Annotated in this window: 98 protein-coding genes and 1 other annotated feature (2 of these 99 cut by a window edge); of the genes, 62 read left to right on the forward strand and 36 right to left on the reverse strand. The window is 51.8% G+C overall.

Going from position 1 to position 115,343, the window contains the following annotated elements:
• Positions 1 to 2,022: the 5' portion of a cation-transporting P-type ATPase gene (locus ACOZIO_RS09195; protein WP_421595202.1), read on the reverse strand. 717 nt of this gene lie to the left of the window's left edge; the window shows 2,022 of its 2,739 coding nt (coding positions 1–2,022); the start codon lies at positions 2,020 to 2,022; the stop codon falls past the left edge of the window.
• 584 nt (positions 2,023 to 2,606) lie between these two features.
• On the opposite strand from ACOZIO_RS09195, the gene sltY reads away from it, so the two are divergent.
• Positions 2,607 to 4,535, forward strand: coding sequence for a murein transglycosylase (sltY, locus tag ACOZIO_RS09200; protein WP_129953264.1), 1,929 nt, complete (start codon positions 2,607 to 2,609; stop codon positions 4,533 to 4,535).
• 56 nt (positions 4,536 to 4,591) lie between these two features.
• Complete coding sequence (gene trpR / locus ACOZIO_RS09205; RefSeq protein WP_129953263.1) at positions 4,592 to 4,927, forward strand: trp operon repressor; 336 nt, start codon at positions 4,592 to 4,594, stop codon at positions 4,925 to 4,927.
• Positions 4,928 to 4,949: 22 nt separating this feature from the next.
• Here the strand turns inward: trpR and yjjX are convergent, their stop codons facing one another.
• Positions 4,950 to 5,483: an inosine/xanthosine triphosphatase gene (gene yjjX, locus ACOZIO_RS09210; protein WP_047609789.1), complete on the reverse strand. Its 534-nt coding sequence runs from the start codon at positions 5,481 to 5,483 to the stop codon at positions 4,950 to 4,952.
• Positions 5,484 to 5,534: 51 nt separating this feature from the next.
• On the opposite strand from yjjX, the gene gpmB reads away from it, so the two are divergent.
• Positions 5,535 to 6,182, forward strand: a complete 648-nt coding sequence (gene gpmB, locus ACOZIO_RS09215; protein ID WP_421595203.1) for a 2,3-diphosphoglycerate-dependent phosphoglycerate mutase GpmB — start codon at positions 5,535 to 5,537, stop codon at positions 6,180 to 6,182.
• 12 nt (positions 6,183 to 6,194) lie between these two features.
• On the opposite strand, the gene robA is transcribed toward gpmB, so the two are convergent.
• The gene (robA, locus tag ACOZIO_RS09220) at positions 6,195 to 7,058 is read right to left on the reverse strand and encodes an MDR efflux pump AcrAB transcriptional activator RobA (protein ID WP_129953261.1); all 864 of its coding nucleotides are present in this window, start codon (positions 7,056 to 7,058) and stop codon (positions 6,195 to 6,197) included.
• Between the two features lie 208 nt (positions 7,059 to 7,266).
• Here robA and creA point away from each other — a divergent pair, with 208 nt between their 5' ends.
• Positions 7,267 to 7,749 carry a protein CreA gene (gene creA, locus ACOZIO_RS09225; protein WP_421595204.1) on the forward strand — a complete coding sequence of 161 codons (483 nt, stop codon included), beginning with the start codon at positions 7,267 to 7,269 and terminating at the stop codon, positions 7,747 to 7,749.
• Between the two features lie 91 nt (positions 7,750 to 7,840).
• Here the strand turns inward: creA and arcA are convergent, their stop codons facing one another.
• Positions 7,841 to 8,557, reverse strand: coding sequence for a two-component system response regulator ArcA (arcA, locus tag ACOZIO_RS09230; RefSeq protein ID WP_013577079.1), 717 nt, complete (start codon positions 8,555 to 8,557; stop codon positions 7,841 to 7,843).
• Positions 8,558 to 9,222: 665 nt separating this feature from the next.
• Here arcA and ACOZIO_RS09235 point away from each other — a divergent pair.
• The 5 genes from ACOZIO_RS09235 (at position 9,223) to thrC (ending at position 14,987) form a co-directional block, all read left to right on the forward strand.
• Complete coding sequence (locus tag ACOZIO_RS09235; RefSeq protein WP_129953259.1) at positions 9,223 to 9,909, forward strand: tRNA/rRNA methyltransferase; 687 nt, start codon at positions 9,223 to 9,225, stop codon at positions 9,907 to 9,909.
• A gap of 215 nt (positions 9,910 to 10,124) precedes the next feature.
• A complete protein-coding gene (thrL, locus tag ACOZIO_RS09240; RefSeq protein WP_071823645.1) occupies positions 10,125 to 10,193 on the forward strand; it encodes a thr operon leader peptide in 69 nt (22 codons plus the stop codon).
• Positions 10,132 to 10,248 (forward strand) — a sequence feature (Thr leader region). It overlaps the preceding gene by 62 nt.
• Positions 10,249 to 10,282: 34 nt before the next feature.
• Positions 10,283 to 12,742 (forward strand): bifunctional aspartate kinase/homoserine dehydrogenase I, encoded by a 2,460-nt coding sequence (gene thrA / locus ACOZIO_RS09245; RefSeq protein WP_129953258.1) that lies wholly within the window; start codon positions 10,283 to 10,285, stop codon positions 12,740 to 12,742.
• Position 12,743: 1 nt separating this feature from the next.
• A complete protein-coding gene (gene thrB, locus ACOZIO_RS09250) occupies positions 12,744 to 13,673 on the forward strand; it encodes a homoserine kinase (RefSeq protein WP_129953257.1) in 930 nt (309 codons plus the stop codon).
• Positions 13,674 to 13,697: 24 nt separating this feature from the next.
• On the forward strand, positions 13,698 to 14,987 hold the full coding sequence (thrC, locus tag ACOZIO_RS09255) for a threonine synthase (RefSeq protein ID WP_129953256.1): 1,290 nt from the start codon (positions 13,698 to 13,700) through the stop codon (positions 14,985 to 14,987).
• 67 nt (positions 14,988 to 15,054) lie between these two features.
• Here thrC and yaaA read toward each other — a convergent pair whose 3' ends face one another.
• Both yaaA and ACOZIO_RS09265 read right to left on the reverse strand, forming a co-directional pair.
• Positions 15,055 to 15,828, reverse strand: coding sequence for a peroxide stress protein YaaA (yaaA, locus tag ACOZIO_RS09260; RefSeq protein WP_129953255.1), 774 nt, complete (start codon positions 15,826 to 15,828; stop codon positions 15,055 to 15,057).
• Positions 15,829 to 15,940: 112 nt separating this feature from the next.
• Positions 15,941 to 17,368, reverse strand: a complete 1,428-nt coding sequence (locus ACOZIO_RS09265) for an alanine/glycine:cation symporter family protein (RefSeq protein WP_129953254.1) — start codon at positions 17,366 to 17,368, stop codon at positions 15,941 to 15,943.
• Positions 17,369 to 17,643: 275 nt separating this feature from the next.
• Here ACOZIO_RS09265 and tal point away from each other — a divergent pair, with 275 nt between their 5' ends.
• The 3 genes from tal (at position 17,644) to ACOZIO_RS09280 (ending at position 20,775) form a co-directional block, all read left to right on the forward strand.
• Positions 17,644 to 18,597: a transaldolase gene (tal, locus tag ACOZIO_RS09270; RefSeq protein ID WP_129991299.1), complete on the forward strand. Its 954-nt coding sequence runs from the start codon at positions 17,644 to 17,646 to the stop codon at positions 18,595 to 18,597.
• 125 nt (positions 18,598 to 18,722) lie between these two features.
• Positions 18,723 to 19,310, forward strand: a complete 588-nt coding sequence (gene mog / locus ACOZIO_RS09275) for a molybdopterin adenylyltransferase (RefSeq protein ID WP_129953252.1) — start codon at positions 18,723 to 18,725, stop codon at positions 19,308 to 19,310.
• Between the two features lie 142 nt (positions 19,311 to 19,452).
• Positions 19,453 to 20,775 carry an MFS transporter gene (locus ACOZIO_RS09280; protein WP_421595205.1) on the forward strand — a complete coding sequence of 441 codons (1,323 nt, stop codon included), beginning with the start codon at positions 19,453 to 19,455 and terminating at the stop codon, positions 20,773 to 20,775.
• A gap of 63 nt (positions 20,776 to 20,838) precedes the next feature.
• On the opposite strand, the gene satP is transcribed toward ACOZIO_RS09280, so the two are convergent.
• Positions 20,839 to 21,438: an acetate uptake transporter gene (satP, locus tag ACOZIO_RS09285; protein ID WP_129953250.1), complete on the reverse strand. Its 600-nt coding sequence runs from the start codon at positions 21,436 to 21,438 to the stop codon at positions 20,839 to 20,841.
• Positions 21,439 to 21,756: 318 nt separating this feature from the next.
• Between satP and dnaK the strand changes: the two genes are divergently transcribed.
• The 4 genes from dnaK (at position 21,757) to nhaR (ending at position 27,221) form a co-directional block, all read left to right on the forward strand.
• A complete protein-coding gene (gene dnaK, locus ACOZIO_RS09290) occupies positions 21,757 to 23,658 on the forward strand; it encodes a molecular chaperone DnaK (RefSeq protein ID WP_129991300.1) in 1,902 nt (633 codons plus the stop codon).
• A 99-nt stretch (positions 23,659 to 23,757) separates the two neighbouring features.
• A complete protein-coding gene (dnaJ, locus tag ACOZIO_RS09295) occupies positions 23,758 to 24,891 on the forward strand; it encodes a molecular chaperone DnaJ (RefSeq protein WP_047605755.1) in 1,134 nt (377 codons plus the stop codon).
• Positions 24,892 to 25,121: 230 nt separating this feature from the next.
• Positions 25,122 to 26,297 (forward strand): Na+/H+ antiporter NhaA, encoded by a 1,176-nt coding sequence (nhaA, locus tag ACOZIO_RS09300; protein ID WP_421595206.1) that lies wholly within the window; start codon positions 25,122 to 25,124, stop codon positions 26,295 to 26,297.
• Between the two features lie 33 nt (positions 26,298 to 26,330).
• Complete coding sequence (nhaR, locus tag ACOZIO_RS09305) at positions 26,331 to 27,221, forward strand: transcriptional activator NhaR (RefSeq protein WP_129953247.1); 891 nt, start codon at positions 26,331 to 26,333, stop codon at positions 27,219 to 27,221.
• A 74-nt stretch (positions 27,222 to 27,295) separates the two neighbouring features.
• Here the strand turns inward: nhaR and rpsT are convergent, their stop codons facing one another.
• On the reverse strand, positions 27,296 to 27,559 hold the full coding sequence (rpsT, locus tag ACOZIO_RS09310) for a 30S ribosomal protein S20 (protein WP_013577064.1): 264 nt from the start codon (positions 27,557 to 27,559) through the stop codon (positions 27,296 to 27,298).
• Between the two features lie 439 nt (positions 27,560 to 27,998).
• On the opposite strand from rpsT, the gene ribF reads away from it, so the two are divergent.
• The 5 genes from ribF (at position 27,999) to ispH (ending at position 33,731) form a co-directional block, all read left to right on the forward strand.
• Entirely contained in the window at positions 27,999 to 28,937 is a 939-nt protein-coding gene (gene ribF, locus ACOZIO_RS09315) for a bifunctional riboflavin kinase/FAD synthetase (RefSeq protein WP_129953246.1), read from the forward strand.
• 61 nt (positions 28,938 to 28,998) lie between these two features.
• Positions 28,999 to 31,815 (forward strand): isoleucine--tRNA ligase, encoded by a 2,817-nt coding sequence (ileS, locus tag ACOZIO_RS09320; protein WP_129953245.1) that lies wholly within the window; start codon positions 28,999 to 29,001, stop codon positions 31,813 to 31,815.
• Positions 31,815 to 32,321: a signal peptidase II gene (gene lspA / locus ACOZIO_RS09325; protein WP_015698717.1), complete on the forward strand. Its 507-nt coding sequence runs from the start codon at positions 31,815 to 31,817 to the stop codon at positions 32,319 to 32,321. Before ileS ends, lspA begins: the two co-directional genes overlap by 1 nt.
• Before the next feature lie 5 nt (positions 32,322 to 32,326).
• Entirely contained in the window at positions 32,327 to 32,797 is a 471-nt protein-coding gene (fkpB, locus tag ACOZIO_RS09330) for an FKBP-type peptidyl-prolyl cis-trans isomerase (RefSeq protein WP_129953244.1), read from the forward strand.
• Positions 32,778 to 33,731 (forward strand): 4-hydroxy-3-methylbut-2-enyl diphosphate reductase, encoded by a 954-nt coding sequence (gene ispH, locus ACOZIO_RS09335; protein WP_129953243.1) that lies wholly within the window; start codon positions 32,778 to 32,780, stop codon positions 33,729 to 33,731. Before fkpB ends, ispH begins: the two co-directional genes overlap by 20 nt.
• Positions 33,732 to 33,797: 66 nt before the next feature.
• Here the strand turns inward: ispH and ACOZIO_RS09340 are convergent, their stop codons facing one another.
• Both ACOZIO_RS09340 and ACOZIO_RS09345 read right to left on the reverse strand, forming a co-directional pair.
• Positions 33,798 to 34,673, reverse strand: coding sequence for an SMP-30/gluconolactonase/LRE family protein (locus ACOZIO_RS09340; protein ID WP_129953242.1), 876 nt, complete (start codon positions 34,671 to 34,673; stop codon positions 33,798 to 33,800).
• A gap of 161 nt (positions 34,674 to 34,834) precedes the next feature.
• Positions 34,835 to 35,980 (reverse strand): porin, encoded by a 1,146-nt coding sequence (locus ACOZIO_RS09345; RefSeq protein WP_129953241.1) that lies wholly within the window; start codon positions 35,978 to 35,980, stop codon positions 34,835 to 34,837.
• A 686-nt stretch (positions 35,981 to 36,666) separates the two neighbouring features.
• Here ACOZIO_RS09345 and dapB point away from each other — a divergent pair.
• From dapB to kefC, 5 genes are all read left to right on the forward strand, one after another.
• Positions 36,667 to 37,488, forward strand: a complete 822-nt coding sequence (gene dapB / locus ACOZIO_RS09350) for a 4-hydroxy-tetrahydrodipicolinate reductase (protein ID WP_421595207.1) — start codon at positions 36,667 to 36,669, stop codon at positions 37,486 to 37,488.
• A gap of 477 nt (positions 37,489 to 37,965) precedes the next feature.
• Positions 37,966 to 39,117 carry a glutamine-hydrolyzing carbamoyl-phosphate synthase small subunit gene (gene carA, locus ACOZIO_RS09355; RefSeq protein WP_129953239.1) on the forward strand — a complete coding sequence of 384 codons (1,152 nt, stop codon included), beginning with the start codon at positions 37,966 to 37,968 and terminating at the stop codon, positions 39,115 to 39,117.
• Between the two features lie 16 nt (positions 39,118 to 39,133).
• Positions 39,134 to 42,358, forward strand: a complete 3,225-nt coding sequence (gene carB, locus ACOZIO_RS09360; RefSeq protein WP_129953238.1) for a carbamoyl-phosphate synthase large subunit — start codon at positions 39,134 to 39,136, stop codon at positions 42,356 to 42,358.
• A gap of 246 nt (positions 42,359 to 42,604) precedes the next feature.
• Positions 42,605 to 43,159, forward strand: coding sequence for a glutathione-regulated potassium-efflux system oxidoreductase KefF (gene kefF, locus ACOZIO_RS09365; RefSeq protein WP_129953237.1), 555 nt, complete (start codon positions 42,605 to 42,607; stop codon positions 43,157 to 43,159).
• Positions 43,152 to 45,005: a glutathione-regulated potassium-efflux system protein KefC gene (kefC, locus tag ACOZIO_RS09370; RefSeq protein ID WP_217157345.1), complete on the forward strand. Its 1,854-nt coding sequence runs from the start codon at positions 43,152 to 43,154 to the stop codon at positions 45,003 to 45,005. Before kefF ends, kefC begins: the two co-directional genes overlap by 8 nt.
• Positions 45,006 to 45,062: 57 nt before the next feature.
• Here the strand turns inward: kefC and ACOZIO_RS09375 are convergent, their stop codons facing one another.
• A complete protein-coding gene (locus tag ACOZIO_RS09375) occupies positions 45,063 to 45,677 on the reverse strand; it encodes a LysE family transporter (RefSeq protein ID WP_129991302.1) in 615 nt (204 codons plus the stop codon).
• 105 nt (positions 45,678 to 45,782) lie between these two features.
• Here ACOZIO_RS09375 and ACOZIO_RS09380 point away from each other — a divergent pair, with 105 nt between their 5' ends.
• The 3 genes from ACOZIO_RS09380 to folA all read left to right on the forward strand — a co-directional run bounded on the left by ACOZIO_RS09380 (position 45,783) and on the right by folA (position 47,807).
• The gene (locus ACOZIO_RS09380; RefSeq protein WP_129953234.1) at positions 45,783 to 46,592 is read left to right on the forward strand and encodes a threonine/serine ThrE exporter family protein; all 810 of its coding nucleotides are present in this window, start codon (positions 45,783 to 45,785) and stop codon (positions 46,590 to 46,592) included.
• Positions 46,589 to 47,053 carry a threonine/serine exporter gene (locus tag ACOZIO_RS09385; RefSeq protein WP_165383731.1) on the forward strand — a complete coding sequence of 155 codons (465 nt, stop codon included), beginning with the start codon at positions 46,589 to 46,591 and terminating at the stop codon, positions 47,051 to 47,053. Before ACOZIO_RS09380 ends, ACOZIO_RS09385 begins: the two co-directional genes overlap by 4 nt.
• 268 nt (positions 47,054 to 47,321) lie before the next feature.
• Entirely contained in the window at positions 47,322 to 47,807 is a 486-nt protein-coding gene (folA, locus tag ACOZIO_RS09390) for a type 3 dihydrofolate reductase (RefSeq protein ID WP_129953232.1), read from the forward strand.
• A 72-nt stretch (positions 47,808 to 47,879) separates the two neighbouring features.
• Here the strand turns inward: folA and apaH are convergent, their stop codons facing one another.
• The 6 genes from apaH to lptD all read right to left on the reverse strand — a co-directional run bounded on the left by apaH (position 47,880) and on the right by lptD (position 54,709).
• On the reverse strand, positions 47,880 to 48,734 hold the full coding sequence (apaH, locus tag ACOZIO_RS09395; RefSeq protein ID WP_129953231.1) for a bis(5'-nucleosyl)-tetraphosphatase (symmetrical) ApaH: 855 nt from the start codon (positions 48,732 to 48,734) through the stop codon (positions 47,880 to 47,882).
• 5 nt (positions 48,735 to 48,739) lie between these two features.
• Positions 48,740 to 49,117 carry a Co2+/Mg2+ efflux protein ApaG gene (gene apaG / locus ACOZIO_RS09400; RefSeq protein WP_129953230.1) on the reverse strand — a complete coding sequence of 126 codons (378 nt, stop codon included), beginning with the start codon at positions 49,115 to 49,117 and terminating at the stop codon, positions 48,740 to 48,742.
• Positions 49,118 to 49,121: 4 nt separating this feature from the next.
• Positions 49,122 to 49,949 carry a 16S rRNA (adenine(1518)-N(6)/adenine(1519)-N(6))-dimethyltransferase RsmA gene (gene rsmA / locus ACOZIO_RS09405; protein ID WP_129953229.1) on the reverse strand — a complete coding sequence of 276 codons (828 nt, stop codon included), beginning with the start codon at positions 49,947 to 49,949 and terminating at the stop codon, positions 49,122 to 49,124.
• Positions 49,950 to 49,954: 5 nt separating this feature from the next.
• Positions 49,955 to 50,962: a 4-hydroxythreonine-4-phosphate dehydrogenase PdxA gene (gene pdxA / locus ACOZIO_RS09410; protein WP_129953228.1), complete on the reverse strand. Its 1,008-nt coding sequence runs from the start codon at positions 50,960 to 50,962 to the stop codon at positions 49,955 to 49,957.
• On the reverse strand, positions 50,952 to 52,247 hold the full coding sequence (gene surA, locus ACOZIO_RS09415) for a peptidylprolyl isomerase SurA (protein ID WP_129953227.1): 1,296 nt from the start codon (positions 52,245 to 52,247) through the stop codon (positions 50,952 to 50,954). Before surA ends, pdxA begins: the two co-directional genes overlap by 11 nt.
• Before the next feature lie 86 nt (positions 52,248 to 52,333).
• Positions 52,334 to 54,709, reverse strand: a complete 2,376-nt coding sequence (gene lptD, locus ACOZIO_RS09420; protein ID WP_129953226.1) for an LPS assembly protein LptD — start codon at positions 54,707 to 54,709, stop codon at positions 52,334 to 52,336.
• Between the two features lie 181 nt (positions 54,710 to 54,890).
• Here lptD and djlA point away from each other — a divergent pair, with 181 nt between their 5' ends.
• On the forward strand, positions 54,891 to 55,712 hold the full coding sequence (djlA, locus tag ACOZIO_RS09425; RefSeq protein ID WP_129953225.1) for a co-chaperone DjlA: 822 nt from the start codon (positions 54,891 to 54,893) through the stop codon (positions 55,710 to 55,712).
• 91 nt (positions 55,713 to 55,803) lie between these two features.
• Here the strand turns inward: djlA and rluA are convergent, their stop codons facing one another.
• The 3 genes from rluA to ACOZIO_RS09440 all read right to left on the reverse strand — a co-directional run bounded on the left by rluA (position 55,804) and on the right by ACOZIO_RS09440 (position 62,023).
• Positions 55,804 to 56,505 (reverse strand): bifunctional tRNA pseudouridine(32) synthase/23S rRNA pseudouridine(746) synthase RluA, encoded by a 702-nt coding sequence (rluA, locus tag ACOZIO_RS09430; RefSeq protein WP_421595208.1) that lies wholly within the window; start codon positions 56,503 to 56,505, stop codon positions 55,804 to 55,806.
• 66 nt (positions 56,506 to 56,571) lie between these two features.
• Positions 56,572 to 59,469 carry an RNA polymerase-associated protein RapA gene (gene rapA / locus ACOZIO_RS09435; protein WP_129991305.1) on the reverse strand — a complete coding sequence of 966 codons (2,898 nt, stop codon included), beginning with the start codon at positions 59,467 to 59,469 and terminating at the stop codon, positions 56,572 to 56,574.
• Between the two features lie 211 nt (positions 59,470 to 59,680).
• Positions 59,681 to 62,023, reverse strand: coding sequence for a DNA polymerase II (locus tag ACOZIO_RS09440; RefSeq protein WP_421595209.1), 2,343 nt, complete (start codon positions 62,021 to 62,023; stop codon positions 59,681 to 59,683).
• 310 nt (positions 62,024 to 62,333) lie between these two features.
• Here ACOZIO_RS09440 and ACOZIO_RS09445 point away from each other — a divergent pair, with 310 nt between their 5' ends.
• On the forward strand, positions 62,334 to 63,101 hold the full coding sequence (locus ACOZIO_RS09445; RefSeq protein ID WP_129953221.1) for a DedA family protein: 768 nt from the start codon (positions 62,334 to 62,336) through the stop codon (positions 63,099 to 63,101).
• On the opposite strand, the gene thiQ is transcribed toward ACOZIO_RS09445, so the two are convergent.
• From thiQ to sgrR, 4 genes are all read right to left on the reverse strand, one after another.
• Positions 63,091 to 63,801: a thiamine ABC transporter ATP-binding protein ThiQ gene (gene thiQ, locus ACOZIO_RS09450; protein ID WP_235173357.1), complete on the reverse strand. Its 711-nt coding sequence runs from the start codon at positions 63,799 to 63,801 to the stop codon at positions 63,091 to 63,093. The genes ACOZIO_RS09445 and thiQ overlap by 11 nt on opposite strands.
• Positions 63,785 to 65,395, reverse strand: coding sequence for a thiamine/thiamine pyrophosphate ABC transporter permease ThiP (gene thiP / locus ACOZIO_RS09455; protein WP_421595210.1), 1,611 nt, complete (start codon positions 65,393 to 65,395; stop codon positions 63,785 to 63,787). Before thiP ends, thiQ begins: the two co-directional genes overlap by 17 nt.
• Entirely contained in the window at positions 65,371 to 66,354 is a 984-nt protein-coding gene (gene thiB, locus ACOZIO_RS09460) for a thiamine ABC transporter substrate binding subunit (protein WP_421595211.1), read from the reverse strand. The genes thiP and thiB overlap by 25 nt, the downstream gene beginning before the upstream one ends.
• A gap of 313 nt (positions 66,355 to 66,667) precedes the next feature.
• Positions 66,668 to 68,329, reverse strand: a complete 1,662-nt coding sequence (gene sgrR, locus ACOZIO_RS09465) for an HTH-type transcriptional regulator SgrR (RefSeq protein ID WP_421595212.1) — start codon at positions 68,327 to 68,329, stop codon at positions 66,668 to 66,670.
• Between the two features lie 102 nt (positions 68,330 to 68,431).
• Here sgrR and sgrT point away from each other — a divergent pair, with 102 nt between their 5' ends.
• The 4 genes from sgrT to ACOZIO_RS09485 all read left to right on the forward strand — a co-directional run bounded on the left by sgrT (position 68,432) and on the right by ACOZIO_RS09485 (position 71,716).
• On the forward strand, positions 68,432 to 68,617 hold the full coding sequence (sgrT, locus tag ACOZIO_RS09470) for a glucose uptake inhibitor SgrT (RefSeq protein WP_129953216.1): 186 nt from the start codon (positions 68,432 to 68,434) through the stop codon (positions 68,615 to 68,617).
• 267 nt (positions 68,618 to 68,884) lie between these two features.
• Positions 68,885 to 70,048 carry an MFS transporter gene (locus tag ACOZIO_RS09475; protein ID WP_421595213.1) on the forward strand — a complete coding sequence of 388 codons (1,164 nt, stop codon included), beginning with the start codon at positions 68,885 to 68,887 and terminating at the stop codon, positions 70,046 to 70,048.
• 222 nt (positions 70,049 to 70,270) lie between these two features.
• Positions 70,271 to 70,849, forward strand: a complete 579-nt coding sequence (locus ACOZIO_RS09480) for a hypothetical protein (RefSeq protein ID WP_240782835.1) — start codon at positions 70,271 to 70,273, stop codon at positions 70,847 to 70,849.
• Positions 70,850 to 71,026: 177 nt separating this feature from the next.
• Complete coding sequence (locus ACOZIO_RS09485; RefSeq protein ID WP_129953214.1) at positions 71,027 to 71,716, forward strand: hypothetical protein; 690 nt, start codon at positions 71,027 to 71,029, stop codon at positions 71,714 to 71,716.
• A gap of 83 nt (positions 71,717 to 71,799) precedes the next feature.
• Here ACOZIO_RS09485 and leuD read toward each other — a convergent pair whose 3' ends face one another.
• The 4 genes from leuD to leuA are packed head-to-tail and all read right to left on the reverse strand — an operon-like array spanning position 71,800 to position 76,499.
• A complete protein-coding gene (gene leuD / locus ACOZIO_RS09490; RefSeq protein WP_129991307.1) occupies positions 71,800 to 72,402 on the reverse strand; it encodes a 3-isopropylmalate dehydratase small subunit in 603 nt (200 codons plus the stop codon).
• Between the two features lie 11 nt (positions 72,403 to 72,413).
• The gene (leuC, locus tag ACOZIO_RS09495; RefSeq protein WP_129991308.1) at positions 72,414 to 73,814 is read right to left on the reverse strand and encodes a 3-isopropylmalate dehydratase large subunit; all 1,401 of its coding nucleotides are present in this window, start codon (positions 73,812 to 73,814) and stop codon (positions 72,414 to 72,416) included.
• Position 73,815: 1 nt separating this feature from the next.
• On the reverse strand, positions 73,816 to 74,907 hold the full coding sequence (gene leuB / locus ACOZIO_RS09500) for a 3-isopropylmalate dehydrogenase (RefSeq protein WP_129991309.1): 1,092 nt from the start codon (positions 74,905 to 74,907) through the stop codon (positions 73,816 to 73,818).
• 2 nt (positions 74,908 to 74,909) lie between these two features.
• A complete protein-coding gene (gene leuA, locus ACOZIO_RS09505; RefSeq protein WP_129991310.1) occupies positions 74,910 to 76,499 on the reverse strand; it encodes a 2-isopropylmalate synthase in 1,590 nt (529 codons plus the stop codon).
• Between the two features lie 746 nt (positions 76,500 to 77,245).
• Here leuA and leuO point away from each other — a divergent pair.
• The 21 genes from leuO to lpxC all read left to right on the forward strand — a co-directional run bounded on the left by leuO (position 77,246) and on the right by lpxC (position 102,598).
• The gene (leuO, locus tag ACOZIO_RS09510; RefSeq protein WP_129953331.1) at positions 77,246 to 78,193 is read left to right on the forward strand and encodes a transcriptional regulator LeuO; all 948 of its coding nucleotides are present in this window, start codon (positions 77,246 to 77,248) and stop codon (positions 78,191 to 78,193) included.
• A gap of 288 nt (positions 78,194 to 78,481) precedes the next feature.
• Entirely contained in the window at positions 78,482 to 80,278 is a 1,797-nt protein-coding gene (locus ACOZIO_RS09515) for an AMP-dependent synthetase/ligase (RefSeq protein WP_129991311.1), read from the forward strand.
• A gap of 419 nt (positions 80,279 to 80,697) precedes the next feature.
• Positions 80,698 to 82,416, forward strand: a complete 1,719-nt coding sequence (ilvI, locus tag ACOZIO_RS09520; protein WP_129953209.1) for an acetolactate synthase 3 large subunit — start codon at positions 80,698 to 80,700, stop codon at positions 82,414 to 82,416.
• 2 nt (positions 82,417 to 82,418) lie between these two features.
• On the forward strand, positions 82,419 to 82,910 hold the full coding sequence (ilvN, locus tag ACOZIO_RS09525) for an acetolactate synthase small subunit (protein WP_120132476.1): 492 nt from the start codon (positions 82,419 to 82,421) through the stop codon (positions 82,908 to 82,910).
• 166 nt (positions 82,911 to 83,076) lie between these two features.
• Positions 83,077 to 84,081: a catabolite repressor/activator gene (gene cra, locus ACOZIO_RS09530; protein WP_129953208.1), complete on the forward strand. Its 1,005-nt coding sequence runs from the start codon at positions 83,077 to 83,079 to the stop codon at positions 84,079 to 84,081.
• A 707-nt stretch (positions 84,082 to 84,788) separates the two neighbouring features.
• Entirely contained in the window at positions 84,789 to 85,247 is a 459-nt protein-coding gene (gene mraZ / locus ACOZIO_RS09535) for a division/cell wall cluster transcriptional repressor MraZ (protein WP_034787151.1), read from the forward strand.
• 2 nt (positions 85,248 to 85,249) lie between these two features.
• A complete protein-coding gene (rsmH, locus tag ACOZIO_RS09540) occupies positions 85,250 to 86,191 on the forward strand; it encodes a 16S rRNA (cytosine(1402)-N(4))-methyltransferase RsmH (protein ID WP_421595214.1) in 942 nt (313 codons plus the stop codon).
• A complete protein-coding gene (gene ftsL / locus ACOZIO_RS09545) occupies positions 86,188 to 86,508 on the forward strand; it encodes a cell division protein FtsL (RefSeq protein ID WP_129953206.1) in 321 nt (106 codons plus the stop codon). The genes rsmH and ftsL overlap by 4 nt, the downstream gene beginning before the upstream one ends.
• 26 nt (positions 86,509 to 86,534) lie before the next feature.
• On the forward strand, positions 86,535 to 88,298 hold the full coding sequence (locus tag ACOZIO_RS09550; protein WP_421595215.1) for a peptidoglycan glycosyltransferase FtsI: 1,764 nt from the start codon (positions 86,535 to 86,537) through the stop codon (positions 88,296 to 88,298).
• The gene (murE, locus tag ACOZIO_RS09555) at positions 88,285 to 89,772 is read left to right on the forward strand and encodes a UDP-N-acetylmuramoyl-L-alanyl-D-glutamate--2,6-diaminopimelate ligase (protein WP_129953204.1); all 1,488 of its coding nucleotides are present in this window, start codon (positions 88,285 to 88,287) and stop codon (positions 89,770 to 89,772) included. The genes ACOZIO_RS09550 and murE overlap by 14 nt, the downstream gene beginning before the upstream one ends.
• Positions 89,769 to 91,130, forward strand: coding sequence for a UDP-N-acetylmuramoyl-tripeptide--D-alanyl-D-alanine ligase (gene murF, locus ACOZIO_RS09560; RefSeq protein ID WP_217157498.1), 1,362 nt, complete (start codon positions 89,769 to 89,771; stop codon positions 91,128 to 91,130). The genes murE and murF overlap by 4 nt, the downstream gene beginning before the upstream one ends.
• On the forward strand, positions 91,124 to 92,206 hold the full coding sequence (gene mraY, locus ACOZIO_RS09565; protein ID WP_129953202.1) for a phospho-N-acetylmuramoyl-pentapeptide-transferase: 1,083 nt from the start codon (positions 91,124 to 91,126) through the stop codon (positions 92,204 to 92,206). The genes murF and mraY overlap by 7 nt, the downstream gene beginning before the upstream one ends.
• A gap of 2 nt (positions 92,207 to 92,208) precedes the next feature.
• Positions 92,209 to 93,528, forward strand: coding sequence for a UDP-N-acetylmuramoyl-L-alanine--D-glutamate ligase (murD, locus tag ACOZIO_RS09570; RefSeq protein ID WP_421595216.1), 1,320 nt, complete (start codon positions 92,209 to 92,211; stop codon positions 93,526 to 93,528).
• 2 nt (positions 93,529 to 93,530) lie between these two features.
• Entirely contained in the window at positions 93,531 to 94,733 is a 1,203-nt protein-coding gene (gene ftsW / locus ACOZIO_RS09575) for a cell division protein FtsW (protein WP_370278342.1), read from the forward strand.
• On the forward strand, positions 94,730 to 95,797 hold the full coding sequence (gene murG, locus ACOZIO_RS09580) for an undecaprenyldiphospho-muramoylpentapeptide beta-N-acetylglucosaminyltransferase (protein WP_129953199.1): 1,068 nt from the start codon (positions 94,730 to 94,732) through the stop codon (positions 95,795 to 95,797). Before ftsW ends, murG begins: the two co-directional genes overlap by 4 nt.
• A 78-nt stretch (positions 95,798 to 95,875) precedes the next feature.
• Entirely contained in the window at positions 95,876 to 97,351 is a 1,476-nt protein-coding gene (murC, locus tag ACOZIO_RS09585; protein WP_015690468.1) for a UDP-N-acetylmuramate--L-alanine ligase, read from the forward strand.
• On the forward strand, positions 97,344 to 98,264 hold the full coding sequence (locus ACOZIO_RS09590; RefSeq protein WP_129953197.1) for a D-alanine--D-alanine ligase: 921 nt from the start codon (positions 97,344 to 97,346) through the stop codon (positions 98,262 to 98,264). Before murC ends, ACOZIO_RS09590 begins: the two co-directional genes overlap by 8 nt.
• 1 nt (position 98,265) lies before the next feature.
• Positions 98,266 to 99,102, forward strand: a complete 837-nt coding sequence (ftsQ, locus tag ACOZIO_RS09595) for a cell division protein FtsQ (RefSeq protein ID WP_129991313.1) — start codon at positions 98,266 to 98,268, stop codon at positions 99,100 to 99,102.
• Complete coding sequence (gene ftsA, locus ACOZIO_RS09600; RefSeq protein WP_009634688.1) at positions 99,099 to 100,355, forward strand: cell division protein FtsA; 1,257 nt, start codon at positions 99,099 to 99,101, stop codon at positions 100,353 to 100,355. Before ftsQ ends, ftsA begins: the two co-directional genes overlap by 4 nt.
• 71 nt (positions 100,356 to 100,426) lie before the next feature.
• Positions 100,427 to 101,581 carry a cell division protein FtsZ gene (ftsZ, locus tag ACOZIO_RS09605; RefSeq protein WP_013577005.1) on the forward strand — a complete coding sequence of 385 codons (1,155 nt, stop codon included), beginning with the start codon at positions 100,427 to 100,429 and terminating at the stop codon, positions 101,579 to 101,581.
• A 99-nt stretch (positions 101,582 to 101,680) separates the two neighbouring features.
• Positions 101,681 to 102,598 (forward strand): UDP-3-O-acyl-N-acetylglucosamine deacetylase, encoded by a 918-nt coding sequence (lpxC, locus tag ACOZIO_RS09610; protein WP_129953195.1) that lies wholly within the window; start codon positions 101,681 to 101,683, stop codon positions 102,596 to 102,598.
• A 15-nt stretch (positions 102,599 to 102,613) separates the two neighbouring features.
• On the opposite strand, the gene ACOZIO_RS09615 is transcribed toward lpxC, so the two are convergent.
• On the reverse strand, positions 102,614 to 103,138 hold the full coding sequence (locus tag ACOZIO_RS09615) for a DUF721 domain-containing protein (protein WP_421595217.1): 525 nt from the start codon (positions 103,136 to 103,138) through the stop codon (positions 102,614 to 102,616).
• 26 nt (positions 103,139 to 103,164) lie between these two features.
• On the opposite strand from ACOZIO_RS09615, the gene secM reads away from it, so the two are divergent.
• The 3 genes from secM to mutT all read left to right on the forward strand — a co-directional run bounded on the left by secM (position 103,165) and on the right by mutT (position 107,005).
• The gene (secM, locus tag ACOZIO_RS09620; protein WP_129953193.1) at positions 103,165 to 103,692 is read left to right on the forward strand and encodes a secA translation cis-regulator SecM; all 528 of its coding nucleotides are present in this window, start codon (positions 103,165 to 103,167) and stop codon (positions 103,690 to 103,692) included.
• Positions 103,693 to 103,772: 80 nt separating this feature from the next.
• Positions 103,773 to 106,490 (forward strand): preprotein translocase subunit SecA, encoded by a 2,718-nt coding sequence (gene secA / locus ACOZIO_RS09625; protein ID WP_129953192.1) that lies wholly within the window; start codon positions 103,773 to 103,775, stop codon positions 106,488 to 106,490.
• Positions 106,491 to 106,603: 113 nt separating this feature from the next.
• Positions 106,604 to 107,005 (forward strand): 8-oxo-dGTP diphosphatase MutT, encoded by a 402-nt coding sequence (mutT, locus tag ACOZIO_RS09630; RefSeq protein ID WP_129953191.1) that lies wholly within the window; start codon positions 106,604 to 106,606, stop codon positions 107,003 to 107,005.
• Positions 107,006 to 107,086: 81 nt separating this feature from the next.
• On the opposite strand, the gene yacG is transcribed toward mutT, so the two are convergent.
• Genes yacG through coaE form a run of 3 tightly spaced genes read right to left on the reverse strand, consistent with a single transcriptional unit; the run spans position 107,087 to position 108,668 of the window.
• Positions 107,087 to 107,284, reverse strand: coding sequence for a DNA gyrase inhibitor YacG (gene yacG, locus ACOZIO_RS09635; protein WP_013576999.1), 198 nt, complete (start codon positions 107,282 to 107,284; stop codon positions 107,087 to 107,089).
• Between the two features lie 9 nt (positions 107,285 to 107,293).
• Complete coding sequence (gene zapD, locus ACOZIO_RS09640; RefSeq protein WP_421595218.1) at positions 107,294 to 108,046, reverse strand: cell division protein ZapD; 753 nt, start codon at positions 108,044 to 108,046, stop codon at positions 107,294 to 107,296.
• A gap of 25 nt (positions 108,047 to 108,071) precedes the next feature.
• A complete protein-coding gene (gene coaE, locus ACOZIO_RS09645) occupies positions 108,072 to 108,668 on the reverse strand; it encodes a dephospho-CoA kinase (RefSeq protein ID WP_129991316.1) in 597 nt (198 codons plus the stop codon).
• A gap of 242 nt (positions 108,669 to 108,910) precedes the next feature.
• On the opposite strand from coaE, the gene ACOZIO_RS09650 reads away from it, so the two are divergent.
• A complete protein-coding gene (locus ACOZIO_RS09650) occupies positions 108,911 to 109,954 on the forward strand; it encodes a GMP reductase (protein WP_421595219.1) in 1,044 nt (347 codons plus the stop codon).
• 64 nt (positions 109,955 to 110,018) lie between these two features.
• Here ACOZIO_RS09650 and hofC read toward each other — a convergent pair whose 3' ends face one another.
• The 4 genes from hofC to nadC all read right to left on the reverse strand — a co-directional run bounded on the left by hofC (position 110,019) and on the right by nadC (position 114,363).
• Entirely contained in the window at positions 110,019 to 111,239 is a 1,221-nt protein-coding gene (hofC, locus tag ACOZIO_RS09655) for a protein transport protein HofC (protein ID WP_129991317.1), read from the reverse strand.
• Positions 111,236 to 112,732 (reverse strand): type II secretion system protein GspE, encoded by a 1,497-nt coding sequence (gene gspE / locus ACOZIO_RS09660; RefSeq protein ID WP_421595220.1) that lies wholly within the window; start codon positions 112,730 to 112,732, stop codon positions 111,236 to 111,238. The genes hofC and gspE overlap by 4 nt, the downstream gene beginning before the upstream one ends.
• Positions 112,732 to 113,178, reverse strand: coding sequence for a prepilin peptidase-dependent pilin (gene ppdD, locus ACOZIO_RS09665; RefSeq protein WP_129953185.1), 447 nt, complete (start codon positions 113,176 to 113,178; stop codon positions 112,732 to 112,734). Before ppdD ends, gspE begins: the two co-directional genes overlap by 1 nt.
• 291 nt (positions 113,179 to 113,469) lie before the next feature.
• A complete protein-coding gene (nadC, locus tag ACOZIO_RS09670) occupies positions 113,470 to 114,363 on the reverse strand; it encodes a carboxylating nicotinate-nucleotide diphosphorylase (protein WP_129991319.1) in 894 nt (297 codons plus the stop codon).
• 94 nt (positions 114,364 to 114,457) lie between these two features.
• On the opposite strand from nadC, the gene ampD reads away from it, so the two are divergent.
• Together ampD and ampE are read left to right on the forward strand one after the other, a co-directional pair.
• Entirely contained in the window at positions 114,458 to 115,030 is a 573-nt protein-coding gene (gene ampD, locus ACOZIO_RS09675; RefSeq protein WP_129991320.1) for a 1,6-anhydro-N-acetylmuramyl-L-alanine amidase AmpD, read from the forward strand.
• A 59-nt stretch (positions 115,031 to 115,089) separates the two neighbouring features.
• On the forward strand, positions 115,090 to 115,343 hold the start of the coding sequence (ampE, locus tag ACOZIO_RS09680; protein ID WP_129953182.1) for a beta-lactamase regulator AmpE. 601 nt of this gene lie beyond the right edge of the window; 254 of the gene's 855 nt are visible here — the first part of the coding sequence; the start codon lies at positions 115,090 to 115,092; its stop codon lies off the right edge, out of view.

The following is a 115,343-nucleotide window of genomic DNA, read 5'->3' on the forward strand; positions in this document are numbered from 1 at the left end:
GGTCACTTCGGTGCCTTTAATGCCCATGGCAATGCCGACGTCAGCCTGTTTCAGCGCGGGCGCATCGTTGACCCCGTCGCCGGTCATGCCAACGACTTCGCCGCTATCCTGTAATGCCTTGACCAGGCGTAATTTATGCTCAGGGCTGGTACGGGCGAAAATATCGTACTGGCGGGCGGCCACAGCCAGTTCAGCATCGTCCATATGTTCGAGCTGGTAACCGGTGATCGCGTCTGCGCTGTTGCCGATCCCCAGCATTTTGCCAATTGCCATCGCGGTTTCCTGGTGGTCACCGGTGATCATCTTCACGCGGATCCCGGCCTGCTGACACTGAGCAATCGCGTCAATCGCTTCAGGGCGCGGCGGATCCATCATGCCGGCGATACCGGCAAAAATCAGGCCCTGTTGCAAATGACTGTGGTTCAGGTCGCCGTCGATTTCCGGCTCATCTTTCAGTGCCGCAGCAACCATACGCAGGCCCTGGCGGGCGTAGCGCGCCATCTCTTCTTCCCAGTATTCGCGGCGGAAAGGCTGCACGCCGTTTTCGGTCAGTTCAAGCGAGGCTAAGGAGAACAGAACGTCCGGTGCGCCGGTCACAAACAACCGGGTTTTGCCATTGATACGTTGCAGGGTGGACATGTATTTATGTTTAGAATCGAACGGAATTTTATCCAGTGGTTCGACTTTACCGGTATTCAGGTTTGATTTAGCCGCCAGCACTTTCAGTGCGCCGGACGTCGGGCCGCCGGTTATGCCCCAGTGGCCTTTATCGTCCTGCAGTAATTGGCTGTCATTACATAAATCTACCGCGGTGATGAAAGTGTTAAGTACAGGTGTATTGATAACATCGATCTGCTTGCGGCTTTGCGTGTCAGTAATCCGGCCTTTAGGCTGATAGCTTTCGCCTTCTACCTGATAAGCGCGGTCTGCCAGAATGACGGCTTTCACGGTCATTTCATTCATGGTCAGCGTGCCGGTTTTATCCGAGCAAATTACTGTCATAGAACCGAGTGTTTCGACCGTTGGCAGCTTACGGATAATGGCGTGATTACGTGCCATCGTTTGCACACCGAGAGAAAGGATGATGGAAATGATGGCCGGTAAACCTTCCGGCACGGAGGCCACGGCCAGGCTAATCAGCGACAGCAACAGTTCGCCCAGCGGCATGTCACGCAGAATGAAGGCGAAAATAAACAGGAATGCCATCATCAGCAAAATCAGGGCGAAAATGCCTTTGCCCAGTTTGTCGATTTGCTGCAGCAGCGGGGTGCGCTGTGGCGTGATCGACGACATCATTTGGTTGATGTGACCCAGTTCTGTGTCTTTACCGGTGGCACAGACCACACCGGTCGCGGTACCGCCACTGATCATGGTGCCGGAGAACAACAGGTTATGGCGGTCGCCGATCATGACTTCATCGTCAATGACCTGTGCGTTTTTGACCACTACGGTGGATTCGCCCGTCAGAATGGCTTCTTCGACCTGCAGGTTATGCGCACTGATGATACGCAAGTCCGCCGGGATCTTGTCACCGGGGCGCAACTGTACGATATCGCCAGGCACCAGTTGATCAGCGTTGATGGTTTCTATCTGGCCGTCACGCATGACAACTGCCTGACTTGACAGCATATTCTGAATGCTTTTCAGGGATTTTTCAGCGCTGTTTTCCTGCAAAAAACCAATCAGCGCATTGATGACGGCCACGCCCAGAATGACCAGCGTATCGACCCAGTGCCCCATGGCACCTGTCACAATAGCCGCCGCAAGCAGGATATAAATCAGGACATCATTGAAGTGCGCCAGAAAACGCATCAGGGCGCTTTTAGCCGCTTTTTCCGGCAGGGCATTGGGGCCGTACTCTTTCAGGCGTTCGCTGGCATCATGCCGGGTCAGGCCATTCTCGCCGGTTCCCAGACGCTGCATGGCGTCGTTACCACTAATCTGATACCAGTTTGTGTTTTCCGTCGCGGCAGAAGAAGAAGGGCTGGCATTAGTTTTTACTGATGAAGTTGAGTGAGTCATTTACTTTTCCATAAGCGATGAGCTGAGCCGCTATTCATATTTCACTTTCATAAGAAGAAATAGCGAATATCAAAAAATCAATTTTACATAGGGTGCGATCATAATTAATTATCTCCGGATAAATTTGATCTGAGCCAATAAATAGTTTTTTTGCATGGCTGTTAATAATTTTTATATTTAAAAACAATCAGGTAAGAGGATTAGGATTTTCGGTATTAATTACCTTTTATTTAGGGTTTGTTTAAAAATTAAATACCTGCGTAAATTACGGTAAGTAAATCTTAGTTTTGTCAGTGCGTTTATTTAATTTGAAACTGTAAGGGTGCTATCTATTGGGGTTTTACAGGATAATACCCGCTAATTAATTACGGATATCCTGTGGTGAGGAATTATTCCTGCCTGATATTCTGTGACAGAAAATAGATCTGCCGCTGTCTGGTAACTCTCCGTCGCTTGCACCACACTGTGTAAAGTTTGTGATGCTGTTCCTGCATCGCTTCAATTTTAAAAATGAATCGATTAGCGTAGTGGCTGTCTACAGAATGCAAAACAGTTCGGCACAACCCGTGAGGATAAAGGTAAGTATGGTCAAGGTGGACAAATGGCACTCTCTGGCGATGAGTGTGTTGCTGATAACAGTATCGGGCGTGGCGAAAGCTGACTCGCTGGACGCGCAACGCCAGCACTATATGCAGATTAAACAGGCGTGGGATAATAATCAGATGGATGTTGTCAGTGAGCTGATGCCAACGCTGAAAGATTATCCCCTTTATCCTTATCTGGAATACCGGCAACTGACGCAGGAGCTGGGCGATGCGACTCCGGCGCAGGTGAATGCCTTTGTGAAGGCTAATCCGACGTTGCCTCCGGCGCGTTCCCTGCCAGCACGTTTTGTAAACGAACTGGCGCGCCGTCAGGACTGGAACAGCTTGTTGTCTTTCAGCCCGCAGCCGCCGAAACCGGTTGCCGCCCGCTGTAACTACTATTATGCCAAATGGGCCACCGGCGATCAGAAAACGGCCTTTGATGGCGCAAAAGATATCTGGCTTACCGGCACTTCATTGCCGAACACCTGCGATAAGCTGTTTTCCGTCTGGCAGGGCGCAGGTAACCAGACCGCACTGACCACGCTACAACGCATCGGTCTGGCGATGAAAACCGGCAATACTAATCTGGTGAACTTCCTGGCAAAGCAATTACCGCCGGATTATCAGACTATGCGCGATGCGCTGCTGGATTTGCAAAATAACCCGAATACTCTTGAAAGTTTTGCGCGCAGCGTCGGGCCGACTGATTTTACCCGTAATGCCACCAGCGTTACGTTTGCGCGTATCGCCCGTGATGATGCTGAAAATGCCCGTTCGATGATCCCGGTTCTCGCGCGTCTGCAAAAGATGAGTGACAGTGAACGTCTGGATCTGGAAGAAGCCGTCGCCTGGCGCTATATGGGCAGCGACGCCACACCGGAACAGGCTGCATGGCGCGATAACGTCATTCTGCGCAGCCATTCCACCACACTGGTGGAGCGTCGCATTCGTATGGCGCTGGCCGCCGGCGATCGTCAGGGGCTGAGGCAGTGGCTGGATCGTCTGCCATCGGATGCGCTTCAGGAAGATGAATGGCAATACTGGCGTGCGTCAGTCATGATCGATAACGGTCAGCGCCCGCAGGGTGAGGCCATGCTGCGCACCTTAATGAAGGGACGCGGATTCTATCCGATGGCCGCAGCACAGAAGCTCAATGTGGCTTATCCGATGCAAATTTCTGTCGCGGTAAAACCGGATGCCAGCATTGCTAAATTGCCGGAAGTTGCCCGCGTCCGTGAGCTGATGTACTGGCAGATGGACAACCTGGCGCGGACCGAGTGGAGCTATCTGGTCAGCAGCCGCCCTGAATCTCAGCAGTCGGCACTGGCACGTTACGCTTTCGAGCAGAAATGGCCCGATCTCAGTGTACAGGCGACCATTACCGGCAAGCTGTGGGATTATCTGGAAGAGCGTTTCCCGCTGGCGTGGCCGGATGAATTCCGTCAGGCCACCAATGACAAAGGCATCACACAAAGCTACGCGATGGCGATTGCCCGTCAGGAAAGTGCGTGGAATCCGAAAGCCCGTTCACCGGTGGGAGCCGCCGGTCTGATGCAGGTGATGCCTGCCACCGCGCAACATACTGTGGACATGTTTGGCCTGCAGGGTTACAGCAATCCGGCACAGTTGCTGGATCCGCAAATGAATATCACGATTGGCACCCGCTATCTGGAATATGTCTATCAGATGTTTGGCCGCAACCGTATTTTATCCAGCGCCGCTTATAACGCCGGGCCTTCCCGTGTGAATACCTGGCTGGGCAACAGCGCGGGCAGGGTGGATTCGGTCGCGTTCATTGAGAGTATCCCTTTCTCTGAAACTCGCCGGTATGTTAAAAATGTGTTGGCATATGATGCGTTTTATCGCTATTTTTTACATCAACCGGCCAAGATTTTGACGGATGCCGAATGGCAGAGGCGTTACTGATCCCGAAGTGTTTATGATAAGCTGCTGTACTAGTTTAATAGTATGGCAGCCCGCTCATGACTCAACGATCCATCACTGACCCTGCTCTTTCCCAACAAGGTAATGAGGACTGGCAGTGCTTTCTGGCACTGCTACAGCAATCTTTTGCTGAAAATCTGCATCAGGATCTGCTGCAACTGCTTCTGACACCCGACGAGCGCGCCGCGCTGGGAACGCGGGTACGTATAATTCAGGAGCTGATGCGGGGGGAGATGAGTCAGCGTGAGCTGAAAAGCCAGCTGGGCGCCGGTATCGCCACGATAACCCGGGGATCGAATGGGTTAAAAACGGCACCGTCAGCGCTAAAGGATTGGTTGAGCGGGCAACTGCTTGAAGACAAAACGGGCGACTAAAGCGCCCGTATCAATCTTAAATTCAATGGGTCTGTGCGCGGGTTTGATAAACCGGATTATGGAAAGGTGCTAAAGCCAGCACCAGCGCCTGATGATAAACGCTGGTACGTGTCAGTTTTCCGGCGGTAAAAATGCCGATGGCGCCGCCTTTGCGCTTCACTTCTGCAATGCCCGTCAGTTTTTCCATTTCATCTCCCAGTTCGCTGCCCTGGTTAATCCCCTGTAAAATGATTTCAGGTAACATTAAACTGGCTGAACGTGATTCGCCGCGCTGGTGCATATTCTCAATGACCATCCAGGCGAAGGTCATATTGTCTTCGATACCCGCTTCTACGCCGACCCAGAAGTCAGCTTCGGGACGAACCTGACGTGCGCCGATAACACGATGGCGCGCTCCGGTCCGGGTTTCATTACTGCCGATAGGTTGATTGGGTACGCCACTGTCGACGTCAACACCTTCAATGCGAAATGCCTCAGCGCCGAAAATATCTTCAAAAGCCATGGCGATCGCTTTGATTTTTGCCGGGTTAGTGGTTGCAGCGACAACATGATACATAGAGTTTTAGCATCCTTTAGCAAATTTCACGCAGTATAACGGAAAACACTCATGTTACAGGTATATCTCGTCCGTCATGGCGAAACAGAATGGAACGCCGCCCGCCGTATTCAGGGGCAGTCAGACAGTCCGCTGACGGCCAAAGGCCTTTATCAGGCCCGTCAGGTTGCTCAGCGCGTACGTAATGAAGGGATCACTCACGTTATCACCAGTGATTTAGGACGAACCCGCCACACGGCGCAGATTATTGCTGATGCCTGTGGGTGTAAAGTGATCGAGGAGCCCCGTTTGCGCGAACTGCATATGGGCGTGCTGGAAGAACGTATTCTGGATGGCCTGACGGAGCAGGAAGAAACATGGCGTAAGCAAATGGTCGATGGTTCACCAAAAGGGCGTATCCCCGAAGGTGAAACGATGACTGAACTGGCCGTGCGTATGCGTGCCGCGCTTGACAGCTGTCTGGATTTACCGGCGGGAAGCAAGCCGCTGCTGGTCAGCCACGGTATTGCGCTGGGCTGTCTGATCAGTACGATCCTCGGATTGCCGGCGTATGCGGAACGTCGCCTGCGTCTGCGTAACTGTTCATTGTCGCGTGTCGATCATCAGCAAAGCGCATGGCTGGCAAATGGCTGGATTGTGGAAACGGCGGGCGATGTATCACATCTTGATCTGCCCGCGCTAGACGAGTTGCAACGCTAACGCCGGGAGGCGTTAGCGGCGGATTGGGATCAGGTAATCACACCGTATTTCAGTTGGCTCGGTGCCTGGATCACGGCCATTGGTGTAAAAGCGTTCGATATCCTGTCCCTTTCTGCGAGTCAGTTTCAACGTTGGCAGACAGGTGCTGTACAACGTCAGAATAAACTCCTGCAGATGCTCCGGTGTGCCATCGTAGTGGAACATGGCATATTCACCGTGCTGTAACACAATCGGCTGACCTTCAACGTTTTCAGGCAGGTGCTGAGCTTCCAGCGCTGTTGTGTACAAGACTTCCTGCTCATCATCTTTCTCCTGGCTTGGACGAGAATGGTGCAGGCCATAAAGAATAGGTGGCAGCGTTTTCGCTTCGCCAATATATTGACGCCAGAAATGTCGACGCATCTCGTTGCGGTACGTGGTGATTTGCTCCAGCGTACATGAATAGCTTTGCGTCATGCCGATCAGATGCTGTTCCGGCAGGGAGATATATTCGGGTTGCGGCAGTGTGAATGCACCCAGGCGGATAGGCGGGCAAATACCAAATGAATGCCAGTCTTCAGCACGACGATACAGTGCTGGCGTCTGTGCGAACTGTTTTTTGAAAGCCCGGGTAAACGTTTGTTGAGAGTCAAAACGGTACTGAAGGGCGATATCTAAAATCGGGCGACTGGTGAGGCGCAAAGCAACAGCCGCTTTCGACAGACGGCGGGCACGAATATAAGCGCCAATGGCATTATTAGTGACGTCTTTAAACATGCGCTGCAGGTGCCACTTGGAATAGCCGGCCTTGGCTGCGACGTTGTCGAGTGACAAGGGCTGGTCTAAATGGGTTTCTAACCAGCTAAGAAGGTCACGAATGATTCCTGCTTGATCCATAGATCGTCCTCGTTGAACTAAGATAGATGCACAGAATGATGGGCGGCATAATAGCAACTTTTTCCCGATAAGACTTCTTAAGAATTTTTTGGCTATCTGTGCTATTCACAGGTGTTACAGAGTATTTCCTTCAAAAAGTGTGAATGCACGCTTTCTGATTAGGGTTTCTTTAGAAAACAACGTCATGCTAATGATGTGGAGTAACTTAATGAATAAATGTTGGATTTTTGTGTTTGGGATGTTTGTTTTTTGTTCCGGAGCAGCACACGCAGAGCAAGTAGGATCGGTGGATACAGTCTTCAAGTTATTCGGTCCGGACCATAAAATTGTGGTTGAGGCCTTTGATGATCCTGATATTAAAAATGTAACTTGTTATATCAGTCGTGCCAAAACCGGCGGAATTAAGGGCGGACTCGGTCTGGCCGAAGATACGTCCGATGCGGCGATTTCCTGCCAGCAGGTAGGACCTATTGATCTCAGCGATAAGATTAAGCAGGGGAAAGACAAAGGCACCGTGGTTTTCCAGAAACGGACTTCTCTGGTGTTTAAAAAGCTTCAGGTTGTGCGTTTTTATGATGACAAACGCAATGCGCTTATCTACCTGAGCTATTCCGATAAAGTCGTGGACGGGTCACCGAAAAACGCACTCAGTGCGGTGCCGATCATTCCGTGGGGACACATTGAACCCTGAGTTTCAGTGGGGATCCCAATCAAAAGGCCAGCTTTCGCTGGCCTTTAACGTTTTATCACATTGACTACAGAGCGGTTGGCAACCTTCTGTATCAGTCTTCCAGGTCACCGCAGAAACGGTAGCCTTCACCATGGATGGTGGCGATGATTTCCGGCGTATCCGGCGTTGCTTCGAAATGCTTACGAATGCGGCGGATCGTCACGTCAACAGTACGGTCATGAGGTTTCAGCTCGCGGCCGGTCATTTTCTTCAGCAAGTCGCCACGGGTCTGGATTTTGCCTGGGTTTTCACAGAAATGCAGCATGGCGCGGAATTCACTGCGCGGTAATTTGTACTGTTCGCCCTGCGGGCTAATCAGTGAACGGCTGTTAATATCGAGTTCCCAGCCATTGAATTTGTAGCTTTCAACCAGACGACGTTCTTCACCGGTAGTACCCAGGTTCATCGTACGGGACAGCAGATTGCGTGCGCGGATGGTCAGTTCACGCGGGTTGAATGGCTTGGTGATGTAGTCATCAGCGCCGATTTCCAGACCCAAAATTTTATCTACTTCGTTGTCGCGGCCGGTCAGGAACATCAAAGCAACGCTGGCTTGTTCGCGCAGTTCGCGTGCCAGCAGCAGGCCATTTTTGCCTGGCAGGTTGATGTCCATGATAACCAGATTGATGTCATTTTCGGAGAGAATGTGGTGCATTTCAGCGCCATCATTGGCTTCATGAACCATGTAGCCTTCTGCTTCAAAAATGCTCTTTAACGTATTACGTGTCACTAACTCGTCTTCGACGATCAGAATGTGAGGGGTCTGCATGATTGCTACCTAAGATTGCCAACAAATAGAAAATAGGAGTACAGAAGTCCTTGTTATCCCAATGAATTTTGATGCCTTATTGGCCATCTCACTCGTTACATGACTAAAGTACGTAAACGCGTTCTCGATGCAATTTCCATCAACGGCAACAACATCGCAAGCTCGGTCAGGGATTCCACTTTCTGCAGTTCCACGGGGTCCTAAAGCGGCGCATATCCTAACCCTATTAACAGCAATATAACAGCCAGTGCCGAAATTACCACCCAACAAAATTACGGTTTGTTGACATATATCAAGTTCAATTGTAGCACGGTAACAGAACAGTGAAAAACACTTACAAGAATGCACGCTTGAGTCACATTTCGCCCTTTATTGTACACGATTCAGCAAATGATGAAGAAACAAAGATAAATGCAAAATCTGTATGTATCCTTATTATATATCCATATGAAAAATAATGACTAATTTTTTAACTTCGTATGCTTATCCTGACCAGCCGCTTTTTTACCTGTCGATTAAGCTTTTCCGATAAAATAAAGGAATATATCAAGTCGGCTGTTAAGTTCTTGTGAAGAATATAAACGATGAATAGATCTGAAACAGGGTAAAATTTCATCGCTGAAATACAGGCGACAAATTGTTCTCTCTTCCTACAAAGGCGTGATATGCAACTTCATATTATTTTAGTGTCACCGGCCCGCCCGGAAAATGTCGGTGCGGCAGCCCGCGCAATGAAAACCATGGGCTTTGCTTCCTTGCGTATTGTAGACAGTGGCGCACATCTGCAGCCTGAAGCCGGCTGGGTGGCGCATGGCTCGCAGGAAATCCTGCAAAATGCGCTGCATTTCAGCACGCTGGCAGAAGCGCTGGCCGACATCGATTTTACGGTGGCGACGACGGCCCGCAGCCGGGCCAAATTTCACTATTACTGTACACCTCAGGAATTACAGGGGCAGCTTGAAGAGAAAAGCCAGTGGGTGAATCATGCCGCGTTGGTGTTTGGCCGTGAGGATTCCGGGCTGACCAATGAAGAACTGGAACTGGCTGACGTGCTGACCGGCGTACCGATGGTAGCGGATTATCCTTCGCTGAATCTGGGGCAGGCAGTCATGGTGTTCTGTTATCAGCTCTCTTCGCTGAATCAGATAACGTCCGTGAAACCAGCACATGCCGAAGCCGGACAGTTATCGGCATTGCGTGCGCGGGTCGGACGTTTACTGGAAAATGTCGGGGCAGAAGATGACCAGAAATTGTCCGACTGGCTGCATCAGCGCCTCGGTCTTTTGCAACAGCGCGATGCGGCAATGTTGCATACATTGCTGCATGACATCGAAAAAAAGCTGACCCAATGATGTGAGGTGAATCCTTGCCGCTACAGTTCTATATCCGGTGCAACGAGAACAGAGTTATCGATCACACTGGAAATGGATTTAAAGGCAGAGAATTATCCATTTGATTCTGTCCGTGATTAACCGGACGAAAACAGAAAAAAATTGACTTATTGTGCCTTATGCTTTAGCTAATAGAGGCAGACAGAGTACAAACCAAAGACAGACAGAAAATAAAAATGCGAATCATCAGCCTGAACACAACAATTATTACCACCACCGATACCACAGGTAACGGGGCGGGCTGACGCGTACAGGAAAAAGAAAAAAAGCCCGCACCTAACCAGTGCGGGCTTTTTTTTTACATTTAAACGAGAGCTTCAGGAGAGAACCAGAAATGCGAGTGTTGAAATTTGGCGGGACCTCGGTAGCAAACGCAGAACGCTTCATGCGGGTTGCGGAAATTATGGAAAGCAATGCGCGTCAGGGACAGGTCGCGACGGTATTATCCGCGCCTGCCAAAATCACCAACTATCTGGTCGCTATGATTGAACGGACTGTCGCAGGGCAGGACATTCAGACCATCATGAGTGATGCGGAAAACATTTTTGGTCAGCTGATCACCGGTCTGGCGGCAGTGCAGCCGGGCTTTGATTTGCCGAAAGTGAAAGCGTTTGTCGATCAGGAATTCGCTCAGCTTAAACAGTTGATGCACGGTATTACGCTGCTGGGACAATGCCCGGACAGCGTAAATGCCTCCATCATTTGTCGTGGCGAGAAGCTCTCAATCGCCATTATGGAAGCAGTGTTTGTTGCCAAAGGCTTTGGCGTCACTGTCATTAACCCGGTCGAAAAACTGCTCGCTCAGGGGCATTACCTCGAATCAACCGTGGACATCAATGAATCCACCCGCCGTATCGCCGCCAGCGCTATTCCAGCCGGTCATATCGTGCTGATGGCCGGTTTCACTGCCGGTAACGAGCAGGGCGAGCTGGTGGTGCTGGGACGTAACGGTTCCGATTATTCAGCTGCCGTGCTGGCCGCCTGTTTACGCGCTGACTGCTGTGAAATCTGGACAGATGTTGACGGTGTGTATACCTGTGACCCGCGCACTGTCCCGGATGCCCGCTTACTGAAATCAATGTCTTATCAGGAAGCGATGGAGCTGTCGTACTTTGGTGCGAAAGTGCTTCACCCGCGTACCATCTTACCCATTGCTCAGTTCCAGATCCCCTGCCTGATTAAAAACACCACCAACCCCCAGGCACCGGGCACTCTGATTGGCAGCGAAAGCCTGGATGATAATACACCGGTGAAAGGCATCACCAATCTCAACAACATGGCAATGATCAACGTTTCCGGTCCGGGGATGAAAGGGATGATCGGCATGGCAGCACGCGTGTTTGCTGTGATGTCCCGTTCGGGTATTTCCGTGGTGCTGATCACCCAGTCTTCTTCCGAATACAGCATCAGCTTCTGTGTGCCGCAGAGCGAGCTGGAGCGCGCCCGTAAAGCGCTGGAAGATGAGTTTTATCTCGAGCTGAAAGACGGTCTGCTTGAGCCGCTGGATGTGATGGAAAAACTGGCGGTCATTTCGGTAGTCGGTGACGGCATGCGTACCCTGCGCGGCATCTCGGCGAAATTCTTCTCGGCACTGGCGCGCGCTAATATCAATATCGTGGCCATCGCCCAGGGTTCTTCCGAGCGCTCCATCTCCGTTGTGGTCAATAACGACGATGCGACCACCGGCGTACGGGTCAGTCACCAGATGCTGTTCAACACAGATCAGGTCATTGAAGTTTTCCTGATCGGCGTCGGCGGTGTGGGCGGGGCGTTGATTGAACAGATCCGCCGTCAGCAGGCGTGGCTGAAAACCAAACACATCGATCTGCGTGTTTGCGGTATCGCTAACTCCCGCGCATTGCTGACCAATGTGCACGGTATTGCGCTGGAAACCTGGCGTGATGAGCTGGGTGCAGCGAAAGAGTCGCTGAATCTTGGCCGTCTGATCCGTCTGGTGAAAGAGTACCACCTGCTGAATCCGGTGATTGTGGACTGCACTTCCAGTCAGGAAGTGGCTGATCAGTACGCCGATTTCCTGGCTGACGGCTTCCACGTTGTAACGCCGAATAAAAAAGCCAATACCTCATCAATGAATTATTACTATCAGTTGCGTAAGGCGGCGGATGGTTCACGCCGTAAATTTCTCTACGACACCAATGTCGGCGCAGGTTTGCCGGTAATTGAAAACCTGCAAAACCTGCTGAACGCAGGGGATGAGCTGGTGCGTTTCACCGGTATTTTATCCGGCTCGCTGTCATATATCTTCGGCAAACTGGATGAAGGCATGTCATTGTCTGCTGCGACCTTGCAGGCGCGGGATATGGGCTATACCGAACCGGATCCGCGCGACGATCTTTCCGGTATGGACGTCGCCCGTAAGTTGCTGATTCTGGCGCGTGAAGCCGGTTACAAACTGGAACTGACGGATATCGATGTGGAATCTGTTTTACCACCGTCCTTCAATTCAGAAGGCAATGTGAATGAATTTGTGGCGCGACTGCCGGAACTGGATGCCGAATTTGCGCAGCGTGTTGCGCAGGCCACCGCCGCAGGTAAAGTATTGCGCTATGTTGGTGCTATCGAAGACGGGCAGTGCAAAGTAAAAATCGATGCTGTCGATGGCAATGACCCGCTTTATAAAGTAAAAAATGGGGAGAATGCGCTGGCGTTTTACAGCCGCTATTATCAGCCGTTGCCGTTAGTTCTGCGTGGCTACGGCGCGGGTAATGATGTGACGGCGGCAGGTGTGTTTGCCGATCTTTTGAGAACGCTGTCATGGAAGTTAGGAGTTTAATATGGTTAAGGTGTATGCCCCGGCTTCAATCGGGAACGTCAGCGTAGGCTTCGATGTGTTGGGCGCGGCCGTTTCTCCTGTGGATGGCACGCTGCTGGGGGACTGTGTTTCCGTTGAGCCAGCCACCGTCTTCAGTCTGAAAAACGAAGGCAAGTTTGTGTCTAAACTGCCGGATCGTATGGAAGACAACATTGTTTATCAGTGCTGGCAGCGTTTCTGTCAGGAAATCGGCAAGCAAGTGCCGGTGGCGATGACGCTGGAAAAAAACATGCCGATCGGCTCAGGTCTGGGTTCCAGCGCCTGTTCTGTGGTTGCCGGTCTGATGGCGATGAACGAGTTTTGTGGTAAGCCGCTTAATGAAAACCAGATGCTGTTGCTGATGGGTGAGCTTGAAGGGCGTATTTCCGGTAGCGTGCATTTCGATAATGTCGCGCCATGCTATTTAGGCGGCATTCAGCTGATGCTGGAAGAACTCGATATCATCAGCCAGCCTGTGCCAGGTTTTGACGACTGGCTGTGGGTGATGGCGTATCCGGGCATCAAAGTTTCAACGGCCGAAGCGCGTGCCATTTTACCCGCGCAGTATCGTCGTCAGGATTGCATCAGCCACGGACGTTATCTGGCGGGCTTTATCCATGCCTGTCACACTCAGCAACCCGCACTGGCTGCAAAGCTGATGAAAGATGTGATTGCTGAGCCTTACCGTACCCGTCTGCTGCCAGGTTTTGCCCAGGCGCGCAGCGCCTCAGAAGAAATTGGTGCGCTGGCTTGCGGGATTTCCGGCTCAGGCCCGACGCTGTTTGCGGTGTGCAATGACAGCGCGACAGCGAAACGTATGGCTGACTGGTTGCAGACGCATTATCTGCAAAATGACGAAGGCTTTGTTCATATTTGTCGTCTTGATACCGCGGGCGCGCGGGTATTGGGATAACTCGATAATTTATTGGGATAACTAATGAAACTGTACAACCTGAAGGATCATAACGAGCAGGTCAGCTTTGCTCAGGCCGTCAAACAAGGCCTTGGAAAACAGCAGGGATTATTCTTTCCGCTGGAACTGCCGGAGTTTGAACTGACGGAAATCGACCGTTTGCTGGAACTGGATTTCGTCACCCGCAGCAGCCGCATTCTTTCTGCTTTCATCGGCGATGAAATTCCGGAAGAAGAATTATATCAGCGTGTGAAAAACGCGTTTGCTTTCCCGGCACCTGTCGTCAACGTGGAAGAAGACATTGCCTGTCTGGAACTTTTCCACGGCCCGACCCTGGCTTTTAAAGATTTCGGCGGCCGCTTTATGGCGCAAATCCTGACTCAGGTATCGGGCGATCAGCCGGTGACCATTCTGACTGCGACTTCCGGTGATACCGGTGCGGCAGTGGCGCATGCATTCCACGGCCTGAAAAATGTGCGTGTGGTGATTCTGTACCCGCGCGGCAAAATCAGTCCGTTGCAGGAAAAACTGTTCTGCACCCTCGGTGGCAACATTCATACCGTCGCCATCGACGGTGACTTTGATGCCTGTCAGGCGCTGGTGAAACAGGCATTTGATGATGAAGAGCTGAAATTTGCGCTGAAACTGAATTCGGCGAACTCTATCAACATCAGCCGTCTGCTGGCACAGATTTGTTATTACTTTGAAGCCGTTGCCCAACTGCCTCAGGAAGCGCGCAATCAGTTGGTGGTTTCCGTGCCAAGCGGTAACTTTGGTGATCTGACAGCCGGTTTGCTGGCGAAATCTCTCGGCCTGCCGGTGAAACGCTTTATCGCTGCGACCAACGCCAATGACACAGTGCCGCGTTTTCTGTCTAACGGTGAATGGGAGCCGAAGAAAACCGTTGCGACGCTGTCGAACGCAATGGATGTCAGCCAGCCCAACAACTGGCCGCGCGTGGAAGAGCTGTATCGTCGTAAAACCTGGCAACTGAAAGATCTGGGCTTTGGCACAGTCAGCGATGACACCACCGAAGATGCGATGCGCGAGCTGGCCAATATCGGTTATATCTCGGAACCTCACGCGGCAATTGCTTACCGCGTACTGCGCGATCAGCTGCAGCCGGGTGAATTTGGCCTGTTCATCGGGACGGCGCATCCGGCAAAATTCAAGGAAAGCGTGGAAGCGATCCTGGATCAGGATATCGGTTTGCCGAAAGAACTGGCGGATCGCGCTGACCTGCCATTGTTGTCGCACAATCTGCCGGCTGATTTCAGCGAAATGCGCGCATTCCTGATGGCATTACCTGAATAAATAGCCTGCTTCTGACATGTAAAAGCCCTCTCCGCGAGGGCTTTTTTATATACGCAGATCAAAAGGATCAGCGTTCTGGGCGGGTAAAGACCAGTTCATTACCTTGCGAACGTGATTCATCAAACCCGTAACCTTCCAGATTGAAATCCTGAAGCTGTTTCGGCTTATCAAGGCGTTCTTTGATGATAAACCGGCTCATCAGGCCGCGCGCTTTTTTGGCATAGAAGCTGATGACTTTATATTTGCCGTTTTTCTCGTCGAGGAATACCGGCTTGATAATTTCGCCATCCAGCAGTTTAGGTTTCACGGCTTTGAAGTATTCATCGGATGCCAGATTCACCAGCACCTGGCTTTTTTGTTCGCTGAGTAAGTGGTTGAGTTTTTCAGTCAGTAAATCTCCCCAGAAGGCGTACAGATTAGCGCCCTGTGGGTTTTCCAGCCGGATACCCATTTCCAGCCGGTAAGGCATCATCAGATCCAGCGGGCGCAGCAGGCCATATAAGCCGGACAACATCCGCAGATGTTTCTGAGCAAAATCAAAATCTTTCTCACTGAAATCTTCTGCCTGCAGGCCCGTATAAACATCACCTTTAAAGGCCAGCAAAGCCTGACGCGCATTTTCCGGTGTGAAATCCGGCTGCCAGTCATTGAAACGTTCTGCGTTGAGATGGGCCAGTTTATCGCTGATCCCCATCAGTGAAGAGATTTGCGCCGGGGACATTTTACGTGCCACGGTGATCAGCTGGCTGGATTTATCCAGCAACTCCGGTTGAGTGTAGCGCGTTGTCGCAAGCGGGCTTTCGTAATCGAGCGTTTTGGCAGGTGAAATAATGGTTAACATAGTCTCGTCCGTTGGTCAGTGACGGTTCACATTCAGGAATCTTTGTGGCCTCACTGTAGCAAAAAAGCCACGGCGATGGAGGCATGATATCGATAGGTAAAAGCAGACAACGTCAGCGCGGAGGCATTTTTTTATCCCAGACACCAGGCTGGATCTGGCCGCGTAATTCAGGGTAATGGTCAGGGTTAAACACCGGTATTTTCCCCATACGTCGCTGACGTTCATAATCTTTCACCACGCTGACCGCAATTCCCGAGAGCAGCAGCAATGCGGTGAGATTGAGTATTGCCATCAATGCCATAAAGATATCAGCCAGCTTCCATAACAACTGAATTTCCAGCAGACATCCGCAGAACACCATGGCGATGACCAGTAACCTGAAAATCATTAATTTCAGAGGTGAAGAACGGTGAAAGAAATTCAGATTGTTTTCGGCATAGGCATAGTTTCCGGCAATCGACGTAAATGCAAAAGAGAAGACCAGTATGGCCAGAACCACATGGCTCCAGCTTCCGGTCACCGGCATAATCGATTGTTGTATCAGCCGGATACCGGTTGCAGCGTCAGGTTGATCAAGGGTTCCTGACGTCAGGATGATCAGCGCAGTGGCAGTACAAATCACCATGGTATCGATAAAGACTGCAAACATCTGACTGAATCCCGCCATGGCCGGATGGCTGACGCCGGCCATGGCCGCTGCATTGGGTGAAGAACCGACACCGGCCTCGCTGGCAAAAGCGCCGCGCTGCATTCCCTGTGTGATGGCCTGTGTTATGCCATATGCCAGTGCGCCGGATGCCGCCTGTTGTATGCCAAAGGCACTTTTGAATACCAGCACCAGCACCTGGGGCAATCTTTCAACTTGATGACCAATGACCCAGATGGCCAGCAACAGATACGCGAAGGCCATCATCGGCATTAGCCATTTTGTAAGCCCGGTTATTGCCCGTATACCGCCGAAGATCAGTATTGCGATCAGTGCGGATAAAATGCAGGCGGTGACCAGTGCCGGTATATGCAGAAGGTGAAAAGAGGCCTGCGCAATGGAATTAGCCTGTAAGGCACTGAAAATAAAGCCACAGGAAATCACCATCAGTGAAGAAAACAGGACACCCATCCAGCGCATTCCCAGCCCTTTTTCCATGTAATCCGCCGGACCACCACGAAATTTCCCCTGAGCTGCATTGCCTTTGTAAACCTGCGCCAGCGTGTTTTCTATCATTGCCGTCGCCATGTTGAAAACCGCAATTATCCACATCCAGAAGATTGCGCCGGGGCCGCCCAGCGTAATGGCGATGGCGACACCGGTGAGATTGCCGGTACCAATACGCGATGCAAGGCTCAGACACAGCGACTGCCACGGGGAAATACCTCTCGCGGTGTGTTTTTGTTTATAAAGTGTGGAGGAGAAAAGGTGGCCAAAATGACGGAACTGAATAAAGCCAAGCCGGAACGTGAGGTAAATGCCGGTGCCGCACAGCAGGTAAATCAGGATCGAACTCCAGAGAATTGTGTCGAAAAAATCCAGCAGGTCGTTCATGAATTGTCCTTGGTTGATTCGCCCTTCATCGTTTTTATTTGTTTGCTTGCGGGCAATGACCACTTTGGGTGGCTAACATACCTTTTTTATCGAATGGGTGACATAGGCATTTTGACTGACTTTGCGTGTTTTGGAAGGTGAAAAATCACGTGATGCTCGTAGCCGAGCATGCCGTGATATGCGCCTTGCGCCTGGCTTTTTGCATGTTATCATCAGCCAAAGGCAAGGCATGAAAATGTCTATACGAAAACGTCCAAACGATGAGATATGCCAAAATGACCGATAAACTGACTTCCCTACGCCAAATGACTCAGGTTGTAGCTGACACCGGAGATATCGCGGCAATGAAGTTGTACCAGCCGCAAGATGCGACCACTAACCCGTCTCTGATCCTCAGCGCTGCCCAAATCCCTGAATACCGTAAACTGATCGACGAAGCTATCGCCTGGGCACGTGACCAGAGCAGCGATCATGACCAGCAGATTACTGATGCCGCTGACAAACTGGCAGTGAACATCGGTCTGGAAATCCTGAAACTGGTTCCGGGCCGTATTTCAACAGAAGTTGATGCACGTCTGTCATACGATACTGATGCAAGCGTGGCCAAAGCCAAACGCCTGATCAAACTCTACAATGATGCGGGTATCAGCAATGACCGTATCCTGATCAAACTGGCTTCGACCTGGCAGGGCATCCGCGCTGCTGAGAAACTGGAAAAAGAAGGCATCAACTGTAACCTGACGCTGCTGTTCTCCTTCGCTCAGGCGCGTGCTTGTGCTGAAGCGGGGGTCTTCCTGATTTCTCCGTTCGTTGGCCGTATCCTTGACTGGTACAAAGCCAACGGTGACAAAAAAGAGTTCGCACCGCATGAAGATCCGGGCGTCGTGTCGGTGACCGAAATCTACGAATACTACAAACAACACGGCTATGAAACTGTCGTGATGGGTGCAAGCTTCCGTAACATTGGCGAAATCATCGAACTGGCAGGCTGTGACCGCCTGACCATCGCCCCTACGCTGCTGAAAGAACTGGCAGAAAGCGAAGGCCCGCTGGAGCGCAAACTGTCCTTCTCCGGTGAAACCAAGCCACGCCCTGCACCACTGACTGAATCGCAGTTCTACTGGGAGCATAACCAGGATCCAATGGCGATCGACAAACTGGCTGACGGTATCCGTAAGTTTGCAGTCGATCAGGGTAAACTGGAAAAAATGATTTCTGATTTGCTGTAATCAGCGCTCTGTTTCAGCATAAAGCGGCTAATCAGCCGCTTTTTTTATGGCTGTGATAAAACCACTGGCCGGTTACCGATATACTGAGTGCTGTGACTACGAAGAAAATGCTGTGGAGAAATAGCATGGATACATTACGAATTGGTCTGGTATCAGTATCGGACCGCGCATCGAGCGGCGTTTATCAGGACAAAGGAATTCCGGCGCTGGAAGAATGGCTGCAAAAAGCGCTGATTACGCCCTTTAAGCTGGAAAAAAAACTGATCCCCGACGAGCAGCCGCTGATTGAACAGGCGATTAGCGAACTGGTCGATGAAAGCGGTTGTCATCTGGTACTGACTACCGGGGGAACCGGGCCTGCGCGTCGTGATGTCACGCCGGATGCCACCCTGGCTGTGGCCGACCGGGAAATGCCCGGCTTTGGCGAACAGATGCGCCAGATCAGCCTGCACTTCGTGCCGACGGCGATTTTATCGCGTCAGGTTGGGGTGATTCGCAAACAGGCGTTGATCCTGAATTTACCCGGCCAGCCGAAATCCATTCAGGAAACGCTGGAAGGGCTGAAGGATGCGGACGGTAAAGTGATAGTTTCCGGCATTTTTGCCAGCGTGCCTTATTGTATCCAGTTACTCGACGGGCCCTATATTGAAACCCATGATGAGGTGGTAGCAGCTTTCCGTCCGAAAAGTGCCCGCCGCGATACAAAAAACTGAATACCGTTCCTTTTTGAAATTTAGCGATGTTAAGCGTCAGACACGACTGGTGTGAAAAATATTTGCCGATATAGTAATAATTACTTTACAAAAGGTGGCAAAAACCTTTCCATTTTTTCACTCTGGTGTCTGACGGTATCCTATGCAACACGCACAATCGCGCCGGTTGAACCGGCAGGACTTCAAAACGCTTTCCCTCGCTGCACTGGGCGGCGCCCTGGAATTTTACGACTTTATCATTTTTGTCTTCTTCGCTGCGGTGATAGGCGATCTCTTCTTCCCGGCCAATATGCCCGACTGGCTCCGTCAGGTTCAGACCTTTGGTATTTTTGCTGCCGGTTATCTGGCGCGTCCGCTGGGCGGCATTATCATGGCACACTTCGGGGATTTGGTCGGCCGTAAGCGCATGTTCAGTCTGAGCATTTTGCTGATGGCATTACCCACGCTGGCGATGGGGATGTTGCCAACATACGCCTCGATTGGCATGGCGGCTCCGCTGTTACTGTTACTGATGCGCCTGTTACAAGGGGCAGCAATTGGCGGCGAAGTGCCGGGCGCATGGGTATTTGTCGCCGAACATGTACCACGTAACCGCATCGGTTTCGCTTGCGGCACTCTCACAGCCGGTTTAACGCTGGGGATCCTGCTGGGTTCTGTGGTGGCAACTTTACTGAACACCAGCATGACACCAGCCGCCATCAGTCAGTATGGCTGGCGTATTCCGTTCTTCATAGGCGGAGTTTTTGGTCTGATCGCGATGTATCTGCGCCGTTGGTTACAGGAAACGCCTGTCTTCATTGAAATGAAAACGCGTAAGGCGCTGGCGGAAGAACTACCTTTGAAAGCCGTCATTGCCAATCACAAAAAAGAAGTCGTGGTATCAATGCTGATGACCTGGCTGTTATCAGCGGGTATCGTGGTGGTGATCCTGATGACCCCCACCTGGTTGCAGAAGCAGTTCGGCATTCCGGCGGCAGCGGCATTACAGGCAAATTGTCTGGCCACCGTGGCGCTGATGTTCGGGTGCATTATTTCGGGCAGCATTGTTGATCGCCTCGGAGCCAGCAAAACCTTTATCTTCGGCAGCCTGTTCCTCGGGATTTGCAGCGCTGCTTTTTATCACATGGTCGCGGCAGACGCCTCAGTGCTGATGGGCATGTATGCGCTGGCAGGGCTAAGCGTGGGCGTAGTTGGCGCCGTACCTTACGTGATGGTGCGGGCGTTTCCGGCGGAAGTCCGTTTTACCGGCATCTCTTTTTCATACAATGTGGCCTACGCGATTTTCGGTGGTCTGACGCCCGTCTTTGTCACATTGTTCATGCGCCTGACACCGATGGCTCCCGCCTGGTATGTGCTGGCTTTGTCGGCGATTGGCTTGCTGACCGGTCTTTATCTCAGCCGTGATTTGGACAGCGAAACGACCCGCACAGCGAAATTTTCCGAGGGTGCCGCTTCCGGCCAGTGATTGGATTTTATGGCTAAAAAGCCCTGCTGCAATGCAGGGCTTTTTGCGCGTGGCTGAGGGCACTTATGCCACAACAGCGTCAACTTGCGGAGCGTGGTTTTTTGGCTCACCGACTGGCAAAACAGTACGGCCATATTGCTCGTTCAGCACTTCGGCCATCGCCAGGTAAATCGCGCTGGCGCCGCAGAAGATGCCTTCAAAGCCAGCAAAATGCAGAACAGCAGCATTCCCGGTCATATTTCCATAGCAAAGCAGGGCGAACAAAATCGTCAGACTGCCAAAAACAACCTGTATACCGCGGTTTGCTTTCAGGGTGCCAAAAAACATGAATAAGGTGAACACACCCCAGATGCCGAGATAAGCACCGAGGAAAGCTTCGCTACTGGCATCGGCCATGCCCATGCGCGGTAGCATTAAGATGCCGACCAGGCTTAACCAGAACGCGCCATAAGAAGTGAATGCGGTGGTACCGAACGTATTCCCTTTTTTAAATTCCATCATCCCGGCAAGAATTTGAATCAAACCACCATAAAAAATCCCCATACTGACAATGACTGCGGTCAGAGGGAAAAAACCTGCGTTGTGTAAATTTAATAAGATTGTGGTCATACCAAATCCCATCAGCCCGAGCGGGCCTGGATTTGCCAACGTTTTGCTGTGCATAGATCCTCTGTATCGGAATTATTATTAATTGATAATCGGGGGAAGAAACGCTTGGGAAATGGGCAAAAAACCCACATATCGTAGAAGCGCGCGGCATCATAAGGAGGGTAGCGTCAGCAAACATTGATCTGGCGTAACAGCAATTGAAGATTTTTTTTCACTTTGCCCCTTGATGCTGAGCGGCATGGCCCCATCTTATTCCCAACCGCAGTTGTTACCGTCGGGAAATCCGTTAAATGGGGCTGTTGAAATCGTAAAGATCGGCCACATATACAGTAGCAACCTGAACGAATATGAATTTAAGTGGAGACGTTTTAGATGGGTAAAATTATTGGGATCGACCTGGGCACCACCAACTCTTGTGTAGCTATCATGGATGGCACGACTGCTCGTGTACTGGAGAATGCTGAAGGCGACCGCACCACTCCTTCCATCATCGCTTATGCGGCAGATGGCGAGACTCTGGTAGGTTCTCCGGCTAAACGTCAGGCTGTGACTAACCCGCAGAATACCCTGTTTGCGATCAAGCGCCTGATTGGCCGTCGCTTCCAGGATGAAGAAGTACAACGTGATAAAGGCATCATGCCTTACCAGATCGTAAGCGCTGACAATGGTGATGCGTGGATCGACGTTAAAGGTCAAAGAATCGCACCGCCGCAGATCTCTGCCGAAGTGTTGAAGAAAATGAAGAAAACCGCTGAAGATTATCTGGGCGAACCGGTAACTGAAGCTGTTATCACCGTACCTGCTTACTTCAACGATGCTCAGCGTCAGGCAACGAAAGACGCTGGCCGTATCGCAGGTCTGGAAGTCAAACGTATCATCAACGAACCGACTGCAGCAGCACTGGCGTATGGTCTGGATCGCGAAATCGGCAACCGTACTATCGCGGTATATGACCTGGGTGGTGGTACTTTCGATATCTCTATTATCGAAATTGATGAAGTTGACGGTGAAAAAACCTTTGAAGTACTGGCGACCAACGGTGACACTCACCTTGGTGGTGAAGACTTCGATAGCCGTATGATCAACTATCTGGTTGAAGAATTTAAGAAAGAGCAAGGCATGGATCTGCGTAACGATCCACTGGCGATGCAACGTCTGAAAGAAGCCGCTGAAAAAGCGAAGATTGAATTGTCTTCTGCTCAGCAAACTGACGTGAACCTGCCGTACATCACTGCTGATGCGACAGGTCCTAAACACATGAACATCAAAGTGACCCGTGCAAAACTGGAATCTTTGGTAGAAGACCTGGTTAACCGTTCTATCGAACCACTGAAAGTGGCGCTGAAAGACGCAGGTCTGTCAGTTTCTGATATTCAGGACGTTATCCTGGTGGGTGGTCAGACCCGTATGCCAATGGTTCAGAAGAAAGTTGCAGATTTCTTCGGTAAAGAACCACGTAAAGACGTGAACCCGGACGAAGCTGTGGCAATCGGTGCAGCGGTTCAGGGTGGTGTATTGGCAGGTGATGTGAAAGATGTTCTGCTGCTGGATGTAACGCCGTTGTCTCTGGGTATCGAGACCATGGGCAGCGTGATGACTCCGCTTATTACCAAAAACACCACTATCCCGACTAAACACAGCCAGGTGTTCTCTACTGCGGAAGACAACCAGTCTGCAGTCACCATCCATGTGTTGCAGGGTGAACGTAAGCGTGCAAGTGATAACAAATCTCTGGGTCAATTCAACCTGGACGGTATTCAGGCAGCACCACGCGGTCAGGCTCAGATCGAAGTCACCTTCGACCTTGATGCCGACGGTATCCTGCATGTGTCTGCGAAAGACAAAAATACCGGCCGTGAGCAGAAGATCACCATCAAGGCATCTTCTGGTCTGAGCGAAGAAGAAATCCAGAAAATGGTTAATGATGCTGAAGCCAATGCCGAATCTGACCGTAAGTTTGAAGAACTGGTTCAGACCCGCAACCAGGCGGATCATCTGATCCACGGTACCCGTAAGCAACTGGAAGAAGCGGGCGACAAACTGCCAGCTGAAGACAAAACTGCCGTAGAAGAAGCCCTGAAAGCACTGGAAGTGTCTGCTAAAGGTGAAGATAAGGCTGATATCGAAGCGAAAATCCAGGCGCTGGTACAGGTTTCCGGCAAACTGATGGAAATGGCTCAGCAGCAAGGCCAGGCAGAAGGCGGCGACACCAGCGCGCAGAAAGATGATGACGTTGTTGACGCTGAATTCGAAGAAGTTAAAGACAAAAAATAATCGCCCTTAAGCGGGCACAGTAAGAAGCTTTACTGATAACCAGCACGGGCGTCGAGGAAACTCTACGCCCGTGCACGCATGTTGAGGGTAGGTTAAAGCATGGCGAAGCAAGATTATTACGAGATTTTAGGCGTATCCAAAACAGCGGATGAGCGTGAAATCAAAAAGGCTTATAAGCGTCTGGCGATGAAACATCACCCTGACCGTAATCAGGGCGATAAAGAATCGGAAAGTAAATTCAAAGAAATTAAAGAAGCTTATGAAATTCTGACCGATGCGCAAAAGCGTGCGGCCTATGACCAGTACGGTCATGCAGCCTTTGAGCAAGGTGGCATGGGCGGTGGTGGCGGTGGCTACGGCGGCGGTGCAGATTTCAGCGACATCTTTGGTGACGTCTTTGGCGACATCTTTGGCGGCGGTCGCCGTCAGCGTGCCAGCCGGGGTTCAGACCTGCGTTACAACATGGATCTGACTCTGGAAGAGGCCGTTCGTGGTGTCACCAAAGAAATCCGCATCCCGACACTGGATGAATGTGACGTTTGTCACGGCAGCGGCGCGAAAGCGGGTAGCTCTCCGGCCACCTGTCCGACCTGTCATGGTGCAGGCCAGGTTCAGATGCGTCAGGGCTTCTTCACAGTTCAGCAAGCGTGTCCGACCTGTCAGGGGCGCGGTAAAGTGATTAAAGATCCGTGCACAAAATGTCACGGACATGGTCGCGTAGAACGTTCAAAAACGCTGTCAGTGAAAATTCCTGCGGGTGTGGATACGGGCGACCGTATTCGTCTGGAAGGTGAAGGCGAAGCCGGTGAGCATGGTGCTCCGTCAGGGGACCTGTACGTCCAGGTTCAGGTTAAAGCGCACAAAATCTTTGAGCGCGAAGGTAATAACCTGTACTGCGAAGTACCAATCAACTTCGCCATGGCGGCACTGGGTGGCGAAATTGAAGTGCCAACGCTTGATGGTCGCGTGAGCCTGAAAATCCCGGCTGAAACGCAAACGGGGAAAATGTTCCGTATGCGCGGACGTGGCGTAAAATCTGTCCGTGGTGGTGCTCAGGGCGACCTGATGTGCCGTGTGGTGGTAGAAACTCCGGTCAGTCTGAACGAGAAGCAGAAGCAGTTGCTGCGGGATCTGGAAGAAAGTTTTGGCGGTGTTTCGGGTGAAAAAAACAGCCCGCGCTCCAAAAGCTTCCTCGACGGCGTGAAAAAGTTTTTTGATGACCTGACCCGCTAACCATTCGCTGGATACAGCGATGCAGAGCCAGACAACATCCCCGGCAGCGGTTAACGCGCCGGGGATTTTTTTATGCATTCTGATGTAAAAAGGGAAATCCAATGCCTCGTAAAAAACGAGCTATAATGCAGAAATAATCGACTTTTTACGAAGTGATTGTTTGCGTACAATTCAGACATTCCATTGTGGTAAGCATTTTCTTGCCACGTTTTTTCTACAGGAGAATCAGGATGTCGAATATTATTCGTCAGTTTTTACGGATGGAAGCCGCCGGTGGTGTGGTGTTAATCATTGCAGCCATCGTGGCATTAATCATGGCGAACAGCCCGTTGCAGGGAGTTTATCAGGCGTTTCTCGATGTTCCCGTCACCTTACGTTTTTCCGAGCTTCTGATCGACAAGCCACTTTTGCTGTGGATTAACGATGGCCTGATGGCGGTTTTCTTTCTGATGATTGGTCTGGAAGTAAAGCGGGAGATGTGTGAAGGTGCGCTGGCCAATCGCCAGCAGGCGATGTTTCCTGCCATTGCTGCGCTCGGTGGTATGGTTGTTCCGGCATTAATCTATTTACTGTTTAACGGCGGCGATGAAATCGCCCGTCAGGGGTGGGCTATTCCGGCAGCAACGGACATTGCGTTTGCGCTGGGTGTAATGGCGCTGCTGGGCTCGCGTGTACCAACCGGGTTAAAAGTATTCCTGCTGGCTCTGGCGATTATTGATGACCTGGGTGCCATTGTGATCATTGCTCTGTTTTATAGCCATGATGTGTCGATGATTGCGCTGGGTTTATCGGCGGTCTGCATCGCGGCCCTGGCTTTCCTGAACTGGCGCGGAGTAACAAAGCTGACGCCTTACCTGCTGATTGGTGCCGTATTCTGGGTCTGTGTGCTGAAATCAGGGATTCACGCGACACTGGCGGGTGTCATTCTTGGTTTCTTAATTCCGTTAAGGACCAAAGAGAATAAAAAATCACCGGCACGCCGTCTGGAACATGGGATCCATCCTTATGTTTCCTGGTTTATTTTGCCGATGTTCGCGTTCGCCAATGCCGGTATCTCATTGCAGGGCGTGACGGTCGCGGGTTCATTCTCAACATTACCCATGGGTATTGCTGCCGGGCTTGTGCTCGGTAAGCCGCTGGGTATTATGCTGTTCGGGGGGATCGCGTTGAAATCAGGAATGACACGTCTGTCATCCGGCATAACCTTTAGTCAGATTGCGGCAGTTTCCGTGCTGTGTGGCATCGGTTTCACTATGTCGATTTTCATCGGTTCTCTGGCTTTTGCAACGCTTGAACCCGCGCTGCTGACATATGCAAAAATGGGTATACTGATGGGTTCAGTCGCATCAGCGGTTCTGGGATACCTGCTCCTGAGCCGGGCCTTACCGAAGAAACGTACAGCATAATGCTGACTTTATACTTCAGGAAAGGGTGAAACCATGCCTCATATTAATTACAACCATTTGTATTATTTCTGGCACGTATGCAAATCAGGTTCAGTTGTAGGAGCTGCGGAAGCATTACATCTTACTCCGCAAACCATCACCGGACAGATTAAGTCTCTGGAAGAAAGGTTGGATGGCAAACTTTTTAAACGGCTGGGGCGGGGGCTGGTGCCTTCTGAACTGGGGCAACTGATTTACCGCTATGCCGATAAAATGTTCACTCTCAGTCAGGAAATGCTGGATATTGTGAATTACCGCAAAGAGGCGAGCCTGCTATTTGATGTGGGTGTGGCGGATGCGTTATCCAAACGACTGGTCAGCCGTGTGCTGGAAGCTGCGGTGCCGCCGGACAACGCACAAATTCACCTGCGCTGTTTTGAATCGACTCACGAAATGCTGCTTGAACAGCTGAGTCAGCATAAACTGGACATGATTTTGTCAGATTGCCCGGTGGATTCTACCCAGCAGGAAGGGTTGTTTTCGGTCAAACTGGGTGAAAGTCCGATCAGCTTCTTTTGTTGTAATCCGCCGTCAGGCATGGATTTTCCGGATTGCCTGGAGCATCGTCCATTACTCATCCCCGGCCGGCGTTCGATGCTGGGACGTAAGTTGCTTAACTGGTTTAATACGCAGGGGTTGAAGGTCAATATTCTTGGTGAGTTTGACGATGCCGCGCTGATGAAAGCGTTTGGAATGAACAACGATGCGATATTTGTCGCTCCGGCCGTTTATTCATCAACTGAATTTCAGGATGAGAAAATCGAGGAAGTCGGGCGCGTCGAAGGAATTATGGAAGAGTATTACGTGATTTTTGCCGAAAGAATGATTCAACATCCTTCTGTGCAGAGGATTTGTTACACCGACTTTTCAGCATTGTTTGAGTAGAAATTACTCAACTTTCAGATATAAAAAAACCGGCGTGAGCCGGCTTTTTTATCAAGCATTTCAGCGTAATGCGATTATTGCATTGCGTTGATTTGCGCAGTCAGGTTTGACTTATGACGCGCTGCTTTGTTTTTGTGGATCAGGCCTTTGCAAGACTGACGGTCCACGATTGGTTGCATTTCGTTAAATGCGTTTTGTGCAGCAGCTTTGTCGCCTGCTGCAATAGCCGCGTATACCTTCTTGATAAAGGTACGCATCATAGAACGACGGCTCGCGTTGTGCTTACGGCGTTTTTCTGACTGTACGGCGCGTTTCTTAGCTGATTTGATATTAGCCAAGGCCAACTCCCAAATATTTTTCTATTGATGAACAATTCAAAGGCCGAGGAATATGCCTTTTCGGTCTTCTTTTGTCAACGGATTTGTGCAAATAAGCGGCGTTTTAAAGAGTGAACTTTACTCGTCGCTTGTTACGTTGTGATGGCGCAGGATTTTAACAGCTTCCGGCATCGGAATACAGTCTTTCGCGAGAAAAATCGACAGGAGAGTGTACAAACTGCCCACTACGGCCATTAACGCTTTGTTTATGCGAAAAGTCACGCATTCCCTGTATGCAACGAAAGATTTTCATCGCCACGCCGCCATTTGAACCGCAATATCTGCCGTATGCAAGAGAGAATGGTGTGATCCTGCTAATCGCTGGTTAACCTTGGAGGCTGTACAAGGTATAATCCGCCGATTTCCATCGTTATGAGTCAGCATTGGATTTGAGCCAGCTATGGAGCTAATTCGCGGAATACACAATATTCGGGCACGTCATCATGGGTGTGTGCTGACTATTGGCAATTTTGATGGTGTACACCGTGGCCACCAGGCCCTGATTGAACAGCTTAAGCTGGAAGGTCAACGTCTGGGACTGCCGGTGATGGTAATGATTTTTGAGCCCCAGCCTCTGGAACTGTTTGCCGGTGATAAAGCACCTGCACGCCTGACCAGTTTGCGCGATAAGGCCAAGTATCTGGCAGAGTGCGGCGTAGATTACCTTTTATGTGTCCGCTTCGAGCCACGGTTCGCAGCACACATGGCACAGGCATTTATCTCGCAGCTGCTGGTTGAAAAGCTGGGCGTCAGATTCCTGACTGTCGGGGATGATTTCCGCTTTGGAGCCAGCCGTCTCGGGGATTTTGAGCTATTACAGAAGGCCGGTGAAGAATACGGTTTTGAAGTGATCAGCACGCAAACTTTCCGTGAAGGTGGGAACCGCATCAGCAGCACGGCGATCCGTAATGCGTTGCGTGACGATGATCTGGCGCTGGCCGAGAATTTACTGGGTCACCCGTTCAGCATCTCTGGCCGTGTCGTACACGGTGATAAACTCGGGCGTACTATCGGCTTCCCGACGGCGAACGTGCCGTTGAAGCGGGTCGTCTCTCCGGTGCGCGGTGTGTATGCAGTTGAAGTCTTAGGCCTCGGGCCTGAACCGTTGCCGGGCGTGGCGAACATTGGAATACGCCCGACAGTCGGTGGTGTGCGCAAGCAGTTGGAAGTGCACCTGCTCGACACCACATTAGATTTATACGGGCGCCACATTGATGTGGTGCTCCGCGCGAAATTGCGCAACGAACAGCGTTTCTCCTCGCTTGATGCTTTAAAGCAACAAATTGCGAACGATGAAGTGACGGCCCGTGAATTCTTTGGGTTAAAGACACTGCGCTAAACATGTACTGACAGGCCTGTAACAAAGCCTGGAATCCAGCCGAAAACGGAACCGAGAATCTATGAGTGACTACAAGAACACCCTGAATTTGCCGGAAACAGGGTTCCCGATGCGTGGCGATCTGGCCAAGCGTGAACCTGACATGCTGAAGAATTGGTATGACCAGGATCTGTACGGGATTATTCGTGCTGCCAAGAAAGGCAAGAAAACCTTTATTTTGCATGACGGCCCTCCGTATGCGAACGGCAGCATTCATATTGGTCACTCAGTCAATAAAATTCTTAAAGACATGATCGTTAAGTCCAAAGGGCTGGCGGGCTTTGATGCCCCGTATGTGCCAGGCTGGGATTGTCATGGTCTGCCGATCGAGCTGAAAGTCGAACAACTGATCGGTAAGCCGGGTGAGAAAGTCACGGCAGCGGAATTTCGCGAAGCCTGCCGTAAATATGCAGCAGAACAGGTTGAAGGTCAGAAGAAAGACTTCATCCGTCTGGGCGTATTAGGTGACTGGGATCATCCGTACCTGACGATGGATTTCAAAACTGAAGCCAACATCATTCGTGCACTGGGTAAAATCATCGGTAACGGCCACCTGCACAAAGGGGCTAAGCCGGTTCACTGGTGTACAGATTGCGGTTCATCACTGGCAGAAGCAGAGGTCGAGTATTACGACAAAACCTCTCCTTCTATAGATGTTGCGTTCAACGCAACTGACGCCGCCGCTGTTGCCGCGAAATTTGGTGTATCAGCGTTTAATGGCCCGATTTCACTGGTAATCTGGACCACTACACCGTGGACCATGCCTGCTAACCGGGCTATTTCACTGAATCCGGAGTTTGCTTATCAGCTGGTTCAGGTGGAAGGTCAGTGTCTGATCCTGGCGACCGATCTGGTTGAAAGCGTCATGAAACGCGCCGGTATCGCAGAATGGACCGTGCTGGGCGAATGTAAAGGCGCAGATCTTGAGCTGTTGCGTTTCAAACACCCGTTCCTCGACTTCGATGTGCCGGCGATCCTTGGCGATCACGTGACGCTCGATGCCGGTACCGGTGCCGTGCATACCGCACCGGGTCACGGCCCGGATGACTTTGTCATCGGCCAGAAATACGGTCTGGAAGTCGCCAATCCGGTAGGGCCGAACGGTTGCTATCTGCCGGGTACTTACCCGACGCTGGACGGTAAATTCGTCTTTAAAGCCAATGACCTGATCGTTGAGTTGCTGCGTGAAAAAGGCGCATTGCTGCACGTTGAGAAAATCACGCACAGCTATCCGTGCTGCTGGCGTCACAAAACGCCAATCATCTTCCGCGCCACGCCACAATGGTTCATCAGCATGGATCAGAAGGGCCTGCGTCAGCAATCTCTGGAAGAGATCAAGGGCGTACAGTGGATCCCGGACTGGGGCCAGGCACGTATTGAAAACATGGTCGCTAACCGTCCTGACTGGTGTATCTCCCGTCAGCGTACCTGGGGCGTGCCGATGTCTCTGTTCGTCCATAAAGACACCGAGCAACTGCATCCGCGCAGTCTTGAGCTGATGGAAGAAGTGGCAAAACGTGTTGAAGTGGATGGCATTCAGGCGTGGTGGGATCTGAATCCGGAAGATATTCTGGGGGCTGACGCGGCTGAATACGTCAAAGTGCCGGATACGCTGGACGTCTGGTTTGACTCCGGTTCAACGCATTCTTCCGTCGTGGATGTGCGTCCTGAGTTCAACGGGCATTCTCCTGATTTGTATCTGGAAGGGTCTGACCAGCATCGCGGCTGGTTCATGTCTTCCCTGATGATTGCGACGGCAATGAAAGGCAAAGCGCCTTACAAGCAAGTGCTGACGCACGGTTTCACCGTGGATGGTCAGGGCCGCAAAATGTCTAAATCCATCGGCAATACCATCGCTCCACAGGATGTGATGAACAAGCTGGGCGGCGATATTCTGCGTCTGTGGGTGGCGTCTACGGATTACACGGGCGAAATTGCCGTGTCCGACGAGATCCTGAAACGTGCTGCCGATTCTTACCGCCGTATCCGTAACACTGCGCGCTTCCTGCTGGCGAACCTTAACGGTTTCGATCCTGCGCTGCACAGCGTGGCGCCGGAAGATATGGTGGTGTTGGATCGCTGGGCTGTAGGGCGCGCTAAAGCTGCACAGGAAGAAATCATTGCCGCGTATGAAGCTTATGATTTCCACGGCGTCGTTCAGCGTCTGATGCAGTTCTGCTCGATCGAAATGGGTTCCTTCTACCTGGACATCATCAAAGATCGTCAGTACACCGCAAAAAGTGACAGCATTGCACGTCGCAGTTGCCAGACCGCGCTGTATCACATCAGCGAAGCACTGGTCCGCTGGATGGCACCGATCATGTCGTTCACTGCCGATGAAATCTGGGCTGAATTGCCGGGAAGCCGTGAGAAATTCGTCTTTACCGAAGAATGGTATGACGGTTTGTTCGGTCTGGCAGGAAATGAATCCATGAACGATGCGTTCTGGGATGAGCTGCTCAAAGTGCGTGGTGAAGTGAACAAAGTGATCGAGCAGGCGCGTGCTGATAAACGTCTTGGCGGTTCACTGGAAGCTGCTGTCACCCTGTTTGCTGATGACGCGCTGGCAACTGACCTGCGTTCTCTGGGCAATGAACTGCGCTTCGTGCTGCTGACATCAGGCGCGAAAGTCGCGGCGCTGTCAGAAGCTGACGATGCTGCTCAGCCAAGTGAATTGCTTAAGGGCCTGAAAATTGGTCTGGCGAAAGCGGAAGGCGATAAATGCCCGCGCTGCTGGCATTACACGACTGACGTTGGCCAGAACGCGGAACACAGCGACATCTGCGGTCGCTGTGTCACTAACATCGCCGGTGACGGTGAAGAGCGTAAGTTTGCATAATGAGTAAATCGATTTGTTCCACCGGACTCCGCTGGCTCTGGCTGGCGGTCGTGGTCATCATCGTGGATCTGGGCAGTAAGTTTCTCATTATGGGGAACTTCCAGCTCGGTGAATCCATGCCTTTGATCCCGTATTTAAACCTGTTCTACGCCCAGAATCATGGCGCTGCGTTTAGTTTCCTGGCTGATAAAGGCGGCTGGCAGCGCTGGTTCTTTGCGTTAATTGCGCTGGTGATTGTCGTGGCGCTGGTGGTGCTGATGTATCGCGGCAGCGCGAAGCAAAAGCTGAATAACATCGCTTTTGCGATGATCATCGGCGGGGCGCTGGGCAACTTATTTGATCGTTTGTATCACGGTTTTGTGGTCGATTTTATCGATTTTTATGTCGGTAACTGGCATTTCGCTACGTTCAATCTGGCCGACAGCTTTATCTGTGTCGGCGCAGCCATGGTGGTGTTGGAGGGTTTTCTGGCAAAACCCTCTGAAGCCACAAAGAGTAAAGGATAAGTTCTATGTCTCAGCAGGTGAAACACGACAGCGCTGTACTGGTGCACTTTACGTTGAAGCTGGAAGATGGCTCAACGGCGGAGTCAACCCGCGCCAATGGCAAACCTGCACTGTTTCGCCTTGGCGACAGCAGTTTGTCTGATGCGCTGGAAAATCAGCTGTTAGGGCTGAACGTCGGGGATAAGCGGGCGTTTACGTTAGCCCCTGAATCTGCATTCGGCAGCAAGAGCCCGGATTTGGTTCAGTTCTTCTCCCGCCGTGATTTTCAGGAAACCGGGGTGCCGGACGTGGGCACCATCATGTTGTTCAGTGGTCGTGATGGCAATGAAATGCCGGGCGTTGTCCGTGAAGTGACAGAAGATTCAATCACTGTAGATTTCAACCATCCGCTGGCAGGGCAACATATCGATTTCGATATTGAAGTGCTGGAAATTGACCCGGAGCTTGAGGGGAAACATGCAGATATTGCTGGCTAATCCGCGAGGATTTTGTGCGGGTGTTGACCGCGCAATCAGTATTGTGGAACGTGCGCTGGAAATTTACGGCGCACCTATCTATGTCCGCCATGAAGTGGTGCATAACCGTTACGTGGTCGACAGCCTGCGTCAGCGCGGTGCTGTTTTCATTGAGCAAATCAGTGAAGTACCTGATGGATCTATTCTAATCTTCTCCGCTCACGGCGTTTCTCAGGCAGTACGCGCAGAAGCGAAAGCACGTGCCCTGACCATGCTCTTTGATGCCACCTGTCCGCTGGTGACGAAAGTTCATATGGAAGTGGCGCGCGCCAGCCGTAAAGGTACTGAAGCGATTTTGATTGGCCATGCCGGGCATCCTGAAGTGGAAGGCACTATGGGGCAGTACAGCAACCCGAAAGGGGGAATGTATCTGGTCGAAGCACCTGAAGATGTTTATAAATTGCAGGTGAAAGACGAGAATAATCTGTGCTTTATGACCCAAACCACGCTGTCGGTCGATGATACGTCTGCCGTGATTGATGCGCTTCGCGAACGTTTCCCGAAAATCATCGGGCCGCGTAAAGATGATATTTGTTATGCCACGACTAACCGTCAGGAGGCCGTGCGTACGCTGGCTGACGGGGCAGATGTTGTGCTGGTGGTGGGGTCGAAGAATTCCTCGAACTCCAACCGTCTTGCCGAACTGGCGCAGCGCGTCGGCGTACCTTCTTATCTGATTGATTCGGCGGCTGATATTCAGGAAAGCTGGCTGAAAGATGCGAAAAGCATCGGCGTGACCGCAGGCGCATCGGCACCGGATATTCTGGTGCAGGATGTGATCAGCAAGCTGAAAACTTTTGGTGGACTTGATGTCATCAACATCGAAGGGCGCGAAGAAAATATTGTATTTGAAGTGCCAAAAGAACTGCGTGTCGATGTGCGTCAGATCGACTGAGCGCAGAATCTGAATGAAAAACCGGCTCAATGTGGCCGGTTTTTTTATGTCTGCACTTTTATGGCATCAATGAGGCAGGAGTTTGAATAAATTTTGCGGCGAGCCGACCGTGGTAGTTTCCACATGCAGTAACGCGCCTTCCAGTGCATGCGGTGCATCGAGATTTTTGCGTGCCGAGGTGATAAACAGTTCTGTCATATCCGGACCGCCAAAGGTGCAACAACTGGGTTGTGTCACCGGCACCGGTTGCGTATCCAGCGTGAGCAGTTCACCCTGATTGATTTGCTGGCGAAGCAGGCATTTTGAGCCCCAGCAGGCGGTGATCAGCCAGCCATTCAGTGCCAGCGCAGAGCCATCAGGGATCTTATCACCCGAAGAAAAACAGGATATTTTCAGCGGATTGATGCGGCGGGCATTGGCGGAGAAGAAACGTTTCTTTTTGCTGTCTGCAAACCATACCTTGCCTTCATACCAGACCAGAGTATTGGTACACCCGACATTATCAAGCATCATTTCCGGTCTTTCTGTACCTGCCTCATAGCGGAACCATTCGCCGTTGTCCTTTTCTTCCTTTATATCCAGTGTGCCAAACCACAGTGAGCCATCAGGCGCAATGGCCGCTTCATTCGGACGCGTGCCTTCTGCGCCGGGATAATCACAAAGCTTCTGGCGGCTTTTCTGTTCGTAATCGTAGAGATGTATCCCGTCGACGGAAACCAGCAAAAACTGATTTCTTTTTTCGGTCAGCAACACGGCGCTGGTCAGTGCGGGGAGTTGATGAATTTCGGTTTGCCCGTTATCGGGCCAGTAACGCAGAACACGCTGAGCCAGAATATCGACCCAAAGCAAAGATTGTGTACGCTGGCACCAGACGGGGGTTTCACCCAATTCGGCTCGATAGTCGCCAATGGCAGTAATGTCGGACCGGAAAAATGCTGACATCGCAAAGATCTCCTGCAGGTTACAAATGAATAGAGCGGGTGACTGTCTGTATTCAGTCTAGTCTGGCTTTGGCCGTGGGGGATAGATGAAATGCTGTAAAAAGAAAGGGCCAGCCCGTCAATAAGACGTAAAGCCGGCCCCGGAAGTTCAGTCGTTAAGGCTTAGAAGTCGTAACGCAGACGGATCAGGTTCATATCACCGAGGTTATCGGTAGAAGAAGTGAACACATGTTCGTAATCTACACGGAAGCCGTAGTCGAGCTGGAAGGACACACCCAGACCGTTATCAATACGCTGGTAATTACGGCCAGTCACATAGGTCAGACGGTCACCCATGAAGTATGGCTGAATGGTTTTAACGGCCAGCTGATTGATTGGGAAAGCATAACCCAGGAAGTATTCCAGGCCGTAAGCGTCACCGGCGAAGAAGTGATCTTCAGTTTTCACGCCTGTTGTCAGGAAGTCATGGTAGTAACCGCCACCGAAGGACGCTGTCCAGTTGCCTGGCTTCCAGCTTAGTGCAGTACCGACAATGCTCTGGTTGTAATCTTTAGACGTGTTATCACCTGGATTTCTCATTTCTGCATCGGTGTAGTTGTACGCAGTACCCCAGGTCAGGTCTTTGGTGATGTGGTAATCGACACCGACAGAACCGCCGCCGTTACGTTTGTAACGCAGGCCATTTTTACCGGTCAGCAGTTCGCTGTCTTCGAACAAGTACGATGCGTAAACATCTGCGTCGCCGAAGGTGTTTTTATATTTCAACATCTTACGGGAACGGTAAGAACCATCGTAGTCACCGTTCACCCCATTGCCTGGTGCCTGGGCGAGCATGTCATAATCCCAGATATCGGTTTTCGCACCCACCACATCGTAATAAACGCTGTTTTGCTGACCAAAGGTCAGCTGGCCGTAGGTTTTGCTTTTCAGACCGGTGTAGAGCATACGACGGCTGGTGTTATGCGCACCCTTCGCATAGTGATTATCCCAGCCAGTCAGGGCTGGAATATTTACACCCAATTCGTAGTAGTTAATCCAGCTGATGTCATCAAACAGATAATAATCAGCAGAGAAACGGAAACGCGTACCGCCATCAAAACCATTGGTTTTGTAGTTTTTCACACCGTTTTGGAACTGGAACTGCGGGCGAATACTGCCCCCGACCTGGAAGTTAAGACGGCTCAGCGGATCGTTTGGCTGTGGATCTTGTTTAAGCAGGGTAATTTCTGCGTGTGCAGCAAAGGAAGCTAAGCCAAATAAAAGACCTGCGGTCGCCACTTGTGTGACTTTGTTCAGTTTGAATTTCATGTTAAATCCCTGTGCCAATATACGGTTCTGAAAAATCAGCAACCAAATTGGCAATGTGTAGTTTTTATTTTTCCCTTACTGATGACTGTCTGGTAAGGGTGAAGACGCGCCATATGCAACCTGGCTACTCATTTTGACTGCCCGTTAAATCAAATTTCGGCAGTTAAAATTAGGTGGCTATTTATTATCACAATCATTGATTTTATCAATATTATTTCATCATATATAATAAAAATTTAATGTTTTAGATCTAGGAAATGTTTTGTTAGCTGCTTATCTGTTAGCACCAAGAGGGTAAATAAGCTTTTTCAGTAACCATCATCATATTGGTCTTTCTTCTTTATTACATATTGTCAGACGGTGCCCTGCGCGGAAGTGATAAAATCAAAGTAGTGAGAGAGGCGGAAATAAGGAAGGGGACGCTGAAACTTATGCACTACATTGCATGGTTATGCGAGCCGCCTTAAAGTGGATGTTTTGGCTTTTTTTGCCCGTGAGTTCCGGTTCTGCCCGTCGTTTAACACAAAATCACAAAATGCGTAACCTGAAACCAGATGGCTTTTACTGATATTAACGGGCCTGTATCATAATTTTCTAATTATGAAGCAATTTTGCTGGCTCCCTGATCGCGGGGTCGATAACCTGATTCTGTTTCAAGACAGAACCACAATAAGAAGAGAGTAATTATGAGTAACGCTGATATTCGCATGGCCATTGTTGGCGCAGGGGGTCGTATGGGCCGCCAGCTGATTCAGGCCGTATCCGATGCCGGTGGTGTGGTGTTGGGCGCAGCGCTTGAACGTTCGGGTTCTTCCTTAGTCGGAGCCGATGCGGGCGAACTGGCTGGCGTAGGGACGGCGGGCATCAAAGTGCATGATAATCTGGATTCCGTAGTCAATGACTTCGATATTCTGATCGACTTCACCCGTCCGGAAGGCACGCTGGCGCACCTTGAATTCTGCCAGAAACACCATAAAGGTATGATTATCGGCACTACAGGCTTTGATGACGCCGGTAAGGCTGCAATTAAACAAGCCTCTGAGGTTATTCCGGTGGTTTTTGCGGCCAACTTCAGCGTGGGTGTAAACGTTGTCCTCAAGCTGCTGGAAAAAGCGGCCAAAGTTATGGGCGACTATACCGATATTGAAATTGTCGAAGCGCACCACCGTCATAAAGTTGATGCACCATCGGGTACGGCGCTGGCAATGGGTGAAGTGATTGCTGATGCGTTAGGGCGTGACCTCAAGGATTGTGCGGTGTATGCCCGTGAAGGCCATACCGGAGAGCGTGATCCCAAAAGTATTGGTTTTGCCACCCTCCGCGCCGGCGATATCGTGGGTGAACATACTGCCATGTTTGCCGATATCGGTGAGCGTGTGGAGATTACCCACAAGGCTTCCAGCCGCATGACTTTCGCAAAAGGTGCAGTTCGTGCAGGAAAATGGCTTTCCTCGCATAAAAGTGGTCTTTATGACATGCGGGATGTCCTGGGTTTAGATGATTTGTAGTAAATGGTTTAGATGTGATGTGGTTGTTTTGGTCATAATCTTTTGATAAAAGGGCAGTTCCTTGATTGCCCTTCTCTTTTTATATGAAAATAGTGGTTTGAGTTTATTTTCTTTAATTAACCTTCTTTTTATATCTTTTCCTCTGTTTTCAGAAGGGCTATTGTTTGTTTTTTGTACATGCCCGTGATTCCTGCCTGTAACACTTCCTTGTTCCTCGTCATTTTTCAGACATCCTCCTCCGCAAACGGTTACTATAGTTACTTAGACTGTATTTTTATGGCAGTGAAAGCCTGTTTTCATTGAGTTGTGCGAAAAACAGAGAAATGTTGGCGCTTTTGGTAGACAAACCCGGCTGCCATCATTAGAATGCGCGCAATTTGCCAAAAATTGGCTTCGGGAGCGATTTTTGCATTGATTTAGATCGGGTTATCTGAATTAATATGCAGATATTGTGATTTATTATTCTTGGAGGATGCTTTGATAAAGTCAGCGCTATTGGTTCTGGAAGACGGAACCCAATTCCACGGTCGGGCCATCGGGGCAGAAGGGTCGGCAGTGGGGGAAGTGGTCTTCAATACGTCGATGACCGGTTATCAAGAAATCCTCACTGATCCTTCCTATTCCCGCCAGATTGTCACTCTCACTTATCCCCATATCGGTAATGTCGGCACCAATGCCGCTGATGAAGAATCCTCCGCAGTACACGCTCAAGGTCTGGTCATTCGCGATTTACCCCTGATTGCCAGCAACTACCGCAGTGAAGAAAATCTTTCTGATTACCTCAAGCGCAACAACATCGTTGCCATCGCCGATATTGATACCCGCAAGCTTACCCGTCTGTTGCGTGAAAAAGGCGCACAGAACGGCTGTATTATCGCGGGCGATTCACCGGATGCAGAACTGGCGCTGCAAAAAGCTAAAGCCTTCCCCGGCCTGAAAGGCATGGATCTGGCGAAAGAAGTGACGACCAGCGAATCATACAGCTGGCAACAAGGCAGCTGGACGCTGGAAGACGAACTGCCTGCAGCAAAGGAAGCCGAAGATCTGCCATTCCACGTGGTGGCTTACGATTACGGTGCGAAACGCAATATCCTGCGCATGCTGGTCGATCGCGGTTGCCGCCTGACCGTGGTTCCGGCGCAGACTCCGGCGGCTGACGTGCTGAAGCTGAATCCGGACGGTATCTTCCTGTCCAATGGTCCGGGCGATCCGGAGCCTTGCGACTACGCTATCGCGGCCATCAAAACCTTCCTGGAAACCGACATTCCTGTCTTCGGTATCTGCCTCGGCCATCAGTTACTGGCTCTCGCCAGCGGTGCGAAGACCGTGAAAATGAAACTCGGTCACCACGGCGGTAACCACCCGGTAAAAGATCTCGATAAAGATATCGTGATGATTACCGCACAGAACCACGGCTTTGCAGTTGATGAATCTGACCTGCCAGCCAATCTGCGCGTGACGCACAAATCATTGTTTGACCATACGGTGCAGGGTATACACCGTACCGATAAAGCGGCTTTCAGCTTCCAGGGGCATCCGGAAGCGAGCCCGGGCCCGCACGATGCGGCACCGCTGTTTGACCACTTTATTGAACTGATTGAAGCTTTCCGCACAAACAACGCCAGATAACAGGAGCGAATAAAAAATGCCAAAACGTACAGACATAAAAAGCATCCTGATTCTGGGCGCCGGTCCGATTGTTATCGGCCAGGCTTGTGAATTTGACTACTCCGGCGCGCAGGCGTGTAAAGCGCTGCGTGAAGAGGGTTACCGCGTTATTCTGGTGAACTCCAACCCTGCGACCATCATGACCGACCCTGAAATGGCCGATGCGACTTACATCGAGCCAATTCACTGGGAAGTGGTGCGCAAGATTATTGAAAAAGAACGTCCCGATGCCGTGCTGCCGACCATGGGCGGTCAGACCGCACTGAACTGTGCACTGGAACTGGAACGTCAGGGCGTGCTGGAAGAATTCGGCGTGACCATGATTGGCGCGACCGCAGACGCCATTGACAAGGCCGAAGACCGTCGCCGTTTCGACGTGGCAATGAAAAAAATCGGTCTCGATACCGCACGTTCTGGCATTGCACACACTATGGAAGAAGCGCTGGCGGTTGCCGCTGACGTGGGCTTTCCGTGCATTATCCGTCCTTCCTTTACCATGGGCGGTACCGGTGGCGGTATTGCGTACAACCGTGAAGAATTCGAAGAGATTTGTGAACGCGGTCTGGATCTCTCCCCGACCAAAGAGCTGCTGATTGATGAGTCGCTGATTGGCTGGAAAGAGTACGAGATGGAAGTGGTGCGTGATAAAAACGACAACTGCATCATCGTCTGTTCCATTGAAAACTTCGATGCAATGGGAATCCACACCGGTGACTCCATCACCGTAGCGCCGGCGCAGACCCTGACCGACAAAGAATACCAAATCATGCGTAACGCCTCGATGGCGGTGCTGCGTGAAATCGGCGTCGAAACCGGCGGTTCCAACGTTCAGTTCTCGGTGAATCCAAAAAATGGCCGTCTGATTGTTATCGAAATGAACCCGCGCGTATCCCGTTCTTCAGCACTGGCTTCCAAAGCGACCGGCTTCCCGATTGCCAAAGTGGCGGCGAAACTGGCGGTAGGTTATACCCTCGATGAGCTGATGAACGATATCACCGGCGGCAAAACGCCCGCGTCGTTCGAACCTTCTATCGACTACGTTGTGACTAAAATTCCTCGCTTCAACTTCGAGAAATTCGCCGGTGCTAATGACCGTCTGACCACACAGATGAAATCTGTTGGTGAAGTGATGGCAATTGGCCGTACACAACAGGAGTCTCTGCAAAAAGCGTTACGCGGTCTGGAAGTGGGTGCGAGCGGTTTCGACCCGAAAGTCAGCCTGGATGACCCGGAAGCACTGACCAAAATCCGTCGCGAACTGAAAGAAGCCGGTGCCGAGCGTATCTGGTACATCGCGGATGCCTTCCGTGCCGGGATGTCCGTTGACGGTATCTTCAATCTGACCAACGTGGACCGCTGGTTCCTGGTACAAATTGAAGAACTGGTGAAACTGGAAAATGAAGTAGCCGAAGGTGGCTTCAATATTCTGACCCAGGACTATCTGCGTATGCTCAAACGCAAAGGCTTTGCGGACCTGCGTCTGGCGAAGCTGGTCGGCGTGTCAGAAAGTGAAGTGCGCAAACTGCGTCACAAATACAACCTGCATCCGGTTTACAAACGTGTGGATACCTGTGCGGCGGAATTCTCAACCGATACCGCGTACATGTATTCAACGTATGAAGAAGAGTGCGAGTCTAACCCGACCAATGACAAACCGAAAATTATGGTACTGGGCGGTGGTCCTAACCGCATTGGGCAGGGGATTGAATTCGACTATTGCTGCGTACACGCCTCACTGGCGCTGCGCGAAGACGGTTACGAAACCATTATGGTTAACTGTAACCCGGAAACGGTATCTACCGATTATGACACCTCGGATCGTCTGTACTTCGAATCCGTGACCCTTGAAGATGTGCTGGAAATCGTGCGTATCGAACAGCCGAAAGGCGTGATTGTGCAGTACGGTGGTCAGACCCCGCTGAAACTGGCGCGTGAACTGGAAGCCGCTGGTGTGCCAATTATCGGCACCAGCCCGGATGCGATTGACCGCGCTGAAGACCGCGAACGTTTCCAGCAGGCGGTTAACCGTCTGGGACTGAAACAGCCAGCCAATGCCACAGTGGCGACTATCGAGCAGGCTGTTGAGAAAGCCGCCGGTATCGGCTATCCGCTGGTGGTGCGTCCGTCCTATGTGCTGGGCGGACGTGCAATGGAAATCGTCTATGACGAAATCGACCTGCGCCGTTATTTCCAGAACGCTGTCAGCGTGTCGAACGATGCGCCGGTGCTGCTGGACCGCTTCCTCGACGATGCCGTAGAAGTTGATGTTGACGCGATCTGCGACGGAGAGCGCGTGCTGATTGGTGGCATCATGGAGCATATCGAACAGGCGGGCGTACACTCCGGTGACTCTGCGTGTTCACTGCCATGCTACACACTGAGCCAGGAAATTCAGGATGTGATGCGCCGGCAGGTTGAGAAACTGGCTTTTGAACTGAGCGTACGTGGCCTGATGAACGTCCAGTTCGCGGTGAAGAATAACGAAGTCTACCTGATTGAAGTGAACCCGCGTGCTGCGCGTACGGTTCCGTTTGTCTCCAAAGCCACTGGTGTGGCGCTGGCGAAAGTTGCCGCGCGCGTAATGGCAGGGCAGACGCTGGCAGAGCAGGGTATTACTGAAGAAGTGATCCCGCCTTACTACTCTGTCAAAGAAGTGGTGTTGCCGTTCAATAAATTCCCAGGTGTTGACCCGATTCTGGGGCCGGAAATGCGTTCTACCGGTGAAGTCATGGGCGTTGGCCGTACTTTTGCCGAAGCCTTTGCCAAAGCGCAGCTGGGCAGCAATTCCGGTATGAAGAAAGCCGGTCGCGCACTGTTGTCGGTTCGTGAAGGCGACAAAGGCCGCGTGGTGGATCTGGCCGCTAAACTGCTGAAACGTGGTTTTGAGCTGGATGCAACACACGGTACGGCGGTGGTATTGGGCGAAGCCGGGATTAACCCGCGTCTGGTTAATAAGGTGCATGAAGGTCGTCCGCATATTCAGGACCGTATCAAGAACGGCGAATATGTGTATATCGTCAACACCACGGCAGGACGGCAGGCGATTGAAGACTCCAAGCTTATCCGGCGCAGTGCGCTGCAATACAAAGTGCATTATGACACGACGCTGAACGGCGGTTTCGCGACAGCGATGGCATTGTCTTCTGACCCGACTGAACAGGTGATTTCAGTGCAGGAAATGCACGCGAAAATCAAAGGTTAATGGCATCATTGTTTTATAAAGGCGTGGCGAAAGCTGCGCCTTTTTCTTTTATACCCGTCATACTTTAATTCGCAGATGCGTTAGTTACATCCGGTCCCCCGAATCACTTATCTGAATAAGCTCATCGGATCCCATCACTTGCTGCCTTCCTGCGAATCGAATTATTTGGGTATAACGGTTGGAGTTTTATCCGGAAAGCCCAAAATTGCGTATGCTGAAGTAAAGCTAATAAGACAAGAGACCTGCATGATTTTAATAATTTACGCCCATCCTTATCCGCGCCATTCCCGGGCCAATCAGGGGCTGCTCTCAGCAGTCAGCGATTTACCTGATGTCGAAGTGCGTTCGCTCTACGACCTTTATCCTGATTTCAATATCGATATCACTGCTGAACAGAAAGCCGTTGAACGCGCGGATCTGGTGGTTTTCCAGCATCCGATCCAGTGGTACAGCCTGCCGCCATTGATGAAACTGTGGATAGACAAAGTGCTCGAACACGGCTGGGCGTATGGTCATGAAGGCAATGCACTGAACGGTAAACATTGTCTGTGGGCCGTGACAACGGGCGGTAATGAGCATCATTTTGAACTGGGTGATCATCCTGATTTTGACGTGCTGGCGCAGCCGTTGCAGGCGACGGCCATTTATTGCGGCATGCACTGGCTGCCGTATTTTGCCGTGCACAACACGTTCATTTGCGATGAAGTGGCGCTCAAAGCTGCGGGCGAAGAATATCGTCGCCGTTTAACCGCCTGTCTGAGTCTGAAGGAAGGCTGCCCGCCGGAGGTGAGTCTTGGATAACCATAACCTGATGATCGAAGGGCTCATTTATCTGGGCTCGGCGGCGCTGTTTGTGCCCATCGCAGTGCGTCTTGGACTGGGGTCGGTGCTGGGCTACCTGATTGCGGGCTGTATTATTGGCCCATGGGGGCTGAAACTGGTGTCGGATGCGGAGTCAATTCTGACCTTCGCAGAAATTGGTGTGGTGCTGATGCTGTTTGTCATCGGCCTGGAGCTGGACCCTAAACGGTTATGGACGATGCGGGCTTCGGTTTTTGGCGGCGGCAGCATTCAGATGGTGGGTTGCGGTGCGGTGCTCAGCGTATTTTGTTATTTCCTCGGGCTGGACTGGAAAATTGCACTGCTGATCGGCCTGACGCTGGCACTTTCCTCCACGGCAATTGCCATGCAGGCGATGAGTGAACGCAGTCTGACGCCTTCTCCGCTTGGCCGCAGCGCCTTTGCGGTATTGCTGTTTCAGGATATCGCCGCGATCCCGCTGGTGGCGATGATCCCGTTACTGGCGAGTACCGGTGAAGCTACAACGCTGATGAGCTTTGGCCTGTCGGCGGCCAAAGTGGCCGGTGCGCTGGTACTTGTGGTGTTGCTCGGACGCTACGTGACCCGGCCATTGCTGCACTTTGTCGCACGCTCAGGCATGCGTGAAGTGTTCAGTGCCGTTGCGCTGTTTTTGGTCTTCGGCTTCGGCATTTTGCTGGAAATGGCCGGTATGTCGATGGCAATGGGCGCATTTCTGGCAGGTGTATTGCTGGCAAGTTCTGAATACCGCCACGCACTGGAAAGCGATATTCAGCCGTTCAAGGGCCTGCTCCTCGGGCTGTTCTTTATCGGCGTCGGCATGTCCATCGATTTTGGCACGCTGGTCCATCAGCCGCTGCTGATCGCCACATTGCTGGTGGGTTTTATGGCACTGAAAGCCGCTTTACTTTGGCTGATCGCGCCCTGGTTGGGCGTGCCGAAAAAGCAGCGTGGGCTGTTTGCCATCTTAATCGGGCAAGGCAGTGAGTTTGCATTCGTGATTTTCAGCACCGCACAAATGGCCGGTGTGTTACCGGTGGAGTGGTCGAAATCCCTGACGCTGGCGGTGGCACTTTCCATGGCGGTAACGCCGTTACTGCTGGTGCTGTCGGCCCGTCTTGAGCGTAATGCGCCGAAAGATGATCGCCCTCATGACACCATTGATGACGAAAATGCGCAGGTGATTATTGCCGGTTTCGGGCGTTTTGGTCAGATTGCCGGTCGTTTGTTGCTGGCTAATAACGTTCACACGGTGGTATTAGATCACGATCCGGATCACATTGAAACGCTGCGTAAATTTGGCACCAAAGTATTTTACGGCGATGCCACGCGCGTTGATTTGCTCGAATCTGCCGGTGCCGCCCAGGCCAAAGTGCTTATTAACGCCATCGATGATGTGGAAGCCAATCTTCAGCTGACGGCGCTGGCGAAAGAGCATTTCCCGAATCTGAAAGTGATTGCCCGCGCCCGCGATGTCGATCACTGGTACCAGTTACGTCAGTTGGGTGTTGAAGCGCCGGAACGTGAACTGTTTGAAGGCTCCCTGCGCGTTGGCCGTGATGTTCTGGAAGTGCTGGGGCTGGATGCGTATGAAGCCCGTGAAAAAGCCGATCTGTTCCGCCGTTATAATCTGAAAATGCTGGAAGCTACCCTCGGAAATTACGAAGATACCGAATTCCGTATCGCCAGTATGCAGCGTGCGAAAGACATGCTGACAGCCGCCATCGAGCAGGATCAGGTTCGCCTGGCCTCCGGTCAGCAACAGGGCTGGCGTGGCAGTATTGACGGCAAAGCGCCTGAGAAAGAGGTGATTGAAGCGAAAGGTTAAGCCGCCTGTTAAAACACAAAACCGGTGCCTGACGCACCGGTTTTTTCCTTTCCGGACTCAGCTCAGTGCGACTTTAATGCCTAAACCGATCAGCACACCGCCCAGCAGTTTATCGATAAGTTTCTGAGCTTTCGCCAGACCACGACGTACCGGCGGGCTCTGGATAAGCAAAGCCAGCGACGGCCACCAGATAGCCGACAAACCGACGATAATCGAGGCGTACCACAGCTTTTCCCCGAAGGTGGAATTGATCTGCAAGACCTGCGTGAACATCGCCAGGAAGAATAATGTTGCCTTAGGATTTAGCAGGTTACACAGATAACCCTGCATGAACGCTACGCGCAATTTCACCTGCTGTGGCTCAATCCCGTCGAGGTTCATTTTGCTGTTGCTGCGTGAGAATAACGCCTGAATACCGACCCAGATCAGATATGCCGCACCGATGTATTTCAGCAAATTGAATAACCACGGCGTGGTGGTAATCACCACTGCCAGACCGGCCACACAGTAAGACATGTGTGTAATCACGCCGCAAATTACGCCCAGTGACGTCGTGAGTGCCGCGATGCGCGGATAGCGGGCCGCATTTTTGATGACCAGAAAGAAATCAGGACCGGGAGAAAGCATGCCGAGGAAGGCAATACTGGCAACAAAAAGGGTGGTTTCAAGCATGAAAATAACCGTCGTCAATGTTCGGAGCAAAAGAAGGCGGCATGATACGCCAATCCTCAGTAAGTTAAATCACTCTTATTGCTTTTTTTGCGGGCGGTGAATGGTATGCAGGATCCGGTCATAGAATACCCGGTGCGCGAAAGCCCCGGAGCGCATCATCAACGTGAAATTACCCGGTTGTGCATCGAATGTGCCCTGATGCTGTTGCAGCACGGGGCCGAAAGTATGCTGGTTGAACAGCTATCGGCGAGGCTTGGCGTCGCGCTGGGAATGGACAGGGTGGAAAGTTCGATCTCCGCCAATGCGATTGTGCTCAGCACCCTAAGCGGCGGTTACTGTCTGACCTCGACGCGAAAAAATGTCGACCGCGGGATCAACATGCAGGTTGTGACCGAAGTCCAGCATACGGTGATCCTGGCTGAGCATAAGCTGCTCGACAGTACGCTGGTGGCAAAACGTCTGCATAGAATCAAACCGCTGCGCTATCCGCGCTGGCTGATGGTATTGATGGTGGCGCTCTCCTGCGGGTGCTTCAGCAAACTTAATGGTGGCGGCTGGGATGCGTTCACGGTCACTTTTTTCGCCAGTGGCATCGCCATGGCCGTACGCCAGAGCCTCACTGCGCGGCATATGAATCCGCTGATCAACTTTTGCTGTACGGCATTTGTGGCGACTTCGGTTTCAGGATTGCTGTTGCGGCTGGACGTTTTCCATCAGTCATCAAACGTCGCCATGGCTGCCAGTGTGTTACTGCTGGTACCGGGTTTTCCATTGATTAATGCCGTGGCGGACATGTTCAAAGGCCATGTGAATACCGGTCTGGCGCGCTGGGCGATGGCCAGCCTGCTGACTCTGGCGACTTGCATCGGCGTGGTCATGGCAATGGCATTGTGGGATCTGCGGGGGTGGTCATGAGTCTTTTATGGGCACTGATCCAGGATATGCTTTTTGCCGCCGTGCCTGCACTGGGCTTTGCGATGGTGTTTAATGTACCCCCGCGGGCATTGCGGTATTGCGCGCTGCTCGGTGCGCTTGGCCACGGTACGCGGATGATGCTTATTCATGGCGGGATGAACATCGAGTGGGCCTCCCTGCTGGCGGCTATACTGATTGGTATTCTGGGCATTCGCTGGTCACGCTGGTTACTGGCACATCCTAAAGTTTTCACCGTTGCCGCCGTTATCCCGATGTTCCCCGGTATTTCTGCCTACACGGCGATGATCTCTGTGGTGGAAATTTCGCATCTGGGCTACAGCGAAGCGTTAGTGTCGTCGGCACTTACCCATTTTCTGAAAGCCAGCTTTATCGTGGGGGCATTATCTATCGGATTATCATTACCGGGATTATGGCTGTACCGTAAACGCCCCGGTGTGTAAGCACTGTTGTACAACGGGGATAGGCAATACAACAAGCCAACGTATGGCTCAGCATTTTCGACTGGATTACAGCGAAATTTTCCGGTTTTTGAACCTGCTTTAACGCCGGAACTGGTACTTCTGTCGGAGAATATCCCGGCAGGGTAAGAGCTCTCTTATATCTTTGTAAAGCGCCCGTCTCCCTATCGACGGCTGATGGGGCTTTCCGTATAGTGGCAGCTCTTTTTTGGGGTCACGCACAAATTCTTTTTCTACACAGGGCATCACAATGATTATTAGCCTGATCGCCGCACTGGCGACCGATCGCGTTATTGGCATGGAAAACGCTATGCCTTGGCATTTACCTGGTGATCTGGCCTGGTTTAAGCGTAATACGCTCAATAAACCCGTCATCATGGGACGCAAGACGTTTGAGTCAATCGGACGCCCGTTACCAGGCCGGCTGAATATTGTCATCAGCTCTAAACCGGGTGAGCATGAAGGCGTGACCTGGGTGACGTCTGTTGAGGCTGCACTGGCTGCTGCCGGTGACGTGGAAGAAGTGATGGTGATGGGCGGTGGCCGTGTCTATGAGCAGTTGCTGCCGAAGGCCAACCGTTTATATCTGACTCACATTGATGCCGAAGTGGAAGGGGATACGCATTTCCCTGATTATGAGCCGGATGACTGGGAAAGCACATTCAGCGAATTCCACGATGCGGATGAGCAGAATTCTCACGGTTATTGTTTCGAAATCCTTGATCGCCGCGCCTGATGCTACGGCAGCGTGAAATAAAAAGGCACCTTTCTCGGGTGCCTTTGTGCTGTCTGTATACCCGCTGTTTGCTTACACAGCCTTTGGGATCTCAGAGTGCTGTTTTTCGCTCTGGCGGTTTGAAGGCTGAGTGAAATAAGTTTTGTCTTCCCAGCGCAACATCGTCAGGTCACCACCCCAGCAGCAACCGGTATCCAGCGCATAAATGCCCTCCGGCGCGCCTTTCCCTTCCAGGGATGCCCAGTGTCCGAATGCGATACTGTATCCTGCTTCCTGTAAAGGACCCGGAATATCAAACCAGGGTTTCAGCGGCTTCGGCGCGTTTTCCGGGGTATCTTTGCAGATCATATCCAGCTGTCCGTTCGGGAAGCAGTAACGCATGCGGGTGAAAGCGTTGGTGCTGAAACGCAAACGTGCCAGACCGGTCAGGTCAGGATGCCAGTTGTTCGGCATATCACCATACATCGCATCAAGAAACAGCGGATAGGTATCGCTGCTCAATACGGCTTCCACTTCACGGGCGCACATTTTGGCGGTGTCGAGATCCCATTGCGGCGTGATCCCCGCGTGGGCCATGACCAGTTTCAGATCTTCATCAACCTGCATGACCGGCTGGCGGCGTAACCAGTTGAGCAGTTCGTCAGCGTCTTCGGCTTCAAGCAGAGGAGTGATGCGGTCTTTCGGTTTGTTGAAACTGATCCCGGCATAAACCGCCAGCAGATGCAGATCATGGTTACCGAGCACCATCCGGACACAATCCCCCAGGCCGCTGACAAAACGCAGCACTTCGAGCGAGGACGGACCGCGGGCGACCAAATCACCCGTCAGCCAAAGGACATCTTTTTGCGGATTAAAATCCACCTGCGCTAACAGCGCCTTGAGTTCATCGATGCAGCCGTGAACATCACCAATAAGATATGTCGACATGAGGATTAATTTATCAGCGTAGGGATGGCGAGCCGGAAGACCGGAACAGGCACACGGAAGGTTTCACCGTCTTGTGTGACCATTTCATAATGGCCTTCCATCGTGCCCAGCGGCGTTTCTAAAATGGCACCGCTGGTGTAGTGAAATTCATTGCCGGGCAGGATCAGCGGTTGTTCACCGATAACCCCTTCGCCCTGGACTTCAGTCTGACGGCCGTTACTGTTAGTGATCAACCAGTAACGGCGGAGCAGTTGCACACTAAAACGCCCCAGATTGCGGATGGTAATGGTGTAAGCGAAGACAAAACGTTCTTCTTCGGGTATCGACTGTGACTCAACGTAGATACTTTGCACCTGAACACAAACGCGGGGCGAATTAAGCATAGCGCTACTCCTGAAGTTCCGGGGTTTTAGGTCGTGTTGATAACCAGTTAGCCAGTTTACAAAATTGTTCTACTGAAATATTTTCAGCACGCATGCTGAGATCTAAGCCCAGTTCGGTCATTTGCTCAGGAGTGAACAGATGGCCGAGGCTGTTGCGCACAGTTTTACGACGCTGGTTAAAAGCATCGGTGGTCAGACGGCTCAGAATACGAATATCCGGTACCGGGTACGGGATCACTTCATGTGGCACTAAACGTACCACCGCCGATTCGACTTTAGGCGCCGGTGTAAAGGATTCCGGCGGTACTTCCAGAACCGGGATCACATTACAGTAATATTGTGCCATGACCGTTAAGCGACCATACGCCTTGCTGTTCGGCCCTGCAACCAGACGGTTAACCACTTCCTTTTGCAACATAAAGTGCATGTCTTTAATGGCATTCGTATAGGTGAAGAGGTGGAACATCAGCGGTGTGGAAATATTGTACGGCAAGTTGCCAAACACGCGCAGCGGTTGACCGAGTTCTTCCGACAACTCGCCAAAATTGATTTTCATCGCATCAGACTGGATAACCCGCAATTTGCCCTGAAATTTCGGATTGGTTTCCAGCCGCGCAGCCAGATCGCGGTCAAGTTCGATAACCGTCATGCTGTCCAGGCGTGAAGCAACAGGCTCAGTTAATGCCGCCAGACCCGGACCGATTTCAACGACAGCCTCGCCCGGCATAGGGTGAATGGCCGACACGATGCTATCGATAACAAATTGATCGGTTAAGAAGTTTTGCCCAAAACGTTTACGGGCAAAGTGACCTTGGTGGACTCTACTATTCATTGTTGTTATTTATCGTTGCTGTTATTTGCCATATGGATGGCGAGATTTATTGCTGTCTTGAAACTGCCCGCATCGGCGGTGCCGGTGGCGGCGAGTTCAAGGGCGGTACCGTGATCAACGGAAGTCCGGATAAAAGGCAGGCCGAGTGTGATATTCACTGCACGACCAAATCCCTGATATTTTAGCACCGGAAGGCCCTGATCGTGATACATCGATAAAACAGCATCGGCATGTTGCAGATATTTAGGCTGGAATAACGTATCAGCGGGCAGCGGGCCGATGAGATTCATTCCTTGCTGGCGCAGTTCGTCCAGTGCTGGAATGATAATGTCGATCTCTTCGTGCCCCATGTGGCCACCTTCGCCCGCATGTGGATTCAGACCACACACATAAATTTGCGGCTCGGTAATACCAAATTTCGTTTTCAGATCATGATGCAAAATAGTGATTACTTCATGCAGACACTGGCGGGTAATCGCGGCCGGCACTGCCAGCAGAGGCAAGTGCGTCGTCGCCAGCGCAACGCGCAATTCTTCAGTTGCCAGCATCATCACAACACGGTCGCAATGGCTGCGATCGGCGAAGAATTCGGTATGACCGATGAAAGGAATGCCGGCATCGTTGATAATGCTTTTTTGAACCGGGCCGGTGATCAGTGCGGCGAATTCGCCACTGATCGCACCGTCGCAGGCGCGTGTCAGCGTTTCCACCACGTAAGGCGCATTGGCTACGTCAAGTTTACCCGCCGTCACCGGCACGGCGAGTTTCACTGGCAAAACGGTCAATGTGCCTGCAGCCTGCGGCTCTGGCGGACGCGCTTTCTGATAATCTTGCAACCGGATATTCAGGCCAAGTTTAGCGGCACGTTCAAGCAGTAAGGCCGGATCGGCACAGACCACTAACTCAACAGGCCATGCCTGTTGAGCCAGCGCCAGCACCAGATCCGGCCCAACCCCGGCGGGTTCGCCGGGGGTAATGACCACAGATTTTGTCACGGAAGTATTATTTTCCATTCCCGTCCATAATTTTCACATAAGCTTCAGCACGTTGTTCCTGCATCCACGTCTGGGCTTCTTCCGCAAATTTGCGGTTGAACAGCATACGGTAAGCACGTTCTTTCTGCGCCGCATCTGTTTTATCAACCTGGCGGGTGTCGAGAAGTTGGATCAAATGCCAGCCGAACGAAGAGTGAACAGGTGCACTGATTTCGCCTTTTTTCAGGTTCATCAACGCATCACGGAACGCAGGATCGTACATGTCTGGTGACGCCCAACCTAAATCGCCGCCCTGATTGGCAGAACCCGGATCCTGAGAAAGCTGTTTAGCTTCATCAGCGAATGTGGCTTTACCGCTCTTGATATCAGCTGCAACCTGTTCCAGCTTCGCACGCGCCTGCGCGTCTGTCATCACGACAGAAGGTTTCAGCAGGATGTGACGGGCATGAACCTCGGTGACAGAAACCGTTTTGTTGTCGCCACGGATATCGTTCACTTTCAGAATGTGGAAGCCCACACCTGAACGGATAGGGCCAATAATCTGACCTTTCTGTGCAGTGCTTAACGCCTGAGCAAAGAGGGAAGGCAGTTCCTGCAATTTGCCCCAACCCATGTTGCCGCCTTTCAGCGCCTGGGAATCAGCCGAGTAGGTGATAGCCAGTTTGCCGAAGTCCGCACCATTGTTCAGATCAGCGACAATTTTCTTCGCCAGCTGCTCTGCAGAATCAACCTGATCCTGAGTCGGATTTTCCGGCAGCGGAAGGAGAATGTGGCTGAGATTAAACTCAGCACCGCTGCCATTCTGAGCCGCAACCTGTTTGGCAAGTTGCTCCACTTCCTGAGGCAGAATGGTGACACGGCGACGCACTTCACTGTTACGTACTTCGCTGATGATCATTTCCTTGCGGATCTGAGTACGGTAAGTGTTGTAGTTCATCCCGTCATACGCCAGACGGCTGCGCAGTTGATCAACGGAAATGTTGTTTTGCTGTGCAATACCGGCAATGGCTTTATCAACGTCCTGATCGGTTGGCGTGATGCCCATGCGGGTCGCCATCTGCAACTGGATCTGGTCCATGATCAAACGATCGAGGATTTGATGACGCAGAGTCGCATCATCCGGTAACTGTTGATTAGCCTGCTTTGCCTGCTGCTTTACAGAATTAAACAAGCCATCTACGTCACTTTGTAATACGACGCCGTTATTTACGACGGCGGCTACTTTATCAACTTCCTGAGGGGCAGCAAACGCAGTGCTGGCACAAAGCGTCACGCCGAGGAGAAGTGTTCTCCAGTTCTTCATACTTTTTCCATTTGTCTAATCCGCAAGCGCGGGTTTCAAGTTCACTGAGTTCGTCGTGTCTTCACGAAATGAATCGTGTTTCGGGCTTAGAAAGCGCGTTGATAAGGCAGTATGCCGCGTGACAACATTTCTTTCGTTCCGAGGGTTTGATTGTTACCCAGGCCTCTAAGTTCAATATTGAAACCAATCTTATTATCGTACTTACTTTCTGACTTAACCGTATCGTAGTTGGTGATCTTACGTTCGTAGCCAACGTTGACAGCCCAGCAACAGGTATTGTATTGCAAGCCAATCAGCTGATCGGCAGGTTGTTGCGCTTTGGTGTCGTAATAGTACGCACCCACGATCGCCCAGCGGTCAGCAATCGGCCAACTGGCTATGCCGCCAACTTGCGAAATACCGTCCTGATAACCCGGGTTGGTGACGTTAGGTAACGTCGCCTGAATATATTCCGGGCTGGCATAACGGTAGCTCAGCTGAACCATTCTTTCTGAGTCTGCACGATACTCCAGCACAGCATCGCCTAAAGCCAGCGCATCCAGACGGGTGTCATACTGTACGCCCCCACGAATACCCCAGAAATTGTTGATTTTGTAGTAGCTGTCACCGGCCCACACCAGGCTGCCCGTATCATTATTTTTATCCAGTACGCTATCAACGTCACCGGTACGTGGCGGCTGGAAGTAATAAATCTGACCGGCAGACGCATTAAAGCGCTCTTCCAGATTTTCGTCATAGATACGGGTGGTTAAACCGCTCGCCACCTGGTTTGCAGAGGCAATACGGTCAAGACCACTGTAGCTTTTATCACGGAACAGGCCCGTGTAGTCGGACTGTAGCAGCGTCGAGTCATAGGTATTGACCGAGCTCTGGTTACGGTACGGGATATACAGGTACTGCACGCGCGGTTCGAGGGTCTGGGTGTAGTCACTGTTCCAGTCCATCGTCCGGTCAAATACCATTTTGCCGTCGCTTTTAAACTCAGGCATCACACGGTTCACGGAAGAACGCAGTTTGGTATTCGGATTGTTATCATAATATGCGTCCGGAATATCCTGCTGATAGTGGGTCGCCATCAGCTTCACTTCGTTATCCAGACTTCCCCAGCCATTACTGAGTGGCAGGCTGAGCGTTGGTTCGAAGTGAGTACGTACTGCTTCCGGATTGTCAGGGTTTACGCTGGTGAATTTGACCGCCTGACCGTACAGATGCAGGTCAAACGGACCCACATCATTTTTGTAATAGTTAATGTCCAGCTGTGGCTGAGCACGGTAAGCGTTGGTGTTACCGAAATCAGAGAATACCTGGAACTGCTTACTGGCCAGTGTGACGTCCCAGTTTTGGTTGGCGTAACCTACGCTGAATTTTTGCGTGGAATAGCCGTCAGTACTGGAACCGTATTTCGAATCGAAATCGGTGAAGTAGTAAGGGTCACTGACCTTGGTGTAGTCGATGTTGAAACGCCATACCTGATCGTATACACCGGCATGTCGCCAGTAATACATCCAGCGCTTGGTTTTATCGCTGGTACGGTTTTCATCGGCAACATACTGCTCGTCAATTTTCTTATCATTGCCGAGATAATCGAATTCCATCAGACCTGCACCGGCAACGGTCAGGTAGCGGAATTCATTCTGCAATTGCAGACCACGGTTGCTCATGTAATTTGGCGTGATCGTGGCGTCGTAGTTTGGCGCAATGTTCCAGTAATAAGGAACGGTGACGCCAAAGCCATTATTGCTGCTGTAGTTGGCGTTCGGGATAAGGAAACCGGAACGACGCTTATTACCAATCGGCAACTGCATGTACGGGCTGTAGAACACCGGCACCGGACCAATATGGAAGCGGGCATTCCAGATTTCAGCGACTTCTTCCTGACGATCCTGAATCACTTCAGAACCCACGACGCTCCAGCTGTTATCGCCAGGCAAACAGGTGGTAAATGTACCGTTATCCATAATGGTGTAACGGTTATTGTCACGCTGCTTCATCTTGTCAGCCTGACCCCGTCCCTGACGGCCGACCATCTGGTAGTCGCCATCCTGAACGTCAGTATCTTTGGTGGTCAGGTTCGCAAAGCCTTTCGGGCCATTCAGCTTGATTTGGTTATCGTTATAACGCACGTTGCCGATCGCAGTAGCGGTTCGGGTCGGGGTGGGCTGATTAGGATTGGCGATTTGATTAAGCTGAACCTGATCAGCATCCAGCGTGCTGTTACCCTGGACAACGTTAACGTTGCCACTAAACAGCGCACTGTCAGGGTAGTTGCCGGTCGCCTTATCGGCGTTGATGGTCACAGGCAGTGAATTAGGATCACCCTGCACCAAAGGTTTGTCATAGGTCGGAACGCCGAGCATACATTGTGCTGCGAGATCGGCCATTGCGCCGTGACTGTACAATACTGACCAGATTGTGGCGGCCAGCATTGTCGGTAAGCGTGTTTTCAGACGTCTGTTTTTCATACGTAAAATGGTGTTCCGTCATCAGAGGCATCATGCCGGCAAACGGTCAGAGACTATCTCACTCATCATGGTTGCGCTAGTGTTAAATCCCACCTGTTACGTTGCTGCCGTTAGGCACAACGATAAATGCCGGTTATGATAAAGCAATTTTTAAGCGACGGCATGGCGAATTGAGGAGTATATGCAGTATTGGGGAAAACTGCTCGGACTTATCCTGGGCTTATGGTCCGGTTTAGGCTTCTGGGGAATTGTAGCAGGGCTGCTGATAGGGCATATGTTTGATACCGCGCGTTCAGCGAGACGTAAAGGGTATTTTGCCGATCAGCAGACACGTCAAACCATCTTTTTCCGCACCACGTTTGAGGTGATGGGAAATCTGACTAAATCAAAAGGCAGGGTTACCGAGGCGGATATTCAGATCGCCAGTCTTTACATGGAACGGATGCAGTTGCACGGCGAGCAGCGCGAAGCCGCACAACGCGCCTTTCGTGACGGGAAAGAAGCTGATTATCCCTTACGTGAGAAAATGCGCGAACTGCGCAGTGTGTGTTTTGGTCGCTTTGACCTGATACGGACTTTTCTGGAAATTCAGATCCAGGCGGCGTATGCCGACGGTTCATTGCATCCCAACGAACGTGAAGTACTGTATGTGATTGCCGAAGAGCTCGGAATTTCACGGATGCAGTTCGATCAGTTCCTGCGCATGATGGAAGGCGGCCAGCAGTTTGGGGGACATCAGCAGGGCGGACGTTCTTATGGTGGTGGTTATCATCAGACGCAACAAGGCCCGACGCTGGCAGATGCCTGCAAAGTGCTGGGCGTCAATGCCACCGATGATGCGACGACGATTAAGCGTGCGTACCGCAAACTGATGGGTGAGCATCATCCTGACAAACTGGTGGCAAAAGGTTTGCCGCCGGAAATGATGGAAATGGCGAAGGAAAAAGCGCAGGCAATTCAGGCGGCGTATGATCTGATCAAACGCGAGAAAGGTTTTAAATAAAACTTTTGGCGTTGAGACAAACGTGATGCAAAAGACAAAGGCGCTGAATTCAGCGCCTTTTTTGTTTTTTTACCGACAGGAGCAGAAAGGATTAAAAGTCCGGCTCACAATTAAACACCAACGGGGTGTCAGTGATCGGATGATAAAACGATAACTCCTGGGCATGCAGCTGCAGACGATCTGCCGCCGCCAGCGCCTGAGAGTGAGCATAGAATTTATCGCCCAGAATCGGGTGCCCGAGCGCGAGCAGATGTACGCGTAGCTGGTGCGAACGTCCGGTGATCGGCCGCAGTTTCACCCGCGTAGTGCCGTCATCATCCCATGACATCACCTCATACTGCGTCAGCGCCTTCTTGCCGGTCTCGTGACACACTTTCTGTTTCGGCCGGTTGGGATAGTCGCAAATCAGCGGCAAATCGATAATACCGTAATCTTCTTCAACCCGTCCCCAGACGCGTGCGATATACACTTTCTTGGTTTCGCGCTCGCGGAACTGGCGTTTAAGTTCACGCTCGGCCTCTTTCGTCAGCGCCACCACGATCACACCGCTGGTGGACATATCCAGACGATGGACGGATTCAGCGTCAGGAAATTCACGCTGAATCCGTGTCATCAGACTGTCCTGATGCTCGGCCAGTTTGCCTGGAACAGAAAGCAACCCGCTCGGTTTGTTGACCACCATGATGTGTTCATCCTGAAAAATCACCTGTAACCAGGGATTGGTCGGCGGATTATAATTCTCCAGCGGCCGGGTTTTCGACGGTTCAGGGATAATCGGTTGATGTTCGCTCATAGCGTTTTACGTCTGCATTCGGGTTAAAATAAAGAAGGGATGCAAACCGGCCGCATCCCGTCGGGCTTACTGATGGCTCACCACCACAAGGCGGATCGCATCCAGACGCCAGCTGGCATCGTTCAGATTTGCCAGCACCTGCTTACGGTTAGAGTCTACCGATTCCAGCTCGTCATCACGAATGTTCGGGTTGACTTCTTTCAGCGCTTTCAGGCGGTCCAGCTCTTTGGTCAGTTGTTCGTCCGCTTCGACTTTCGCCGCTTCAATCAGAGCCCGTGCCTGTTCGGCGATTTCCGCTTCAGCCTGTTGCAACATGGCGTGAACATCCTGCTGCACGGCATTCACCAGCTTGCTGGAGTTGTGTCGGTTGATGGCATTCAGCTGACGGTTAAAACTCTCAAATTCGACCTGGGCCGCCAGGTTGGTCCCTTTGCGATCCATCAGCATACGCACCGGTGTCGGTGGCAGGAAGCGGGTCAGTTGCAGATGTTTTGGTGCCTGACATTCCACCACGTAAACCAGTTCCGCCAGCAAGGTGCCAACCGGCAGCGCTTTGTTTTTCAGGATCGATACCGCACAACTGCCGGTATCGCCGGAAAGGATCAGATCCAGACCGTTACGCACGATCGGATGTTCCCAGCTGATGAACTGTGCATCTTCACGCGAAAGCGCCTGTTCACGATCGAAAGTGACGGTACAACCGTCTTCCGGCAGTCCGGGGAAATCCGGTACCAGCATATGATCAGACGGCGTCAGAACGATCAGGTTATCGCTGCGATCCTCCTGATTAATGCCGACGATGTCGAACAGGTTCAGCGCAAAGTTCACCAGATTGACGTCGTTATCCTGCTCACCGATTTCCTTTGCCAGTTGCTGTGCCTGCTCGCCGCCGTTGGAATGCATCTCCAGCAGGCGGTCGCGGCCATTTTCCAGCTTCTCTTTCAGCGCGTCATGTTCTGCACGACATTTGAGGATGAAGTCGTCCAGTCCTTCCTGTTCGGCAGGTGTCGCCAGGAACGCAATCAACTGATCATAAGCACTGTCATAAATAGTGCGGCCGGTCGGGCAGGTATGCTCGAATGCATCAAGACCTTCATGGAACCAGCGCACCAGAACCGATTGCGCAGTCTGTTCGAGGTAAGGCACCATAATATCGATATTGTTTTGCTGCCCGATACGATCCAGACGTCCGATACGCTGTTCCAGCAGATCCGGGTTGAACGGCAGGTCGAACATCACCATTTTGCTGGCGAACTGGAAGTTACGGCCTTCGGATCCTATTTCAGAACATAGCAGAACCTGGGCACCTTCTTCCTGGGAAGCAAAGTATGCGGCAGCGCGGTCACGTTCAATGATCGACAACCCTTCGTGGAACACCGCTGCGCGGATCGCTTCACGCTCACGCAGAACTTGTTCCAGTTGCAAGGCTGTGGCGGCTTTCGCGCAGATCACCAGGACTTTTTCGTCACGGTTAGCTGTCAGATAACCCAGCAGCCACTCGACGCGCGGATCAAAGTTCCACCAGGTGGCGTTCTCGCCTTCAAATTCCTGATAAATCTGTTCCGGATACAACATATCGTGCGCACGCGCTTCGGCGGTTTTCTTCGCGCCCATAATGCCTGAGACTTTAATCGCAGTCTGATACTGCGTCGGCAGCGGAAGTTTCACGGCATGCAGATGGCGTTCAGGGAAACCTTTCACGCCATTACGGGTGTTGCGGAACAGCACGCGGCTGGTGCCGTGGCGGTCCATCAGCATGGAAACCAGTTGTTTTGCTGCGGCTTCGTCGCCTTTATTGGCGGCGGCCAGCAGGGCATCGGTATCCGCATTTCCGACACTTTCACCCAGCAGCGCCAGGGCTTCCGGCGTCAGCGGCTCTTTATTGAGCAACAGCGTCACGGCATCGGCTACCGGCTGATATTGCTGTTGTTCTTCGATGAATTCTTCGTAATCGTGGAAACGGTCCGGATCCAGCAGGCGCAGACGTGCAAAGTGGCTTTCCTGACCCAGTTGTTCCGGCGTAGCGGTCAGCAGCAGAACACTCGGGATTTGCTGAGAAAGCTGTTCGATAACCTGATATTCGCGGCTCGGCGTGTCTTCGCTCCACACCAGATGGTGGGCTTCATCGACCACCAGCATGTCCCAGGCAGCATCAGATAACTGCTCGAGACGGGATTTATTGCGGCGGACGAAATCAAGGGAACAGATCACCAGTTGTTCCGTTTCAAACGGGTTTGTCGCTTCGTGTACGGATTCAGCGTAGCGGTCATCATCAAACAAAGAGAAGCGCAGATTGAAGCGGCGCAGCATTTCTACCAGCCACTGATGTTGCAAGGTTTCCGGCACCACGATCAGTACGCGTTCAGCACGGCCGGACAACAGTTGCTGATGAATAATCATGCCCGCTTCGATGGTTTTACCCAGACCCACTTCATCGGCCAGTAAAACGCGCGGCGCATGGCGCTGACCCACTTCGTAAGCGATGTGTAACTGATGTGGGATCAGGCTGGCGCGCATACCACGCAGGCCGCCGAATTCCAGCCGGAACTGCTCACGCTGATATTTACGGGCGCGGAAACGCAGGGCAAAACGGTCCATGCGGTCAATCTGACCGGCGAACAGACGATCCTGCGGTTTGCTGAAGGTCAGTTTGCTGTCGAGTAGCACCTCGCGCATGGCAACACCGGTTTCTTCTGTGTCCAGGCGGGTGCCGATATAGGTCAACAGACCTTTGTCTTCAACAACTTCTTCGACCTGCAACTGCCAGCCTTCGTGACAGCTAATGGTATCACCGGGGTTGAACATCACGCGGGTGATCGGGGAATCATTTCGGGCATACAAACGGTTTTCACCGGTGGCGGGGAAAAGCAGGGTGACCATGCGCACATCCAGCGCTACCACGGTTCCTAATCCTAATTCGCTTTCCGTATCGCTTATCCAGCGTTGACCCAATGTAAACGGCATAATCTCTCTCTGTGTTGTTTGCTCTGTATACGGCGACTGCGCAATGCTTGTTCAGCCCGGGATGTTTCACGGGCAATAGTTTTCTTTCCCCGCCCGTAGGCGCGGAGTGATTCACTGTGTGAGGATGATTCAGAAATGGGAAAGGGCGCTATGGTAATGGAAGGTAAGCGATTCGTCACCTGTGAATCACAAGAGCAGCACCTTCTTTTGTTTAAAATAAACCCATCTGACCTGTAATCAGTGTAGCAAAATCATCGTGAAGGAAAGGCAAAATGCCATCGGCAACCGGTTCCAGCTGACGCTCGATGTAGTGATCGTAATCGACAGGGGACTGCCGATTTTCCAGCGGTTCTGGGCCGGACGTGGTCATTACATAGCTGATCCAGCCGCCATTCTGGTACTGCTTTGCCCTGCCATGCAGTGCGTTATAGTCATCGGCCAGCCGCGCGGCGCGAACATGTGGGGGCACATTTTTTTCATAATCGCTCAGCTTGCGGCGCAGACGTTTGCGGTATACCAGTTTGTCGTCAAATTCTCCGCTGAGGGTACGTGCCACATAGTCGCGCACGTAATCCTGATATGGCTGGCGGTGAAATATGCGCTGATACAATTCCTGCTGGAACTCCTGTGCCAGCTTCGTCCAGTCGGTGCGCACGGTTTCCAGCCCTTTATAAACGATGTGCTCACCGTCTGCATCATTCACCAGCCCGGCATAGCGCTTTTTGCTGCCGGTTTCTGAGCCACGAATGGTCGGCATCAGGAAACGCTGATAATGCGTTTCGAATTCCAGCTCCAGCGCGCTTTCCAGCCCGTATGCCTGTTGCAGATGCGCTTTCCACCAGGCATTCACCTGTTCTACCAGACGGCGGCCAATCGCGTTGGCGTCTTCCTGCGAACGGGCTTTATTCAGCCAGACAAAGGTAGAATCGGTATCCCCGTAAATCACCTGATAACCCTCGGCTTCAATCAGTTCGCGGGTCTGGCGCATAATGTCGTGTCCGCGCAGGGTAATGGAAGAGGCGAGACGCGGATCAAAGAAGCGGCAGCCGCTGGAGCCGAGCACGCCGTAAAAAGCATTCATGATGATTTTGAGTGCCTGCGAAAGCGGTTTGTTTTTCTGTTTCTTGGCTTCTTCGCGGCCCATCCAAATCTGGCGGACGATTTCCGGCAGACAATGTTTTTCGCGTGAGAAGCGGGCGTTGCGATAGCCTGGTACCGAATGTTCATCATCCGGTTGTTGCAGACCGGCAACCAGCCCGACCGGGTCGATCAGGAAAGTGCGGATAATTGACGGGTACAGACTTTTATAATCAAGTACCAGCACCGAATCATACAAACCGGGACGCGAATCCATCACAAAGCCGCCGGGGCTCATTTCACCCTGTAATTCCCCCAGATTGGGCGCGACGTACCCGGCGCGGTGCATGCGGGGTAAATAAAGATGAGTAAAGGCCGCCACTGAACCGCCGCTGCGATCCACGGCCAGGCCGGTGACCGAGGCGCGTTCCAGCAAAAACGGCATCAGTTCGGTTTTGGCGAAAATACGCGTTACCAGTTCGCAGTCTTTGAGGTTATAGCGTGCCAGCGCCGGTTTATCTTCCCGAAAACGCTGTTCGATTTCGGCCAGCCGCTGATAAGGATTGTCGCTGGCCTTGCCTTCGCCTAATAAACTTTGCGAGACGAATTCCAGACTGAATGAGCTGAAGTTCCAGAACGCCGATTTCAGTGCTTCAATGCCGTCGATGATCAGGCGGCCAGCCGCTGCAGCAAAAAAATGCCCCTGTTTGAAACCGTGTTCACGCCACTCCAGTTCACCACCACCGCGCCCGAATTTCAGCGGAATTTTGTAGCGGTCAGCATGCTTTTGCAAAACACGCAGGTCAAACTGCACTACGCTCCAGCCGATGATGGCGTCGGGATCGTAAGTTTCCAGCCACTCATTAAGCTTTTCCAGCAACTGCGGGCGGCTGTCAACATACACCAGATTGAAATCAAACTGACTGTCCGGATCGCCGTTAGGCGGACCAAGCATATACACGTGTCGCTGCCCGCAGCCTTCCAGCCCGATGCAGTACAACTCACCGTTGCCGCTGGTTTCGATATCCAGGGAACACAGTTTTAGCGGCGGGCGGTAACCCTCCGCTGGTTTCATTCTCGTGTCGAGCAGCAGCTTGTCCGGCCCGGGTTTGCCGCTAAACCAGACCGGCGCGGTAATATAGCGCTCCATCAGAAAGCGTTCAGGCGGGCGGATATCCGCTTCGAAAACATTAACGCCGTTTTCTTTCAGCAGTTTTTCTATCCGCATCAGCTGGCGGTGTTGCGGGCAATACAGCCCGAGAACCGGCCGGGAATGGAAATCCTGTAGCGGTAATTCACGCAGGCTGACATTTTTTTCATCGGTGAGAATTCGTTCCGCCGCCGTGCGCTGCGCGGCCGGAATAAACGCCACTGATTCCTGTAAAGGCAGGCGCACCTTTTGCGGTCCTTCATCGGTCGCCAGCCACAATTCCACCTCCGTACCGCGCGGCGTGTCGCGCCAGTGGCGGGTCAGCACAAATCCCTGACGCGGCAGGGTGTCATTGTTGGCTGAAGCGGGACGAACAAAGGTGGAAGTAATAAGCGCCTCGAAACGGTAGAGATAAACAAATAAGAGCCTGAGACAGAGTATGGTTATTTATACAGTCTTTGTCTACGGCTCAGGTTTCTGCCAAATACGCATACAATTACCCGGTTGACTGTGATAGTTCGTGCACTGACAATTCAGCCGCTTAATGTATTTACTACAATGAGATTGCAGAAAACTCACACTTGTCTCATTTGTACGCTGCGTAATTTGCGCAGTCATCACTCAATTTTGGGAATTTATGGAAGCCTATCTACAACATCTGGTCGCTCAGTCGGTGGGCTTTGCATTAATTATTGTCGCCGTGGTGGCTTTCTTCGAGTCGCTGGCGCTGGTGGGCCTGATCCTTCCGGGTACTGTCATGATGGCGACGCTGGGGACGCTGATCGGCAGCGGTCAGGTGGGACTGTACGAAGCCTGGCTGGCTGCGGGACTGGGATGTTTCTTCGGTGACTGGGCCTCGTATTTTATTGGCCGTGGTTTCAAGGAGCCGCTGCATCGCTGGCGTTTCCTCAGGCGTTACCAGTCTTTACTGGATAAAACCGGTTACGCGCTGGATCGCCACAGTTTTGCGACAGTGATTATCGGCCGCTTCATCGGGCCAACACGTCCGCTGGTGCCGATGGTTGCCGGTATGCTGAATTTGCCGCCGTATAAATTTGCACCGCCGAATATTATCGGCTGCATCACCTGGCCACCGGTGTATTTTCTGCCAGGCATTCTGGCAGGCGTTGCCATTGATATTCCGGCCAGCCACAACAGTTCGGTATTCAAATGGATGTTGTTTGCTGCCGTGGTATTGATCTGGCTGAGTGCCTGGTTGCTGTGGCGCTGGATCCGTTCGGGGAAAAGCTCACCTGACGCGATGAATAAATGGTTGCCATTACCGCGTCTGCGCGTGGCTTGTGTACTGAGTCTTGTGGCGACAGCCGTGAGCCTGGTGATGTTGAGCAAACAGCCGATGATGCCGGTTTATGGTCATTTGCTGTGGAAAGTGATCACCCGCTGATCCCCGGTGTTATTCCTAACACTCTGGCCTGCGGTGCACTGCCGTTGGCCAGCGCCTGCGTCGGCCCGTCGTAAAAAATCCGGCCGTCAACAATCAGCAGCGTTCGCGGTGCAATCCTTGCGGCATCATCGAGATTGTGTGACACCATCAGCAGGGTAAGATTACGTTGCCCGCATACCTTATCCAGCAACGTGAGCATCTCACTGCGCAGCGCCGGATCGAGTGCGGAAAAGGGTTCATCAAGCAGTAAAACCGGCTGGCTGCGCAGCAGACAACGCGCCAGTGCCACACGCTGACGCTGGCCGCCGGAAAGCTGTGATGGCAGCCGGTCCAGACATTCGGCCAGCCCGACCTGTTGCGCGATGTTTTCAAGTTCCTGCTTCTGTTGCGCGGTCAGTTTCAGCCCCGGATGTAATCCCAGCCCCATGTTCTGACGCACCGTCAGATGCGAGAACAGGTTATTTTCCTGAAACAGCATCGACACCGGACGCCTGGCCGGAGGTGTCGTGCTGTGATCTGCGCCGTTGAGCAGGATCTTTCCGCTGACCGGTGCCAGAAAACCGGCGACCAGACTCAGTAAGGTACTTTTCCCTGCGCCACTCGGGCCGAGTATCGCCACACGTTCACCGGCATCGATCTGTAAATCGAAGCGCATCGGCAGATGTTCGTACAAATACGTCAGTTTATTCAGCGTCAGCATGGCGGCCCGGCAGTTTCTCAATCAGAGTGAATAACAGAAAGCATAGCAGCAGTAATAACAGCGCCGTCACCGCACCATCCTGGCTGCGGTAGGAGCCGATCTGCTGATACAGATAAAACGGCAGGGTGCGGAAATTCTCATTGCCGAACAAGGCAATGACACCGAAATCCCCCAGCGAAAGCACACAGGCAAACGCCAGTGCCTGCGCAAGCGGACGTTTCAGTGCGCTGAGTTCAACCCGGCGCAGCCGATACCAGCTGTGCATATCCAGCGAAAGGCACAGCAGCGTGTAACGATCTGCCACGTCGCGCATCGGGTTATCCAGCACTTTTAACGCATAAGGTACGGCCATCAGCGCATTCGTGAGGATCACCAGCGGCCAGGGGGACTGCGGTAAACCCAGGGTATCGCCGAGCAGCAGAAAAAAGCCGGTGGCCAGCACAATACCCGGCATTGCGAGGATCAGCATACCGCTCATATCCATCGCCTGTGCCCAGCTGTTTCTCTGGCGTAAACGCAGTTCGCGGCTGCTCCACAGCAGCATCATGGTCAGCAGCACACACAATAATCCGCTGCCCAGCGCGATACGTACTGATGTCCATAATGCCTGCCAGAGTGCGGGTTGCTGCAAAACACCCACGGCTGCCCGGTTTACGCCATCAGTAATCACGGCGAGTAATGGCGGCAGGATCAGCAGCAACGCGAGGCCAATCAGCACGGCATCGGCGATGCGGCGCGGCCAGGAATCGTCGGGATTACGCCAGCGCTGAGAATGCGTTTGCCCGACCGGCAACGCCTGACTGAGTTTCTGACTGAGCAATACCAGGGCCAGACAACAAAATAGCTGGATCAGCGCCAGGCTAGCCGCGCGGCTTAAATCGTAGTCGTAGCTCAGCGCCTGATAAATGGCGAGCTCAATGGTCGTCGCCTGCGGACCGCCGCCCAGGGAAAGGACGGTGGCGAAGCTGGCGAAACACAGCATAAAAATTAAGGCGGCAGCGGGGAAAATCTGCCGGCGCAACGCGGGCCATTCCACGAAGCGGAATTGCTGCCAGACATTCATGCCCAGTTGGGCGGCCAGCTGGCGCTGTTCAACAGCGATATTTTCCAGTGCCTGCACTAAAAGACGGGTCGCCAGCGGCAGATTGAAAAACACGTGCGCCAGCAAAATCCCCTGTAATCCATAGGGCGAGAAATGATAATCCATGCCCAGCCAGCCGCAAATCTGCGCCAGCCAGCCCTGCCTGCCGTAGACACTAAGAATGCCAAACACCGCCACCAAAACTGGCAATACCAGCGTCATCGCGCATAAGCGCAATAACAGCTGGCGGCCGGGAAAACGGCGACGGAACAACGTGCGGGCCAGCAAAATGGCCGGCAGCACTGAGCATAGCGCTGAAAGCAGCGCCTGCCAGAAGGTGAAGCGGATCACGTGCCAGAGATAAGGATCCTGCCAGAGGGCGGGGCCGCTCATCTGTGGCGCATGACGCCACAGAGAGCCTAAGGCCAGTGCGGCCACCAGCAACATAGCCAGCGACGCGATGACCCCCGGCCACAGCCAGCGCGGGATCAACGGCTGACGGCGTTCTGCCATGCCTGAATCCACTGGCTGCGGTGAGTGGCGACATCCTGTGCGCTGTATTGCAGGGATTTCGCTGGCACGGTCAGCTGTTTAAAGGCGTCAGGCAGCGGCGTATTCACGACCGGATACATCCAGTTGCCGGTCGGGATCACTTTCTGGAAATCTTCCGTGGTGACGAACTTCATGAACTGTTCAGCCAGTTTCGGTTGCCTGCTGTTTGCCAGCTGCCCTGCAACTTCAACCTGCATATAATGACCTTCAGTGAAGTCCGCTGCGGCGTAGTTATTTTTCTTCTCTTCAACAATATGGTATGCCGGAGAGGTGGTGTAGCTCAGTACCAGATCGCTTTCGCCTTTGAGGAATAAACCGTAAGCCTCGCTCCAGCCTTTGGTGACGGTAACGGTTTTCTTCGCCAGTTTTTGCCAGGCTAGCGGGGCTTTGTCGCCATAAACTTTTTGCATCCACAGCATCAGGCCCAGACCCGGCGTGCTGGTGCGCGGATCCTCATAAATAACTTTCCATTTCTGGTCGCTGTTAATCAGCTCATCAAGGCTTTTGGGCGGGTTCTTGAGTTTATTTTTGTCATAGACGAACGCGAAATAGCCGTAATCGTAAGGCACGAACGTGCTGTCATTCCAGCCACCCGGCACCGTCAGTGTGGCGCTGGTTTTCGGCGCTTTGGCAAATAAACCGGTTTGTTCTGCCGCCTGCAGCAGGTTGTTATCCAGACCGAGGACGACATCAGCTTTGCTGTTTTTACCTTCCATCCGCAGACGGTTCAGCAAAGATACGCCATCTTCCAGCGCCACGTATTTCAGTTCACAGCCGCATTGCGCCTCAAAGGCCTTTTTAATGGCCGGACCGGGGCCCCAGTCGGCAGAGAAAGAATCGTAGGTGTATACCGTCAGAACAGGTTTTGCAGCCAATGCAGGTGCAGAAAGTAACAGCAGGCAGGACAATAATTTTTTCAACTTTGCGCTCCAAAAAAATGAAAGGGCAAAGGATTTTGAGTGAGCATCGCGCAGTCTCAAATCCCTCCGCCGGTATCAACCGGATCAGGTTCGACGGGTCTATATCTCAGCCAAACTTGCTGCGCAGGTGTTGATCCGGCGTCGGGCAGTGCTCGAAATGCTCACGTACTTTGTGTACGCTCCGCTTTCTCCGCGCTGGCCTTCACCGGCTGAACACTTGCTCGCGGCGTTTACATCGCTGCTTTAACAAGTCGGGCACCCCGTTGAGAACGGATGTCATTCTAGTGATTAACGGCGCGATGCGATAGTCCGATTAACTGTCAGGTGGCGCAAACCAGGCGGATTTAAAGTCGAACCAGCCGAGGGTATTCATGCGCACGCCGCGCATACTGCGTTGACCCTGCAATACCAGCCAGTGATGGAACAGCGGGTGGATCTGATGGCTGACCGTCTGTTTCTGACTCCATGTCGCCATCGATAAGTTCCCTGCGTGCCACTGCGCGGCATCGTCTTTCATCTCTTCGCTGAAGCAATGCCTGGCCAGTGGCAATTCGTAGAAATGCGCGAATAATGAAAACTCCAGCGGCAGGGTGAAGTTGGCACTGCCGAGCCATACATCACTTTTAGCGTCGCCGCGGTGCCAGACTGCGTAATCCACTACCTGAGTAATCAGTTCGATACCTTCAGCCACCAGCAGCGGTTTCAGCGCATTACAAATGGCCTGATGTTCGGAGTGCTCGCCGTAAAATGTCAGTGTTATCTGCGTCAGATTTTGCGGTCTGGGCGGACGCGGCTGCGGCGCTTTATGATGCCATCGCGGCAAAAGGCCGTACGCCGGGGACCAGTAGCGCTGATAAATGGGTTCCGCATTATTCAGCAGAGCGATGGGATTGAGTAAATCGCACAACCACTGGCGTGTTTCTTCTGATTGTCCGACCGGTGAACGCTGGTCAAAAAGCAGGAAATAGCAGCCTTCTTCAAGGCGGCTTTCCAGCTCGCTTTTGCCGGATTCATCGGCCTGAAGCTGCACGCCGGAATGCACCAGCTCTTCACTCAGTTCCGGTAGTACCCAGATATTCACTTCATCGATAAGCGCCCGGAAGCCAAAATAATCGTCAAAGGCGCGGATGCGCAGCTGCGTTTTAATATTACGTACCACGGCGTAAGGGCCGGTGCCGACCGGATGGCGGGCAAAATCAGGCAGGGACTGCCATTCCTGTGGCAGGATCATGGCGTGGATATTGCCGAACAGCCATGGCAGCCAGCGATCGGGTTCATTCAGATGGATATCGATGACATTCGGCGTGGGCGTTGTGACTGACTTCAGGTTGCTGAACAACGGATGCGATTTCAGGCGCATAAAAGTAGTGATGATATCCGCCATCCCGAGTTCACGGCCATGATGAAAATGAATGGCGGGACGCAGATAAAACCGCCAGTGTAGCGGAGAAACTTTCTGCCAGTGATGGGCTAAATCGCCTTCTGCTTCCCCATTTTCCTCATTTATGCGTGTCAGACCGCTGAAGATCTGTCTGGCAATATGGGTTTCTGAACGGCGCAACATAGTGCCGGGCAGCAGGTTAATCAGCGGACGGTAATACAACACGCGCAGGATATGTTTGCCCTGGCGAAAACTGCGTCCGAGCTGTGACAGCAGCATCTGACGCACCCTCGTTTTGTCGCCGACCAGTTGCACCAGTTGATCAATGCTATCTTGTTCCAGCAACTCCTCGGCGCGCTGTTGCTGGAGTGCCAGCCCGGTATACAAAAAACGCAGGGTAGATCGTTTGCCGCGTCCGGCTTCAGCATCCCACGTCAGCCAGCCCCGTTGCTGCATGGTGCTGAGCAACGATCGCATATGTCTGCGCGAGCAGTTCAGGACATCAGACAACGCCTGTAAGGTGGTTTCGGTGTCTTCACCGTGACAACTTTGCCACAAGCGGATGAACTGTTGTTGCAAACGGGACGAGGGCATAAAAGAGGAACTCCGTGAGCGATTTTCATCAATTTATCTTTCCCCATATTACTCCGATACTGTTTCTCAACCAAAGCCTGTTGTGAATGACCGGAGGTCAGCATGAAACGCCAGTTAACTGCCCGTTTTTATCAGTTTTACTTCAAGGCCATCAGACAAGGCGCGGAGAAAAACCGTGCTGACTGGCTGTCATGGGTGCCGGTGCAGTACCGGATGGATATTCTGGCGCGGCTGACGCAGTGGGATATGGATTCCATGAATGACGAGGAATACCGTCAGCGGATGTAAGCCCCCGTATCACAACGGCAACCGAATCCGATTTTCTGAGTAATGGTGTATTGTCACCAGCCAGTGAGGTAACTCACTGGTTTTTTTATGCACATTATCCCCTTCACATTTCAAGCTGCAGATGCGTTGGTTGCTCTTGCTCACCCGAATCACGGACTTATGTCAGCTCATCGGGATTCGCGCGATTGCCGCCGTTCTGCAACCCGAACTGTTTGGGTATACACTGTATGTTTTGCCGTAAGAAATTCATTTCTCAGGGACGACGTTATGTCAAAACCTCGTATTAATGCCATTTATGTCACCTTTCTGGTGGTGTCCTTGCTGTGTGGTATTGCAGGGGCGCTGCAGGCGCCCACACTCAGCTTGTTTCTGACCAACGAAGTGAAAGTCCGCCCGTTGTGGGTTGGCTTCTTCTATACCGTCAATGCGCTGGCGGGGATCGCAATCAGTTTTCTGCTGGCTAACCGTTCGGACAACAAAGGCGACCGGCGAAAATTGCTGATGTTCTGCTGCCTGATGGCGCTCGGTAATAGCCTGGTCTTTGCGTTCAGCCGCGATTACCTGGTGCTGATCACCGTTGGTGTCCTGCTGGCAGCAATAGGTAATGCTTCGATGCCACAGCTCTTTGCGCTGGCGCGTGAACATGCGGATCGCTCTGCCAGCGAAGTGGTGATGTTCAGCTCAATGATGCGTGCAATGCTCTCGCTGGCCTGGGTGCTTGGCCCGCCATTGTCGTTCATGGTGGCGCTTAACTATGGTTTTACGCCAATGTACCTGAGTGCGGCGGCGGTGTTTGTCGGCAGCATATTAATGATCCTTTTCTTCCTGCCGTCAGTGCCGCGCCTTGAACAACCGGTGGATGAAAAAGTGGTGCCGGTTAGCGCCTGGCGCAACAAAGATGTGCGGCTGTTGTTCTTTTCCTCCCTGCTGATGTGGACCTGCAATATCATGTATGTCATTGATATGCCGCTGTACATCACCAGTGATTTAGGGCTGCCGGAAGGGCTGGCGGGGCTGCTGATGGGAACCGCTGCCGGACTGGAAATTCCGGCGATGTTGCTGGCGGGTTATCTGGTCAAACGTACTGGTAAACGCAAGCTGATGCTGTATGCCGTGGTAAGCGGTGTGATTTTCTATGCCGGACTGGTGGCGTTTCAGTTCAAAGCCGCGCTGATGATCCTGCAATTGTTCAACGCGATTTTCATCGGCATCGTCGCCGGGATCGGAATGTTATATTTTCAGGATCTGATGCCGGGAAGGGCGGGTTCAGCGACCACACTGTTCACTAACAGCATCTCCACTGGTGTGATTTGCGCGGGGTTGTTGCAGGGCTTTATCGTGGAAAACTTCGGCCACTATCCGGTGTACTGGGCGGCGACTGTGCTGGCGGTGGTGGCGCTCGGGCTGATGTATAAAGTCAAAGACGTGTGAATGACGTGGGCTTAAAGAGCGATTAATTCGCTCTTTAACCTATTCAACTGAATAATACATTTAGTTTTTCAAGTTTCTGCAATGACTTAATTTTTATTAGTTATCTGGATTCTCCCTCAGGAATAAACATTCTTCTCCCCCTCTAATCCTCCTTACCGTCTGGATAATTAAAGGAAGTGGCTATATTATCGGCTTTCTAATATAGTGACAAAGGGGAAAAATATGATTCCGGGTGTACTTATAAGGAAAACATATAATTCATTTATTGATGAGAAGAAATCTGAGAGCGTTTGTATTGGTTTATGTCTGGCCTGGCTTGGTGATATATTAAAAGAACGGCCAGCACAGAAAATGGGCAGCTGGTTTTCCGGCTGGCTTTCCGGTTGGTTTTCCCCGCCACTGACACCGGATAAGAAAGCCTCAATCCCCTCTGATACTGTGAAGCTAAGGCTATTACTGGAGCGGGCATACCGACGGCATGAGAGCTATCTGAAAAGCTGCAGGGAGAGTCAGCAGGATCCGAAACGTCAGACAGGACGCCATGAGGCCTTTGTTAATTACAAAATTTTCCGTCAGGCAGAAAAGGAAAAAATAACCGGTGTTCCTGGATTACAATATCGTCTGATAGCACGTAATGATTTCATGTTGTTTAACGGCTTAAATATTTTTGGTCACGCTCACCCTCTCACCGGGGCGATCATTGCTTTCCGGTTTTCTGAGATACCGGGTGAGATCGGCTACCATCCCGTCGCGGCTTTTCGCTACAACGCCACGGAATATTTTTTCTCGATCCCAATTTAGGGTTATTTAAAACATCATCTTCTTATCCTATGCGGGATATCACTAAATATATTAATAAACTATACAAGGAGGTAGTGTCATTATTAGAATTTATAGTTACCAGGAATAATTAATAAAAAAGTGGCGGTTTTACGCGCAGCACCCGCAGTTGAATAAAAACATTGGAAGTTTTTTAATATGATTAATATTATTTCTATAGAAAAAAATTATGCGTCGTTTCTTGCTGAGCAACAAGCTAAGGGATGTTGTTTTGGCTTTTGTCTGACCTGGCTGGGCGACATTATAAAAGAACGGCCATTACAGCCCTCCGGCCGCTGGTTGTCCGGATGGTTTTCATCCGTACCGTCTGCTGATAAAAAAGCTCTGTTACCTGCAGATGCCGCCCGTCAACGTCTGCTTTTCGAACGGGCGATGAGGAAGCAAAAAAACTATGCCAGGCGTTATCAGGAGAATCACTTGAACAGCTTTGATGCGTTAACGTATGACGAAGTCACGGTGAACTATAAAAATGCGCATCAGCAGGAAAAAGGAAAAATAACCGGTATTCCGGGACTGCATTACTCGCTGAGGGAGCGAAGTGATTTTATGTCATTTAAGGGGATGGAGGCGTACAGAGATAAAAAAACCATCTCAGGCGTGATCATTTCATTCCGTTTCACAAAAGGAGAGGATAAAGCGGCATTCCATGCCGTCGCTGCATTTCGTCATAGTGAGTTCGAGGCTTTTTTCCTCGATCCCAACTTCGGTTTATTTAAGACGATTACAAGATATCCCATGCTGGAAATTGCTCAGTTCTTATCAGGGAAGTACAAGAATGTTATGCCTCTAAGCGAGATAACGATCACAAGACGCTTGCAGATAACATGAGTCTGTCAGGAAAAAGAGACTTGCCATGCGCAAAAGCGGGAGGATTTCCCGCTTTTGCTTTTTCTTCGCAGGCCAGTAAATAATTAGCGCATAAAGGCAGGCTGATTTTTCTCGTAGCTGGAGATGTTTGTTTCGTGCTGCAACGTCAGGCCGATGCTGTCCAGACCGTTGATCATGCAGTGACGGCGGAAGCTGTCGATGACGAACGGATAGGTTTTATCGCCTGCTTTGACGGTTTGCGCTTCCAGATCTACTTCGAACTGAATACCTTCGTTGTTTTTTACCAGTTCAAACAACTCGTCGATTTCTGCTTCGCTCAGGGTGATGGGCAGCAACTGGTTGTTGAAAGAATTACCGTAGAAAATATCGGCAAAGCTTGGCGCGATCACCGCATGGAAGCCGTAATCGGTCAGCGCCCAGGGCGCATGTTCGCGGGAAGAACCGCAACCAAAGTTTTCGCGTGCCAGTAAAATGCTCGCGCCTTTGTAACGCGGCTTGTTCAGCACGAAATCAGGGTTTGGCACCTGACCGGCATCGTCCAGAAAACGCCAGTCATTAAACAGATGCTGGCCGAAACCGGTACGGGTCACTTTCTGCAAAAACTGTTTGGGAATGATGGCATCGGTATCGACGTTAGCTGCATCCAGTGGAACCACCAGACCGATGTGTTGGGTAAATTTAGCCATGGTGTTTTTCCTCAGTTCAGTTCACGGATATCAGCGAAACGGCCGGTGACAGCCGCCGCCGCCGCCATTGCCGGACTGACCAGATGCGTACGGCCGCCACGACCCTGACGGCCTTCAAAGTTACGGTTGCTGGTGGATGCGCAACGCTCACCCGGTTCCAGGCGGTCATTATTCATCGCCAGGCACATAGAACAGCCTGGCAGACGCCATTCGAAACCGGCTTCGATGAAGATTTTATCCAGACCTTCTTCTTCAGCCTGCGCTTTTACCGGGCCGGAGCCAGGGACCACGATGGCCTGCACACCGCTGGCGACTTTACGACCCTGGGCTATCGCTGCCGCAGCGCGTAAGTCTTCGATGCGTGAGTTGGTGCAGGAACCGATGAAGACTTTATCAATCGCCACGTCGGTCAGTTTAATGCCCGGCTGCAAATCCATATACGCCAGGGCTTTTTCAGCCGATGCACGTTCTACCGGATCAGCAAACGAGGCAGGATAAGGGATGGTTTGATTCACAGCCATTACCTGACCCGGGTTGGTGCCCCACGTGACTTGCGGTGCTATTTCGGAGGCATCCAGCGTCACAACGCTGTCGAATTTCGCACCCTCTTCTGTTTTCAGGGTTTTCCAGTATTCCACTGCCGCGTCCCAGTTCTGGTCCTTCGGCGCAAACTGACGTCCTTTCAGATAGGCAAACGTGGTTTCGTCCGGCGCAACCAGACCGGCCTTAGCACCCATTTCAATCGCCATGTTGCACAGGGTCATCCGGCCTTCCATGGACAGCCGCTCGATGGCTTTACCGCAGAACTCCACCACATGACCGGTACCGCCCGCGCTGCCGGTTTTACCGATAATGGCCAGAACGATATCTTTCGCCGTGATACCCACAGGTGCTTCGCCGGTTACTTCGATTTTCATTGTTTTGGCGCGGCCCTGTTTCAGGGTTTGTGTCGCCAGAACGTGTTCAACTTCAGAAGTCCCGATACCGAAAGCCAGTGAGCCAAATGCACCGTGTGTGGCGGTATGGGAATCGCCGCAGACAATCGTCATGCCCGGCAAAGTCATGCCCTGCTCAGGGCCGATAACGTGAACGATGCCCTGATACGGGTGGTTCAGGTCATACAACTGCACGCCGAATTCAGCACAGTTCTTGATTAATTCCTGCATCTGAATGCGTGCCATTTCGCCGCTCGCATTGATGTCTTTAGTTTGCGTGGACACGTTGTGATCCATGGTCGCAAACGTTTTACCCGGCTGACGTACCTGACGGCCCATCGCACGCAGGCCATCGAACGCCTGCGGGGAGGTCACTTCGTGAACCAGGTGGCGGTCAATGTATAACAATGGCGTTTCGTTTTGCGCTTCGTAAACCACATGCGCATCAAACAATTTCTGATACAGAGTCTTGGCCATGTTATGCCCCTTCTTTTACAAAGCGGGCAATGATATCGCCCATTTCACTGGTACCCAGCGCCTGCTGGCCGTTAGCCAAATCACCGGTGCGGTGGCCTGCTTCCAGTGCTTTATTAACGGCCTGCTCGATAGCATTGGCCGCGTCATCAGCGCCCAGGCTGTAACGCAGTAACAGCGCGGCAGACAGAATTTGTGCAATCGGGTTGGCAATGTTTTTACCGGCGATATCCGGCGCTGAGCCGCCCGCGGGTTCAAACAGACCAAACGCCTGCTCGTTCATGCTGGCTGAAGGCAGCATCCCCATCGAACCGGTGATCATCGCGCATTCGTCCGACAGGATGTCGCCGAACAGGTTTGAACACAGCAACACGTCAAACTGCGACGGATCTTTAATCAGCTGCATGGTCGCGTTATCGATATACATGTGGCTCAGGCTGACATCCGGATAATCTTTGGCGATTTCATTCACCACTTCGCGCCACATAATCGAAGTCTGCAAGACGTTGGCTTTATCGATGGAGGTCACTTTACTGCGGCGTTTGCGCGCCGATTCAAAGGCGATGCGGGCGATACGTTCAATCTCAAAGCGGTAATATACTTCGGTATCAAACGCTTTCTCGTGCATGCCCTGACCTTCGCGGCCTTTAGGCTGACCGAAGTAAATACCGCCTGTCAGTTCGCGGACACACAGAATGTCGAAACCTTTTGCGGCGATATCGGCACGCAGCGGACAAAACTCTTCCAGCCCCTGATACAGGCGGGCAGGGCGCAGATTGCTGAACAACTTGAAATGTTTACGCAGGGGCAATAATGCGCCACGCTCAGGCTGATCGTTCGGGGGCAGATGTTCCCACTTCGGGCCACCCACGGAGCCAAACAGGATCGCATCAGCTTGTTCGCAACCGGCGACGGTCGCTGGCGGCAAGGGACTGCCGTGTTTGTCGATGGCTGCGCCACCCACATCGTATTCGCTGGTGGTGATCTTCAGGCCAAAACGCTGACGTACGGCATCCAGCACTTTGTATGCCTGGGCCATGACTTCCGGGCCAACTCCGTCTCCGGGTAAGACGGCAATATGATGGGTCTTGCTCATGTTCACACCGTTTCCTGATTATTTTGAATGTTGTTGTGTTGCTGACCTGTCTGCTGCAAACGTTGCTTTTCGATCTCAACTTGTTTGCTGCGCCAGATGTTATTCAGTACATGTACCATCGCTTTTGCGGAGGATTCGACAATGTCTGTCGCCAGCCCGACACCGTGGAAGCGGCGGCCATTGAAGGAGACGACCACGTCAACCTGGCCCAGCGCATCGCGGCCCTGACCTTTGGCGCTCAGCTGGTATTTCACCAGTTCAATCTGATAACCGGTGATGCGGTTGATGGCCTGATAAACGGCGTCAACCGGGCCGTTGCCGGTGGCGGCTTCGGTAATGATTTCTTCGCCACAGGCCAGATTAACTGACGCGGTGGCGGTAATCTTAGAGCCGGACTGCACACTAAAGTTATCCAGGCGGTAGAATTCAGGCTCTTCCTGCTGCTTGTTAATGAAGACCAGCGCTTCTAAATCGTAGTCGAAAACCTGGCCTTTTTTGTCCGCCAGTTTCAGGAATGCGGCATACAGATGATCCAGGTTGTAATCGGATTCTTTGTAGCCCATTTCTTCCATACGATGTTTAACGGCAGCACGGCCGGAACGGGAAGTCAGGTTCAGTTGAACCTGGTTCAGGCCAATGGATTCCGGTGTCATGATTTCGTAGTTTTCGCGGTTTTTCAGCACGCCATCCTGATGGATACCTGAAGAGTGTGCGAAGGCATTAGAGCCGACAATGGCTTTATTGCCCGGGATAGGCATGTTACTGATCTGGCTGACAATCTGGCTGGTACGGTAGATTTCTTTGTGATTGATGTTGGTGTGAACGTTCATGTAGTCACTGCGGGTGCGGATCGCCATGATCACCTCTTCCAGCGCGGTGTTACCGGCGCGTTCACCGATACCATTCAGCGTGCCTTCCACCTGCCGCGCACCGGCCTGAATCGCAGCGATGGAGTTACCGACTGCCATGCCCAGATCATCGTGGCAATGCACAGAGATAATCGCCTTATCAATATTGGGCACGCGCTCATACAAATTGGTGATGATGCCACCGAACTGAACCGGCGTGGTGTAACCGACAGTGTCGGGGATGTTGATGGTGGTCGCACCGGCTTTAATCGCAGCTTCTACCACACGGCACAGGTTATCCAGCGGGGTCCGGCCTGCATCTTCGCACGAGAATTCAACGTCATCGGTATAGTTACGGGCGCGTTTTACGGAGTGTGTGGCCATCTCCAGCACCTGATCAAATGAACGTTTCAGTTTAGATTCAATGTGCAGGGTAGAAGTGGCCAGGAATACGTGAATGCGGAAGGCCTCTGCCACGCGCAATGCTTCGGCGGCGGCGTCAATATCACCGTCTACGCAACGGGCCAGACCACAAACACGGCTGTTTTTAATCTGGCGCGCAATAGTTTGTACAGACTCGAAATCACCGGGAGAGGAGACCGGGAAGCCGACTTCCATCACATCAACGCCCATTCTTTCCAGCGCCATTGCAATTTGAATCTTCTCTTTAACACTCAGGCTGGCTTGTAACGCCTGTTCACCGTCACGCAGCGTGGTATCGAAAATAATGACTTGCTCGCTCATGGGTTATTCCTTGTCTGCTTTTATTTTCGCGCCCTGCGGGGAGATAAAAAAAAACCCGCGCATCGGCGCGGGTTTATTGTCTGTGGAAGTTGAATCAGTTCTGATTTTCGCCCACTGGCTTACCGCGCATATATTCTGCGTTGAGTAGTAGGCCTAGGAGACGGGTCATCTTGAACATGTGTTTTCAGCTTCTCATCATGGGGTGGTCAGAACGGCTTTCGTTCAAACAGTGACTAAAGTGATACGGGAATGTGTGCGGTATGTCAACCTTCACTGTGTGGAAATTCCAGAAAATTGGCATGATGATATTCACTCTCATTTAGCATAAAACTCTGGTATTAATGAAGTCCTCGGCATGCCGACGTTTTAACAAGGGTCGTAAAAAAACAACAACAAAAAAAATGCCATGTTCGCCATTGTCGGGATAAATACTCTATTTAATACAGTGGTTTAAAAGTGATTTAGTTTGGCTTAACTTATTATTCATTTTTCAAATGTTGTTTCCAAAAATATTTTGCTGTCTTATATCATAAGTTTCTTTGCGGGAAATAAAATTTGCATTTCTGTTTCTGATTATTGGAAACAAAAATTCATATTTTTCTAAAAAATGAATTGATGAGAATATAGCGTGTTTTCTCTGCCGATATTTATGTTCCCCAATGTCATCTCAATGCCGCGCTTTATAAAATAGATTATTGAAGATAATCATTTTTATTTGGATTCGAATGTCAATTATGAGGGATATCATGTCTGACGCCGATACAGAAATTCACCCTAAACCTGCTGAGGCAGAAACGCACCTTCGCAATGTTGATTTAAATTTGTTAACAGTTTTTGATGCCGTGATGCAATTACAAAATATTACACGTGCGGCCAATATGTTGGGGATGTCCCAGCCGGCGGTCAGTAATGCCGTTGCCCGTTTAAAAGTAATGTTTAACGATGACTTATTTGTGCGTTTCGGGCGTGGGATCCAACCAACAATGCGCGCGCGTCAGCTTTTTGGCCCTGTCAGACAGGCCTTGCAGCTCGTGATGAATGAATTACCGGGGGCAGGTTTTGACCCTTTCCTCAGTACGCGCCAGTTTAATGTCGCTATTTGCAGCCCGCTCGATAAACGCTTCACCAGCCAGGTGTTGAATGCTGCAGAAGAATTATCACCGGGTGTCAGTGTTAAACTACAGACCATTGTGAACGATGATATTGAACATCAGTTGCGTTATCAGAATATAGAATTTGTGATCAGTTATCGTAAGTTTGAACGTGCTGATTTTTGCAATCAAGCTTTATTCAATGATGAGCTGGTTCTGGTTGCAGCGCAAAATCATCCCCGTATCAGTCCGCATATGTCAGATGAAAAATATCTGAAAGAAAAACATGCTGTCATGATGATGGACCGGTTCTACTCGTTCAGCTCTCCTTATTACGACGACTCTGAGTTAGTTTCGTTGATTTCCTATCAGGGAACTGATTTATTTAGTGTTATGGAAATTGTCTCCAAAACCGACATGGTTGCGCTGGTGCCGCGCTGGCTGGCACAGGCAAATGCCGGAATACTTAATTTGTCAGTCATTCCGCTACCGTGGATGAAAAATACACTCACATGTTATCTTTCCTGGCATGAATCCTCCAGCAAAGACAAAGGCAATATGTGGATGAAAACATTATTGAGCCAGTGTGTTGTTTCTCTGTAATCAGACAGTCTTTACGATGTTTTTTGCGGCTGTGATTGCAGCGAAAGTGGCTGCCTGCTCTTCTTCACATGGTTTTTTATCCTGCAGGTTTTTTCCTCGTTAATGCCCTGCAGGTTTTTTTTCGTCATCGGATTTCCGGGGCATCTTCCCAAAACCCTGCTGCTGCTCCTACAATTTCATTTCACCGTGCAATATTTGCCGGTAGACTGCGTTAAATTTTTGTAACAGAGCAACGCAGTGAGCTCCCTCCCTTTTACTGACTACGCCTGACGCCGGTATAAACGCTCAATGAATCCAACCTTAAATGATTACCATCAGATAACCCGTTTCCGTCAGCAAGTCAGTGCCCGTGCTGAACAGACTGCATTTCGCGAGTGGTCCCCGGCGGTGACATCCGCCCTGACCTGGCGTGAGCTTGGCGGAAAGGTGGATGCCTTATCCGATGTGTTATTGCAGGAACACGTTGGCGTTCAGGAACGCATCGCCATTTGTGGGAATAATTCGATAGCCTGGGCGACGGCAGACCTGGCGATCTTGCAATTGCGTGCGATCACCGTGCCGGTTTATGCAACTAATACCCCCGCGCAGTCTGCGTATGTCCTCAATGATGCGGATATCCGTATTTTGTTTGTCATCGGCCAGAAGCAATATGACGCAGCGGTGGCCGTACGTGATCTCTGTCCGCAACTGAAACATATTCTGGTGCTGGACAATGAGGTCGAGTTACGTGGCGTACCGATTGCCCGGCATGTTTCTGGCGTCGTTCCGCAGGATGCGGCTTTAGCTGCTGAGCGTGAAGTGCGGATCAATGCCCGTAACCTCGATGATCTGTTCACGCTTATCTATACCTCCGGTACCACCGGAGAAGCAAAAGGTGTGATGCTGGATTATCGCAGCATGGCGACACAACTGATGCAGCATGAAAAGCGTCTGAGTATTACTGAACATGATGTTTCCCTCTGCTTCCTGCCGCTTGCGCATGTTTTTGAACGCGCGTGGAGTTTCTTCGTGATGCATAGCGGTGCGCAAAATGTCTTCCTGCGCGAAACCGATCTGGTGCGTGAGGCCTTGCAGGCCATTAAACCGACGGTGATGTGTGCGGTTCCGCGTTTCTATGAAAAAGTATTCAGCGCGATCCACGACAAAGTCGCCCGCGCGGGACCCCTCAAAAAGCGGCTTTTCCACTGGGCCGTCGCACAGGGTAAAGAGAAGTTTCTGATCGAACGTCGTGGCGGGCGTCATCCGTTTTGGCTGACGCCCGCACATTTTCTCGCCGATAAGCTGGTGCTGAAAAAGTTGCGTGATTTGCTGGGAGGTAATCTGCGCTTTCTGCCTGCCGCCGGTGCGAGTCTGGATGACAACGTCATTCTTTTTTTCGAATCACTCGGCCTGAACATCAAATATGGCTACGGCCTGACGGAAACCTGCGCGACGGTGACCTGCTGGGAGGAAAATGACTTCCGCTTTGGTTCTGTCGGTACGGCATTACCAGAGATCGAAGTGCGGATCGGTGGAGAGAATGAAATTCAGGTTCGCGGTCCGACTTTACTGCGTGGTTATTTCAATAAGCCGGAAGAGACGGCGGCCAGCTTCACCGCTGACGGCTGGTTCAAAACCGGTGATGCCGGGAAAATGGATGCACAAGGTAACGTATTCATTACTGAGCGGCTGAAAGATCTGATGAAAACGTCCGGGGGTAAATACATTGCTCCACAGCGTATCGAAGGCACGCTGGTTCAGGATCGTTATATTGAGCAGGCAGCCGTTATCGCCGATGAACGGCACTTTGTTTCCGCGCTGATCGTGCCTGATTTTGATGTGCTAAATGTCTATGCCCAGGCGCACCATATCGATTACTTCAATCGCGCCGGGCTGGTGAAAAATGCGCAAATCCTCTCGCTGTTTGCTCATCAGTTACGTGAGATACAGCATGATCTGGCCGGTTTTGAGCAGGTGAAAAAGTTTGTATTGCTGACCAAACCTTTCACGATGGAGGCCGGGGAACTGACGCCAACCCTTAAACTGCGCCGCAAAATCATTTTCAGCCGTTATCAGAAGGAAATCGATCAGCTTTATCAGGAGTAATGCTTCACCACCCGCTTCATCATTTTCTTTTGTGAATCACCGGTGCCTGTCACTTCGCCGGTTTTTCCCTTCGTTTTACCTCCCTTACAGACATAATTTAATACTGTAATTTTTCCAGCCTCCCTGATATTTCTGACTGGTTAATGCGCGCAGGCAGTGTTTTGTCCCGAACGAAAGAATGAAGGCAGTGTGAGGCGATAAAATTCTGTCTGCACAGAATTTTTGGCGTTTGCCTGACTCGGGTTCTGACGCTAAGGTACTGAGTTAGATTCTTGAACGCTAATAAGAACAGCAGGGTGTAGTAAGCCCGATAGAAAGTCCTAAAATTCAGCGATTTATGTTGAAATCGCTGCTGATAGAACAGCTAGCTGAAGCAAAAGTCATCCTATAGAAGAAGCAAAAAGCCTGGAGGCAAAACCATGGAGATGTTGTCAGGAGCCGAGATGGTCGTCCGGTCATTAATCGACCAGGGCGTAAAGCACGTATTCGGTTATCCCGGCGGTGCGGTGTTGGATATCTATGATGCCCTGCATACGGTCGGTGGGATAGATCATGTGCTGGTGAGACATGAACAGGGTGCGGTTCATATGGCGGACGGTTATGCGCGTGCTACGGGTGACGTGGGCGTCGTGCTGGTAACTTCTGGCCCCGGCGCAACCAATGCTATCACCGGTATTGCCACGGCTTATATGGATTCCATTCCGTTAGTGGTGCTGTCCGGCCAGGTACACAGTTCGCTGATCGGTTATGACGCATTTCAGGAATGCGACATGGTGGGGATTTCCCGCCCGGTGGTAAAACACAGCTTTCTGGTAAAACGTGCGGAAGATATTCCGACTGTACTGAAAAAAGCGTTTTATCTTGCCTCTACCGGCCGTCCTGGCCCGGTGGTTGTCGACCTGCCAAAAGACGTAGTGAATCCGCAGATTAAACTGCCTTACGCCTATCCCGAACAGGTTGCGATGCGCTCTTATAACCCGACGGTGCAAGGCCATCGCGGGCAAATCAAACGCGCGGTTCAGACATTACTGGCGGCGAAGAAACCGGTGCTGTACGTGGGCGGCGGTGCGGTTAATTCTGAATGTGACGCTGAACTGCTGCAACTGGCGGAGAAACTGAATCTGCCTGTCACCAGTTCCCTGATGGGGCTGGGCGCATTTCCTGGCACTCATCGCCAGAGCCTCGGTATGCTCGGCATGCACGGTACTTACGAAGCCAATATGGCGATGCATAACGCCGATCTGATCTTCGGGGTGGGGGTGCGTTTCGATGACCGCACCACCAACAATCTGGCGAAGTACTGCCCGAATGCGACGGTTATGCACATTGATATCGACCCGACGTCCATTTCCAAAACCGTGAATGCTGATATTCCGATCGTGGGCGATGCAAAACAGACGCTGGTTCAGATGCTGGAATTACTGGCACAAAGCGATGAAAAACAGGAATTCGATGCCCTGCGCGACTGGTGGCAAAATATTGAGAACTGGCGCGGGCGTGAGTGCCTGAGTTACGACAAAAATACCGGTACCATCAAGCCACAGGCCGTTATCGAAACGCTGCATCGCCTGACTCAGGGTGATGCGTATGTGACGTCGGACGTCGGGCAGCACCAGATGTTTGCCGCGTTGTATTATAAGTTCGACAAACCGCGTCGCTGGATCAACTCGGGGGGGCTCGGCACGATGGGCTTCGGACTGCCCGCTGCACTGGGTGTGAAACTCGGCCTGCCGGATGAAACGGTAATTTGTGTTACCGGTGACGGCAGTATTCAGATGAACATTCAGGAGCTGTCAACCGCGCTGCAATATGATTTGCCGGTGATCGTTGTGAACCTGAACAATGGTTATCTTGGCATGGTGAAGCAGTGGCAGGACATGATTTACTCCGGTCGCCATTCCCAGTCTTACATGCAATCGCTGCCTGATTTCGTGAAACTGGCGGAAGCTTACGGGCATGTGGGTATTGCTATCCGCACGCCTGATGAGCTGGAAAGCAAGCTGGCGCTGGCGCTGGAACAGAAAAACCGTCTGGTATTTGTTGATATCAGCGTGGATGAAACAGAACACGTTTACCCGATGCACATCCGTGGCGGTGCGATGGACGAAATGTGGTTAAGCAAAACGGAGAGGACCTGATCATGCGCCGGATTTTATCAGTATTACTGGAAAATGAATCAGGGGCATTGTCCCGCGTTGTTGGCCTGTTCTCTCAGCGTGGCTACAACATTGAAAGCCTGACCGTTGCACCGACGGATGATCCCACGCTGTCACGTATGACCATTCAGACCGTGGGTGATGCCAAAGTACTCGAGCAGATAGAAAAGCAGCTCCATAAGCTTGTGGACGTCTTACGAGTGACCGAGCTGGTGCAGGGCGCTCACGTTGAGCGTGAAATCATGCTGGTGAAGGTGCAGGCTTCGGGTTATGGCCGCGAAGAAGTGAAGCGTTCAACCGAGATTTTCCGCGGGCAGATCGTCGATGTCACGCCAACGCTTTACACCGTTCAGCTGGCGGGTACCAGCGACAAGCTTGACGCGTTTTTGGCCAGTATTCGTGATGTGGCTGAAATCGTCGAAGTTGCACGCTCCGGTGTAGTTGGCGTTTCCCGTGGCGACAAGATCATGCGCTAAAGTGTAAATAATCAGCAAGATGTGAAACTTATCTGATATATACAAGCCCGGCTGCTGAGCCGGGCTTTATTTTTGCGAATCTGGTGAAGCGATTCGGTAAAACACCTTGCCCGGCAGGGGCTTCTGCGGTTAGATAAAGCATTATCTTTATTAAGGGGTTTTCTCAGTGAAGCTGGATGAGATCGCGAGGTTAGCGGGCGTTTCGCGTACAACGGCCAGTTATGTCATTAATGGCAAAGCGAAACAGTATCGTGTCAGCGATAAGACAGTCGAAAAAGTGATGGCTGTCGTGAAGGAACATAACTATCACCCGAATGCGGTGGCAGCGGGCCTACGCGCCGGTCGCACCCGTTCTATTGGCCTGGTGATCCCGGATCTGGAAAATACCAGCTACACCAAAATCGCGAACTTCCTGGAACGTCAGGCCCGTCAGCGGGGTTATCAGCTGCTGATCGCCTGTTCTGAAGATCAGCCTGACAATGAGATGCGCTGCATCGAGCATTTGCTGCAACGTCAGGTCGATGCAATCATCATTTCCACGTCGTTACCGCCGGAACATCCTTTCTATCAGCGCTGGGCCAACAACGATTTCCCGATCATTGCACTTGATCGCGCTCTTGATCCTGAACATTTCATTAGTGTTGTGGGAGCCGATCAGGACGATGCACTGATGCTGGCGCAGGAACTGCGCTCGTTCCCTGCTGAATCGGTATTGTATCTTGGTGCGCTGCCTGAGCTTTCCGTGAGTTTTCTGCGTGAGCAGGGGTTCCGTCAGGCATGGGCTGAAGATCCACGTCAGCCAAAATATCTTTATGCGAATGCGTATGATCGTGAATCTGCGGCGATTGTGTTTGCCGAATGGTTGAAAACGAACCCGATGCCACAGGCGTTATTCACGACATCATTCCAGCTGCTGCAGGGCGTGATGGATGTTACGTTAAAGACGGAAGGACGTTTGCCGGTCGATCTGGCTATCGCCACATTTGGTGATAACGAACTGCTCGATTTCCTTGAATGCCCGGTTCTGGCCGTGGCGCAGCGTCATCGCGATGTGGCTGAACGCGTGCTTGAACTGGTTCTGGCTTGTCTGGATGAACCTAAAAAGCCGAAAGCAGGGCTAACCCGTATCCGGCGTAATTTGTTCCGCCGGGGCCGTCTGAGCCGAAAATAATCAGCAGGCGGGCATTCATAATGACTGCCCGACTCTTTCTTCGTTGCTGAATCGCGTTAAACCTTCCGATAATTTGTCTCACCGGTTCTTATAATCAAAATACGAAAATTCCCATATGACTTTAACGGGTAATTTAGGAGCATTCCCAGCCTGCTGAATTATTAACAAATGTTTTATGCTTTCTTGCACAGATATAAATCCTCCCATCAATTTCTAAAATACGTTAATGCTCCCCGCAAAAGTGCTGTAGAATTCCCCGCTTAATTTCCGGAAGCGTGGTTTTACTGCACGACTGGTGGTTTTGAAACTCCCCAAAGGCTTATGCCATGCGGGTTGGCATGTAAAATGATGTTGATTTAGACGTGACAGCCAGAAAAAAATTGAAAATGATTTTTGTTAAGGCAAAGCGGTCAGGAAATGAGAGTTAGATAGCAGAAGAATATAAATAGTTAAATAATGTTCAGTTTGGCTTTTTTTTAAACGAAATTATTAACCCTCCGAAATTTCTTCAACTAATCATGACGTTATTTTCTATCCCCCCTCTAAAAAACCTCATCACATTGCGCTAAGCATTTGTGTGGCTGCGTAAATATTGCCAAACCGTCTCCGCTCTGGCTTGACAAGGTTTTAAAACCATCCGTAAACTCTTTTCTGTGGGAATTTGTGGGGGAAAGTGGTGGAAAGGGTCACAGAGGGGTAGAGCGGTCATGTTTCGTGGCGCGACGATGGTTAACCTCGACAGCAAAGGGCGACTTGCCGTACCTACCCGTTATCGGGATTTGTTGAGCGAAGAATCGCAAGGTCAAATGGTATGTACCATAGACCTCCATCACCCATGCCTTCTTCTTTACACCCTCCCTGAGTGGGAAGTTATCGAACAAAAATTGTCCCGTCTGTCGAGCATGAACCCTGTTGAGCGCCGTATTCAGCGCCTGTTACTGGGGCATGCCAGTGAGTGTCAGATGGATAACGCCGGACGTCTGCTGATTGCAACGACATTACGTCAGCATGCCGGGCTGGCAAAAGAAGTGATGCTGGTTGGGCAGTTCAACAAGTTTGAGCTGTGGGATGAACAGACCTGGTATCAACAAGTTAAGGAAGACATCGACGCTGAACAATCGTCTCAGGAACCCCTTTCTGACCGGTTACAGGACTTGTCATTATAAGCATGGTTGAAAACTATAAACACACTTCCGTTTTGCTGGATGAAGCCGTTAACGGCCTCAACATTCAACAGGACGGCATTTACATAGACGGAACTTTTGGCCGTGGTGGCCATTCACGTTTGATTCTGTCCCAACTTGGGCCGGACGGACGCTTGCTGGCGATTGATCGCGATCCACAAGCGATCAAAGCCGCAGAATCTATTGATGATCCCCGTTTCTCCATTGTTCACGGACCTTTTTCCAACCTTGCTGACTATGCGCGGGATCGTGGTCTGGAAGGCAGGATCGACGGCGTCTTACTGGATTTAGGTGTTTCCTCTCCGCAGCTTGACGATCCTGAACGTGGATTCTCCTTCATGCGTGACGGGCCACTGGATATGCGTATGGATCCGACCCGAGGTTATTCAGCTGCTGAGTGGCTGATGAAAGCTGAAGCTGAAGATATTGCCTGGGTGTTGAAAACGTTTGGTGAAGAGCGTTTTGCCAAACGTATCGCACGCGCGATCGTCGAGCGTAACCGCGAATTGCCGATGACACGGACCAAGGAACTGGCGGATTTGATCGCTAATGCCTCGCCAGTACGTGAGAAGCACAAACACCCGGCCACACGCAGTTTTCAGGCGATCCGTATCTATATCAACAGTGAACTGGAAGAGATTGAACGCGCGCTGGATGGCGCACTGGAAATTCTGGCGCCTGAAGGCCGTTTATCCGTGATCAGCTTCCACTCTCTTGAAGACCGGATTGTAAAACGTTTCATCCGTCAGCATAGCCGTGGCGCGCAGGTGCCGGCCGGTATTCCGATGACGGAAGCACAAATCGCAGAACTTGGCGGACGTTCACTGAAATCAGTCGGGAAAATGATGCCCTCTGAAGCCGAAGTGGCCGAAAACCCACGGGCCCGCAGTTCTGTTCTGCGTTTTGCTGAGAGAACAACAGCGTGATAGGCAACGAACGCCACGGATTAGTGGGAGTGATCGCCGGCGATATTCTTCGCAACGGCAAAATCCCGTTAATTCTGATGATCGCCGTTTTGGTCAGTGCAATTTTAGTGGTCACTACCGCTCACCGTACGCGTTTGCTGACGGCTCAGCGCGAACAATTAGTCCTGGAAAGGGATGCGCTGGATATTGAATGGCGCAACCTGATCCTTGAAGAGAACGCCCTCGGCGATCACAGCCGGGTGGAACGCATCGCAACGGAGAAATTGCAGATGCAACACGTTGATCCATCTCAAGAAATTATTGTGGTTCAACCTTAAATGCCCACGGAGAATACAGGCAGCGAATGAAAGCAACACGCACCGCGAAGTTAAAGCGTCCCGAAAACCAAGCCAGCTTCATCAGCTGGCGTTTTGCGTTGTTGTGCGCCTGTATCCTGCTGGCATTGGTTGGCCTGATGTTGCGCGTGGCGTATCTGCAGGTGATTAATCCGGATAAGCTGGTGAAGGAAGGCGACCTGCGTTCCCTGCGCGTACAAACCATTCCCACATCCCGTGGCATGATTACTGATCGCTCAGGTCGCCCGCTGGCGGTCAGTGTGCCGGTTAACGCCATCTGGGCTGACCCTAAAGAAATTAGCGATCGCGGCGGTATCACCACCGATAGCAAATGGAAAGCACTGGCCGATGCGCTGAATATGCCGCTTGCTCAGCTTTCTTCCCGTATTACTGCCAATCCCAACGGACGCTTTGTCTATCTGGCACGCCAGGTCAATCCTGCGGTCGGTGAGTATATTCGTAAACTCAAACTGCCGGGGATTTCCCTGCGTCAGGAATCCCGCCGCTATTACCCTGCCGGGCAGGTGACATCGCATGTTATTGGCGTCACCAATATCGACGGCGAAGGTATAGAAGGCGTTGAGAAGAGTTTTGACCGCTGGCTGACCGGTAAACCGGGCGAGCGAACTATTCGTAAAGACCGCTTCGGTCGCGTTATCGAAGATATTTCTACCGTAGACAGCCAGGCGGCACACAATCTGGCGCTGAGCATCGATGAGCGTTTGCAGGCGCTGGTTTACCGCGAGCTCAATAACGCGGTGGCATTCAATAAAGCGGAGTCGGGCACTGCGGTACTGGTCGATGTGCAAACCGGTGAAGTTCTGGCGATGGCCAACAGCCCGTCCTACAACCCAAATAACATGCCGGATACGCCAAAAGACGTGATGCGTAACCGCGCCATCACCGATATCTTCGAACCGGGTTCAACCGTGAAACCGATGGTAGTGATGACGGCATTGAAAAATGGTGTGGTGCGCGAGAACAGCGTACTCAATACCTTGCCGTACCGGATTAACGGTCATGAGATTAAAGATGTGGCCCGTTACGCGGAACTTTCCGTCACGGGTATCTTGCAGAAGTCGAGTAACGTTGGTGTTTCACGACTGGCGTTATCGATGCCATCCGCAGAGCTGGTAGACACTTACTCGCGATTCGGATTGGGAAAACCGACCAATTTGGGGCTGGTTGGAGAAAGCAGTGGCTTATACCCTAAAAAACAACGGTGGTCTGACATAGAGAGGGCCACCTTCTCTTTCGGCTACGGGCTAATGGTGACACCTCTCCAGCTAGCGCGAGTCTATGCAACCATCGGCAGCATGGGCGTTTATCGCCCGTTGTCGATTACCCGGGTTGATCCGCCGGTTTCCGGCGAGCGCGTTTTCCCTGAACCACTGGTGCGTACCGTCGTACATATGATGGAAAGCGTGGCGCTGCCCGGCGGTGGCGGTGTGAAAGCGGCGATCAAGGGCTACCGCATTGCGATCAAAACCGGTACCGCGAAAAAGGTCGGGCCGGACGGGAAATACGTTAATAAATACATTGCCTATACCGCCGGCGTTGCGCCAGCAAGCAATCCAAGATTTGCCCTTGTCGTGGTTATCAACGATCCACAGGCAGGGAAATATTACGGTGGGGCCGTTTCCGCACCGGTGTTTGGCGCCATCATGGGCGGGGTATTGCGTACCATGAACGTTGAACCAGATGCGCTGACTGCCGATGAAAACGCAGACATAGTGAATAATCAAAAAGAGGCTTCAGGTGGCAGATCGTAATTTGCGCGACATCTTAGCGCCCTGGGTGAGTGATGCCCCGGCGGTAGCGCTAAAAGACATGATTCTGGACAGCCGCGTTGCGGCTGCCGGCGATCTGTTTGTCGCGGTTTCAGGCCATACCAGTGACGGGCGTCGTTTTATTCCCCAGGCAATTGCTCAGGGCGTCGCCGCCGTGGTGGCCGAGGCAAAAGGTGAACAAAAGCACGGAACGGTCTGCCAGATGCATGGTGTACCGGTCGTTTATCTGGAAGATTTAAATATTTTGCTGTCACAGCTGGCGGGCCGTTTTTACCAGCAGCCGGGCAAAACATTACGTCTTGTTGGCGTAACAGGCACCAATGGCAAAACCACCACCACGCAACTGCTGGCGCAGTGGAGCCAGTTGCTGGGCGAAACCAGTGCCGTCATGGGCACCGTGGGCAACGGGTTGCTGGATAGCGTGGTGCCCGCCGAAAACACCACCGGTTCTGCCGTACAGGTTCAGCATATTCTGGCTGATCTGGTGAAACAGGGCGCAACTTTTGCTGCAATGGAAGTCTCTTCACACGGGCTGGTTCAGCATCGTGTTGCCGCACTGCCCTTTGCCGCTGCCGCATTTACCAACCTGAGTCGTGATCACCTTGATTATCATGGTGATATGCAAAGCTATGAAGACGCCAAATGGCAGCTTTTCGCTTCACATCAGGTCGGCCAAAAAATTATTAATGCTGACGATCACGTTGGCGCACGCTGGCTGGCAAAAACGCCAAATGCGATTGCGGTCAGCATGGAAGACAAAATTCCGGCAGGCTGGAATGGCCGCTGGCTGGTAGCCCGTAGCGTGAATTATCACGATAACGGTGCCACCGTAAACATCGATTCCAGCTGGGGCGAAGGCCGGCTGGAGAGCCGCCTGATGGGCGCATTCAACGTCAGTAACCTGCTGGTTGCCTTGGCAACGCTGCTTTCTCTGGACTATCCGCTGGCACAATTGCTGGCGACAGCCTCTCAGTTGCAACCGGTCTGCGGTCGCATGGAAGTTTTCAATGCGCCGGGTAAACCCACGGCGGTGGTTGATTATGCTCATACGCCTGATGCACTGGAAAAAGCCCTGGCGGCAGCACGTCTGCATTGTCGTGGCACGTTGTGGTGTGTCTTTGGTTGCGGTGGCGATCGTGACAAAGGCAAGCGTCCGCTGATGGGCGGTATCGCTGAGCAATACGCCGACCGCGTGATTGTTACCGATGATAATCCCCGCAGTGAAGAGCCTCGCGCTATCGTTGCCGATATTCTTGCAGGCCTGCTTGATGCCGGGCGCGCGCAGGAAATTCATGGCCGCGCAGAAGCAGTCACCAGTGCGATCATGCAGGCTAAAGAAGATGATGTCGTGTTGATTGCCGGTAAAGGGCATGAGGATTACCAGCTTGTCGGCAATCAGCGTCTCGATTATTCCGACCGCGTTACGGTCGCTCGTTTGCTGGGGGTGATCGCATGATCCGCGTTTCCTTGCAAACTCTGGCCGATGCGCTCAACGCTGAGCTTATCGGGGTTGATACCCAAATTGACAGTGTAACGACCGATACCCGTCAGGTGACCGAAGGCGGTTTGTTTGTGGCACTCAAAGGCGAAAAATTTGATGCCCATGACTTTGCGGTTGATGCCGTAAAAGCCGGTTCCGCGGCTTTACTGGTAAGTAAGCGCTTACCGGTGGATGTTCCTCAACTCCTGGTAACGGACACTCGTATTGCACTCGGACAACTGGGCGGTTGGGTGCGTCAGCAGGTTCCTGCCCGAGTCGTTGGTCTGACGGGGTCTTCCGGCAAGACTTCTGTGAAAGAGATGACAGCGGCGATTTTGCGCGAGTGCGGCAATGTGCTGTATACCGCAGGTAACTTCAATAACGATATTGGTGTTCCGCTGACATTGCTGCGACTGACGGCAGAACATGATTTTGCTGTGATAGAAATGGGCGCGAATCATCCGGGTGAAATCGCCTATACCACTGCGCTGGCGCGGCCTGAGACGGCGCTGGTAAATAACCTGTCTGCCGCACATCTGGAAGGTTTCGGTTCTCTCGCCGGCGTGGCCCGTGCGAAAGGCGAGATTTTCGAAGGGCTGCCGGAAAAAGGCATTGCCGTTATTAATGCGGACAACAATGATTATGCCAACTGGCAGCACAAGCTTAACGGCAAAACTGTCTGGCGTTTCTCCCCGATTCTTGCTGAAGGCATCGATTTCAGTGCAACTGACGTCAAGCTCAGCCCGTTAAATACCGCATTCACGCTGCATTCTCCTCAGGGAAACATTGACGTTTCACTGCCGGTGCCTGGCCGTCACAACATCGCCAATGCTCTGGCTGCGGCCGCGCTGGCGCTGTCTGTAGGCGCATCGCTGGAAAACGTGCGCGCCGGGCTGGCGACATTGCAATCCGTCAAAGGGCGTCTGTTCCCTATCGCACTTTGCGACGGCAAAACTTTGCTCGATGACAGCTACAACGCCAACGTCGGTTCTATGACCGCTGCCGCACAGGTGCTGGCAGAGATGCCGGGATACCGCGTAATGGCGGTAGGCGATATGGCGGAACTGGGCGCTGAAAGCGAAAGCTGCCACCGCCAGGTCGGCGAAGCTATCCGCGACGCCGGTATCGACAAGGTATTCAGTATTGGTCATGACAGCCGCATCATCAGTGATGTCAGCGGGTGTGGTGAACATCTGGAAGATAAGGCAGCCCTGACGGCCCGTTTAACGAGCTTACTGTCTGAACATGCGGTAATTACCGTTTTAATTAAAGGTTCACGTAGTGCCGCAATGGAGCAGGTAGTACGCGCGTTACAGGAGAATGCAACATGTTAGTTTGGCTGGCCGAACACTTGGTCAAATATTATTCCGGCTTCAACGTCTTTTCTTACCTGACGTTTCGCGCCATTGTCAGCCTGCTGACCGCGTTGTTCCTGTCGTTATGGATCGGGCCTCGGATGATTGCCCGCCTGCAGAAAATGTCTTTCGGTCAGGTTGTGCGTAACGACGGCCCGGAATCACATTTCAGTAAACGTGGTACACCGACGATGGGCGGCCTGATGATTCTGGCGTCTATCACGATTTCCGTATTGATGTGGGCCTATCCGTCCAACCCGTACGTGTGGTGTGTACTGTTCGTATTGCTGGGCTACGGGGTGGTGGGCTTTATCGATGACTACCGTAAAGTCGTGCGTAAAGACACCAAGGGCCTGATTGCCCGTTGGAAATATTTCTGGCAGTCCGTGATTGCGCTGGCGGCGGCCTTCACGATGTATGCCATTGGTAAAGACACGCCTGCGACCGAGCTCGTGGTGCCGTTCTTTAAAGACATCATGCCGCAGCTGGGTTTGATGTACATCCTGCTGAGCTATTTTGTGATTGTCGGTACCAGTAACGCAGTAAATCTGACGGACGGTCTGGATGGTCTGGCGATTATGCCAACGGTTTTCGTCGCGGCGGGGTTTGCGCTGGTGGCATGGGCGACCGGTAACATGAATTTCGCCAGCTACCTGCACATTCCGTATCTGCGCCATGCCGGTGAGCTGGTGATCGTGTGTACCGCCATTGTCGGTGCCGGGCTGGGGTTCCTGTGGTTCAACACCTATCCGGCACAAGTTTTCATGGGGGATGTCGGCTCTCTGGCTTTGGGAGGCGCGCTGGGTACTATCGCCGTGCTGCTGCGTCAGGAGTTCTTACTGGTGATTATGGGCGGTGTGTTTGTTGTCGAAACGCTGTCGGTCATCCTGCAGGTCGGGTCCTTTAAGTTACGTGGGCAGCGTATTTTCCGTATGGCGCCGATTCATCATCACTATGAACTTAAAGGCTGGCCGGAACCGCGCGTCATTGTGCGTTTCTGGATTATTTCGCTGATGCTGGTGCTGATTGGCCTGGCGACGCTGAAGGTACGATAAATATGGCTGACTATCAGGGTAAAAAAGTGGTCATCATCGGGCTGGGTCTTACCGGCCTCTCTTGTGTTGATTTCTTTGCAGCACGTGGCGTAACGCCGCGTGTTATTGATACCCGCGTCAGCCCGCCAGGGCTCGATAAACTGGCGGATAACATTGAGTGTCACCTCGGTTCGCTCAATGAAGACTGGCTGCTGGACGCGGATTTGATCATTTCAAGTCCGGGTGTTGCGCTGGCAACGCCGGCACTCAGCGCTGCTGCAGACGCAGGCGTGGAAATCATCGGCGATATCGAATTGTTCTGCCGTGAAACGCAAACCCCGATCGTCGCCATTACCGGTTCGAACGGCAAAAGCACCGTCACCACGCTGGTTGGCGAGATGGCGAAAGCGGCCGGATGGCGCATGGGCGTAGGCGGTAATATCGGTTTGCCTGTGCTGACTATGTTGGATCACGAATATGATTTGTTTGTGCTTGAGCTCTCCAGCTTCCAGCTTGAAACCACGCACAGTCTGCACGCGGCTGCGGCGACCATTCTTAACGTAACTGAAGACCATATGGATCGCTATCCGTTTGGTTTGCAGCAATACCGGGCAGCCAAGCTGAAGGTTTACGAGAACGCAGCATTGTGTGTCGTTAATGCCGACGATGCGCTGACCATGCCGGTACGTGGTGCGGATAAACGTTGTGTGAGTTTTGGCGTCGATGTGGGTGATTACCATCTGACCCGTCAGCAAGATGATATCTGGTTGCGTGTCCGTGGTGAGAAAGTCCTGAATACCCGCGAAATGCCGCTCACAGGACGCCATAACTATACCAATGCCCTGGCGGCGCTGGCGCTGGCGGATGCGGTCGGTATCCCTCATGCATCCAGTCTGAAAGCGCTGACGACCTTTACCGGTCTGGCTCACCGTTTCCAGCTGGCATGGCAGCATAACGGCGTGCGCTGGATTAATGATTCGAAGGCCACCAATGTGGGCAGCACCGAAGCGGCATTAAACGGGCTGCATGTTGAAGGCACGTTGCACCTGCTGTTGGGCGGAGACGGGAAATCAGCTGATTTCTCGCCACTGACGCGCTATCTGCAAGGCGATAAGTTACGTATTTATTGTTTTGGGCGTGATGGTGCGGAGCTTGCGGATTTGCGTCCTGAGGTTTCCTCCCTGTTTGAAACGATGGAACAGGCGATGCGTGATATCAGCACGCGTGTGGCTTCCGGGGACATGGTTTTACTGTCGCCAGCCTGCGCGAGTCTGGATCAGTTCCGCAGTTTTGAACAACGCGGCGATGTCTTTACCGCGCTGGCGAAGGAGCTGGGCTCATGAGGATTCGGATCCCCGGGCTGAGCCTCGCCGCCAAGTTTAATGACTGGGTGATGGGCTCCAAAGAAAACGACTCCGTCACACTGGTGTTGTATGACCGGACGTTGCTGTGGCTGACATTCGGGTTGGCTATCGTCGGCTTCGTGATGGTGACATCGGCCTCAATGCCGATTGGCCAGCGTCTGGCAGATGACCCGTTTTTGTTTGCTAAACGCGATGCCATTTATCTCGGTCTGGCGTTTGGTTTATCGCTGGTGACATTACGCGTGCCGATGGCGGTCTGGCAGAAGTACAGCAACGTTCTGCTACTGCTGTCGGTGATCATGCTGCTGGTGGTGCTGGTTGTGGGTAGCTCGGTTAACGGGGCATCACGCTGGATTTCTCTCGGACCCCTGCGTATTCAGCCAGCAGAGTTCTCCAAGTTGTCACTGTTTTGCTACCTCGCCAGCTATCTGGTGCGCAAAGTGGATGAAGTGCGCAGTAACTTTTGGGGCTTCTGCAAACCCATGGGCGTGATGGTGGTGCTGGCCGTATTGCTGTTGGCTCAGCCTGACCTCGGTACGGTGGTTGTGCTGTTTATCACTACGCTGGCGATGTTATTCCTGGCGGGTGCCAAGATGTGGCAGTTCCTGGCCATTATCGGTTCGGGCGTATTCGCCGTAGTACTGCTGGTTCTTGCCGAGCCATACCGTATGCGTCGTGTGACATCGTTCTGGAATCCGTGGGCGGATCCGTTTGGTAGTGGCTACCAGTTAACGCAGTCACTGATGGCATTTGGTCGTGGGGAATTCTGGGGGCAGGGATTAGGTAATTCAGTCCAGAAACTGGAGTATTTACCTGAAGCACATACCGACTTTATCTTCTCCATTTTAGGTGAAGAATTGGGGTATTTCGGTGTGGTTTTAGCCCTGTTAATGGTATTCTTCGTCGCTTTTCGCGCCATGTCTATCGGACGCAGGGCGTTAGAAACTGACCAGCGTTTTTCCGGGTTTTTAGCCTGTTCAATTGGCGTATGGTTCAGCTTTCAGGCGTTGGTTAACGTCGGAGCCGCGGCGGGCATGTTGCCAACGAAAGGCCTGACACTGCCGCTCATCAGTTACGGCGGTTCGAGCCTGTTAATTATGTCGACGGCAATCGTGTTATTGCTGCGAGTGGATTTTGAAACGCGGCTGGCAAAAGCCCAGGCGTTTGTAAGGAGTGCCCGATGAGTGGCAATGCCCGGCGTTTAATGGTGATGGCCGGCGGTACCGGTGGACATGTTTTCCCTGGACTGGCAGTAGCCCATCATCTTATCGCGCAAGGTTGGGAAGTTCGCTGGCTGGGTACAGCAGACCGGATGGAAGCGGATTTGGTACCCAAACACGGTATCGATATTGATTTCATTAAAATTGCCGGATTGCGTGGGAAAGGTCTGAAAGCGCAACTTACTGCCCCTGTTCGCATATATCATGCGTGGCGTCAGGCGAAGGCGATCATGAAACGCTTCCAGCCAGATGTGGTATTGGGCATGGGCGGATACGTGTCCGGCCCCGGGGGGCTGGCGGCCTGGTCACTGGGCATTCCGGTGGTGTTACACGAGCAAAATGGTATTGCCGGTATGACCAATAAAGGTTTGTCGCATATTGCAAAAAAAGTGTTGCAGGCGTTTCCGGGTGCATTTCCGCATGCTGACGTTGTTGGCAATCCGGTGCGCACGGATGTCCTGGCGCTGGAATTACCGGCAACCCGACTGGCCGGTCGTGAAGGGCCAATCCGTGTGCTGGTGATTGGTGGCAGTCAGGGCGCACGCGTCCTTAATCAGAGCATGCCGGACGTGGCGGCGCTGATGGGCGATAAAATTACGCTGTGGCATCAGGTGGGTAAAGGTGCGCTGGAGTCCGTGAATCAGGCTTATGAAAAAGCCGGTCAGGCGCAGCATAAAGTGACCGAATTCATTGATGACATGGCAGAGGCTTACGCCTGGGCTGATGTGGTGGTTTGCCGTTCCGGGGCGTTAACGGTCAGCGAAATTGCTGCCGCAGGCTTACCCGCGATTTTTGTGCCTTTCCAGCACAAAGACCGTCAACAGTACTGGAATGCGCTGCCGCTGGAAAAAGCCGGCGCTGCGAAGATTATTGAGCAGAAAGATTTTAGTGCCGCCGCCGTCGCTGATCTGATGGCCGGATGGGACAGAACCCATCTGATGGGGATGGCGATGGCTGCACGTGCCGCCGCCATTCCCGATGCGACAGAGCGTGTTGCCGCAGAAGTGGTTACCGCCAGCAAAAAATGAAAGTGAACGGGCCATGCAGTGTATGGTCCCAGCCGTAAGAAACGGATTAATCAGTAACCTGAAATAGTGAATAAAAACGTGAATACACAACAATTGGCGAAACTGCGTACCTTCGTGCCTGAGATGCATCGTGTCCGGCACATTCACTTTGTTGGCATCGGTGGTGCCGGCATGGGTGGTATCGCCGAAGTGTTGGCCAATGAAGGCTATCAGATCAGCGGTTCTGATTTAGCACCGAATGCGGTGACTCAGCAACTGACTGCACTGGGCGCGACGATTTATTTTAATCACCGCCCTGAGAACGTGCTGGATGCCAGCGTGGTGGTGGTTTCCACGGCGATTTCATCCGATAACCCGGAAATCGTTGCGGCGCGCGAAGCCCGTATTCCGGTGATCCGCCGTGCGGAAATGCTTGCAGAACTGATGCGTTTTCGTCACGGCATCGCCGTGGCAGGTACGCACGGTAAAACAACGACCACGGCAATGGTAACCAGTATTTATGCCGAGGCCGGGCTGGATCCGACCTTTGTCAACGGCGGACTGGTGAAAGCCGCAGGCACGCATGCGCGTCTGGGTTCAAGCCGTTTTCTGATTGCTGAAGCAGATGAAAGCGATGCGTCTTTCCTGCATCTGCAACCGATGGTTGCTATCGTGACCAATATCGAAGCAGATCATATGGATACGTATCAGGGTGACTTTGAAATCCTGAAACAAACCTTCATCAATTTCCTGCATAACCTGCCGTTCTACGGACGCGCAGTGATGTGCATTGATGATCCGGTGATCCGTGAGCTGATACCCCGCGTAGGCCGTCATATGACGACGTACGGTTTCAGCGAAGATGCCGATGTGATTATCGAAAACTATCGTCAGGTAGGTGCGCAAGGGCACTTTACGCTGCGCCGCCAGGACTTGCCGCTCATCAGTGTGACGCTGAACGCGCCGGGTCGTCACAATGCCCTGAACGCTGCGGCCGCCGTCGCCGTCGCGACTGACGAAAATATCAGCGACGACGCTATTTTACGTGCACTGGCAGGCTTCCAGGGTACCGGACGCCGTTTCGATTTCCTGGGCGAGTACGCGCTGGAAAATGTGAACGGTAAAACGGGGAGTGCAATGCTGGTCGATGACTACGGTCACCATCCGACAGAAGTCGATGCCACGATCAAAGCGGCACGTGCGGGCTGGGCAAACAAACGCCTGGTGATGATTTTCCAGCCGCACCGTTACACCCGTACCCGCGATTTGTACGATGATTTTGCCAATGTGCTTTCACAGGTTGATGTGCTGATTATGCTGGATGTCTATCCGGCCGGAGAAGCGCCAATCCCGGGCGCGGACAGCCGCTCGTTGTGCCGCACTATTCGTGCACGCGGCAAGCTTGATCCGATTTTGGTTTCTGATATTGAGGCGGTGCCGGAAAGTCTGGCGCAAATCCTTGAAGGTGATGATTTAGTTCTGGTTCAGGGTGCCGGTAATGTCGGCAGAGTAGCCCGTAAATTGGCTGATCAAAAGCTGCAACCGGTTAAGAAAGGTGAAGAACATCATGTCTGAGAAAGTAGCGGTATTGTTCGGGGGAACTTCCGCAGAACGCGATGTGTCATTACAGTCAGGCGCCGCGGTACTGGCAGGTTTACGCGAATCCGGTGTTGATGCCCACGGCATCGATACCAAAACCTTTAATGTGGCGCTTCTCAGGGAAGAAGGTTACAGCAAAGTCTTTATCGCACTTCACGGTCGCGGTGGCGAAGACGGGACGATGCAGGGGTTGCTGGAACAAATCGGTTTGCCTTATACCGGCAGCGGTGTAATGGCGTCGGCGCTGACCATGGATAAGTTCCGCACCAAACTGGTGTGGCAGGCTTTAGGGCTACCGGTTACGCCGTTTGTCGCATTGCATCGTTCACAAATTGAAGAAGCAGGGCAGGGCGCTCTGGCGGCAAAAATCGCCGAACTGGGTCTGCCGCTGATCGTCAAACCAAGCCGTGAAGGTTCCAGTGTCGGGATGAGCAAAGTGACAACGGAAAAAGAGTTGCTGCCTGCTCTGCAGGAAGGCTTCAGGCATGACGATAACGTACTGATCGAAAAATGGCTGAGCGGCCCGGAATATACCGTGGCTATCGTGGGCGATCAGGTGATGCCATCCATTCGTATCCAGCCTGCCGGTACATTTTATGACTATCAGGCAAAATATTTGTCTGATGAAACACAATATTTTTGCCCGAGCGGGTTAAGCGAAGCGCAGGAGCAGCAGTTGACTGTACTGGCGTTGCAGGCTTATAAGGCGCTCGATTGCAGCGGCTGGGGGCGTGTCGACGTCATGCAGGACGGTGATGGCAACTTCAATTTACTGGAAGCGAATACCTCGCCAGGAATGACGAGTCACAGTCTGGTGCCGATGGCGGCTAAACACGCCGGGCTGAGTTTCCCGCAACTCGTTTTCCGTATTCTGGAACTGGCAGACTGATATGTCGCAAGCCGCCCTGAATACCCGAGAGCGTGAGACGGCTGAGAGCAACGGCCGTCGCAGTAACGGTGGCCAGCTGGCAGGGATCGTGTTTCTGCTGCTGGTGGTAGGAACGATTTTATGGAGTGCGTGGGCCGTTGTCGGCTGGATGCAGGATGCAAACCGATTGCCGTTATCCCAGTTAGTCGTCACCGGCGAGCGGCATTATACGACCAATGATGATATTCGTCAGGCGATTCTGTCCTTAGGGGCACCGGGAACGTTCATGACGCAGGATGTAAACGTCATTCAGCAGCAGATTGAGCGTTTACCCTGGATAAAACAGGTCAGCGTACGTAAGCAATGGCCGAATGAACTCAAGATACACCTCGTGGAGTATGTGCCGGTCGCACACTGGAATGATCTGCATATGGTTGATGCCGATGGCAAATCTTTCAGCATACCCGCTGAGCGTGTGGTCAAACAAAAAATGCCGTTGCTTTACGGTCCGGAAGGCAGCGAACAGGATGTTTTGCAGGGCTTTCAAACGATGAGTCAGGCGCTGGCCGCCGGTAAGTTCACGTTGAAAGCGGTAGCAATGAGTGCGCGTCACTCGTGGCAGTTAACTCTGGATAATGACGTCCGGCTGGAATTGGGGAGAGATGACCGGATGGGGCGTTTACAACGTTTTATCGAGCTTTACCCGCGATTCCAGCAACAGGCACAAGCCGATAAAAAACGCATCACTTATGTCGATTTACGTTATGACAGCGGTGCATCGGTGGGTTGGGCTCCAGAGTTTATTGACCAGCAAAACAGTAATCAGCAACAGAATCAGGCACAGGCTAAACAACAATGATCAAGTCGACGGACAGAAAACTGGTAGTTGGGCTGGAGATCGGTACGGCAAAAGTAGCCGCATTGGTGGGGGAGGTTCTGCCCGATGGCATGGTCAATATTATCGGTGTGGGCAGTTGCCCGTCCCGGGGCATGGACAAGGGTGGCGTGAATGATCTGGAATCGGTGGTGAAGTGCGTACAGCGCGCCATCGATCAGGCTGAACTGATGGCGGATTGCCAGATTTCCTCTGTTTACCTTGCTTTGTCTGGTAAACATATCAGCTGTCAGAATGAAATAGGGATGGTTCCTATTTCAGAAGAGGAAGTCACGCAGGAAGATGTAGAGAATGTGGTGCATACCGCTAAATCAGTCCGCGTGCGGGATGAGCATCGGGTTCTGCATGTGATCCCTCAGGAATATGCCATTGATTATCAGGAAGGGATTAAAAATCCGGTCGGTCTTTCCGGCGTGCGTATGCAGGCTAAAGTCCACCTGATTACCTGCCATAACGATATGGCAAAGAACATTGTGAAGGCGGTTGAACGCTGTGGCTTAAAAGTTGACCAGCTGATTTTTGCCGGTCTGGCCGCCAGTTATGCGGTACTGACCGAAGATGAGCGTGAATTAGGGGTTTGTGTCGTTGATATTGGTGGTGGAACCATGGATATCGCGGTTTATACCGGCGGCGCACTACGTCATACTAAGGTCATCCCGTATGCAGGGAACGTGGTCACCAGCGACATCGCTTATGCGTTTGGAACGCCGCCGACCGATGCCGAAGCGATCAAAGTTCGCCACGGTTGTGCATTAGGATCGATTGTCGGCAAAGACGAAAATGTCGAAGTGCCGAGCGTCGGTGGACGTCCACCACGCAGTCTGCAGCGTCAGACACTGGCTGAAGTTATCGAGCCTCGTTACACAGAATTGCTGAATTTAGTGAACGACGAAATTTTGCAATTGCAGGAGCAGTTACGTCAGCAAGGCGTAAAACATCATCTGGCCGCTGGCATTGTACTCACAGGCGGTGCAGCACAAATTGATGGTCTGGCAGCTTGTGCGCAGCGGGTATTTCATACCCAGGTGCGCATCGGGCAACCTTTGAACATCACCGGGCTGACAGATTATGCGCAGGAACCTTACTACTCAACGGCTGTAGGGCTGCTGCACTACGGGAAGGAGTCTCACCTGAGCGGTGAGGCCGAAGTGGAAAAACGCGCCTCAGTGGGCAACTGGTTCAAACGAATCAACAGCTGGCTGAGAAAAGAGTTTTAATGTTTTAACAACGGGATCATGCTGTTAAGCTTTTTGATCCCGAAGCGACAGGCACAAAACGGAGAGAAACTATGTTTGAACCTATGGAACTGACCAATGACGCGGTGATTAAAGTCATCGGCGTCGGCGGTGGCGGTGGCAACGCTGTCGAACACATGGTGCGTGAGCGCATCGAAGGTGTTGAATTCTTTGCCGTTAATACAGACGCCCAGGCGTTACGTAAAACGGCAGTAGGACAGACTATTCAGATCGGTAGTGGTATTACCAAAGGTCTGGGTGCTGGTGCGAACCCGGAAGTGGGTCGCAATTCTGCAGAAGAAGATCGTGAAGCTCTGCGCGCTGCGCTTGAAGGTGCTGATATGGTCTTTATCGCAGCGGGCATGGGTGGCGGTACCGGTACCGGTGCAGCGCCTGTGGTGGCTGAAGTAGCAAAAGATTTAGGTATTCTGACCGTTGCTGTGGTGACTAAGCCTTTCAACTTTGAAGGCAAAAAACGCATGGCATTTGCGGAGCAGGGTATCGCTGAATTGTCCAAACATGTGGATTCTCTGATCACTATCCCGAACGACAAGCTGTTAAAAGTTCTGGGTCGCGGTATCTCTCTGCTGGACGCCTTCGGTGCGGCCAACGACGTGCTGAAAGGTGCGGTGCAGGGTATCGCTGAGCTGATCACCCGTCCGGGTTTGATGAACGTCGACTTCGCCGACGTGCGCACCGTCATGTCCGAAATGGGTTATGCCATGATGGGTTCTGGTGTGGCATGCGGTGAAGACCGTGCTGAAGAAGCGGCAGAAATGGCGATCTCCAGCCCGCTGTTGGAAGACATCGACTTGTCCGGCGCGCGCGGCGTTCTGGTCAACATTACTGCTGGCTTCGACCTGCGTCTGGATGAATTCGAAACCGTGGGTAACACCATTCGTGCTTTCGCATCAGATAACGCAACCGTGGTTATCGGTACGTCTCTTGATCCGGAAATGAACGACGAGTTGCGTGTGACCGTGGTTGCAACCGGTATCGGCATGGACAAACGCCCTGAGATCACTTTGGTGACTAACAAGCCAGCCAGCCAGCCCGTGATGGATCATCGTTACCAGCAGCACGGTATGTCTCCGTTGCCGCAGGAAACGAAACCTGCTGCTAAAGTGGTGAATGATCAAAGTGCGCAATCCAATAAAGAGCCCGACTATCTGGACATCCCGGCCTTCCTGCGTAAGCAGGCAGACTAGTCCGAATTGTAGGATCTCCGCTCTTTGTGCTAAACTGTCCCGCCGACCTTAAGGTATGCTTAGGTCGGTTGGATGGATAAACATTGCGAGATAAAAACGATGATCAAACAACGTACATTAAAACGTATCGTTCAGGCGACGGGCGTCGGTTTGCATACCGGCAAGAAAGTCACCCTGACTCTGCGTCCTGCACCGGCAAATACCGGGGTCATCTATCGTCGCACTGACTTGAATCCACCGGTTGATTTCCCGGCAGATGCAAAATCCGTGCGTGATACCATGCTCTGTACTTGCCTGGTTAATGAGCATGACGTACGCATTTCTACGGTAGAACACCTTAATGCGGCATTAGCAGGCCTGGGCATCGATAACATTATTATCGAAGTCGACGCGCCGGAAGTGCCTATTATGGACGGTAGTGCCGCACCTTTCGTCTATCTGTTGATGGATGCAGGGATTGAAGAACTGAACAGCGCGAAGAAATTCTTGCGCATCAAAGATACTGTGCGTGTTGAAGACGGTGATAAGTGGGCTGAGTTCAAACCCTTTAATGGTTTCTCTCTGGACTTCACCATCGACTTCAATCACCCGGCGATTGATTCCAGTTCTCAGCGCTACAAGATGAACTTCTCCGCAGAAGCATTTGTTCGCCAAATCAGCCGGGCACGTACTTTCGGTTTCATGCGTGATATCGAGTACCTGCAGTCACGCGGTTTGTGCCTGGGTGGCAGCTTTGATTGCGCAATTGTTGTAGATGATTACCGTGTGCTTAATGAAGATGGCCTGCGTTTTGAAGATGAATTCGTTCGTCACAAAATGCTGGATGCTATCGGTGACTTGTTCATGTGTGGGCATAACATTATTGGTGCGTTTACCGCCTACAAATCTGGCCACGCCTTGAACAACAAGTTATTGCAAGCGGTACTGGCTAAGCAGGAAGCCTGGGAATTAGTCACGTTCCAGGATGAAGCTGAAATGCCACTGGCTTTTAAAGCACCGTCTACAGTATTGGCGTAATCGGTACTTTTGGTATTACTTATTACGACTGGTTGGTTTGGCACTCTCTCCGGCCAATTCAGCCAGTCGTTCTAAAGCCTTTCTGAGTTTCTCCGGGCTCCGTCTCGCAAGTCCCCTTAATTCCTCTGCACTTTGTGCACTCAAATGCCTGACAGGCATAGATTCTGACGCGTTCGCTTTATTTTTAACCGCAATCTGCGAAGCATTTTCCATTTTCGCCATGAGCGAAGGATTAATCCTGATGTCGATTGATGACAATGATGGTAGAATTTGCGCTCGAAGTGCAGAGAGTAATGCGGGTTGTTCATAGCGTAATCGCATCATCCAGCTGGCATTAGCTATTTCAAGTACTAAAACTCCCTGTCGATAATTACCGACACGACACCAGGGTTGCATGGGTGTCGGTAACAGGCCTTTCACTGCGCGGTTGAGTTTCAATAATGCCGCCGCACGCTGTTGAACAATACGCAGCGGGCTTTGTTCAGTCGAAGAGGCGTCATCGAACAGGATATCTAATAATTGTGGGCGACTATCGCGCATGATGGGCTCCGGCGGATTGTAAACTTGTGATTGGCATTCTAAATCGTTGGCGACAATTTGGCAGAAGGTATTTTTGGCCGCATCTCCTGTTGGGGATGGTCGCGGCAAGCCTTGGCGTGTCCACTAACCTGTCGCAAACGGAACTGCCAGCGGCTCCCAATACATCCTCAAGCCTAAACCGTCTTACTATCGCCAGCACAGGGCTGAGTAATCTTGCGTTACTCCAGGCGAATCGCCGCCCGTCTTTCGGTGTAGATTACTGGCAACAGCATGCATTACGCACGGTCATCCGTCATCTTTCTTTTGCTTTGGCACCGCAGGTCGTTTACACCGTCGCGCAGCCGGAAGCAGAAATGCAGGAAGCTGAACCGCTGCATGTTCAGCAGCTCGCGTTGCTGGTGACCCTGAATGCTTTACTGACCCATGAGCCAAAACCTCCGGTTATCATCCGTCAGACGCAGCAACCTTTTCTCCCTCTTGCTTCATCGTATCAAACCGGCCTGTGGTTAGCACAGGTGCAAGGCATTCGTGCCGGTCCGTCCCCTCTGATTTAACAGACTGTAATTCTAAACTCTATTTATAAATCAACAAATTATTGGCTACATTGCGTGGCCTCCAAGAGATATTAAGCACTATGTTAATCAAATTATTGACCAAAGTTTTTGGTAGCCGTAACGACCGTACTTTGCGCCGTATGCGTAAAGTGGTTGACCTGATCAACCGCATGGAACCTGAAATCCAAAAGCTGACCGATGAGCAACTGCAGGCGAAAACCAACGAATTCCGTGAGCGCCTGGCGAAAGGTGAAGTACTGGAAAACCTGATCCCGGAAGCCTTTGCGGTTGTACGTGAATCCAGTAAACGTGTATTCGGTATGCGTCACTTCGATGTGCAGCTGCTGGGCGGTATGGTGCTGAACGAGCGTTGCATCGCAGAAATGCGTACCGGTGAAGGTAAAACGCTGACCGCAACCCTGCCAGCTTACCTGAACGCATTGAGTGGCAAGGGCGTTCACGTCGTTACCGTCAATGATTATCTGGCACAGCGTGACGCCGAAAATAACCGTCCGCTGTTTGAATTCCTTGGCCTGAGCATCGGCATCAACTTGCCAGGTATGCCTTCTCCGGCGAAGCGTGCTGCTTATGCTGCAGACATCACCTACGGTACAAACAACGAATACGGCTTTGACTACCTGCGCGACAATATGGCATTCAGCCCTGAAGAACGTGTACAACGCAAACTGCACTATGCGCTGGTGGATGAGGTTGACTCCATCCTGATTGATGAAGCACGTACCCCGCTGATTATCTCCGGCCCGGCCGAAGACAGCTCAGAAATGTATACGCGGGTAGATAAACTGATCCCTAAACTGATCCGTCAGGAAAAAGAAGATTCAGATACCTTCCAGGGTGAAGGACATTTTTCTGTTGATGAGAAAGCGCGCCAGGTTCACCTGACCGAGCGTGGCCTGGTCTTGATCGAAGAAATGTTGGTAGATGCAGGCATTATGGATGAAGGCGAATCTCTGTATTCCCCGACTAATATCATGCTGATGCACCACGTCACGGCGGCATTACGCGCGCACGTGCTGTTTACCCGCGATGTTGATTACATCGTGAAAGACGGCGAGGTCATTATCGTCGACGAACATACCGGTCGTACCATGCAAGGCCGTCGCTGGTCAGACGGTCTGCATCAGGCAGTTGAAGCCAAAGAAGGCGTTGAAATTCAAAACGAAAACCAGACGCTGGCATCCATCACCTTCCAGAACTACTTCCGTCTGTATGAAAAACTGGCCGGCATGACCGGTACTGCGGATACCGAAGCGTTCGAATTCAGCTCTATTTATAAACTGGATACCATTGTTGTGCCAACGAACCGCCCTATGGTGCGTAAAGATATGGCCGACCTGGTGTACATGACCGAAATGGAAAAAATTGGCGCGATTATCGAAGATATCCGCCAGTGTACTGCCAAAGGTCAGCCTGTTCTGGTTGGTACTATTTCCATTGAAAAATCAGAAGTTGTTTCCAACGAACTGACCAAGGCGGGCATTGCGCATAGCGTCCTTAACGCCAAGTTCCATGCCAAAGAAGCAGACATTGTTGCTCAGGCGGGTCAGCCAGGTGCAGTCACCATCGCCACCAATATGGCCGGTCGTGGTACAGATATCGTGCTGGGCGGCAGCTGGCAGGTTGAAGTCGAAAACCTGGGCGAAGAAGCAACGGATGAGAAAATCGCTGAAATTAAAGCCGCATGGCAGATCCGTCATGACGCCGTTCTGGCTGCAGGTGGTTTACACATTATTGGTACTGAGCGTCATGAATCCCGTCGTATTGATAACCAGTTGCGCGGCCGTGCGGGTCGTCAGGGTGACGCCGGTTCATCCCGTTTCTATCTGTCTATGGAAGATGCCCTGATGCGTATCTTCGCCTCCGACCGCGTGTCAGGCATGATGCGTAAACTGGGTATGAAACCGGGCGAAGCGATTGAACATCCATGGGTCACTAAAGCCATTGCTAACGCTCAGCGTAAAGTTGAAAGCCGTAACTTCGATATTCGTAAGCAATTGCTGGAATACGATGATGTGGCAAGTGATCAGCGTCGTGCGATCTATAGCCAGCGTAACGAATTACTGGACGTGTCTGATGTGAGCGAAACCATCGCCAGCATCCGTGAAGATGTATTCAAAGCCACTATCGACAGTTACATTCCGCCACAATCCCTTGAAGAAATGTGGGATGTAAAAGGTCTGGAAGAGCGCCTTAAGAATGATTTCGAGCTGGAAATGCCGATTTCTGAATGGCTGGATAAAGAGCCGGAACTGCACGAAGAAACCCTGCGCGAACGTATCATGGAGATCGCGAAAGAATCTTACGCCCGTAAAGAAGAAGTGGTTGGCGCTGAAATGATGCGTAACTTCGAGAAAGGCGTGATGTTGCAGACACTGGACTCACTGTGGAAAGAGCACCTGGCGGCGATGGATTACCTGCGTCAGGGCATCCATTTACGCGGCTATGCGCAGAAGGATCCTAAGCAGGAATACAAACGCGAATCCTTCGCGATGTTTGCTGCCATGCTCGAATCCCTGAAATATGAAGTGGTCAGCGTACTAAGCAAAGTCCAGGTGCGTATGCCTGAAGAAGTGGAAGCGATGGAGATTCAGCGCCGTGAAGAAGCTGAGCGTCTGGCTCGTCAGCAGCAGCTTAGCCATCAGGATCAGCAGGAAATCGAAGTGGCTGAGGCAGCGCGACTTGCTTCTTCCGGAGATCGCAAAGTAGGCCGTAACGATCTCTGCCCGTGTGGTTCCGGTAAAAAATACAAACAATGTCATGGCCGTCTGCAAAAGTAACATCTCCGGCTAAGTCATCGTGTTAATCTTGAAGGCGGCTTAATTGCCGCCTTTATTTTTGGCTAAATAGTCCTCATAACAACAGTCAATGTAGTCAGCGGATAGGTGGAACTGTGGCGCTTAAACAACTTAATATCGCAGCAGGCATTATCCGGAATGCCAGCAAAGAAATCTTTATCACTCAGCGCGATGCATCATCACATATGGCCGGGTTCTGGGAGTTTCCGGGCGGTAAGATTGAAGCGGGCGAAACACCGGAACAGGCCGTTATTCGCGAGTTACAGGAAGAGGTCGGCATAGATGCTAAATCTCCTGTGTTGCTGAAAACGTTGGAGCACCGGTTTCCGGATCGTATTATTACGCTCTATTTTTTTCTGGTAGAAGACTGGCAGGGCGAGCCGTATGGCAAAGAAGGGCAGCCGAAGCGCTGGGTTGCGCAGGCCGGCTTGAAAGAGGAGGAGTTTCCTCCCGCCAATGAAGGGATTGTTACCGCCCTCAAGAATAATCAGTACTGATTGCGATTTGAATTCAATGGCATACACAATTCGAAAGCGTATAAAAAAGGGGCCGGAGCTCCTTTTTATACGCTGTACGGATTAAATCTCTTCTTCACTCCAGTCATCCAGATCATTCACATCCCCCTTACTTGGAATGCGTTTCTCTTCATCGGCCCATTCGCCGAGATCAATGAGCTGACAACGCTTGGAACAAAAAGGGCGGTAAGGGCTTTGTTCACCCCAAACCACGATTTTCTGACAGGTCGGGCAATTTACTTCAATAATTTCAGGGTCCATTTGCAACTCCTAGCAGCAGGCAAGTTCAAAATTCAGTCGCGCGGGAACCACGCCATGTTCACTGTCGAGGGGTAAAAAGCGAATGGCATAACGGGTTTTATGCCCGGATACTTGCGGATAAAGCTGGTTTTCCATCGAGAGCTGTAATCGTAACAGATCTGCGCCTTCCGCGTTGTCCTGGAAAAATCCATTCAAACTGATTTGATTACGAAACGCGCCAGACTGACGGATCAGATCCAGTACCATCATCAGCGAATTATTCAGCGGAGCCAGAGTTTCGAGCCAGTTTTGCACTTCACGATCACGTTGTGACTGTGCCAGATGAAGCCAGATATGCAGTGTCGGCAAATCAAAGCTGCAGCACCCGCCCGGGATACTCAGACGTTGGCGAACCAGCGCGACCAGACGATCCTCCTTCAGGGCTTGACCTATGCGTGGAGCTTTCATTAATACCGATGCGCATTGCTTAAGCTCAGCGCGCAGTCCTTCGATCCTTACTAAATCAACGCCCGGGACATCTTTCCATTGAGACAATTTTTGCTGCTGGCGTTCAAGCTCTTTCAGTAAATCGGTGCGGACTTCACCACGTTCCAGCACATCCAATAAATCTGCAGCGGTGCGAAAAAATAGCAGAGCAGAGGCGATATCAGTGAGTTGTGCGTTGGAATGCATCTGTTGCAATAAAAACTCGATGCGAAGCCAGGTACGCATTTTCTCATTCAGTGGATGTTCAAAGAGAACGGTTGCAGCTACATCAGTCATGCTTGGCAATATCCTGTCTGTTTACTCACACCGCAAGTTGCAGGTAGCGGTGATGTAATTGGGCAACACGCGGTTCAATTAATTTCGGATCACCGCTGTTATCAATAATGTCATCTGCGCAGGCCAGACGTTTTTCACGGCTGATCTGCGCAGCAATAATACTTTCAGCCTGCTGGCGGCTGATACCATCGCGCGACATCGTCCGGGAAAGCTGAATATGGGGTTCTACATCCACGACCAGAACGCGGTTCGCTTGCGTCTGTAATCCATTTTCAATCAGCAGCGGTACGACCCAGAGTACGTACGGCGTCTGCGCCTCAGCAATCAAATATTGTGTTCTGGCATGAATAATGGGGTGTAATAATTTATTAACCCATTCTTTTTCATCAGCATTGCTGAAAATTCGCTCACGAAGCGCCGGGCGTTTCAGTGAGCCATCAGCGGAAATAATACTTTCACCAAATCGCTGACGCAGTTCTTCCAGCGCGGGTTCACCGGGTGCAACAACCTGACGGGCAATCTCATCTGCATCGACAATGCTTACGCCGTGGTGTGCGAAGCTTGCGGAAACGGTACTTTTGCCACTACCGATACCTCCGGTCAATGCAACGATATAGCTCATATTGGTGCTCTGATAAAATTCGTTAGGTAAATGATAAAGAGATTATGAGTAAGTGCAAGCCGTGGTGTTCCCGGTTTTGATGAGAAAAATTATTAATCTGCACAATCAAAAGTCTGTGATGGAGGTTGTAAAAGCCATCTTGCCGTTGTCATTTTCCTGTGTATGATAAAACCACTGGAAAGGGTGTGTAAAAATTTGCCGTGCACCCTAGCGACCCGTCGCCAAACCAGGACTCACACGCCATGCGCATTGAAGAAGATTTGAAGTTAGGTTTTAAAGACGTACTCATCCGCCCAAAACGTTCTACCCTCAAAAGTCGTTCCGAAGTTGAACTGGAGCGCACATTCACTTTTAAACACTCAGGTTTCAACTGGTCCGGCACCCCGATTATTGCCGCGAACATGGACACTGTTGGCACATTCCGCATGGCGACCGTACTGGCGTCTTTTGGTCTGCTTACGGCTGTACACAAACATTATACCGTAGAACAGTGGCAGGCTTTCGTGACGTCCTCCGATGAATCCGTGCTGCGTAATGTCATGGTATCAACCGGGACGTCAGAAGCTGATTTCGTTAAGACCCTGCAAATTCTTGCTTTATCGCCTCTGCTGAAGTTTGTTTGTCTGGATGTTGCTAACGGTTATTCTGAGCACTTTGTAGATTTCCTGCGACGTGTACGCGAAGCCTGCCCGGATAAAGTCATTTGCGCGGGCAACGTGGTGACCGGTGAAATGGTGGAGGAGCTTATTCTCTCTGGCGCGGACATCGTAAAAGTCGGCATCGGTCCGGGGTCGGTATGTACGACTCGCGTAAAAACCGGTGTGGGATATCCGCAGCTTTCCGCTGTTATCGAATGTGCTGACGCTGCTCATGGTCTGGGCGGGCAGATTGTCAGCGATGGCGGTTGTGCTGTTCCTGGCGATGTGGCAAAAGCGTTCGGTGGCGGTGCTGATTATGTCATGCTTGGCGGCATGCTGGCTGCGCATGATGAATGTGAAGGCACCGTCGTTGAAGAGAATGGCGAAAAATTCATGCTCTTCTATGGCATGAGTTCAGAGTCTGCCATGAAACGCCACGTTGGTGGTGTTGCTGAATACCGCGCAGCAGAAGGTAAAACAGTCAAATTGCCTTTGCGTGGCCCGGTTGAAAACACCGTGCGTGACATTCTCGGTGGATTGCGTTCTGCCTGTACTTATGTCGGTGCAGAGCGTCTGAAAGAACTGACCAAGCGAACAACCTTTATCCGTGTCGCGGAACAGGAAAATCGTCTGTTTGGCAGTAAATAAGCCCGATTCAGTCATAGCGGCGAAACATGTTTCGCCGCTATTTCACCGTTTTTTACCTCTCTGTTTACCCCATCACCGAACCCAGTTGGAAAATGGGCAGATACATCGCAATCACCAGTCCACCAACAATCACTCCCATTACAGCCATGAGTATTGGTTCAATCATTTGTGCCAATGAGTCCGCAAGCGAGTTAGCTTTGTCACGATGCAGATGTGCGAGTTTCAGCAATAACTCATCCAGCGCTCCTGATTCTTCACCGATTTTTATCAGCTGATGACATAAGGTCGGGAACAGTGGCGACTGGACAAAAGCTTTATGCAGCGGCGTTCCTTGCATGATGTGCTCGCGTATGTGGTTCAGTGCAGCCTGAAAATGCAGATTAGACATTGATGCAGATGCTGCTGTGAGCCCGGCAATTAACGTCATTCCAGCCTGCTGTGTCATTGCCAGCGTTTGAAATATCTGGCTGAGGCAACTGTCTGTCACCAGGCGTGATGTCAGAGGTAGCCTGAGCAGTAACATCTGCTCGCGTAGTTTCCAATGCTTAAGCGGGTGCAATTTCTGCCAGTAGCCGAAACACAAAAGCGACAAAATACCCGCCAGCCAGGGGCCGCTGTTAAGGATGGCATCAGAAGCAACGACCAGCATGCGTGTAAACCAGGGGAGTTCGGCATCAAAAGAAGCATAAATTTTGGCAAACTCAGGCAACACTAAAGTCAGCATGAGCAACGTGACCACTATCGCGATCAGGCTGACAATCAGAGGATACCGCAGTGCTTTTTTCACTTTGCTTCTTAGTTCAGCCTGTTGTTCCTGTTGAGCGGCCAGTTGCAGACAGCATTTGTCCAGTTGTCCCGTGAGTTCACCAATAGAAATTATCTGCCTGTAAATATCTGGAAAAACATCCGGATAATAATTCAGTGTGACCGATAACGGTTTTCCTTCGCGAACGCCTTTCGCGATATTTAACAATACACAATGCCACGCGGGTTTCGGGTGTTCATTGGCCAGCAAGGTCAGGCCATTCACCAGTGGTAACCCGGCTTGTAGCAGCGTTGCAAGTTGCCTGATGAACGCAACACGTTCCTGATTTTTCCAGAAACGCTTTCCCAGTCGTTGTTTCATAGTGATTTTAAGGGGTTGCAAACCGGCCGCAAAAAGCTGCGGATAAATTCTGGCCTTATCCAGCTCAATACAGTGATCTTGCTGAATACTTCCCTGTGTGTCGATAGCCTGCCAGCGATAGAGTCGCCAGGAATGAGGTGTGTCACCCTCAGTTTTCATGCCCCTTCCCCCTCACCGGTAACACGATATAGTTCTTCAAGTGAGGTGATCCCCTGTTCGACCAGCAACATACCGGCCTCATGCAATGTCTTTTGCCCTTGTTCCCGGGCAATTTTACTCAGCTCATGCACATTGGCCTCTGCCACCAGTGCCTGCTGTAGCATGGGGGTTATGTTCAGCGTTTCATAAATACCGGTACGCCCGTAATAGCCTGAAAAGCATTGATGGCATCCTGCAGGCAGCCATAAAGGTATGTGGCCGCTTATGCCATCAGCATTTTTTTCAACCAGCGACATGTGCGGTTTGCGGCAATGCGGGCACAATTTTCGTACCAGTCGCTGGGCAATCACAAGACGCAAACTGGCGGCAATATGGAAACCTTCAATCCCCATCTGTCGGAGGCGGGTCAGTGTTTCGCAGGTAGAATTAGTGTGGAGGGTTGAGAGGACCAGATGCCCGGTTTGCGCCGCCTTTACGGCGATTTCGGCTGTTTCTTTGTCTCTGATTTCGCCAACCATAATGACATCAGGATCCTGACGTAATAAGGCACGCAGGACGCTGGCAAAACTAAGATCTGTTTTGCTGTTAATCTGCGTCTGATTGATGCCACTGACCGGGATCTCAATCGGATCTTCCACGCTGCAAATATTGCGGGAGATGGCATTCAGGTGACGAAGGCCGCTGTAAAGCGTTACCGTTTTTCCACTGCCTGTCGGGCCGGTGACCAGAATTAAACCTTGTGGATGCTTCAGTGCGGTTTTGAAAAAGTCCAGGTCTCGTGGCGTAAAACCCAGTTGCGACATAGAGAGATCCTGCTGAGTCATGTGCAGAATGCGCAGCACGATTTTCTCTCCGTGCAGGGTCGGCAGGGAAGATACTCTCATGGAGTATCTCTGCTTTTGCAGCATGACTGAGAGCTGGCCATCTTGTGGCAGCCGTCGTTCAGCCACATTCAGCTGCCCCATAATCTTCAGTCGCGCGCATACCCCGGCTGCCATCGAAAATTCAGGACCGGGCACTTCCTGCAATACTCCGTCAATTCGCATACGAACCCGGAAACTGTGCTCGTAGGGCTCAAAATGTATATCAGATGCCCTGCGGGTGATTGCCAGTCTGAGTATCTGATTGAGGATGTTAATGACTGGCGCATCACTCTGATTATTCAGCTCATTGCTTTCATCCGTTTCTGCGGGCGATAACGGTTTTTCTGCAGCGATATTTTCCTTTATTTCTGAACTGCCTTGCTCCATAGCTTGTTCCAGCCGCGTTTGTGGCCAGCGTTCAAGTTGCACTTTTAAGCCGGTGGCAAAGCGCAGTACCTGACTTAACGCCTCAGAATCTGCCTCTGTTTCATGGCATGCAACATGAAGCAACTGGTGGTCGCGATGCAACACAACGGCTTTGTAGCGCTGACACAATGCTTCAAGTGACGCTTCACTTTGCAGGCGGTCGTTAATGGATGGAGACTCTGGGCGCAGGGGGGTATCGCTCATTATGGCGCTCCTGTGGTGTCAAAGCGGAAAATGCTTTCGCAAGCTTCAACCATCGAGGTATTACCGGCATTGTTGCAGATTCTGCTCCATGTAATACCTCCCGCCTGGTTATCCGGAACCGGCGTCATCACAACACTGAGGCCATCCAGTGCCTGCTGACCGGTCAGTGAAATTACACCGGAATTAACCTGGATCTGGCTGACATAGCGACTGGTGGTCGTTGCCGGAATGCCCTGACTACCGGCGTTGCAATTTGTCAGCGCCCCCGTATCTATGACGCACAGTTCGACACCGGTTTTGTAGGGCACCATGGTTTGCAGCATGTCTGTCATGGCTGCTTTCTGGATATAGCTCTGGTACGCGGGTATGCCGATGGCACTGAGGATCGCAATAATCGCGATCACCACCATCAGTTCAATGAGGGTAAATCCTTGTTGCCGGTTCATGACGTTCTCCGTTTCGTAAGGCTGCGTTGTCGTTTCTCAGGCAGCAAATTAAACGGAGAAAAAACCTGACTCCAGTGCCATTTCTGGCTTTTCCACGATATCTTCCAGGATAAATATGTCTGCCAGCAAGGCAGTCAAAATTTTTGCGCGAAGACTCGCAACAACAAAGATGAAATGAAAAAAGTGATGGTGGTCAGAAGGAGAGAATGTGAGGGTAGTACGGCAAGATGAAATAGAGCGAAAGACGTCGTGTTGCCCCTGAAAAGGAATCCGGGGGCAACAGCGAAATGATTAGCTGAAGCGCATGGAAAGATCCATGGCTCTGACATGCTTGGTCAGCGCACCGACAGAAATGTAATCCACGCCGGTTTCCGCGAATTCGCGTAGCGTTGTTGCCGTCACGTTACCGGACACTTCAAGCAACGCACGGCCTGCGGTCAGAATAACGCCTTCGCGCATCATCGGCACGGTGAAATTATCCAACATAATAATATCAGCACCTGCATCCAACGCCTGCTGAAGTTCATCGATGGATTCGACTTCTACTTCAACGGGCACCTCCGCGTGGATCCATAAGGCACGCTCTACGGCCGCTTTGATGGAGCCGCAGGCAATGATGTGGTTTTCCTTAATCAGAAACGCATCAGCCAGACCAAGGCGGTGATTGCTTCCGCCGCCACATAACACGGCATATTTCAGCGCTGTACGCAGGCCGGGTAAGGTTTTGCGGGTATCGAGCAACTGAGTTTTGGTGCCCTCAAGGATTTTCACATAGTGATTCACCTCAGTTGCCACGCCGGACAAGGTCTGCACAAAATTCAGTGCGGTACGTTCACCGGTCAGCAGCATGCGCGCGGAACCTGAGAGTTCACATAAAGTCTGGTTTTCAGATACGTTATCGCCGTCTTTAACATGCCATCTGACGGTGATTTTATCGCCAGCCAGTTGGGTAAAGACTTCGTCCAACCAGCCCTGACCGCAGAAAATGCCAGCTTCGCGGGTAATAATGGTGGCGTTAGCCTGTTTATCTTGCGGCAACAGCTGAGCTGTTAAGTCATTGTTGGCATTGACTTCGCCCCCCAGATCTTCACCGAGAGCCTGAGTAACAAGAGAAGGAATATCATTCTGGATACGTTCGAGTAACTGTGCGCGGCGACTTTCAGGGCTGTAGCTGCGGGTAGACATACAAATACTCCGAAATGGCGGATAAGAAGGAGAAAAAAACATGCTACCCTGTTGCTGTGATAAGTACCACCCGAGCACATCATTGAGGTCTTTGATGCACTTAAAACAAGGCTGGATTACTGAAGCCCGGCAGGTCGTTTCTCCCCATTTTGATCTCCGTCCTGAAGATGAAATACCCTCATTGCTGGTGATCCATAACATCAGTTTGCCGCCTGGAAAATTTGGCGGTCCTTATATTGATCAATTGTTTACCGGCACGCTGAATCCACTGGATGATCCTTATTTTGAAGGGATCAGCCATTTACGCGTTGCTGCGCATTGTTTAATTCGTCGTGATGGCGAGATTGTGCAATATGTTCCGTTTGATAAACGTGCCTGGCATGCCGGTATATCTAGCTGGCGGGGGCGTGAGCGCTGTAATGACTTTTCGATTGGTATTGAGCTGGAAGGGACTGATTTTCAACCCTTTACTGATGCACAATATCGCAGTCTGGCTTCTGTTACTGAGTTGTTAATTAAGCATTATCCTATCAGTCCCGATGCCATTACCGGACACAGTGATATTGCTCCCGGGCGTAAGACCGATCCCGGCCCTGAATTCGACTGGGCATTTTATCGCAAGCTGCTAGCGTTGCCGGTAGGGCAGAATGATCTTTCTGACCGGTAATTAACCGGGCTTCGGTATCTGTTTTACATGGGTAATGTATTAAGAGAGAGTGACAATCGATGACGTTATTTACTTTGCTTCTGGTGCTGGCTTGGGAACGCTTATTCAAACTGGGTGAACACTGGCAGTTGGATCATCGGTTTGAGGTGATTTTTCGCCGCGGCCGGCAGGCTTCTCTGGCTAAAACCCTGGCCATCATGATTATCTGGATGGTGATAATCGGGGGAGTATTGCGTGCTGTGCAGGGGCTCTTCTTCGGTGTGCCAACGCTGATCTTATGGGTGATTTTATGCCTGCTGTGCATTGGCGCTGG

This window comes from Rahnella sp. PD4, from assembly GCF_049199325.1.
Taxonomy (GTDB): Bacteria; Pseudomonadota; Gammaproteobacteria; order Enterobacterales; family Enterobacteriaceae; genus Rahnella; species Rahnella perminowiae.

Coding starts and splice junctions, on each gene's coding strand:
- gpmB (WP_421595203.1), top strand. CDS start 5,535: ATGTTACAGGTATATCTCGTCCGTCATGGCGAAACAGAATGGAACGCC.
- zapD (WP_421595218.1), bottom strand. CDS start 108,046: ATGACTGATGTAGCTGCAACCGTTCTCTTTGAACATCCACTGAATGAG.
- ACOZIO_RS09445 (WP_129953221.1), top strand. CDS start 62,334: ATGGAAGCCTATCTACAACATCTGGTCGCTCAGTCGGTGGGCTTTGCA.
- murF (WP_217157498.1), top strand. CDS start 89,769: ATGATCCGCGTTTCCTTGCAAACTCTGGCCGATGCGCTCAACGCTGAG.
- robA (WP_129953261.1), bottom strand. CDS start 7,058: ATGGATCAAGCAGGAATCATTCGTGACCTTCTTAGCTGGTTAGAAACC.
- ACOZIO_RS09280 (WP_421595205.1), top strand. CDS start 19,453: ATGCAACACGCACAATCGCGCCGGTTGAACCGGCAGGACTTCAAAACG.
- ilvI (WP_129953209.1), top strand. CDS start 80,698: ATGGAGATGTTGTCAGGAGCCGAGATGGTCGTCCGGTCATTAATCGAC.
- ACOZIO_RS09340 (WP_129953242.1), bottom strand. CDS start 34,673: ATGTCAGCATTTTTCCGGTCCGACATTACTGCCATTGGCGACTATCGA.
- nadC (WP_129991319.1), bottom strand. CDS start 114,363: ATGTCTACCCGCAGCTACAGCCCTGAAAGTCGCCGCGCACAGTTACTC.
- ampD (WP_129991320.1), top strand. CDS start 114,458: ATGCACTTAAAACAAGGCTGGATTACTGAAGCCCGGCAGGTCGTTTCT.
- sltY (WP_129953264.1), top strand. CDS start 2,607: ATGGTCAAGGTGGACAAATGGCACTCTCTGGCGATGAGTGTGTTGCTG.
- rluA (WP_421595208.1), bottom strand. CDS start 56,505: ATGAGCGAACATCAACCGATTATCCCTGAACCGTCGAAAACCCGGCCG.
- thrB (WP_129953257.1), top strand. CDS start 12,744: ATGGTTAAGGTGTATGCCCCGGCTTCAATCGGGAACGTCAGCGTAGGC.
- creA (WP_421595204.1), top strand. CDS start 7,267: ATGAATAAATGTTGGATTTTTGTGTTTGGGATGTTTGTTTTTTGTTCC.
- mog (WP_129953252.1), top strand. CDS start 18,723: ATGGATACATTACGAATTGGTCTGGTATCAGTATCGGACCGCGCATCG.
- ACOZIO_RS09265 (WP_129953254.1), bottom strand. CDS start 17,368: ATGAACGACCTGCTGGATTTTTTCGACACAATTCTCTGGAGTTCGATC.
- folA (WP_129953232.1), top strand. CDS start 47,322: ATGATTATTAGCCTGATCGCCGCACTGGCGACCGATCGCGTTATTGGC.
- sgrT (WP_129953216.1), top strand. CDS start 68,432: ATGAAACGCCAGTTAACTGCCCGTTTTTATCAGTTTTACTTCAAGGCC.
- lspA (WP_015698717.1), top strand. CDS start 31,815: ATGAGTAAATCGATTTGTTCCACCGGACTCCGCTGGCTCTGGCTGGCG.
- thiP (WP_421595210.1), bottom strand. CDS start 65,395: ATGGCAGAACGCCGTCAGCCGTTGATCCCGCGCTGGCTGTGGCCGGGG.
- ACOZIO_RS09345 (WP_129953241.1), bottom strand. CDS start 35,980: ATGAAATTCAAACTGAACAAAGTCACACAAGTGGCGACCGCAGGTCTT.
- ACOZIO_RS09550 (WP_421595215.1), top strand. CDS start 86,535: ATGAAAGCAACACGCACCGCGAAGTTAAAGCGTCCCGAAAACCAAGCC.
- djlA (WP_129953225.1), top strand. CDS start 54,891: ATGCAGTATTGGGGAAAACTGCTCGGACTTATCCTGGGCTTATGGTCC.
- leuO (WP_129953331.1), top strand. CDS start 77,246: ATGTCTGACGCCGATACAGAAATTCACCCTAAACCTGCTGAGGCAGAA.
- sgrR (WP_421595212.1), bottom strand. CDS start 68,329: ATGCCCTCGTCCCGTTTGCAACAACAGTTCATCCGCTTGTGGCAAAGT.
- satP (WP_129953250.1), bottom strand. CDS start 21,438: ATGCACAGCAAAACGTTGGCAAATCCAGGCCCGCTCGGGCTGATGGGA.
- dnaK (WP_129991300.1), top strand. CDS start 21,757: ATGGGTAAAATTATTGGGATCGACCTGGGCACCACCAACTCTTGTGTA.
- ACOZIO_RS09235 (WP_129953259.1), top strand. CDS start 9,223: ATGCAACTTCATATTATTTTAGTGTCACCGGCCCGCCCGGAAAATGTC.
- mraZ (WP_034787151.1), top strand. CDS start 84,789: ATGTTTCGTGGCGCGACGATGGTTAACCTCGACAGCAAAGGGCGACTT.
- lpxC (WP_129953195.1), top strand. CDS start 101,681: ATGATCAAACAACGTACATTAAAACGTATCGTTCAGGCGACGGGCGTC.
- ACOZIO_RS09615 (WP_421595217.1), bottom strand. CDS start 103,138: ATGCGCGATAGTCGCCCACAATTATTAGATATCCTGTTCGATGACGCC.
- rsmA (WP_129953229.1), bottom strand. CDS start 49,949: ATGAATAGTAGAGTCCACCAAGGTCACTTTGCCCGTAAACGTTTTGGG.
- ribF (WP_129953246.1), top strand. CDS start 27,999: ATGGAGCTAATTCGCGGAATACACAATATTCGGGCACGTCATCATGGG.
- nhaA (WP_421595206.1), top strand. CDS start 25,122: ATGTCGAATATTATTCGTCAGTTTTTACGGATGGAAGCCGCCGGTGGT.
- kefF (WP_129953237.1), top strand. CDS start 42,605: ATGATTTTAATAATTTACGCCCATCCTTATCCGCGCCATTCCCGGGCC.
- surA (WP_129953227.1), bottom strand. CDS start 52,247: ATGAAGAACTGGAGAACACTTCTCCTCGGCGTGACGCTTTGTGCCAGC.
- leuB (WP_129991309.1), bottom strand. CDS start 74,907: ATGAGCAAGACCCATCATATTGCCGTCTTACCCGGAGACGGAGTTGGC.
- thrA (WP_129953258.1), top strand. CDS start 10,283: ATGCGAGTGTTGAAATTTGGCGGGACCTCGGTAGCAAACGCAGAACGC.
- ACOZIO_RS09375 (WP_129991302.1), bottom strand. CDS start 45,677: ATGCTTGAAACCACCCTTTTTGTTGCCAGTATTGCCTTCCTCGGCATG.
- murG (WP_129953199.1), top strand. CDS start 94,730: ATGAGTGGCAATGCCCGGCGTTTAATGGTGATGGCCGGCGGTACCGGT.
- thiQ (WP_235173357.1), bottom strand. CDS start 63,801: ATGCTGACGCTGAATAAACTGACGTATTTGTACGAACATCTGCCGATG.
- leuC (WP_129991308.1), bottom strand. CDS start 73,814: ATGGCCAAGACTCTGTATCAGAAATTGTTTGATGCGCATGTGGTTTAC.
- murD (WP_421595216.1), top strand. CDS start 92,209: ATGGCTGACTATCAGGGTAAAAAAGTGGTCATCATCGGGCTGGGTCTT.
- ACOZIO_RS09475 (WP_421595213.1), top strand. CDS start 68,885: ATGTCAAAACCTCGTATTAATGCCATTTATGTCACCTTTCTGGTGGTG.
- rapA (WP_129991305.1), bottom strand. CDS start 59,469: ATGCCGTTTACATTGGGTCAACGCTGGATAAGCGATACGGAAAGCGAA.
- trpR (WP_129953263.1), top strand. CDS start 4,592: ATGACTCAACGATCCATCACTGACCCTGCTCTTTCCCAACAAGGTAAT.
- rsmH (WP_421595214.1), top strand. CDS start 85,250: ATGGTTGAAAACTATAAACACACTTCCGTTTTGCTGGATGAAGCCGTT.
- secA (WP_129953192.1), top strand. CDS start 103,773: ATGTTAATCAAATTATTGACCAAAGTTTTTGGTAGCCGTAACGACCGT.
- ilvN (WP_120132476.1), top strand. CDS start 82,419: ATGCGCCGGATTTTATCAGTATTACTGGAAAATGAATCAGGGGCATTG.
- coaE (WP_129991316.1), bottom strand. CDS start 108,668: ATGAGCTATATCGTTGCATTGACCGGAGGTATCGGTAGTGGCAAAAGT.
- dapB (WP_421595207.1), top strand. CDS start 36,667: ATGAGTAACGCTGATATTCGCATGGCCATTGTTGGCGCAGGGGGTCGT.
- apaG (WP_129953230.1), bottom strand. CDS start 49,117: ATGCTTAATTCGCCCCGCGTTTGTGTTCAGGTGCAAAGTATCTACGTT.
- ACOZIO_RS09485 (WP_129953214.1), top strand. CDS start 71,027: ATGATTAATATTATTTCTATAGAAAAAAATTATGCGTCGTTTCTTGCT.
- ftsZ (WP_013577005.1), top strand. CDS start 100,427: ATGTTTGAACCTATGGAACTGACCAATGACGCGGTGATTAAAGTCATC.
- ftsA (WP_009634688.1), top strand. CDS start 99,099: ATGATCAAGTCGACGGACAGAAAACTGGTAGTTGGGCTGGAGATCGGT.
- ACOZIO_RS09515 (WP_129991311.1), top strand. CDS start 78,482: ATGAATCCAACCTTAAATGATTACCATCAGATAACCCGTTTCCGTCAG.
- yjjX (WP_047609789.1), bottom strand. CDS start 5,483: ATGTATCATGTTGTCGCTGCAACCACTAACCCGGCAAAAATCAAAGCG.
- fkpB (WP_129953244.1), top strand. CDS start 32,327: ATGTCTCAGCAGGTGAAACACGACAGCGCTGTACTGGTGCACTTTACG.
- leuD (WP_129991307.1), bottom strand. CDS start 72,402: ATGGCTAAATTTACCCAACACATCGGTCTGGTGGTTCCACTGGATGCA.
- ACOZIO_RS09590 (WP_129953197.1), top strand. CDS start 97,344: ATGTCTGAGAAAGTAGCGGTATTGTTCGGGGGAACTTCCGCAGAACGC.
- tal (WP_129991299.1), top strand. CDS start 17,644: ATGACCGATAAACTGACTTCCCTACGCCAAATGACTCAGGTTGTAGCT.
- apaH (WP_129953231.1), bottom strand. CDS start 48,734: ATGTCGACATATCTTATTGGTGATGTTCACGGCTGCATCGATGAACTC.
- leuA (WP_129991310.1), bottom strand. CDS start 76,499: ATGAGCGAGCAAGTCATTATTTTCGATACCACGCTGCGTGACGGTGAA.
- yacG (WP_013576999.1), bottom strand. CDS start 107,284: ATGGACCCTGAAATTATTGAAGTAAATTGCCCGACCTGTCAGAAAATC.
- ppdD (WP_129953185.1), bottom strand. CDS start 113,178: ATGAACCGGCAACAAGGATTTACCCTCATTGAACTGATGGTGGTGATC.
- hofC (WP_129991317.1), bottom strand. CDS start 111,239: ATGAAAACTGAGGGTGACACACCTCATTCCTGGCGACTCTATCGCTGG.
- gspE (WP_421595220.1), bottom strand. CDS start 112,732: ATGAGCGATACCCCCCTGCGCCCAGAGTCTCCATCCATTAACGACCGC.
- ACOZIO_RS09380 (WP_129953234.1), top strand. CDS start 45,783: ATGCAGGATCCGGTCATAGAATACCCGGTGCGCGAAAGCCCCGGAGCG.
- ACOZIO_RS09650 (WP_421595219.1), top strand. CDS start 108,911: ATGCGCATTGAAGAAGATTTGAAGTTAGGTTTTAAAGACGTACTCATC.
- ispH (WP_129953243.1), top strand. CDS start 32,778: ATGCAGATATTGCTGGCTAATCCGCGAGGATTTTGTGCGGGTGTTGAC.
- ileS (WP_129953245.1), top strand. CDS start 28,999: ATGAGTGACTACAAGAACACCCTGAATTTGCCGGAAACAGGGTTCCCG.
- thrC (WP_129953256.1), top strand. CDS start 13,698: ATGAAACTGTACAACCTGAAGGATCATAACGAGCAGGTCAGCTTTGCT.
- ACOZIO_RS09480 (WP_240782835.1), top strand. CDS start 70,271: ATGATTCCGGGTGTACTTATAAGGAAAACATATAATTCATTTATTGAT.
- yaaA (WP_129953255.1), bottom strand. CDS start 15,828: ATGTTAACCATTATTTCACCTGCCAAAACGCTCGATTACGAAAGCCCG.
- arcA (WP_013577079.1), bottom strand. CDS start 8,557: ATGCAGACCCCTCACATTCTGATCGTCGAAGACGAGTTAGTGACACGT.
- ACOZIO_RS09385 (WP_165383731.1), top strand. CDS start 46,589: ATGAGTCTTTTATGGGCACTGATCCAGGATATGCTTTTTGCCGCCGTG.
- carB (WP_129953238.1), top strand. CDS start 39,134: ATGCCAAAACGTACAGACATAAAAAGCATCCTGATTCTGGGCGCCGGT.
- ftsQ (WP_129991313.1), top strand. CDS start 98,266: ATGTCGCAAGCCGCCCTGAATACCCGAGAGCGTGAGACGGCTGAGAGC.
- dnaJ (WP_047605755.1), top strand. CDS start 23,758: ATGGCGAAGCAAGATTATTACGAGATTTTAGGCGTATCCAAAACAGCG.
- pdxA (WP_129953228.1), bottom strand. CDS start 50,962: ATGGAAAATAATACTTCCGTGACAAAATCTGTGGTCATTACCCCCGGC.
- lptD (WP_129953226.1), bottom strand. CDS start 54,709: ATGAAAAACAGACGTCTGAAAACACGCTTACCGACAATGCTGGCCGCC.
- mraY (WP_129953202.1), top strand. CDS start 91,124: ATGTTAGTTTGGCTGGCCGAACACTTGGTCAAATATTATTCCGGCTTC.
- nhaR (WP_129953247.1), top strand. CDS start 26,331: ATGCCTCATATTAATTACAACCATTTGTATTATTTCTGGCACGTATGC.